This window comes from Cytobacillus sp. Hz8 (genome assembly GCF_042263505.1).
Taxonomy (GTDB): Bacteria; Bacillota; Bacilli; order Bacillales; family Cytobacillaceae; genus Bacillus_BE.
Genome location: NZ_JBHKFI010000007.1, coordinates 1 through 115,343 on the forward strand (window position 1 = coordinate 1; position 115,343 = coordinate 115,343).

The window sequence follows — 115,343 nt, forward strand, 5'->3', positions numbered from 1 at the left end:
TGCATACACATAAAAATTGAATGAATTGGATTAGTTGGAACGCCGTATGCTGGGAAACTCGCTTGTACGGTGTGAAGTGGGGGAAAAGCTGGCGATAACTTCAAATGCTTACCTATCACTATAATAAGCTATTGGAAATGGATATAAGAAATGGCTCAGTAAAATTTAACTGAGCCATTTTATTTTGAATAATTAAAACAGATATAAAATACTGTTCAAACTTTGTTGCATTTTTAAGGCCTTGCGATAGGAAACGGAACCCATTAATTTTAAACTGGCTCTTTTTTAATATTTAGGCATTGAGGGATTAGCGATCTTAGAAAAAAATGTGAAGTTATGAATCATTCGGCTATTAAAAATGGGCACATTGCCAGAGAAGTGGAGAAATGAGAGAAAGCGGTAAATAAGGAATGGTCACATTGCCCGAGAAACGGATAAAAAGGAAAAATGGGTAAATGAGGAGAGGGAAAATCAAAATGCGATAAATGAATCCCAAGGCGGCAGTTAATAGACTCAATTGGTGCCAAAAAATATTCTATTATTCCTAATTAGTTTGTTTGAAAGAATCTTCTATTAAACTATTTATGAACAATTGCCATAGTAGTCATCAAAACTGAGATTAAGCATAACGGCTCAACTGAAAACACTCCAAAAGTATCTATTGAAATAAAGTCGCAATTGTTAAACTATTAACAACATCACGGGTTGGCTTCAATTTAATCCTATAGGAGGGAAGAAAATGGAGCGAAAAGTACAAGTGATTCCGTTTGAAGTGGTAGAACAAGTAGAAAGAGTCAACGAAATTCCTAAAGGGATCGAAATGATCCAAGCCCCGAAAACTTGGAACCAAACAAAGGGAGAAGGAATAACAGTTGCCATTTTGGACACCGGCTGTGATTTAACCCATCAGGACTTAAAAGAACGAATTGCCGGCGGAAGAAACTTCACGAATGATGATAACGGAAACCCTGATGTCTATCGGGATTACAATGGACATGGCACCCATGTTGCCGGGACAATTGCCGCCATACAAAATAATAGCGGGGTTGTAGGTGCAGCTCCTGAAGCAAATCTACTTATTATCAAGGTACTGGACAAGAATGGTTCAGGACAATATGAATGGATTATGAATGGGATTTATTATGCCATCGAACAAAAAGCAGATATTATCTCCATGTCGCTTGGCGGACCGGAGAATGTCCCTGAACTGCATGAAGCGATACAAAAAGCGGTTGCCAATAACATTCTTGTGGTTTGTGCCGCAGGAAACGGGGGTGACGGCAATGCTTCAACAGATGAATTCGATTATCCGGGTTCATATAATGAAGTAATTAGCGTGGGGGCCGTTGATTTGGCGAGAAGCCCTTCAAGGTTCTCCAATTCCAATAATGAAGTAGACTTAGTGGCTCCCGGGGAGAAAATTCTATCAACCTATTTAAATGGAAAATATGCCGTTTTAAGCGGAACTTCAATGGCCACACCACATGTATCCGGAGCAATGGCGCTGGTAAAAAACCTTGCCAATAAAAGCTTTGAACGGAAGCTTACAGAGCCCGAACTTTATGCTCAATTAATTAAAAGAACGGTACCATTAGGGAATTCGCCAAAGCTTGAAGGCAATGGAATCGTCTATTTAACGGTAACCGACCAATTATCGGAAATCTTAAATAATCAAGTCGTTCCTGAAGAAGTGAAATTATGAGAATCAGTCTCGAACTGTTGATGACAGAACGGGAGGCAGCAAAGTCAGCCTATTTGGAATACAGCAATAACCACAGCTACTATGAGGAACAAAAAGATATAGAAATCCAGCAAAACTATTATAAAAATACTTCACATGAAAAAGACAGTATTCATCAATTAATAGAAACGACACACAGGAATGAGCTTAATTACGCTCCACATCGATATGTTTATCCATGGGTGGATCTTCATGAGAATGGCAAACTCAAAAGCATCTATTCAGGGAAGGAGATGGATCCTCTTACTGTTATTGTGGAGGATATTCATATTCTAGAAACCATATCAAGCGGCAGTATGACAAGTTTAGTTGATGAAATCACATTGAATTGTGAGCATGTCGTTCCGCAGTCATGGTTTCATAAGCATGAGCCAATGAAGGGGGATTTGCACCATTTATTTGCCTGTGATCCTGCATGTAACAGTCGCCGAGGAAACAATCCTTATGATGATTTTCCCGACTATGTCCCGAAAAGCCATGCTTTAGGATTGAAGGAAGGCTGCGGAATGGCCGATGAAGGGAAGTTTGAGCCTGAATATGGCAAGGGAATTGTTGCAAGAGCTACCTTCTATTTTTTAACCCGGTATCCAGGGATCATAAGTAATAATCTTGTTAATCTGCAGGTATTAATGGATTGGCATAAGCAGTTCCCCGTGTCTCTTTACGAAAAACACCGGAACTTGGCTATCTTTGAGCTGCAAGGGAACCGGAATCCGTTCATTGATTTTCCGGAAATGGCGGAACAATGGATTAGGAAATAAATAATGTCTTCAGGTGAATTTTTCTCTGCCAGCTGTATTTAAATAGTTCAAATAGGAAAAACAGCACTTTTATTAGTGCTGTTTTTCTTTTCAGGCATGATCTTTTGCCTCTTTCTTATGTTCTTTTGTGCTCTTATTACTCTTAGGATTGCCAAGTTTGGCAATCCTATTACCTCTGGTCCCTTTAACAATGGAACCATTTCGTTTAATGGTGCATGAACCAAAGGTTTTTTCTTGAACTGGTTCTTCCATAAATCCTTTTCTCCTAGTTTCCAATATTCTTTTTCCTTCTGATTTGCCGCAAAAATCGGCTATTCGTTCCTAATAAAATCATTTTCGATGTGTAGTAGGTAAATTTCTTCAAGTTTTCAGCAGTAAAGATATTATCTTTTAGGATAAATACGCCTAAACCTAATTTCAAATTCCCGTAATTTCGAACCGTAATAAACTGTTTAATGGGACTTTCCCACAATTCCATTCTGCTATTGACCGCAGGTTCTTTTACCCGAACGTAAGGCATGTCCAATTTTATTCCAAGGCTACACTGTGGGTTATAATTAATTTTGTCACAACTTATAATTATATTTGTCACATGATTATAAGTTGTTGTGACATCAATGACTACCTTGATACTGCAATAAACCTTGCTGTATCAAGGTTTTCTTGTTTTTATCTCCATTCAAATTTATTATAAACTGTGAGTTGTTTAGACAACTCATTTTTTATTGAAGAATTGAGCAGGGGTTTCCTTTTTCCTAAATGAATTTCTTCGTGATGAACCAGATCCTGACAATTTCGATTTTAAATTGTGCTGAATATAGCAGTTGAGGGATTTGGGTCAGCCCCCACATTGCAAAAGTGTGAAAGTAGTAGAGGGAGAATAATATTGAACGCTTCAAAATACGAACGAAACCTGGAAATTAAAGTTAAATGTTCGTGATTTAGTTGACGGAACCCTGAATTATTGTTATTATAACCGTGAATTAAATATAGAATAACGTCGTATAATATTGGGAATATGGCCCAAGAGTTTCTACCAAGCCGCCGTAAATGACTTGACTACGAGGTAAGTGTTAAATGGAAGAAGGGATTAATTCTTCCTTTTGTATTTACACATGCCCTAATCAACGCTCCGGTAGCTATCGGAGCCCTTTTTATATTTTAAGGTGTTTATAAGCTATCATGCTAGGTGGCACGTCAGGTAAATTTTGATGACTCTTAGTGTGGAACAAAGTGTGACGTTATTCGAGTGTTCCAACAAGAAAACAGTTGGGTGAATCCCAAAGCAATTTATAAAAATTCACCATGAAGGGATCGAGAAAATAATGAAGAGGAAAATTTACTTTAATCATGATGGCGGAGTTGATGATCTTGTTTCGCTATTTTTATTACTAAAAATGGACACTGTTGAACTCACAGGTGTTTCAGTCATTCCAGCAGATTGTTATTTAGAACCAGCAATGTTTGCGAGCCGAAAAATTATTGATCGCTTTGGTTATGGTGGTCTTGACGTAGCAGGGTCAAATTCTCGTGGGAAAAATCCTTTTCCAAAAGACTGGCGTATGCATGCGTTTTATGTTGATGCCCTACCGATTTTAAATGAATCTGGAAAAGTTGTAACACCAGTGGCGGACAAACCTGCACATCTTCATTTAATAGAAACGATTCGTGCAACTGAAGAAAAAACAATCTTATTATTTACAGGGCCACTTACCGATCTTGCCCGTGCATTAGATGAAGATCCTGAAATCGAAGAGAAAATTGAACGACTTGTTTGGATGGGTGGTACATTTCGTGAAGCAGGAAATGTGCACGAGCCTGAACATGATGGAACAGCGGAGTGGAATGTGTTTTGGGACCCTGAAGCAGCCGCCCGTGTATGGGACACCAGCATAGAAATTGATTTAGTGGCGCTTGAAAGTACAAACCAAGTACCGCTAACTTTAGATGTACGTGAGCGTTGGGCTAAAGAACGCAAATACCTGGGTGTTGATTTTCTTGGACAATGTTATGCGATGGTACCACCACTTGTTCACTTTTCAACGAACTCTACATACTATTTGTGGGATGTGTTAACAACCGCATTTGTTGGCAATAGTGATCTTGTGAAAATACAAACCATTAACAGCATTGTACACACAGACGGTCCAAGCCAAGGCCGTACAGAAGAAACAGCTGATGGGCGTCCTGTCAATGTGGTGTATGATGTAAATCGCGATGCTTTCTTCGATTACATTACAGAATTAGCGGAAAAAGCCTAATTATTTACTAAAGTTCAGCAGGAGGAAAAAATGACAATAAAATCACGGCTTAAAATTATGACTTTTCTCCAGTTTTCCATTTGAGGATTTGGATTATTACACTTGGCTCGTATATGATAAATACCTTACATTTTTCCGGCGCACAAGTTGGAGCCGTTTATGGCTCATCTGGGCTTGCTTCTCTTATTATGCCAAGTCTTGTAGGGATTATTGCGGACCGCTTTATAAAAGTAAATAGATTATATGGAATTTGTCATTTTCTAGTGGCGATTTGCGCATTTGCTGACCCATTCCTGCATGATTTTGCCTTAAATCTTAATTATAAAGATAGACTTGCTGTTAAATATCCAGCTATTTTATTATCCATTGGGCAATCTTCAAAAGTATTCTTTATTCTTTCATACCGTTTTTCTTACGTAAATTTGGGATTAAAACGGTCATGCTATTGAGTATGGCGGCATGGACTTTGCGGTTTGGTTTATTCGCTTATGGAGATCCATCCAGCGGAGGATTCATCTTATTGCTATTATCCATGATTGTGTATGGTGTAGCATTTGACTTCTTTAATATCTCCGGTTCGATTTTTGTAGAAAAGAAGTGGATCGTCGAATTCGTGGGAGTGCACAAGGCTTATTCATGACAATGGTGAACGGAATCGGTGCCTATTTAGGTGCTGTGATTAGTGGAAAAATAGTGGATTATTTAACGGTTGACGGCGTAAAAAACTGGCAGCATATCTGGTTAGTTTTTGCAGCCTATACCATCGTTCTCGGAATAGTTTTTGCGGTAAGTTTTAAATACAAAAATGACCATAATGCAATGAACCATGTAAATAAAACTGCTTGATCTTTATGATTTGGGGTCAAGTTAGTATATAAGCTATAAAAAAAGCAGACATTTTTCTCCTTTTTGGGGAAATGCTGCTTTTTTGGGTTTTAGTAGCGGGGAAAGAAGGTCTGTGTAAACTCTGATCAAGCTTATGAAAAGAGGCGGTGAGTGGGCTCCATTATTCGTCAATTTTTGAAGGAAAGTTATTGGTTTAGTATTTATACTTTATTTAACAAACGGGGGCTTTTCTTAAATAGGCAACAATAGTGTATTCATTTTCCTAAGTCCATTAAAATGCCAAAAATCCCTGCTTTTTGATCGATATCAGGGATTTTTTCTATGTTTAATCATTATGATTTATTTTGAAAACACTACACTACATTTAAAAAATACGAGTCAATCTATTCAACGATCGGGCCATATTGTTGCATAACATATTTGAAGAAAGATATAGACCCCCCTCTATATTAAAAAATGGGCCATTTAATGGATTAAGACTCTCCAGTAAAAATGAATATTTGTATTAACATCAGCATGGAGTTTGTGAATGATTTCGCTTAAACTAAAGGTCATTTGAGTTCAATTAGTATTAACAGACTCCTTAAACAATTACTTTGTTTAATATATATTTCCTGCTAACATTATAGTTCCCACCACAATTCAGGATTAATAATTTTCTTTTCTCACTTCAAAGAAACTTTGAGGATGTCCGCAAACAGGACAAACTTTAGGTGCTTTCTTGCCCATTACAAGATGTCCACAGTTTCGGCATTCCCACATTGTTTCTTCGCCCTTTTCAAATACTGCTTTCATCTCTACATTGTTAAGAAGTGAACGGTATCTTTCCTCGTGAGCTTTCTCAATTTTTCCAACCATTCTGAACTGAGCTGCAAGAACGGTAAATCCTTCTTCTTCAGCATCTTTTGCAAAGGTTTCATACATATCTGTCCATTCGTAGTTTTCACCTTCAGCTGCATGAAGTAAATTTGCTGCGGTATCACCAAGTTCCCCAAGAGCTTTAAACCAAAGCTTACCATGTTCCTTTTCATTTTCAGCTGTTTTGGTAAAGAGTTCAGCTATTTGCTCATAGCCTTCCTTTTTTGCAACTGATGCGAAATAAGTATACTTGCTTCTTGCTTGAGACTCACCAGCAAATGCTGCCTTCAAGTTAGCTTCTGTTTTAGATCCTTTTAAGTTCATAATATTTTCTCCTTCCCAGAATTTTGTACTTTTGCAAAATTATATCCACAAGTTTATATATTGGGTAAAGAAAATTTGGTGGAAATATTTCACCTTCATAAATAGAACCACAGCTTTTCTTAGATAGAATAACAGATAATTAGGAGACTGAACCATCGATTTACGTATTGTCATTAAAGATTCAAAAAATATAATAAAAGGGGGACTTTCTTTGAAAAGAAAGGAAATTTGCAAACTGTCATAGATGAAAAAATATACTAGAAGAACATCAGCACGTTTAATTATGTATTTATTACGTCTTTGAAAAGGTGGCGTTCAATTTGACTTTACAACAATTAAAGTATGTATTAGAAGTCGCAAGTAAGGGATCTATAAATGAGGCAGCAAAAAGTTTATTCATCTCCCAACCAAGTTTGTCGAATGCTATTAAGGAATTGGAGAAGGAAATAAAAATTACCATATTCATCAGAACGAATAGAGGAATTACTATTTCTAATGAAGGAGTGGAGTTTTTAGGTTATGCCAGACAAGTTTTACAGCAGTATAACATGCTTGAAGAAAAATATATGAGAGGAGAACCAGCTAAGCAACATTTTTGTATTTCAACCCAGCATTATACTTTTGCAGCTAATGCTTTTGTGGAACTTGTAAAGGAATTTGGGGCTTCTGAATATGAGTTTACACTTCGTGAATCGAAAACTTATGAAATAATTGAAGATGTAAAGAATTTACGAAGTGAATTGGGTATTATCTATTTAAGTAATTATAATGAATCAGTTTTATTAAAGCTGTTAAAAGAAAGAAACATTAGTTTTTCGGAATTATTTACTGCAAAACCTCATGTATTTATTAGTAAAAATCATCCATTGTCCAACAAAGAATTGATAGATTTGGATGAATTAGATAATTTCCCATGTCTTTCTTTTGAACAAGGAGAATACAATTCTTTTTATTTTTCAGAAGAAATTTTAAGTACAAGAAGTGTAAAGAAAAGTATCAAAGTAAGTGACAGAGCAGCGATTGTTAATTTCATGATCGGTCTGAACGGTTATACTATTTCGTCTGGAGTTTTTCCTAAATATCTTCATGGAGATGAAATTATTGCAGTTCGTCTTAATGTTGATGAAGTCATAAGGGTTGGCACAATAAAGCATAAAGATGTCACATTAACAAAACTTGGTGAAATATATTTAGAATCCTTAAAAAAGATTGCAAAGGAATTATAAAAGAAAATCGACTTAATTGTGGGCTTGATATAGTTTTTGTCTATGTCAGGCTATAATATTTTGGAATTATGCTATATCAAAACCACTCGTTATAATATAAATGCTTATGATTATTAATCGAAAAAAATAAACTATTTTACAGATAGAAAGCAGAGTGTGATTTTGATATGGGAGTTCAAGCGGTGTATTCATTTGTTATATACGTTCTAATAAATGCCTTTACACCAGGGCCTGGTAATATCCTAGCATTAAATACGATGAACAACTATGGATGGAAAAGAGGAAAGCATTTATTCTTTGGAATCTTTATAGGTTATTATTTTGTACAAGTAGTATGCGCAATATTTGTTTTTGGATTAGAGAACTTAATAAATCCGATCATGTCTATCCTGAAATATGTGGGAGCAATTTATATTTTATGGCTTGCATATCATATTACAATTAGTAAGCCTGACAATAAAAATGAGGAGAAACAGCCTTCTTTTTTAATTGGTTTTATTTTGCAAGTTGTGAATGTAAAAATACTTTTATTTGGTATAACTGCTCTGACAGGATATGTTATTCCATATTATACATCTTTAGGTATGCTTTTAGCTTTTGAAATATTCATTGCTACAGTAGGTACTGTTGCTACCTTGAATTGGATATATTTTGGTGGATTATTTAAAAAGACATATCTCAAACATTTCCGAGTAATAAATATAATATTGGCTTTATTACTATTGCAATGTGCTGTTGGACTTTTATTATCTTAAATAAGATTTAAGCAATGGTGATCTTCCACAATTGGAAGCTTTAACCTGAGCAAAGTTATCAAACTTTTTTATAAAAGGATGATTCAATTGGATTTAGAAAAAGCTTATTTTGATCAATCTTGATATGCTCCCAATAAGGTGGACAGATGAAATAATAAAAATCTGTTTACTTTATTGGGGGTTTTTTTATCAAGGTTTATCAAACTTTATTCCAAAGTTACACTTTATTGGTAAATGGGCGATTTTGAATGATAAAAATCCACGTTACAATGTAAAATTTGATATATAAATTCTGGACGTAACTCCTTTTGTATGGGGCGTCTATTTTGATAAACACTGTAAAGTGACAATAAAGTTCTTTAATTTTAAAGCCCCAAACACATATAATCCCGTTCTGATTTGAGAACGGGATTAAAATAAAGTTGTTTAATTTTTGATGTAAAAAACTTCGCCGTATCAAAGTATATAACAATAAAGTCGTTTAAATCTATGGGTTCCTCCACAATCGCGTCCTTATATAGAATAACTAAAATATGGCCGAATTAAGGGAAATTACCACAGTCTTCACTTTTTATTTATTGTTATCAACAAATTCTTTTATTTGAGCCTGTGCTTCTTCAACAGTAAGTTCTCCATTTGCTAATTGTTTATGAATACCTTCTAGTGCTTGTTGTGTTTTTTCGTCAAGATTACCGTGCAAATTATCTAAATTTTCAACTCCCACTACATCTTTTATTTTCTTTTGTGCTTCTTCGAAAGTAAGTTCTCCATTTGCTAATTGTTTATGAATACCTTCTAGTGCTTGTTGTGTTTTTTTGTCAAGATTTGCATTGGCTCCATGTAAACTTGCCATTTTTTTATGGATACTTTGAAATATACCACTTTCACTATTTGTTCCGTCACTTGCAAACGCTGAAATTGTCGTTGCACCTATACTTCCAAGTGACAATGCTCCTGCTGCTAAATAACCTATCATTTTCTTCTTCATCGTTCATTCCTCCTCTTTGTTTTCATAATCTTTTAGTGCAAAATCAGTATAGCAATGTTTTATTAACGGAAGGTGAACATGAAACTACTCTTTTTCATTTTTTTTTAATTTGTTCTGAGCTATAGGGAGCGTAAAAGTAAAGATAGTACCTCTTCCTACTTCACTTTCCACTTGAATGTCGCTTTGATGAAGATCTAAAATGTGCCTAACAATCGACAAGCCGAGTCCTGTACCCGTCTTTTTGGTTCGGGCTCTATCCGCTTTATAAAATCGATCCCAAATAAATTGAATGTCCTCTTGGCGGATTCCCGGCCCATAATCTCGAATAGAAACCACCACTTGTTCTTGTTTTTTCAAAATCACTTCTACAGAACTATCAGGTGAGGAAAATTGTACGGCATTTTGAATCAAATTAACGATCACTTGATCAATCCGATCCGGATCGGCAAGGACGTGGATGTCCTGTGTTTTTTCGGATATTACTTCTGCATTAACCTGTTTTTTCACAAATTCAGGTTCCATGCGAGCCACGACTTGGCGGACCAGTTCCGACAAATTAAAGATGGCAGGCCGAATTTCCAACTGCCCCGCTTCTATTCGGGCAATATCGAGAAGATCATTGACCAGTTTAATCATTCGCTCGGTTTGTTCTTTCATGATCGTATAATAATGGCGCTTTCGTTCGCCCGGAATCGTATCATCCAGAAAAGCTCTGACAAATCCATGAATCGAAGTAAGAGGAGAGCGCAAATCGTGGGAAACGTTGGCAACGAAATCCTTTCTCATCTGATCTAAGCCGGCCAACTCCTGCGCCATATAATTAAACGTCTCTCCCAATTTTCCCAGCTCATCACGCGTTTTGATTTTGACTCTTTGATCAAATTGTCCCCTAGCGATCTGGAGGGCAACCCGATTCATTTCCCGAAGCGGAGCAGTAATTCTTTTCGAAAGGTAGTAAGTAAATAAGCTTGTAATGGCAATAGAAATAATAGAAGCTAATAGAAACAAATACTTTATGTGGTTAAATTCCTTTTCCAATCCAGAGGAAACCATCACAATTGCTTTTTCTTCAATCGGTGCATTTGTTTTAATCGGGGAAGCCGCAATAAATATATGTTGGCCCTTAACCTTTTCCGATAGTTCGTGAGTGGGTTGTTTCTTTTGTAATGCCTTACGAACGATTTCTCTATTCACATGAAAAGAGGCATCACCAATTTGGTATAACAACGTACCGGATTCGTCGTATAAATAAAATGACTTGGCTTGATTGGCAATACTGAGTTCAAGAGAGGAAACAATAATCTCCCTACTCCAACCGTTGTTATAAGATTTTTGGATATATTGAACCGCTTCTTCTAATTGGCTGCGATCTGCATTTCGATGTTTATTGATTAGATCGTTTAGAAACAATAAATGGTAGGCGATGGCAAGTACGAACAACGATACGAATAATATCAGAATATACGTGATCAAAAGCTTCCAAAATATGCTTTTTATTCGTAACATTGGCTCTCCACCTCAAATTTATATCCTACTCCCCTTATCGTTTTCACATTCCAATAAGGATTGGAATCCCCTAATTTTTCACGAATCCTTTTAATATGTACATTTATGGTTCTTGGATCTCCCTCAAAATCAAAGCCCCATAATTGATCTAATAACTGTTGACGTGTGAACACTTGATTTGAATGTGAGGCGAGAAAATACAGCAACTCCATTTCCTTGGGCGGTAACACGATCTCCTGTCCAGCACAGGTCACCTTGTATTGTTGACGATCAATCTTCAGCAAAGGATGTTCAATGGTACCGTTTGCATCTAACATTGGATTGGCTCGCCGTAGCACCGCTTTTATCCGCGCCATCAGTTCGTTCGGATCAAAAGGTTTCACCAAGTAGTCATCCGCACCTAAGTCAAACCCTTTTAGTTTATCGTAACTTTCACCTCTCCCAGTCAACATGATAATAGGAGTTTTATCCCACTTCCGTATTTCCTTGCAAACTTCCCAACCGTCCATTTCAGGCATCATAATATCGAGAATGACAAGATCAGGTGGACTATCATAAAACATTTCTAATCCTTTCATTCCATCGTTTGCAATACTTACTATATACCCGCTTTTTTCTGTGTATAAAGTGATCAACTCACAAATATAAGAATCATCTTCAATGACTAGAACTTTAACTTGCTTGTTCATTCTTCAGCCTCCTGATTCATTTACATCTCATCTATATTAGCATCTTTTTATGAACAGAAAGTGAACAAAACAACGTACTGCCAGCCTTATCCACATTGTGTTTTTGTTTTTAGTATATATAGGTTATCAGAATTTTACCGATATGAAAGATAGATTGTAGCAAGTATATGAGGAAAAACTTGAAACGAACAATACAGGGGTACCTCCTTATGGCCCTTTAATGGGATAACATGACTTACGTTTTTAAACATCTTTATTGTAAATGTAATGACTTTATTTGTAATTAAACTACTTTATTGTTAGTGAACAAACACCAGGTTCAAGATTCAATTGAATCCTAAAAGTTAGCTTATGATAATATTAAAAATTCCTTAATTTGATCAATTTTTTTAAAGAAGATGATAGATTGAAAAAGAGAATCTCTTTCTATTTATAGAGCAAACTAAAATAGGATCGAGCGGTTTTGAACGGTTTTTCTTATTAAGCTTTAGGTTTAATTGCTAAAGTAAAAATAGGTAATGATCGCAGAATAAAGTAGAGGCAGAAAAATTAAAACAAAAGGTGTATGGATATGAATGAAATTGTTCACTTATTAAATCAATATGGGTACATTATTCTCTTTTTATCATTAATGCTGGAACTTATTATTATTCCTATTCCTAATGAAGCATTGATGAGCTATGTTGGTGTTTTATGCTATCAAGACAAATTGAATGTATTCCTTTCAATTGTCACTGCTGGTACCGGCGGTATTTTAGGGGCTACTATATCTTATTGGATTGGAAATAAACTCGGATACCCGTTTTTTCGTAAATTTGGGCATTTTATTCACCTAGGACCGGAAAAAATAGAAAAAATGTCAAAGTGGTATGAAAAATATGGGAAAGTATTATTGATTTTTTCCTTCTTTATTCCAGGAGTTAGGCATGTTGCCAGTATCATCTCCGGGTTAATAAAACTGCCATTTCGCAGCTTTGCTATTTTTGCGTATTTAGGTGTTTTTCTTTGGACAGGAACATTTATTTCTTTAGGTAATTTATTTGGGCCGCAGTGGGATCAATATAAAGGCGAAATAGAAAAATGGTTGGTATTATCCAGCGTTATTATAGGGTTTTTTACCATTATCTATATTGTGGTAAAAGCGAATAAAAATTTTATAAAAGAAGCCTTGCTTCTTTTTTACGAGCATGCTGTTATAAAATTTAAAAGTTTTTTAAAGATAAAATTGATCATCGTCTTTTTCCTGATTTTATTTATCCTCTTCTTTACATTAATGATTGGAATGATTCAGGATCTAGTTTCCAATGAATTTGTTCAATTTAACATCATTAGTAAAAAAGTTGTTTTTTCCTTGTTTAATGATCAGTGGCAGAAAATTATGGATTATATTCATATTCTTTCCTCTTGGAAAGCCCTGGGATTGGCTGCTATCATTACAATTTTGACTATATTATTGAATAAACGAAATCGCTCTCTTGAGCTCATCTTTTTTATTTCAACAATGATCGGCACTTTCTTATTTTCAAAAGGAATTAATTGGTTGTTTAATTTTGTATTAAACAATAATGTAAGTTCTGATTTTCCAGATGAACAATCTATGCTTTTAATGGCGGCTTATGGTTTTCTCTTGTTTATGTTAATTCGCCATAATCGAAATTATCTTTTATCAGTGGGAACGTTTTTGACCTTTTTGATCATTTTATCAGCCTATTTCGTTAGTGGAATTTATCTTCAAGACAGTCCGAATAATTTAATTGCAGGGTATATTTTTAGTGCTGCAGGGGTTACGGGGATGTCATGTGCACTTGAAATGTTCCGCTTCCTTTCACTCATTAAAGAGAAAATAAAAAATGAAAATAAATCGTAATAAAATCGATAGAAAAGTGCCAAATAAAGCAGAAAAGAATCTATGCTTTTTTTGGCACCTTAATTTCAATATCACCGCATTTTTCTGCAAGAATACGATTCCAGCCAAATCTTTTTGTAAATGTATAATTCATATACTGTTTATAACAGGATTTCTGCTCAAGAAAAACATGAAGTATCCAGGCATGCAAACACCTCGGAAACCAAAACAAAATAATAAAGGGTCCGAAAAGATTTTGGTATTGTGAAATATATACAACCGGACCTTTTATTTTTTCTGGAATTTGAACTGAATATTTCGGGTAAACTTTTTGGACTAAAGCGCGCAAAAATACGAATAACGGGCCGTAAAATTTCTTTTCCATTTCATTGCTCTCTCCTGCCTATTGTTTCAATTTAGGTAATATTTTACTTAAATCCTTTTAACTTTACAGGTTAAAAATAGTTTAGTAAACTAAATAAAATAATTTTATTTGAGGGGGAGTACTATGATTGAAGAAAGCAAGATCGATCAGTTTCTCACGCATTGGCAGTATATTAACCGGCATCTTCGAGAAGGTCGGTTAATAAATGGAGATAAGAAGATTACACGTTTACAATGGATATTGTTACGGCACGTGGGCAGATCAGAGCATTGCACAATGGGGAGTCTTGCCAATCATTTTAATGTAAGTATGAGCACTGTTTCACAAATGATTGACCGGCTTGAGAAGTGGGGATATGTCCAGCGCGAAACTTTAGCTCGTGATGCCCGTGTGAAAATTGTTTCTCTTACAGAAAAAGGCGAAAAAATTATCAAAGAAGTAAGAACATCCTATCTCCAACAATTGACTAATGGATTGAGTAGGTTTTCGGAAGATGAGCAAGAGATGTTTATTGGATTTCTTCAACAATTGGCTGAAAATCTAGGGGATTTGTCAGGTCAAGATAATCGATTGGATTAGAAAAAAGCGTGATTCTATCAAGAAAGATAAACAACTTTTCGATTCAGTGTTTACTTGAATAGAAGGCTTAGACTATGGGAATTTTTCCAGCGATATAAAGTGAAACTTCCATCAGTGGGGGTTTTCATTTATCCCCCACTGATGGTTAGTTGAACTTATCGGACCTTTACGGACAGTTGATCTCCCACTTATCTTCTTCGTATTCTCAGAATTTTGAAGTGGGAGTCTTACTGTCCGTTAAGAGTGGGATAAAAATAATGAAAAAAAGAACAATCTACCAAAGTCAAAAGGTGGAATTATTGATGCATTTTTTAAGGAAGTATGCAAAAAAGTATTGGAAGCTTTTTTTTACAGCTGTTTTCTTTTTAATGGTTGAAGCATTTTGCGATTTAATGCAACCGACGATTATGTCCAAAATAATTGATGTTGGCGTGGCTTCAAAAAACCTGCAGTACGTGTTAAAGTTGGGTGGTTTCATGTTGCTGATTACAGCATGCGGGGCGGTTGCAGCCTCATTAAGGAGCACCTTGGCGAGCATTGTGTCACAAAACTTTGGTGCAGACTTGCGTTCAGATTTGTTTCGGAAAATTCAGATGCTCTCTTTCAAAAGTATTGATAAATTCGATAGAGCATCTCTCATTACAAGGCTCACCAATGATGTCACTCAGGTGCAGAATTTTCTCAATGGCTTAATGCGAATGTTTGTAAAAGCGCCGCTTTTGGGACTTGGCGCTTTGATTATGGCAGTCCGGCTTGACCCTCAGCTCTCTGTTGTTTTGGCTGTAGTCGTACCGATTGTCGTTATTTTGATACTTGCGAACATGAGATTGGGTTTTCCGCTGTTTATGAAAGTTCAAAAAGCTCTTGACCGCGTGAACGGCATCATGAGGGAATACTTAGCTGGTGTCCGTGTGGTAAAGGCCTTTAACAGGTTCCACTTTGAAGTAGAAAAATTCAGTGCGGAAAATGACCACCTGCAGCAGCGATCTACTTCCTCCATTCGGATAATGTCGATCTTTAGTCCTGCGATCTTGCTTACGGTCAACTTTGGAATTGTCGCCATTTTATGGCTTGGCGGTCTAGGTGTAAACAATGGTACCATACATGTCGGCAATATTATTGCCTTTATAAACTATATGACGCAAATTTCCACCTCTCTTATGATGATATCCATGGTGTTTAACATGTTTGTTCGGGCAAGAGCTTCAACCTCCCGCATCGGTGAAGTATTTGCCGCCAGCGAGAAAGTCACCTGGAACGACCAGAACTTTGAAGAAACGAATGAAAAGGGACGGATTGATTTTGAAAATGTCACGTTTTCCTACACTGAAAAAGAACAAGATGCGGTTTTGAAAAACGTTAATTTTAGTATTTACCCGGGTGAAACAGTGGGCATTATCGGATCAACAGGATCTGGAAAAAGTACGCTCGTGAATCTAATTCCCCGTTTTTACGATGTAACGGACGGAAGAATTAAAGTGGATGGTGTGAATGTACAGCAATTTAATCCGCATGATCTGCGTGAAAAAATCGCGATTGTTCCGCAGAAAAATATCCTCTTTACTGGAAGTGTGCTTGAAAATATCAGATGGGGAAATGATCAGGCAGAGATGAGCGAGATAGAATTGGCAGCTAAGTTGGCCGAGGCCCACGACTTCATTCAGTCCACCCCGAATAAATATCAGACAAGGATTGGCCAAAGCGGCGTCAACTTTTCCGGCGGGCAGAAGCAGCGCATATCTATTGCGAGGGCTTTGGTCAGGAATCCGGAAATCCTCATTCTCGATGATAGTACAAGTGCAGTTGATGTTGCGACAGAAATGCGGATAAAAGGAGCTTTGAAGAAATATGCTAAGGGGCTTACTTGTCTCCTTATCGCTCAGCGCATTACCTCTGTGATGGATACAGATAAAATCATTGTGATGGATCAGGGTGAACTTGTCGGCTTGGGCACGCATGTTGACCTTCTTAAAAACTGCCGGGTCTATCAAGAAATTTACCAATCGCAAATGGGTAAGGAAGTGTTGTAATATGGCAGACCAATCTGGACAAACGAGTGAAAATAGAGGAAATCAGACTCAAACGCCGCAATTTTTACGGATGGGTCGTCCGGGTGGCGGTGGAGCGGCAAGATTCAGAGGGCCTGTCGAAAAACCAAAGAATTTTAAAGGAACGTTAAAAAGGCTTTGGACCTATTTTGGCAGAGAAAGGAACTTATTGACCATTATACTTATGTTTATTTTGATTGATTCGGTTGTTACGCTGTCAGTTCCCTATTTAATCGGCAGGGCTGTTGATGCTATGTCTCTAGGCAGTAAGGTCAACTTTAACCTTCTCGAAATCATGATACTCATACTTGCGGGGAGTTATATAACAGATGCTGTCTTAACATTTTTGCAGGGGTGGATGATAGCCGGTGTCTCGCAGCGAATTGTAAAGAGTCTGCGTATTCATTTGTTTCAAAAACTGCAAAAACTCCCTGTTGCCTTTTTTGACTCCAGAACCCACGGTGAACTCATGAGCCGCCTATCAAATGATATTGACAACGTCAGCAATACCATTTCTCAATCAACTACGCAATTAATGTCAGGTGTTATAGCTATTCTCGGCTCTCTCATCATGATGATTATTTTAAGCCCGATTTTAACGATTGCCAGTTTGGTCACAGTTCCGTTGGTGTTTTTGTTGACCCGGTCAATTGCACGCAGAACGTCGGTGTTGTTTAAAAGTAATCAGATAGAACTCGGACGGTTAAATGGGCATGTAGAAGAAACCATTTCGGGAATTCAGGTTGTAAAGGCCTTTAACCATGAAGAAAAAGCGATTCAAGAGTTTGAAGAAGTGAATAATTCCTTGCTCCGGGTCGGTCTTAAGGCACAAATATGGTCCGGGTTTCTTATGCCGATCATGAACGTGATTAACAACTTTGGCTTTGCAATGGTCGCGGTTGTCGGAGGGGTTCTGGCCGTGAAAAGTATGATTACAGTTGGCGTTATCGCAAGTTTCCTAACGTATTCACGACAGTTTGTGCAACCGCTCAATAATTTGGCGAATATTTTTAACATTCTTCAATCAGGGGTTGCCGGAGCCGAGCGGGTTTTTGAAATTATTGATGAAAAAGAAGAGCCGTCAGATGCGGAGAATTCCGTGGCGCTGGAGAATCCAAGAGGTCATGTTGTCTTTGAAAATGTCAGTTTTGGGTACCAGGCGGATGTACCGATTTTAAGAAATGTCAGCTTTGAATCAAAGCAAGGTACGAGCACTGCTCTGGTCGGGCCTACCGGAGCCGGAAAAACCACAATTGTAAACTTGCTGACAAGATTTTACGATGTAACGGAAGGAAGAATCTTAATTGATGGTACGGATATTCGGAAATTTAAGAGAGACGACCTAAGAAGGAGCTTCGGTTTTGTCCTTCAGGATACGTATTTATTTTCAGGAACTATCAAGGAAAATATAAAATATGGAAATCCTGATGCAACGGATGAGGAGGTCGAAGAAGCAGCGCAAATGGCACATGCGGATGTCTTTATCAACCGGATGCCGAACAGGTATGATACCATGCTGTCGGAGAACGGCGGCAACATTAGCCAGGGGCAGCGCCAGCTCTTAGCCATCGCAAGGGTATTCCTGGCAAAACCAGCCTTACTCATATTGGATGAGGCCACGAGCAGCATTGACACGCGGACAGAACTTCATATACAAGATGCCTTGCTTTCGATTATGAAGGGTCGCACGAGCTTTATTATTGCTCATCGTCTAAATACCATTCGTGACGCTGATACGATTATGGTGGTCGATCACGGGAAAATTATTGAAAAAGGCAGCCATGATGACTTAATGAAACGTCAAGGCAGATACTATCAAATGTTTTATAACCAATTTAAAAATGTCGAAGGGGGGTTGGATTAAAGTTTGTGTGAAAAAAGAGTGATCGTAAAGAGAAACAAAAACAGCTCAGCATGTTTGCCACAGCTGTTTTACACAAAATAAATAATGGAAGATTATAACATTATAAATGCTAATATACAATAGTAATCTTAATAATGGGGAAAATGTAAAAAAGTTGAATGATGAGAGTTTATTTAATAAAATGCTTATTAAGATTTTGAAATTTATACAAACGCGATGAACAAGATTAGCCAGGTATGTGCCTTGAAGCTAAACGAAAATGAAGAACCGACGAAGCGTCGTTTCTACATACTACACATGTAGAATGTAGGAACACTAACTTAGAATAAATATTATTTTCACAAAAAATGGAGTAAACATTAAATCTACTATTAAGAGCTAAATTAAGGTGGGTCACCTTTTCTCATCATTTTGGTATTACAACTTATTTTTTGAACTGAATTTATTTAACTGAGTTAATTTATAAAAAAGATTGATCGTTTAAAACAAAGATTGATTAAAAATCCTGTGTTGATATGCAGGATTTTTTCTTGTTCAACAATCGGGCTATTTTCTTGAGTAACACATTTATAGAAAATCGTTATGGAGCGAAGAAATGATGAAGATTATCACTTGAATTATAAGACAGAATAGTTGAACAGAGGATAATAAAATAGCTTAGCTTGAGGAATGTTAAGAAGAACATTATGAAGGAGGTTTGCTTAAATGAATAAAAAGAAGGCATTCTCGTTATATACGATAATAATTTCCTGGTTTTCTGTTCTGTTCATGGATAAAAAATCATTAATAAGGTATTTACCTGTAGCAAGTTTTATTAATTTATTTATAAGTGTTTTTAGTGTCATCGCAAATAAAAGAAAATGGTGGATAAATAAAAATCCATTTTCCCCTGGTAATGTTGATTTCTCATATATATTAGGACCATATTTTGTTGCAACGCTATGGATATTTAAACTAACTTATGGTAATTTTCCAAAATACTTAATTACCAATGCCCTTGTGAATATCATTAATGCTTTTCCACTTGCTTCTATATGGGGAAATTTTGGTATATTTAAATTTAAAAAAATAAATCATATTTCTTGGTATTTTATTTGTGTATTTTTAGCAATTTTTATCTATGGCTATCAGTACATTGTGGAAAAGATAATTATAAATAAAAATAAGATAGAATCTGTGTAACATTAGATTTTTATTAGTTATTTAAATGTGCTTGAAGATGGGGTCGCTGTTACGACTCTTTTGTGCATTTAAAATAAAGGTCACGATGTTTTGAATAAAGTCGCGATATTTGCAAAAAAGTTAAGATGCTTTACCCCTTTGAATATAGTTATTTAAAGGGGTGTTTTTATAGTGAAAGGAAGTTCAAGGTGCATCTCTTTTGGAAATCTAATCCGTAGTCAAAAAGGAAGATTGAATAGGGGGTGAAATATGCAAAAAACATTATTTTTATGACATACCATTATTAATCATTAAACGAAAGTTTTGGTTATTAAATATTTAGCACAACCACTAATATGAGAGGAATTGCAAAAACACCTGAGCCCCCTTATTACATAGTGATTTTTGCATCACAGCGAACTGAGGGTGATAGGGGTTAGTCTCGGTTAATTTGATTGGTTAAAAATATTTTAACTATCACGGGTATCATTTATTAAGCATGAACGGATTATTGTTCTTCCACAGGGGAGCACATTCCTCTAACAAATAAATGCGTCTATTCAGAAATTAAACAACTATATTAACCCCGCCTAAAATTTAGAACGGGGTTATGCATGTTTGAGGTTTTAAAATTAAAAAACTTTATTGTCACTTTACAACTGCTGTTAAAAAATAATAAAGATGTTTAAAAAGCCTGCTATGTTGAGGTGACCACCAAAAGTTAAAGTTCGCTCTAACTTTTGGGGTGCAGTACATGTAATTAATCGGCCTCATGGTCTTTTTATCGAAAGTATTTAGAAACAGATACAATTTAAATCTTAAAATGACCTACTGCTTTTCTTAAGTTCTCAGATAACTCCGCCAAAAGAGAAGATGATGAAGAAACTTCCTCCATTGAAGCAAGCTGTTCCTCTGCAGCAGCTGCAATCTCTGAAGAGCTCATAGAAGTTACATTCGCTATCTTGGCTATTTCTATTATGGATAAATTGACCTGTTGTGCATTTTCAGATAATTTCTCTGAAATAGTTGATAGTTCTTGTGTTTGTGAATTTACTTGATCTACAGAACTCAAAATATCATCAAATTTCTTACTTGTTTCTCTCGTCAAGTCTAATCCATTTGCTACATCTTTATTTCCCGTTTGCACCATTTCTACAGCTTTTTTTGTATCTAATTGAATAGATTGGATTAATTGTGAAATTTGATTGGCGGAGTTTCTTGAATCCTCTGCCAACTTACGAACTTCATCAGCAACAACCGCAAAACCTTTTCCATATTCACCTGCCCTTGCAGCTTCTATCGCAGCATTTAAGGACAAAAGATTTGTTTGATCTGATATAGCAGTAATAAGCTTTATTATTTCTTCTATCTCAGATGATCTTTTTTCTAAAGCTAATATCACCTTATTGGTTTCTAAATTAGATTGATTTATATGATTAATTTGTTGTGATACTTTATGTATGTACTCATTCCCTAGATTTGCTTGTGCTTTTGTATCAACCACAGACTTTGCTACATAAGAGGCATTTTCTGCAATATGTTCAATATCTTTAATCATTTTTTCTATAGCATCTACGCCTTCCTCTGTTTTCTTTCCTTGAATTTCAATTTTATTCACAACATCATTAATAGAATTTGAGACCTGGTTTGTTGCTGCATTTGTTTCTTGAGCACTCGCTGATAATTCTTCTGATGATGAAGCCACTTGTTCTGATGAAGAGCTAACCTGAAGAATCGTGTTTCGCAGATTTTCCCTCATTTGATTAAAAGAATCTGCTAATTGCCCTATTTCATCATGAACATTTACTTTAACTTCCTTCGTTAAGTCTCCTTTACTTACATAACTTGCGGAAACAAGTAATTCCTTAATAGGATTTGATATTCTTCTTGCTAAAATGATTGCAATAAATATTCCTATTACAATAAAAAAGAGCGAAAGAATAATGCATGTCCATATCATGCTAGCCTTTAGCTTCGAAATGAAATTTGCGTCTACGTCAACACCAACAACAGAATCCGTTCCACTTATCTTTTTGTAAGCAGACACATGAGATCCGATTTCATCCTTATAGACATCAGTCTTGAGTATTCCCGTTGTATTAAACGCTTTCAACTGATCTTTGTTAAAATGCCATTCTCGCATAAAATCATCTGAATCATTAGCTAACAGTATATATTGCTTCCCATTATCAATTGTTTCAATATAAACAAATTGTACTTTATATTTTTTCTGATATTCACGAGCCTGAGCTAATAGTTCCTTCTGAACAGTTGGATCTTTCTTTGCACGCTCTATTAAATCACCATTTAAATTAGGAAATATATCCTCTATTTTTAAAGCCGAATTTTCTTTAAATTGCTTCACAACATTATCTTCAATCAAGTAATTCGTTATGAAAAATATTATAAAGCTAAATATGATGCTAATGGCTATGATTGGAATTAATATTCCTCCGAGGATTTTAAACTTAACCGTTTTACCTTTTTTCAACTTTTCAACCTTCTTTTTGCGGTATTTTTTTCTGTAGATTTTCATAAATAGCTAGCTTCATAAATATATGCTTACACTTCTCTTTATAAACAATATAAAGAGATCGCTTACAACATACAGCCTCTATCTTAAATAGTGCAGTTTCGTCCTATACTTTGAGTAGTTATCATTCCTTTCATTTTTTTCCATCAGAATCTACTTAATTATATTTATATAACAATTGGTAATTTTATCCCTGTAATTATGCTATTTCAATATACTATAGGAAAATTTCACTAAAAATTCGCAAATGCGCCCTTTTATCCCTAATACTGGAATTTCAGGAGTTTAATTAGGGCGTTGTGGAAAAGCGTTAATGTTTAAGGAAGGTAATTTTTCAAATATTAGCTTAATATTCTTTTTTTTTTACAAAATATTAATTATACCCTTTTAGCTTTATTTGCTTAGTGAAATAATCACTTTATTTATTCTCTTAACATAGAGGATTTTTTTTATTATTATGGAATAAATAAAAGAAGAAAACAACGTAGGAAGAAAGGAAGGAAGGTGTTAAGAGTTGGCAATTACTATTACGATGGGAATTCAAAAAGGCGGTTGCGGTAAATCGATTACTACAGGTATTCTTGCTTATTTATTAAAGGAAGATGGATATCGTGTATTAGCAATTGATATGGACTCACAGGGTAACCTAACTGAGCTTTTATCAGAGCGACCATCTAATGAATTTGCGGGGAAGTCAGTATTAGAAGCAATGCAAAAGCCTTTAATGAAATGATTGAGGAAGATTATCCGAAAGATGTTTTTAAGACTATTATTACAAGAAAGGCCCCAATTGGAAGATTAGCATTATATGGATTTAATGAAAATCCAGAACTAAGACAAGCATTAAAGCAATATAAAAGCTTTTATAAGGAGTTGATTGATCGTGTCTAAAGTGAACGACATTAAAAATATGAAACGCCAGCAAAAATTTATCACTCCTACGCAAGTATTGGCTGAAACAGTAGGAGAAGAGAGCAAAGAAGAAATAAATCTTTCTTCGAACCAAGAAATAAAACAACCAAGAAAGGAAGTACGAAAAGTGGAGAGAAAACGAGTATCTTTTGATTTGCGAACAGATTTACATAAAGAGTTAAAAATGCAGGCACTTATTCAGGAGAAAAATATTTATATCTTGATTGAAGAAGCTTTGGAGAAATATTTAATTGAGAATAAACAATGAAGGAGAAGATAATTTCTCCTTTTCTTATTTAAACAAGCTGGTAAAAAAACATGTATTATGAGTGGTAAAAGTTGATTCAAATAAAGCACGCATCTTATTTGGTAACATAAAGTCTGATCTTTTTAAAATCCTTGAAATAAAAGAAGAAAAAGAAGATATTTGGGATAATAACGAATTTCTTGTAGAAAAAATAAAATTAGAAGAAAAGCTTAAAGTATAACATTTTTGGTGCATACTTAAATAAACTACTATAAAGAATAGAGTCTTAATTTTTTTATTAAAAGTTAGGATTCTATTCTTTATTTTTGATGATCAAATTAGTAGATTGTAATTTAAATATTAATAAAAAATGCATAAATAAAGATACGAAGAAACGTTTATTTCTTCGTATCTTTATTTATTCTTAAAAAAATATAGATGAATCCCATTAAAGAATTTGTGATATTAAAGTATAGATTTTTATAATTGAAATCCATACTTTCTATGTTACATTAAAGCAATTTGGCGTTAAAGCGACGCGGCTTTAAAGCTTCGAACTGAATTTGAACATTTAATCACAAATGATCAATTAGCTTGTTAAGAGGTTTTTAAATGTTATAATGATGGACGTACTTGGTTTTATATATTAAACCGAGTTTCCCATTTTGTACTAATCCATGCTATTTCAACTTTAGATAAGGTAGGTGACCATAAGTATTTTATAAATTCAACTTGAGTCTATTGAATATTAATAGACTCCTATGAATAATTTTTTAAGAGAACAACGATCAATTTTTATAAAAAATGCATGGATTATTTTAAGAAATGGTTTTAATAATCATCATAGAATGAAAACGTTTCAAGAAAGGAATGGAAATATGGCAAAGTCAAAAAGTTTATCCCTTTTCGGATTGATTGGTATTACAATGGCTTTCTTTGGTACTGTGCGTAGTGTTCCAACACTGGCTGCTACTGGATGGACCAGTATCTTTTATATGTTTCTCGCTTCATTTTTATTTGCCTTACCGATTACCTTACTTTCCGCAGAATTTTCAACTACCTTTCCAGTAGAAGGTGGACCGCAAGTATGGGTAGAAAAGGCTTTAGGAAAAAAATGGGGATTCGTTACCTCATGGTTATTATGGGTTCAGATGTTCTTCGGAATGGTAATGGTTGCCTCTACAATAGGTGTTCTTTTTGGATACGTTATTGGAAAACCAGAACTTGCTTCTAATAACATGTTTATTTTAGCAACTATTTTAATTTGTTATTGGGGTATTACACTTCTAAATATTAAATTCGATATGGTTAAAATTGCTGGTAACTGGGGGGCTGTTATTGGTGTTTATATTCCATTCTTGTTTTTAATCGGGCTTGGCATTGCTTACATGATTAAAAATGGTATAAACCCAGACGGTTATTTAGCTGATTTTCATTTTAAAGATTTATGGCCAGATTTTTCAGATTTAGGTAGTTTAACGTATCTATCTGGAATTATGTTCATTTTCACTGGAGTTGAAATTTCATCTGTCCATGTAAATAAGATGGAAAATCCAAGACGAAACTACCCAGTTGGGATCCTCTTTTCAGTTATCGCAATTATTGTTTTAAATCTTATTACTGGGTTGACTGTTGCAGATGGTGTTCCAAATGGAAAAATGGAATTAGCAAATATTACTCAACCATACTTGATCTTTTTGAAGGATTTTGGTCTTCCAACAGTCTTAGCAAATATTGTTTCTGCAATGATATTAATTGGGGTGTTAACTCAATTAAGTGCATGGGTATTAGGACCAAGTAAGTCAATGTTGAAGGTAGCTCAAGAAGGAATGCTACCACCATTTTTTCAAAAGAAAACAAATAGAGATATACCAATTACTTTAGTATTAATTCAAGCAGGTGTTATTACAGTTGTTTCTCTAGCATATTTATTAATTCCAAATGTTAGCAGTGCATTCTTAATGATTACCTGTACAACTACTATTTTATATTGTATTGTATACCTTTTAATTGGAATTTCGGCAATTCGTGTACGCTATACAATGCCTAATATTGATAGACCATTCCGTGTAGGTAACAAAGGTAATGGACTTATGTGGGTCGTAGCAATTTTAAGTCTTGCTAGTACATTAATTGCTATTGCAGTTAGCTTTATTCCACCAGATATCTTTAAGGCAAGTCAATATCCTTTCTATATTGGATTCCAAGTAGTGGCAACGTTATTGATGATTGGCTTAGCATTGGTGATCTACAAATTCAAAAAACCAGAGTGGAAGATTTCTGAGGTTGAAGAGGAAAGATCAAAAGCAAGTTAATGATGAGATCTGTTTAATAGAATTACATGAAATATATGATTATAAACTTCAATGTTCATTAGTTTATTACTGAAAATTGGAGCAATATAACTTAAAATGTGAAATGTTTAACATACTTTTAGTAAGGAGAGCCGAACATGGATGATTTAAATTTAAAAGCACTATTTTTGGGAAGTAACGGTGAGAATGTTGATTTATTTAAAAATTCATTATCAAAATTAGTAGATGAACACGTTGGTTGGCGTAAAAACTATCAACCTGAAGACTTACCAATTATTAAACCAAAAGATATGAGATCTGAAAGCTTCCAAGGAACTATTGATAGAGTAGATAATGTATTGAATGAATTATCAACAAAAATTCGAGCTAACTCAGTACCTTGGCATTCTTTACGTTATTGGGGCCATATGAATTCAGAAACCTTACTTCCAGCAATTATTGCTTATACTTATGGAATGTTATGGAATGGTAATAACGTAGCATATGAGTCATCTCCAGGAACATCCCAAATGGAAGAAGAAGTTGGATTAGATTTTGCGAAACTTATGAGCTATCCAGAAGGAAAAAGCTGGGGACATATCTGTGCTGATGGAACAATTGGAAATATTGAAGGACTTTGGTACGCACGTAATATGAAGTCTATTCCATTTGCAATTAAAGAAGTTGCACCAGATTTAGTTAAAGATAAGAGTGAATGGGAATTATTGAATATGTCCGTTCAAGAAACCTTAGACCTTATTGCGGCAATTCCAGAAAAAATTGAGGACATTAAAGCCCATTCTGCTCGTAGTGGTAAGAATATCCAAAAATTAGGTAAATGGATAATTCCACAAACAAAGCACTATTCCTGGATTAAGGCTGCTGATATCGTCGGTATCGGTCATGAAAATGTTGAACAAATTGATATTGATGAACATTATCGAATGGATATTGACAAATTAGAAGCTAAAATTCGCGAATTCACTGAAAAAAATATTCCAATTCTTGGCGTAGTTGGTGTAGTTGGTACCACAGAAGAAGGACAAGTTGATCGCATTGATAAAATTGTGGAACTTCGAAACAAATTAGCCAAAGAAGGTATTAATTTTTACCTTCATGTTGATGCAGCTTACGGAAGCTATGCACGCTCTATTTTCTTAGACGAAAATAGTAATTTCATTGATTATGATAAGCTTGATCAATATTATGAAAAATATCATGTTTTCACAGAAAAAAATGAATGGTTAACAGAAGATATTTATAATTCTTTTAAAGCTATGAGTGAAGCTGATTCAATTACTATTGATCCTCATAAGATGGGATATATTCCGTATTCAGCAGGCGGTATCGCTATTAAAGATATTAGAATGCGTGATATGATTTCTTACTTTGCAACATATGTATTTGAAAAAGGTGCAGATATTCCTGCATTATTAGGTGCTTTTATGCTTGAAGGTTCTAAAGCCGGTGCAACTGCAGCAGCTATTTGGACAGCTCACAGAGTATTACCTTTAAATGTTACTGGATATGGAAAATTAATTGGTGCAAGCATTGAAGGAGCATACAGATTCTATAATTTCTTAAGTAACAAAAAATTCATAGTTGGAGAAAAGACAGTTGTTTGTCATACATTAACCAAACCTGATTTTAATATGGTTGACTATGTGTTTAAAGAAGAAGATAACTCAAATTTAGTAGAAATGAATGAATTCAATAAAGCATTTTATGATTACGCTTCTTATGCTAAAGGTGGGCTATATAATAATAGCTTTATGACTTCTCATACAGATTTTGCTACTGATGACTATGGAAATAGTCCGTTACCATTTGTTCAAAGTCTTGGATTTAGTAAATATGAGTGGGATAAGACAGAAAAAGTAACTATTCTTAGAGCTTGTGCCTTATCACCATATGCATGTGAAAAAGAAGTATTTGATGAATATGCAGCAAAAATAGAAAAAGCAATTCAAGAAAAGTTAGAAGCAATCTATAGTGATAAACAAGAAGATGAAATGTATAAACGCTTGTTCAAAGAATTATCACAAGAAAAAGAAGAAGAATTGGTTTATGTCAAATAAAAATAGTTGTTTATCTTTGTAAAGAATTAAGTTTAAGAAAATATCATTGGTCACATCCAAAAATAATTAATTTCCTCTGAAAAGTTATTAAATAAAAAAAGGATGTGTCCTAAAAGAATGAACAAGAAGAATTGGTTTATGTCAAATAAAATTTATTGTTCATCTTTGTAAAGAATTAAGTTTAAGAAAATATCATTGGACACATCCGACAATAATTTATTTTACCTCTATTAAGCTATTAGATTACGGAAAGATGTGTCCAAAAAAGTAAAGAAAAAATAAATAATTATTAAAATAGCACCTTTCCTTGTAAAAATGAGTTCATAAAAACATCATTGGACACATCCTAGGAATAATTTATTTTTCCTCAAAAAATAATTAAATTCAAGGGATGTGTCTAATAAAAGAAAATAACTAAAAGAGTAGAGAAGGTAAAAATATGAAAAATATTACATTGAAAGAAAGTGTTTTTCTTTTAAGTGTCCTATTGGCTATATTCGGTATTTGTATTATTGGATTTGAGTTGCCTCCGCAAATTCCAATATTAATTATAATAGGTATTATATTTATATTTGCAAAAATTAAGGGTGTTTCTTGGGATATTATTCACAAAGGAATAGAAAATGGAATTAAACCAGGGTTAATTCCTATTTTTATTTTCATGTTAATAGGTGCCTTAGTGAGCGTTTGGATTGCAAGTGGGACAATACCCACAATTATGATATATGGATTTAAAATATTATCTCCAAAACTATTCTTGCCATCAGTATTTGTAATTAGTTTCATAGTTGGTATTGTCGTAAGTTCATTTACAACAATTTCAACTGTAGGAATTGCACTTTCCGGTATGGGACAATTAATGGGATTTGATCCAGCCTTAACAGCAGGAGCCATCGTTTCTGGTGCTTATTTAGGGCACAATGTATCACCGTTAGCAGATACAACAAGTCTAGCATCTGCACTTGCAGAAATTGATATGTTTGAACATATTGCTAATTTGATGAAAACTGCTATTCCTACTTTTATTATTTCCTTAGTATTTTTTATGTTTTTTGGACATTCTAATACAACTGCCACAGGAGATGGTATAAATCAATTAGTAAATACACTCTCTTCAACTTTTCATATTTCAATTGTTACATTACTACCTTTATTAGTTATGTTTATTTTTTCATGGAAAAAAGTACCAGCTATACCAACTTTACTGGTTAGCATCGCAGTCTCTGTAGGTATTATTTATTTAAATAATCCACATTTAAGTTTTCTTGATCTTGCAAATTTGATTCAAGACGGATATGTTTCTAAAACAGGTGTGAAAAGTGTCGATTCATTATTAACCCGAGGCGGCATCCAAAGTATGATGTGGTCTGTTTCGCTTATCTTTCTAGCTTTATCTCTAGGTGGCTTGTTAGTCGAATTAAAGGTAATAGACACACTTATAAAAAGTATTCGCAATATTGTTAATACAAAAGGTAAACTGATTCTGACTACAACATTAACCTGTATTGGTGTAAATGTCATGGTTGGGGAACAATATTTATCAATGATACTACCAGGTAGAGCATTTAAGAAGCAGTACGACGCTATTAATCTGCAATCAAAGGAACTTTCTAGTGTTTTAGCAAATGCTGGAGCAGCAATTAACCCTCTTATTCCTTGGGGTGTTAGTGGTGTCTTTATAAAAGGAGCTCTAGGTATATCCACCATGGATTACTTTCCATTTGCTATTTCTTGTATAGTTGCCTTCGTGTTAAATATTATACTCGGCTTTATTATTCCTAATAAGGAAGCCAATTATATGGCAACAAAAAAAGTATCATAATTATTGAAATATATTATTTTTTATTTTAAATAAAAACTTTTTTAGCTTTTACAAAAAGGTCCGCAGAAATATTAACATTATTTCTGTCGACCTTTTTGTATTTTCTAGTGTAAAGAAAAAATATTGACGAAAAATATTAATCGCAAATTCAAAAGAAAGAATTGATTAATCTGTTAATCTTACAAGATTGTTGTTTTTCTTACCTTTACGAACGATAATAAACCTTCCTCCTATGGAGCTTTCCATAGTGATATCTGCATTGATATCATTAACTCGATCACCGTTTATTGAAATGGCACCGTTACTAACATCTTCTCGTGATTGACGTTTAGATGGTTCAAGACCTATATCTACAAGCCAATCAACAATATTTTTTGATTCCTTTGATGCATGGAATGTAGGCATATTTTTAAAACCTATCTCAATTTCATCTGCGGTCAATGATTTAATGTCTCCATTAAATAATGCGTCTGAAATTTTTAATGCTTGGTCTAATGCGTCTTCTCCATGTACAAACTTTGTAACTTCAAACGCAAGTACCTTTTGTGCCCAACGTTTATGAGGCTCAGTTCTCACTTTTACTTCTAAATCATGAATTTCCTCTTTTGATAAGAAGGTAAATAGCTTTAGAAATTTAATAACATCTAGATCATCAGTATTTAACCAGAATTGGAAGAACTCATATGGAGTTGTTTTTTCTGGATCTAACCAAATAGCTCCGCCTGCGGTCTTACCAAACTTGGTTCCATCAGCCTTTAATAGTAATGGGATGGTTGTTCCAAATGCTTTTGCTTCTGGACCTTCTTTTTTACGAATAAAATCAATTCCAGCTGTAATATTGCCCCATTGATCACTTCCGCCTATTTGCATTTGTACATCCAATTCTTTAAATAGATGGTGGAAATCTAGGGATTGCAGGATTTGGTATGAAAACTCTGTAAAAGATATACCTTTATCCAAGCGACTAGCCACAACATCTTTGGCTAACATACTATTAACACCAAAGTGTTTTCCGTAATCGCGTAAAAAATCAATTATATTGATCTTATGAGTCCAATCATAGTTATTTACAAATATTAATGGATTAGGAGCGTTATCAGAGTTAAATATTTTGTTCATTTGTTTAGTAAGTTTTTCAACATTATGTTGAACGGTCTCTAATGTTTGTAATTGACGTTCTGTTGTGCGCCCACTTGGATCCCCAATTGTTCCTGTTGCCCCTCCAATCAAAATAACTGGATGGTGGCCATGCATTTGGAAACGTTTCATCATAACAAAAGGTAATAAGTGGCCAATATGCATGCTATCACCGGTTGGGTCGATACCACAGTATAAGTATATTGATTTCTCTTCTACTAGTTTGTGTATCCCTTCGGCGTCCGTTTGTTGGTTAATTGCGCCTCTCCATTCTAATTCGTCAATAATATTCATGTCTTTTCACTCCTTTTTATGATATAAAAAAACGCCCCTATGTCATATAGACATAGGGACGATTATTTTAACCGTGGTACCACCCTAATTTGCATTAACAGTAACCATAAACATATTAATGCAGCTCATTTACGATATATATCGGATTGTTAGTCCGCTTAGCATTACCTAAGAAACTCGAGAGTGTAATTTGCGAATTTGTTTGTGCTAAGTTCCATCAACCCTTAGCTTTCTAAGTAACAGTGACAAATTGCTACTTCGCTCCTTCATTGTTATATAATATTAAATTATCTATTATTCTAATAGAACAACCAAAGCTTGTCAAGTAATAATAAATTATTATATTAAAATAAATTAATTTAATTTTATATATCAATATTAGCAAAGTAGTAAATGATTAAATCAAATAATTATATAGTAAGTAGCTCTGTCTTATCGATATATCCGGCATGATTAGACAGCCTTTTAGCTAAATGAATAATTTCACTAATGGCCTCGTCTTTTTTTTCATACCAACTATCTTCTAATAGAGTACAGTTGACTCCACAAATTATTTCATTTTTATGATTATATACAGGGGCTGCAATAGAATAACAACCTTTTGCCCATTCTTGATCACTAATAATATATCCTAACTTTCTAGCAATTTCTAACTGCTCCCAAAGCTCATCTATCGTCTTTATTGTATTAGGAGTCTTCCTAACCAGATCTTTTTCTTTATATAGGACTTGCAACTCATTATAATTGTATTGAATCAATTGGATTTTCCCAGTAGCTGTTGCGTGGGCTGGATATTGCATGCCTACTTCAATTGCTACTCGGACAGTTGAATCATTTTCTTGTTTTGCTAAAAATAATACATTGGTTTCATTTAAAACTCCCAATAGAATATTTTCCTTTAAATTTTCCCTTGTTTTTAATGCTTCCATGTTAAACGATTGTAGTAAATTAAAATTTTGGAAATAAGCTGAACCGTACGCACCTAGAGCTGGACCTAAGATATAAGTATCCCCTTTTTCTTTAATAACCCATCCTAAAATTTCAAGAGTATTTAACAATGAAAACATTGAACTTTTGTTAATATCTAGAGCTTTTGAAATATCTATTAATCTGTATTTTCCAGGATGCTTTGCTATTAAATTAAGAACTAGATTTGCTCGTTCAATCGAACGCATCCAATATTTTTCTGACATGTGATCAGCTCCTATTGATAGAAACTATAATGTTAAAGTTTAAATAATACAACCTACTAACGGCCAACGAATTTATTATAAAATGGTTATTTTTATTATATCATTTATTTAATTATGAATTAAGCGAATATTAAAACTAAATAGCGCTTACAGATCTATATACTTTCAGGCAAATGATGTTTATACATTTTTAATGCATCTGTATGCTCTTTTAAAACAGTTAAAGTTTTTGGATTAGGCTTTACATAAATAACAGGATAGTCCTTTTCATCAAATTTCTCATTAACTAAAAGGCTAATTTTTCTTCACCTATTGAAAATTGGGAATCAACACCAGTTTTGTTTCCACGAGCATCTAAACGAATCCATTTATTAAGAGGTTTTAAATAAATAGCATTTAAAGCATGAAGGGAATATCCTTTTTCTGGGGTATCAAACAACATCAATCGCTGATAACAGAAACCTGTTGGTATTCCTTGCGAACGCAATAGTGATGCTAATAAATTTGATTTTGCGTAGCAAATTCCTTCTTTATACTTTATTACTTCTGATGCTTTACAAGTAACTCGTTTTCCTTGAATATCCCATGAATGAGATATTTCATCACGAACAAATTCATAAGCAATTTTTGCCTTTTCAATTTCTGATTGAGCTGAGTTAAAAAGTTCCTTAATTTTCTTTTTTATCATTGGATTAGAGAAATTAACTTCATCAAATTCAAGTAAATAATCTTCTAATTGTTCAGACTCACAAATCATTTTCATTAACTATATCCACCTCATTGTGCATAATTATGTATAAATTAGAATTATTATACAACAAAATAAGGTGGTTTTAAATATTTACTGTTAAATTATCCTGCCCTTTAGCTTAATAAGAAATATCAATATGAAACACTTTTAAATTTTTCCGGTTCTTTTTTATTATACGGTCCTCGTATATTCCAACTCGTTCTTTAGTCTGTGTAAAAAAAGGAGTTGAATGCTTGAAAGATTTTTTTATCTCAAACGGCATATTTTGTTTTAAGATAACTTTCAAGAAATTATGAATTCTATCCTGAGCATGTTGAAGATTTTGTAATTATGTGAAATGCTATTGTGGTGAAAAAAAAAGGAGAAATTAAAAGAATTGAGTGAGGTGCCAGTGGTACTTGATCTCGATTCTTTTTGTTGACTGAAGCGTTTTATAAAAATCTTTTACTTGAAAAGAAAGTTTTTACTAACATTCTCATTAAAGGTACTACTGATGCAGTGCTTTTTTATAGTAACTCTTTAATAGACTGGCTGCTAATTCATCATAATCATCACTTATATATAGGTAAAAATTCGAAATTTCCAAAAATCACTTACGATAAACAAATCTTTTTGCAAAATCCACTGCCTTAATAATAGAAACATTGAATTCGAGAGGGTGTCAGATGAAAGAATTAATTAAGTATGAGCTGAGCTATATAAACTGTTTAAACAGGCATCGTGATTTCGGAGGGCACTTACCTTCAATGCACTGATTTTTTGAGTATAGCATTGGGAATCGGTAAGAATTTACTTAAATAGGGAATGCCTTATGAAATTACGATATACACGATTCAGAGTTTCACATAAAAAGTCGGTTTCCAACTTTCTTTACATGGTGATTTCTGGCGGTTCCACACATTCTTTTTTTCACTTTTATCATGTATAGATTTTTAATTAATAAAATTAGTTTTCTGGTTTTTTTAACACTTGACAACTGCTGTAGATTTGAAAGAAAGTTGTGAAGCTTTTCCCCTTTAGATCTAATTGTCTAAAGGGGTGTTTTTATGTCTAAAAGAAAAAGAACGTCTAAAATTAAGAAGTGGATTAAAGAAGGTCATGGCACAGGTATTGGTTCAGAATATAAGCCATGGCTAAAAGTTTTAAGAAGATGATTTCTGTAGTTTGATCTCTTTCAAAATGAAAAATCTTTAACTTACCCATTTATAATTTTTAGATGAGTTTTTTCTAGCAAAAGCTCACCTCCAAACTGCTTCTGAACAAAACGAATAAACTCCTTCATAACATATGAGGTGTATCCGCCTTTTTTGGTAATTAGAACAATTTTCTCGTTGAAAATCATGTTATCAATAGGTATGCTTTTAATTAGTGGAAAATTATATCGCTCTATAATCGGTTCTGGAAGTATAGAAATCCCCATGTTAAGAGAAACCATTTCAACGATTAAATCCCACTGTGAACTAATAAAATCAATATGTGGATTAAACCCAGCTTCCTTACATGACTTTAATATATGGTCATTAAGCATAGACTTATCATCTAAAATATTAAATGATTCGTCTTTCAGATCTTTCATGTTAACCTTTGGTTTGCTCGCCAAGTGATGATCCTTATGAACGATCAAATTGCTTCGATTTTGGACTACTGGAAAAACATCAAAGGCGTCATGAACTATAGGTAAAGCCACAACTGCAATATCAAGCAATCCTTCTAATAGTTTTTCTTGAACACTATTTACTCCATCCTCAATTAATGTAAAGGTAATGTGGGGGTAGGTTCTGTGAAAATCAGCAATTATTTTTGAAAAGTAGCAAGTTTCGATTACAGGTGGGATACCAACTCTTATCTGCCCTTTATTCAGATTTTCGACATTATAAACAGATCTCGGTAAGTAATCAAATTCCACTAAAATTTTCAGTGCCTGTGACAAAAAAACATCTCCGGCATCTGTTAATTTAATCGTTTTCTCTGAACGATCAAACAATAATACCCCAAGTTCACTTTCTAAACTTTTAATCATCTTGCTTAATGCAGGTTGAGATACATGTAATTTGTGTGATGCTACTGTAAAGCTTTTTTCTTTTGCAACATTAACAAAATACCTTAGATGATGAATATTCAATAGGAACACCTCATTTTGAATATCTATTTCTTTGTATCAGAGTTCTGTAAGAAAAAATTGTGAAATTGGCTTCTTGAACTGGTATAGATGCTTGTCTACTTTGATCAAAGATATTTCAAAAATTGAATTTTTAAGGACGTAAATAATGTAATTTGGGGAAATTTTCATGGCTGGCAGTTTTATCTCTGTAAGCCTTTTGCACCTCCTGTTGTTTTCATAATTAGGAAACAGATCCATCATTTAAATTTTGCTCACTATTTCACATTACTCGATAAAAAAAGAGGTTTTTTAGCTTTTTTTCTTTTTTAATAAGCAACAGTGCATAAAAAGCCTTTTTTGCATAATGATCAGTGTTTCTTAAATCCTTACAATATCAGTATAATGCTTGGAAAATTTATTGTGTTTTAAAATTATCTTCACTTCAATTTTATTATTTTATGATAATTTTGACAGGATAGTGACAAAAAAAAGACCGCTTCTACTAAGAATCGGTCATTGAAAAAGTGCACATATGTCTGTATTCACTTGGTGATTGGCCTTCCTTTCGTTTAAAACTAGTAGCAAAGTAGGCGGCACTGGTAAACCCTGTCAGATTGGCAATCGTTTCAATTGGTATCGAGGTGATTTTTAGGAGTTGCTTCGATTTTTCCAAACGGTAATTAGTTAAGAATTCAACAAAGGTTATCTCTGTTACCTCTTTAAATAAGCGGCTAAAATGAGATGGGCTGAGGTAAACAAGATTGGCTACTTCTTTTAAATGAATCGGTTTCTGATAATTTATTCTTATGTAGTCCATTGCGGCTAGGATAGGGTTTCCCAAATCCGTTTCTAATTTGGCTGGTGTTGTTTCTTTATTAGTATCCAAAAAAGGGAGAGAGTTATGAAAAAGTCGTTCCGTATGTAAACGCTCTAAGATCTGCAAGAGTTCCCCACTTGCAATCGGTTTCAGTAAATAAGCTGAAAAACCAGCGTTCATACATGTTTGGACAGTTTTGAATATTTGAAGGTGAGAGACCACTACGACAGGAAGACTAGGATCGATCTCTTTTGCTTTTTTTCCAAATTTCAGCCCATCCATATCTGGGAGAGTCAATTCAGTGATTAAAAAGCTAGGGTGCATTTCCTTAATCCTTTCTAAGCCCTTATCTGCTGTTTCTTCCTCCCATATAGCCAAATCCATATAGGGACTATATTCAATGATGGATCGAATTGATTCCCTCGCTTCCTGATCATCGTCCACAAGTAAGACTCCTTTCAAAAAAAACACCTTCTTTCCTTTCAAAATTTTGTTGGATCTTTCAAAATTTCTCTTCCGCAAAGTGTCCGTCCTTTAGTTCTCTGAGTAAAATCTTTCCTGCAGAATTTTTAGGAATATCCTTAATAAAGATATATTTTCGCGGTCTCTTGTAATTTGGGAGCTGGTTATTGGATTTACAAAAGAAATCAAGTGCCTGAGGGGTTAATTCTTTGTTATCAGTGACGATAAAAGCTGTCACAATTTGCCCCAACCTTTCGTCATCCTCTCCTACTACTACTGCTTCTTTTACACTTGTATGTTGGCTTAGAACTTTTTCAATTTCTTGTGGGTAAATATTTTCACCGCTTGAGATGATCATTTCATCTATTCGTCCCACGACAAAGAGATCCCCTTCATCATCAATATACCCGACATCACCAGTAAAGTACCAGCCATCTTTGATTACTTTTTTGGTTACATCAGGCCTGTTCCAATATCCCCTAAATGCCTCTAGCGAACTCATATTAACTAGGATTTCGCCAATTTCCCCCTTTTTGTCCAGCCAATCAAACGAAATTTTTAAGTCACTGTTCAGTTTAACTAATTTGATGCGATTATGGATTCCCGCTTTTCCAGCACTCCCAGGTTTACTTCTTACATCCGGACAGGTACTAAAAGTATATACTTCGGTACTTCCATATAGATTTACAAAAAGACTAGGGGACATTAGTTCTGAACATTTTTCAATCAGATGCGCAGACATTGGACCTCCAGAGTATACAATCGAATGTATTGTTAAAAAGTCTGTTCTGTTTGCATAAGGGTGTGTGACAATATCATGGTACATAGTCGGGGTCAAGAAAAGACAACTAATCTTCTTATCCGAAATCATTTTAATGGCTTTGTAAGCATCAAATTCCGGGAAAGGAATATAAACTCCGTTAACAAGTGTCATAGTTAAAAGAGAACGTATCCCTATCGTATGTGATAAAGTTGGAATTCCAAGCGTCCTCTCAAACCTTTGATAACCGCACTGGAAAATATGAGCCATAGAAGAAGTATATTCATTTTTATGCGAACGAGGGACTCCTTTGGGCTTGCCGGAAGTCCCTGATGTATATAAAATAACCCCAATATCTTCATCCTGTGCGGGATAGGGCTCTACTTTTGTGATACCTTGTTTAACTAATTCATCGTAATTCAGATCGCCTAATGATTCTTCCAATCCGATTAATAACGGCCGCTCTTTAAATTTTTGTTTTTTAAGAAGGAGTTTACTCGCATTTTCAAATATTATGAATTTTGTTTCGAGATCATTTACACAATAGAGGATCTCCTCAGTTGAGGAATGTAGATTAATCGGAGCGAATATGGCTCCTAATTTTTGAATAGCCCAAAAAAGAATCACTGTCTCGATCCTGTTTTTTAAAAGGATCATTACCCGGTCCCCGTTCTTTAATCCAAGTCTATATAATGAAGATGCAACACGATCTACTTCTTTTGATAGTTGAGCATAAGTATACATTCTATCGTCTTGAATAATCACTGGGTTATCGGGGGTGCGGTCAACTGAAAACAAGAATAGTTGGTATAAATTCAAGTGAATCATCTCCTTCTACTACTTACACTTAAAATGATTTTTGCCCCTTTTTCAATAGGTTTATTTTTATTTCACAATTTTTTTAAAAAACATATCCCAATAAAGGGGAATATTTTGACTTTGGATTTTTTCAAAAATAATAATTATCGAGGGATAAGAGATGGGTGAGGTGGGTGAAAAAGAATATAAAAATGGAAAGGAGAATCTATGTTTGAAACTTGCGCTAACTGGACCATGCCCAAATACGCTAAAAAAGTTCGTGACAGATTCTCCAATCTGAGAGATTTGCATGTTTTTATGAACAAAAAGCAAGAGTGAGGCGGAATGAATTATTGTCGGCTATGTACCTCAAGAGGATGACCGATCTTCTTAATAGATTCCTTAAAAAATAATCAGAAAAAGCGAAAGCAGATGATCATTTTAAGATTCGTTCATCCTCTAAAATGGATTTCAAATCGTCTAATAAACTATTATAGAGCCTTAGAATATCAACGAAATGATCATTTTAAGTATATTTAGTCAACGCTAGAATCCACTACCTTAAGAAATCTTATGGTCTCTTACCCATAAATCATCAAATACTTTTTCTCTCTCATCGAGAGTATACCCTTGAACCACAGAATTAACATAAATAAGTGGTGTTCCGACACGATTAGGATCCACTTGGCCGGTTTCCACAATCTCATTCACTTCAGCGATAACATAATCCGCTGCCATAGCCATGATTGGATTCATTGTTATGCCTGTCATTCTGTATTCAATATTTCCCATTTTATCCGCACGGAAGCCATCAATCAAGGCTACATCTGCACGCAGAGGAGTCTCTAGTAAATATTCCTTGCCATTCACTTGAGTCTTTTCCTTGCCTTTCTCCACTAAAGTTCCTACGCCAACTGGGGTCAGGACTCCCCCTAAACCGCCGCCGCCACAGCGGATTTTTTCTGCCAAAGTTCCCATTGGAAACCATTCCAGTTCTAATTCTCCGGACAGATAAAGCTTTCTAATGGCAGGAGTGGTGCCGGTGTGTGATGATATGATTTTGCGCACTTGATGGTTCTCGACCAATTTACCAAGGTCAAATCCACCCCCAGGATAAGAACAAACGGTAGTAATAAGGGTTAGATCCTTCTTGCCACTTTCAACTAGCTTATCGATCAGCTTCAGCGGAGCACCGACGCCGAGGAAACCACCAATCATGATGGACATCCCATTTTCAATGTGGTCAATCGCTTCGTCCAGTGTAATCACTTTATCGAAAACATTCGCCATGTTAGTTCACCTCCACTAAGGGCTTGATATCTTCTGCCACAACAAATTCTGCTTCTGTCAGTTTACGCAATTCATCAACGGAAGTGGTCTCAGCAATTTCCTTAAGTACCAGACCTTGCTCCGTAACATCAAATACTGCTTTTTCCGTAATGATGCGGTCGACTACTCCTTTTGCAGAAAAAGGAAGGCTGCACAGTTTTCTGATTTTGGAAGAGCCATCTTTCGCATTATGCTCCATCGTTACGATCACACGATTGGCTCCGACCAAAAGGTCCATCGCACCACCCATGCCAGGGATAATTTTGCCTGGTACAAGCCAGTTAGCTATATTCCCTTCCTGATCCACTTCTAACGCACCTAAGATACTTACATCAACATGCCCCCCCCTGATCATACAGAAAGAGTCTGCAATATTGAAATAAGAACTTCCGGGAAGAGCTGTAATCGGTTCTGCTCCAGAATTGGCCAAGTCACAGTCATCTAAACCATGTTCAGGAGTGCCCCCGAAATTTAGCATTCCATTTTCTGACTGAAGGATCACTTTTACACCTTCTGGGACATAATTGGCGCACAACGTAGGCATCCCAAAACCTAGATTTACAACTTGTCCATTACCTAGTTCCTTGGCAGCACGTGCAGCAATTAATTCTCTGGTATGCATTTTAGATTAGTCCTCCTATTCTAATTACCGGATTTTTTACTTGAAATTCATTTTCTTATTTCTGTACCATCTTACATATTTGTTTACATCAAGCGCTTGATACAGAAATTATAGTTCTGATGAAAAAAAAAAGATAATACATAAAGGTTATGGAAAAACAATTAAAAGTTATATGAAAGGAACAAAAAAACGACAAAAAGAGATATAACCACAAGTTATTACATCATGATTTTTATGTATTATCCTTCCTTCTGTTCTGGCGTTAAAATGAAATCATCCTTTAGCTAGGGAAAAAATTAACCAAATGGGAAATGGTGATGAAAATGTAATCAGGTGGAGAATAATGGTTTAGTGAAAGAATACACGTAGTAAAATGTTATTCGTTGTCATGGCCATTAGTATAACAAACGAAAATAATAGAGAAGAACGGCAGTTTACAACCACATTTTTAAATCAATGTATTTCAAGGAGGTTAATAACATGTTTTTTGAGCTTACAGAAGAACAAAAAATGATCCAGTCTATGGCAAGAGAGTTTGCAGAAAAAGAAGTGGCACCAATCGCTGCTGAAATCGATCGAAATCATAGATTTCCAGAAGAACTTCTTCCAAAAATGAAAGATTTAAATTTAATGGGAATTCCATATCCAGAAGAATATGGTGGTGCCGGCTCTGATTATCTAAGTTATACATTAGTAATTGAAGAAATTTCCAAAGCATGTGCAAGTACTTCTGTTATATTGTCTGGACATACCTCACTTGGCACTTGGCCAATTTATCAATGGGGAACACCGGAACAAAAAGAAAAGTATCTTAAAAAACTTGCAAGTGGAGAATATCTTGCTGCCTTTGCAATGACTGAGCCAAGTGCAGGAACCGATGCAGGCTCAGGGAAAACCACAGCTGTTTTGGAAGGAAATAACTATGTATTAAATGGATCGAAAATTTTTATCACTAACGGTGGGTATGCAGATGTTTATATTGTTACAGCTTTGACTGATCCTTCAAAGGGCGCCAAGGGAATGTCAGTATTCATCGTTGAAAAAAATACACCCGGATTCTCTGTTGGCGAAAAAGAACGTAAGTGCGGAATTAAAGCTTCTAGTACCACACCATTATACTTTAATGATTGCCGTATTCCTAAAGAAAATCTCCTTGGTAAGGAAGGGGAAGGCTTCAAAATAGGAATGATGACACTTGATGGTGGCCGTATTGGTATTGCAGCACAAGCACTTGGTATTGCTGAAGGTGCATTGGATGCAGCAATAAAATTTGCAAAAGAACGTGTTCAATTTGGAAAGCCGATTGCAACAAAACAAGCTATCCAATGGATGATTGCGGATATGGCAACAGAAATCGATGCAGCACGCTTCCTTGTTTATCGTGCAGCATGGACTAAAGACCAAGGTCTCCCTTTCTCAAAGGAAGCTGCCATGGCGAAACTGTTCGCAGCAGAAATGTGTACTCGTGTCACAAGTAAAGCAGTTCAGATTCACGGAGGATACGGATATACAGAAAACTACCCGGTTGAAAGAGCATATCGTGATGCAAAAATAACAGAAATTTATGAAGGTACATCTGAAGTACAACGCATGGTTATTGCAGGTAAGTACCTTCGCTAAAAAGTATTTGCAGCAATTGCTAAGAAGACGGATAGTTTTCAAGCTGTTCACCTACTGCAGAAAGGAGTGTTGTAATTGAAAATTATTTCTTGTTACAAATGGGTACTTGACGAAGCAGATCTTCAAATTGATCCAACTTCCCATTCGTTGCTAAAGGAACGTGCAAAATATAAAATCAGTGAATATGACAAGAACGCAATCGAATGTGGAGTGCAATTAGTAGAAGACCAAGGTGGAGAAGTTATTGCTTTAACAGTTGGTGCAGATCAAGTCAAAAATTCCCTAAAAGAAGCTTTGTCAAGGGGGCCAGAACGTGCTGTTTATGTAAAAGATCCAGTAATGGAACAGGCTGATTCAAACGTTACAGCAAAAATTTTGGCCGCTGCTGTCCAACATGTTAAAGATATTGATCTTGTGATTTGTGGAGAAGGTTCAAGTGATGAATATGCACAACAGGTTGGTCCACGGATTGCTCAACTCCTTGGATTACCAGTTATTACATTTGTAAATAAAGTTACCATTTCCAATGGAGTCCTACATGCTGAACGTAAAGTTGATGAAGGAATTGAAGTGGTTGAAGCCAGTTTGCCAGCAGTGATTACTGTGCTTCCCGAAATCAACGAACCAAGAATACCTAGTTTAAAACAGATTTTAGCTTCTAAGAAAAAACCTGTTGAAGAATTGACTACAGAGAGTTTTGGAATTGTTGAAACGGACCGAATAAATAAATTATGTCGGAAACAAGTGGTTGGTACAGTTATGGAGCGTAAGAATATCAAATTCCAGGGAGAAGTACAGGACATCGTTTCTAAAACTGTCGATGTTTTAAAAAGAGAAGGCTTTTGTTAAGTTAGGAAAGGAGGAATACGATGTCAGAAATATGGGTTATTTCCGAAACCACGTCTTCAATTCTTGAGCTGATCGCTCATGCGAAAAATTTTTCACAAGGAGAAGAAATAATTGCATGGTCTTTTACAGTAGAAGGTGCTGAGCAGGCGGCTATACATGGAGCAGACAAGGTCTTTCAATTTCAGGTGATGAATCGTCCTGAAGCTTGTGTAAATGTACTCGTTGAGAAGGCTAAGATACATCAACCTACCGCTATTCTATTAGGTTCTACAAAGCGGTCCAAAGAAATCGCTGCACGTATTGCCGCAGCTCTTGATACTGCTCTGTCAACCGAGTGTATTCGGATTGTTAAAGAAGATGGAATTTCAGCAGAACGTTATATATTCGGCGGTCTCTGCATTGCGAAAGAAACATCACAGTCTTCCCCATTTATGGCAACGATGGCACCAAAAACAGTGGAAATTCTTCAAGAAAGTCCTGCAGTGGATACCGAATTGATATCTGGTGCTGAAGACTCGTGCAGAGTTATAGAACTTCGAAAAAATCAAGGAACGGTTAATTTATCCGCTGCAGATGTTGTGGTCTGTATAGGTAGAGGAATTGCTAAACAAGAAGATATTGAAATGGTCAATCGTTTAGCCAAAGCTCTTAGAGGGAAAGTAGGATGTACTCGGCCAATTGCCGAGGATTTACATTGGATGTCGGAGGAATCATATATCGGTATTTCTGGGCAGGCAGTAAAACCGAAACTTTATATAGGACTAGGTGTATCGGGCCAAATTCAACACGTTGCGGGTATACGCGATTCAAAAACAATTATTGCGATTGATAAAAATGAAAATGCTCCGATTGTAGAGGCTGCAGACTATGCGCTAATTGGAGATGTGTATGAAATTTTACCTGCTCTATTACAAAAGCTTAATGTTTAAGGAGGCTTACCAACAGTGGAAGAACGATTTGATGCTATCGTGGTTGGTGCTGGCCCGGCAGGAAGTGTTGCGGCTTACTGTATGGCAAAAGAGGGCCTGAATGTGTTGTTAATTGAACGAGGTAATACACCAGGATCTAAAAATATGACTGGGGGTCGTCTTTACGCCCATTCACTTCATAAGATCATACCGAATTTTTGGGAAGAAGCGCCAGTTGAACGAAAAGTTACACGAGAAATGGTTACTTTTTTAACAGATCAAAGCGCTATTTCACTGGATGTTAAAAGTGAAAGGTTAAACGAATCTCCATCTTTTACTGTACTTCGTTCAGAATTTGATTCCTGGTTGGCAGAAAAGGCGGAGGAAGCAGGAGCTATTTTAGCAACAGGCATTCGTGTAGATAAATTAATTTTAAAAGATGGTAAAGTGCAGGGGGTTGTTTGCGGGGAAGACGAAATGCTCTCCAATGTAGTAATTGCTGCTGATGGGGTGAATTCTTTACTTGCACAGAAAGCAGGCTTACGAGGTGAACTTTCTCCTGAACATGTAGCAACCGGAGCAAAAACGGTAATTGAACTTCCTCGTAATGTAATTGAAGAGCGATTTAATTTAAATGGAGAGGCTGGGGCTGCTCAGCTCTTTGTAGGCGAGTGCACCCATGGACTCCAAGGCGGAGGGTTTTTATATACAAATCTTAGTAGTATTTCACTAGGTCTCGTAGTAACGGCAGGAGAATTTGCTCATACAAAATATCGGATAGCGGATTTAATGGAGGATTTCAAAATGCATCCTGCTATTCAGCAATTGATTGAAGGCGGAAAAACCGTTGAATATTCCGCTCACCTTGTACCAGAGGGTGGACTTAGTATGATGCCTACGCTTGTCACGGATGGGTTATTAATCGTTGGCGATGCGGCCGGCCTTGTGCTAAACACTGGTTACATGGTTCGCGGAATGGATTTGGCCATCGCTTCGGGTGAAGCTGCTGCACATGCCGTTATTTCTGCGAATCAAATAGGCGATTATACAAAGAACGGGTTAAGTTTGTATCAGAAGGAATTGGAAAATGGTTTTGTACTCAAGGATTTAAACACGTATTCGAAAGCGCCAGGCTTTATGGAAAATCATCGTATCTTTAGGAAGTATCCTCAAATGGTAGAAGATCTAATGATTAGACTATTTAGCATAGATGGAACGCCTGCTCGTCCTTTACGTAAAGAGCTGATGGGAATGATTAAGGAACACAGTAGTATACTGGAAATCAGTAAGGACGTCTGGAAAGGAGTGAAGGCGTTTTGAAGAGACTTAGCATAGAAGAACGCTTAGGTACTGACAAGTTTCTTGTAGACGATGAACTTCCTCACATTACTTTGGATAAAAACATCTGCAATACATGTGCAGACAAGCCTTGTGTTAAGGCATGTCCTGCTGGTCTTTACGTATTACAGGGGAACGAAGTGTCTTTCGATTATGTCGGTTGTCTGGAGTGCGGTACTTGTCGGGTTGTATGTATTCCAAAAGGTTTGAAATGGGAATATCCACGTAGTACATTTGGTATCGAATACCGCTTTGGATAAATATTGTAACATTGACAGAACAGTAAGCATTTATTTAACGAATAGAAGGGGAGCAGATTCTTACTGCTCCTTTCTTATATAACATATCTATACAAGTTGGAATAAAAAATTTCCTGAATTCTATATGATTCCTTTTTTTATACATTATTTCTAATTATCGTTATGATCCTAATAGAGATATGAACGAGCTGCTATTACTTTTGGGAGAAAAATAAGGACAGATTTCTACATCATATATTTGCTCTCGAACTGATTCAAGAACAATTTAAGTTCTTTTTATATAAAGATTCAATGATAACAAGCTTTTTCATTCAAAATTTTATACAGCACAAAATAAAAATTGGGTGGTTATAATGACTGTGGCAATTTATCCTGGGAGCTTTGACCCTATTACATACGGACATATAGATATTATTAATAGAGCAAGTGAATTTGTGGATAAACTTTATATTGGAGTTATGAAAAATTGTAAAAAAAATTATTTATTCTCCCTTGAAGAAAGAAAAGAATTAATTGAATATGAATTATTTGATAATCCTAAGGTAGAAGTTATAGCGTATGAAGGGCTCCTTGTTAATTATATGAAGGAAAAAAACATTAGGGTAATTATAAAGGGTTTACGAAATTTAAGAGATTACGATTATGAAGTCCAAATGGCACGGACAAATAAAAATTTATATAATGATACGGAAACATTTTTTATTCTTTCAAGTGAGAAATATTCTTTTCTCAGTTCAAGCATCGTGAAAGAAATTTATGCAAATGATGGGAATATATATAATTATGTGCCGATGCATGTAATAGATGCAATGGATAAGAAAAAGTCAAAAAACTCTAAGGCAAATATTCATGGTAATAAATTAGTGCAATCGAAGCAGGTCAATGTAGCCCTACAGCAAAATTGGCACTAATCTTATGTATTGCACTGAGTAAAAAATTTGGGACTTGTTTTATCTTCTTATTACTTATGCCTAACGAGCAGATAAACAGGCAAACTAAAATATAAGTTTGGGAATCGGCATTTTTGGGCTGAAGGATATTATGCAAGCACCGTGGGATACCATTAAGAAATATATACAGAGCAAGAAAAGCATGATATCGCTAGATAAGCTAAGTGTGAAAGAATTTGAAAACTTTATTAAGGCGTATGGAAAATGAGGCAAAGGCAATTAAATCATTTATCGGAATTACCTAAAGATAGGGAGATAATCGTTTATTAAAGAAGCGATAATGATTAATATTATTTGACGGATTTTAGGTTTTTTAACAATAATCAGGAAACAATTCTTCGAATAGTCGGGGTGCGTTATTATGCAGAACAAATAGAAATTGATCAATTTGTATTCGAAATGGATTCAATTTTTGAAATGTAAAGAAGGTGTTGACATCGAACATATATTTTTTTAGACTAAGGTAAACTGATAGTTTACTTTTATGCACTAGAGTGAAATGGAGGCGCAGCTATTGGGGATCCATGAACGTAAAGAAAAAGAAAAGGAAATTCGCAGAAGAGATATTATTGAAGCAGCGGAAAGGGTCTTTTTTACAAAGGGATATGATCATGCCACAATGGATGATGTTGCGAGAGAGGCTGAGTTTAGTAAGAGGACCGTGTATGTTTATTTCAATAGTAAAGAGCAAATCTATTTTGAAATTATGATAAAAGGATACAGGCTGTTACTTGAGATGTTAAAGGCTGACTTACAGAAAGAAAAAATCTTGAACGCGGTTGAGAAAATTAGACGGATGGCGCTGATCATGTACCAATTCAACAGAGATTATCCGGACTATTTCAAAGCAATTATGGAGTATGAGAATGGGGAATTAGATTTCCAGAAAGGTGTCCCCGACCAATCAAGAGAAGAATGTTATGCACTTGGAGAAGAATTGTTGGGCTATCTGATTGAAATGCTGAAAAGAGGTATTGCAGAAAAATCAATCCGCAGTGACTTGGATGTAGTAAAAACGGCACTTATCTTATGGGCTTGCATGATAGGCGTATTTAATACCGCGAATCGGAAGGGGAACTATTTAAAACATTATCACAGTATGACGCCAGAGGAATTGATATCAGGCGCTTTAGAGCTTGTCATTCAGTCAATCCAGTCAGAAAAAGGAAGGGATTCTAAATGAACAAAAGGAGGATGAAGAGAACGATGTTTATATTACTTTCAAGCCTTGGAGCACTGGTACTTATCGTTTTTGCATCTTTGTTCATCATTAGTGGAGTTTTTGAAAAGCCAAAGTATTTGGAGCCCTGGGATAAGACTTATGAGCAAAAGTTTGATGATCCGAGAATACGTCTGGTGGCTTGCGGATTGCTGGCGGCAAATGGGCACAATATGCAGCCGTGGAAAGTCAAGCTCGATAAAAGGAATCCTATGGCATTTTATTTATACGCCGACAGCGATCGCATAACGGATAAGGTAGATCCTGATTCACGGCAAATGATGATTACACAAGGAACCTTTTTAGAATACGTTAAAATTGCCGGGGAAGAAACAGGGTACCAAACTGCAATAAAGCTGTTTCCCGAAGGACTTTATAATGAAAAAAGTTTAGTGGAAAGCATGAAGAATAAACCGGTAGCGAAAGTTACGCTTACAAAAGAGAAACCACAAAGCAACCCTCTTTATGCTTCCATATTTTTACCCGACACAAATAGATCGGCATATCAGCCAACGAAGTTAACTACTGGGCAAATCAATCAATTGGAGCACATCAATGGCGATGCAAAGCTGTCCGTAGAAATATATCAGGATAAGAAAAACATGGATAAGCTGAGCGACTATGCAATAAAGGCAGCAGTCATCGAAGCGGGTGTGAATCGAGTAATGAAGGAATCTGAAATCATTTTTCGCGCAAATGAATATCAGAAAAATAAATATCGCTATGGTTTTTCTGTTGATGGGCAGGGGACAACTGGAATTATGCTGGGCATCAAACAAGGGTTGGTTACGCTTTTTCCATCTTTGAACAAAGGAAAAGCTGCATCAGATCTATTTATTCAATCAACACGTGCATCGGTAGACAGCACACCGGCCTATGCCTTGATTATTTCAAAGGATAATAGCCGATCCAGTCAGGTCAAAAGCGGGATGCTTTACAGTAAATTGATACTAACAGCTCAAAAACTGGGTATTGTTATGCAACCGCTCAGTCAGTCCTTAGAAGAGTACCCAGAAATGAAAGACCCCTACAATCATATCCACCACGACTATGCACCAGGCGGGGGGACGATTCAGATGCTCGTTCGTCTAGGCAAACCGATAAAAAAAGCATCGCAAAGCATGCGGCGTGATGTGATGGATTTGATCATTTCAGAATAATGTACGCTATAGAGTAATGCGTAAATCATCCATTTTAATAATAATGGACCATAATTCGGCATTAAATTTGAAGTTAAGAATTGTAAAATAGGAGAAATTTATGAATACAGTGAATTGCATAAGATTTGGTCAAGAAAGACTCAATTCAATTTCAGAGTTGAGTCTTTTTTTGTGAAGGATATTTTTTAAACCTTGCTGCTTTTGGAATAAAGAATGCAGGGCTCATTCAGACATATCTGGATAGATTGAAGGGCATTTGTGAAGGAATCAAGAGCCTATGCGGAGAGCTTGTGGAAATGTTAAAACACTTTTTATTTATAGAAAAGATAAGTACGCACCTACGACTTTATTAAAATTTATGGATATGTTAAGTAATTAGGTGGCTTGTCAGGGTAAATGAAAGGCCAAAAATGATAAAATAGAACAGAACAAATTGAAGAGAAGAGTGAAAGTAATGAGAATTGGTTTTTTTGATTCCGGTATCGGTGGAATAACAGTACTGCATCAGGCTTTGAAGTATCTACCGAATGAAGATTATATCTTTTATGCTGATACCTTACATGTTCCATATGGAGAAAAATCAAAAGATGAGGTAAGGGAATATATATTTAATGCAGTTGACTTTATTGCCAAACAGGGTGTAAAGGCATTAGTTATTGCATGTAATACTGCAACCAGTATCGCAGTAGAAGACCTTCGAAAAAAGTATGATTTCCCTATTTTAGGTATTGAGCCCGCCGTCAAACCAGCAGTTCAAGGCTGTGAGGGAAAACAAAAAAAAGTATTAGTATTGGCGACTAATTTGACTCTCAAAGAGGAAAAGTTCCGCAATCTTGTTAAAAGTATAGACCATCATGATATTGTCGAAAGTCTGCCCCTTCCTGGTCTTGTCGAATTTGCTGAGAACTTTGAATTTAGGGATGAGATCGTTATACCATATCTAAGAAAAGAAATGGGTTCTTTGGATTTAAAACAGTACGGAACAATCGTTCTTGGGTGTACTCATTTTCCCTATTTTGAAAGAAGCATAAAGAAGCTATTTCCTGAAGAAGTCGACATTATTTCTGGAAGTATTGGTACTGCTAAAAATTTAAGTCGAATACTTAAAGCTCGGAATGAAATTGACGATGGAACAGGGGATATAAAATATTTTAAATCTGGTTATCAAGTTGAAGATCAATTTACATTGTCTCATTATCAAGAGCTATTGATAATGTTAGATGAACTGCAGCTTCTGTCACCAAAGCTTTGATGTAAAAAACATAATGACCTATCTAATTAATTTTTCGTTATAAATGCTGTTTTGAGGAAATCATTTATTAATCGCTATCATAGCTGAGTCTTAGAAAAGTTATCATCTAATTGGTACGCAAAGCAGGCGAATTATTCTATCCATTCATTTTGAATAGGAATATGAAATTCACTTTTAAAAAATAAACTAAATTGTATGATCTGCTTATAAAGTGGAATAAAAAATTTCCAGCTCAAACTTTGATTTTGAACTTGAATAAAATAATAAAGCTATTATTCATTCAAACTACAATATCTTTTGTCTTATTTCATTTATTTTTCCAAATGTTGCAACAATGAAATAAATATTTTTGTATAATAGTATTTAGATGTTTTGGGGGTTAAACAGCTGAAGAAGGAGAAGGTGCAGGATCATGAATCTAACCCAAAGTGACCTTTTTTCCTTAGGCAATAAGGAAGATTTTAAATCAATAGAGAAGCAGATGTATAAGCGAACATACAAAAAAAATCAACTTCTATTTACTGAAGGTGATCCACGCGATAAGATTTATTTCTTGCTAGAGGGATATGTTAAGTTGGAAAGATTCAATCAAGAGGCAACGATGCTGTATTTAGATTATTTAAAACCAAATGATTTTTTCCCTTATCGGGGAATGTTTACGGATGAATATTATCATTTTTCAGCATATGCCCTTACTGATATTGTTGTGTATTATATCCCAATGGCCGTTTTTGAAAGCTTTATTTTATCTGATCAAAGCCGATTGTATCATGTAGTTAAAATCTTGGCAGAAATTATGGAACAACATGAAAGGCGGTTAGAAATCATTACAGCTAATTACGTTAAAGATCGCATCGAATTAACGATTGGATATTTGATGGTTTATTATGGGACGAACGATCAAGATAGAGTAATCATTGATATTCCAGCAACACAAATTGAAATAGCAAAATTTTCAGGAACATCAAGGGAATCCGTTTCCCATGTTTTTAAAGAATTAAAGGAAGGAGAAATTATATCGCAAAATGATAATAAACAAATCATAATAAATCAGCCCGAATATTTTTTAAATCAACTGAAATAAGTGTTTTGCTGTTAAAAAATGAAGGGGCAGCCTTATACTGAACTAAAATATCCTTGTCCAATTGCTTATATAAATATTATGTACTAGGCATAATATTTTCCTTACCCTTTTGAAAATGTGGCAGCCCCATTTGAATCTTTTATTCTTTTAGATTGTTCTAAGGTCAATTGCTCCTGTTGCTATTTGAATAATACAGATGATAAATAATATGAGTACAATACTTGCGAAAATCCAATCAATTTTTGTTGAAAATAGTTTTCTTTTGTTTTCCCTTTGTACCCATGTAAACACGAAAAATCCTGCTGCAAAAATAAACATTGTTAGTAAGAAGTATTCAATGCCTGATGCAAATGTTACCCAAATCACGAATATACTGGAAATAAGCCCTAAAATAATATTGGTCATTCTATTTTTTGTACTTTTTTCTTCCATTAATGAGTATTTTAATTGATAAAAGGCGACCAATCCATATGGTAACAAAATAGCTGAAGCGGAAAGAGAGTACATGAAATTATAAGCGCTATCATTAATCAAAAATGTAAACAAAAAGATTTGGATTAACATATTTGTTACGAAAAGTGCAACCGTTGGCGCCCCATTCTCGTTTACTTTTGTAAACATACGCGGGAAGTTCTTAGTTTTTGCTGCCCGATACGGAACTTCTCCAGTATACATTGTTGTAGCGAGCCAGCAACCAAGAATAGAGATGATTACTCCAATATTAATAATAATTGCTCCTGGTTTTCCCATAATACTTTCTAGCACATGCGCCATTGAAGGTTTTGGTAAATTGGCTAATTCATCTTGAGACAGGATACCGAATGATAAAATGGTGACTAACGCATAGAGGACAAGAACAGATATAAAAGCAATTAAGGTTGCTTTTCCGACATCTTTTGCCCTTTTGGCGCGGCCGGAATAGATAATTCCGCCCTCCACACCAATGAAGACCCAAACGGTTGTTAACATCACATTTTTTACTTGTGATGCTATAGATGAAAATTCAAAATTCTTCGATGCCGTTCCCCAGAAATCTAAAGAAAATACATTATATTTAAAGGCAAAAATCACAACGACAATAAAGAGAATTATCGGGATAATTTTTGCAACAGTCACGATAAAATTAACGAGAGAAGCAGCGCCGGAACCTTTTATCGTAATATAATGGATTATCCATAACGTAATGGAGGCCCCAATGACGGAGTATATATTCTGTCCATTGCCAAATGCTTCAAAAAAATAACCCAGGGCACTAAATGTTAAAGTACCAAATGCGACATTTCCCATTAGGGCGGATAACCAATATCCCCAAGCCGCATTAAATCCCATGTAATCCCCAAATCCTTCTTTGGCATAGCTATAGATACCTGCGTCTAATTCAGGCCGTTTTTCACTTAGATTTTTAAAAGAGAATACGAGGGTTCCCATTCCAATACCTGTTACCAGCCATCCTATCATAATAGCACCTGGAGCAGCTTGAGAGGCCATATCTGATATTAAATTAAATATTCCTGCACCAATCATGGAGCTAATGATAACGGCGGTTAAAGAACTAAGGTTTAGCTTTTTTTCCTCTCCCATATGAATTCCTCCTAGAATGGAATAGCAACGAAAAGAGTATAAGAAAATCTTTCCCATACTCTTTTCGTTAGACTACACTCTCTTTAGAATCTAAGTGATAGACAGCTTAGTCCACCATCAATTTTTTTAAATTCTGATGTATCAACTACCATTACTTTATAGCCGAGATCTTCAATGGCTTTTTGAACAGTTGGATAACCCTCTGGCACTAATACATAGTCATTTACCCAAATGCAGTTGGCACCATATGCTTCTTCTTTTGGAACAGTGATTTTATTAAACTTTTCAAATTCTGGAGATTTGACAAACTCACCAGCGACTAATAGATTATTTTTTTCCAAATAGGCTAAACCAGTTTTCAAGTGCAATACTTCTTTTAACGGAACGATGGAGCCTGTTAATCCGTATTTTTCTAAAATGGCAATCATTTGTTCAGCACCTTCGCGATTTGTACGTGCGCTTTCACCAATATAGAAATGATCGCCAACCATCATAATATCGCCTGCTTCAATGGTTCCCGGTGCTTTTATATATTCAATATGTTCATAGAATTTACTTAATGCATCATGAAGGTCTTGTAAAGCCGATTCATTCCTTCTTGTTTCTGCACCTGGGCGAGTAATAATTACACATTTTTTCGTACATAAAGCAACGTCTTCAACAAAGCAAGAATCAGGAAATTCATCCTTTGGTTCAAGTACTGTCACATTCACACCAGCTTTTGTCAAAGCACTTACGTATAGTTCGTGTTGTTTCAGTGCGAGATTATAGTCTGGCTTGCCTAAATTTGCACTACTAATACCTTCCACTACTGATTTTGATGGAACTCTTACAATGACATTCTTAAACATACTAGAACCCTTCTCTCAAGTAATTGTATTTGCAATACTAATGATTGCTATATTCATATAGTAGAGTATAAAAACAGTAAATGATGTGGAGAATTCCGTGGTCCTATAATGTAATTTTCAACACTGCTTCTGTTAGGAAGTTCACAAAAATAATCATCTCTGTATATTCTTGAAACATTTTTTCCGCCTTAATATAGAAAATTAGATAATTAAAGCACAGCCATGATTTTTCTTCATCGCCAGCTAAAAACGCTAGCAATTTTGTTTTATACAAAGGGATTCTGAAACAGCAAAAGGATATGATTACAGTGAGTGATTCCCCATAATGGCTTTGATTAATCCGGAAGTAATGATGCCATTATAGACAGAATAAAAGCGATGAAAAGGAGATCATTGGACTCGTCCCTTTCATCGCTTTTATGATTGAATTGATTTCGTTGAAAGCTAATTATCATGCCGCCTTTTCGTTTAAAAAATAAAAATATACGAGCTTTGTACAGCGGATAAAATGTAACACAGCCTGCGAGAAATACTAGATTTGAACTTCTCACCGCTTAACAACCTTACGGTCCTTTTGAAGCGGGAGATTCCTACGAACACCAAAGTATCCTTTAGTTATCTTAGTAGGCGATCCCCGCAGTCCCTGCGGTTAGAAGTCTTATCGCTTCATTCTTTAGATTTTGCCCTGCGTTAATATCCCTTTGATGATGTATGCCACAAGTAGGGCATTTCCATTCACGCAATGCGAGATTTTTAACGTCTTTGTTTTGATAGCCACAACAGGAACAAAGCTGACTGGAAGGAAAGTTTTTCGCAACCGTTACGACTTGTTTTCCATACCATTTTGCTTTGTACTCCATTATGTTTTTGAATTGTGACCATGATACTTCACTAATGGCTTTGGCAAGCTTGTGATTCTTTAACATATTGCTTACTGACAAATCTTCCATACCGATGATATCGTGTTTTTTGATGATCTCGGTAGAAATTTTGTGTAAGTAATCATTTCTTGCTTGAGTCATTTTTTCATGAATACGAGCCATTTTCTTTTTGGATTTGGACCAATTGGCCCCGCCTAATGTTCGTCTACTCATGATTCTTTGTGCTTTAGCCAATTTTTCTTCTAGCGTACGAAAGAATTTTGGATTATCGTAAGTCGTACCGTCTGATAGTATGGCAAAGTCTTTAAGACCAACATCTATCCCAATCACTGAATTGGTTTTCGGTAGTTCTACTATTTCGACTTCTGTTCCTATTGAGATGAAGTATTTACCTGATGGGTTACGTCTAATCGTGGTATTTAGAATACGTCCTTCGACTTCTCGACTTTTGGCAAAACGGACAAGACCGAGTTTGGGCAGTTTAATGGAATGGTCTATAATCGCAATATTTCCATTTGTATATTTAGTGGTATAAGACTGAAGAGGATTCTTTTTTGATTTAAAGCGTGGATATTTATTCTGCTTTCGATAATATCTGTTGAAAGAATCAGCTAAGTTTTCAACGGACTTCTGCAAGGCAATACTATCCACTTCTTTCAAAAAGGGATAATTCTCTTTTAATTTTGGAATGGCTTTAACTGTTTCGTTTTTACTTAAGCATTTACCCTTCCAGTTATTTGCTGGGAGCTGGCCATTTTGAACCATTTCTTCAACCATGTACCAATAGGCATCTTTGTTTTTCTGTTCTCCCAAAAAGAAGTTAAACACAAATCTAGAGCAACCGATTGTTTTGTTGATCAGTTCTATTTGCTTTTTATTGGGATAGATACGAAACTTAAACGCTTTATTAACCAACACTGTATTTCACCTCCATTTAACGAACGCTTGTTCTTATTATACCGTAGGAGGAAGATTTTGGCTATCACCAACCGACATTCATCTCCCACCTACTTACTGGGCAGCAACCCTTCACGTTTCTTGGAGGCCACTGAAAAAGTGTTGATTTTTGAAAAATCACTTTTTTTAGGGGGCCAAATATGACTCCTCATATAGTAAACGGCGCTTAGAAGCGAATCTGAGAGCTCGTTTTTCGTTTCCAAATTTCCGTTTTTTAATAGTTGGACTTTTTCAGTGGCCTCGTTCCTTGAGGTGGGAGTCTTCTGGCGGAAAAGGATAAAAACTAAATAGAAACTAACATTTCCTTCCTATGCTCCAATTTTCGATACACATACGCTAGCAGCATGGATGGAATGGTGCAAACAATCATGCCGATGAAGGCGTATCTTGGCTCGATTTCGTATAAGTAGCCGCCGAAAATAGTAAATACGGCAGTGCTCCAGCTAAGTGCAAGAGCTGAATACATACCTTGTGCTTTTGGTATTTTCGAATGGGGAATATGATTGATTAAGTATTTCATAAAGGCAAAATGCCCCATTGCAAATGAACAGGAATGTAATGTTTGCGCAATACTGAAAACAATAACATTGGGAAAGGCAAATATTAATATCCAACGTACGGATGAACCAAGCGCTGCAAGTGTTAGCAAGGAGCCTACTGAAAATTTATGAAAGACACGATCGGCAATCGAGAAGAAAATGATTTCTGCAATCACGGCAATGTTAATAATGACACCAATTAAATATTGGGGTGCATGAATTTCCTGTAAAAAAATATAACCATAGTTATAGTATGAAGCGTGTGCTGCTTGCAGTAAGATTACAATGACAAGGATTAAACCAAAGTGTTTGATGCGAAATAGTTCCAACATTCCGCCTTTTTTGGTTTGCTCTATTTTGGGCTTTTCTGATAAAACCACGGGTGTACGCATAAAACCAAGAAACACTAATACCGATATACCTATTAACAGCGCCCATAAAATCACTTTATCTCCAAGCGCACCTGTAAAGAAGGATAAGATCATACCTCCTACGACAAACCCGATGGATCCCCACGAGCGGCTCTTCCCGTAATGCCTTAATAGCCTTTTTTGCACAAGGGCACTGGCTGCGCTATCTAAAGCAGGCATCAATGTCGGGTAAAAGAAATGCAAAAGTAATGTTACCACAAGTAAGCTGGTAAAAGAGGTTGCCGGAATATAACCTAGAATAGAAATAAATGTGGCAATTGCCATCCCATTTAATAAGGTTTTACTACTAAATTTCTCCGATAAATAAGGAAACACAAATAATGTAGCAAGTCCTCTAACCACCAAACCCAGGCTCATAATTAAACTAGCTTGTGAAACTGAAGTCCCTTTTGTATGAATCATCCATCCTGTCCAATAGGGAAGAAAGACGCCCCATGTCATATAAAAACTAAAAAATTGTCTGCTCATCCAGCGTTGTGTGTTCATTCTGTTTTCCTCCATTGCTTGCATCATATCATGGCGATAAGTACAATAATATGAGATATCTCATATTATTGTAGGTGGATTATGGAAATATATAAAAATGAGAAAAGGCGACGCTTTTTAGAGGAGCATTCTGTTGCTCATCTATTTTCCTTTCCAATTGAAGAATTTATACAAGTTCATGAATATAAACGAGATGAATGGATTATTCAAGAAGGCAAAAGACCGGATTTCTTATTTTATGTCATTGAAGGAAAAGCCAAAATTTATGTAACCCATCAAAATGGGAAAACTTCCTTAATCAATTTTATCAATGAAAATGAGTATATTGGGGAAATGGAGTTATTAAATGAGGTGTACTATACGAAGGGAATTCAGACCTCCACCAAGACCATTTGCTTGGCCCTTCCTTTTCATAGCTGCCGCAAACAGATTCTAGAAGATGCTTTATTCTTGCGTGAATTAACCAAATTTTTAAGCCTAAAAGCAACCCAAATGGCAGCAAAGTATTCACAGAGCCTCGCTTTCCCGCTTGAAAACCGGCTTGCGGATTTTATTTTACAAACTGCTGATGAAGAGGTCTATAAGGAGAAGCATGTAATCGTTTGTGATTATTTAGGAGTTTCCTATAGGCATCTATTGCATGTGCTTGCACAGTTTTGCCATAAAGGGTATTTGCAAAAAGAAGGAAGAAACTATCGTATAAAACAGCACAATTCTCTACATGAACTTGCCGAGATGCTGAGGAACAAGTAACCATTTTAAGGTTTTGATTGATCGAAACTCCCACACTTTTTTAAGGTAGTTATAGGGTTTAGGAATAACTTAAATATAGTTTATCCTATATTATCTAAGAAAGGAGTACGATCATGTCAATTTCTATCAATGTTGGTTAAGTAGAAATGGATGAATTGGTATTAGGCCTCCATACATTAGATGCTATTAGTCAAAATGAAGGGATGAAAGGGATAGATATTGTCTATGAGTTAAATGTTACCAAAGGTGCCATATCAAAAGTGACCAAAAAATTATTGGCTCAAGGGTTGATAGAAAAGGAATAACGCCCGACGAATCTGAAGGAAATTTATTTTTATGTCACCCCACTGGGGGAAGAATTATCGAAATTACATCAACAGCTCTATTTGGAATATGATAAAAAAACCCTGAAATTGTTTAAGAGCTATGACTCAGGTTCTCTTGAAATTGTGGCTGATTTTCTAGAAAAGCTCTCTCGTATTCAAGATCATCATTCATAAAGAGTGAATACGTTTATGTAGGGATACTAAAATTGAAATGCGATAACCACATGGTTGATTCGTCTGCTTAAACTCCAATGAGTTAGTTACGTTTTTTTCGAAAGGAAAGGATTGCAGTTTTCAGCGCCGCGTACGAACCAATGGCCGCATATCCATAAAACCATCCCATAAATAGTCCAGATAAAATGGAATGATGATGACTGATAAAAATTGAGATTAATAATCCAATGGCAAGAGCAATTAAGGGAACAAACTGCTTTTGCAGGTTCAGTAACATTTTAATAAATTGCGTCAATATTATAATGAACGGAACAGCCAAAAGAACATCCCAAATGTTTGTATAGATTGTTGGAAATTCCATGAGATACACCTCTTTAGCGGTGAGTTTATACTATGTTTGATAAGGTTTATCCTTTTATTTTTGCCACTAAGGGTTGGAAAATATGCTCTCATATTTTTGGATCCTACCATAAAATATGAACAAAGAGAAAAGACTACCTAAAGAGGGTAGTCTTTCCAAAAAGATGCAAAACGGCATCTAATCCATTCGTCCATTTAGGTCAACAAGGCTTATAAGGCACGCCACACATAAAATGCTGTTGGTAGCATTCATTTACGCAGGACTCAGTATGTGGGAAGTAGTGTTTGTGTTGAGTAAGATGTTTATTTACGGTTGTTGTATGGGAAGGATGGATGTGTGATACTTCTTTTGTGAATAAATTTGTTTTTACATATTGCTGCCCTGGTGAAACTAATGGTGGATCGTACTGAGTCGGAAATGCTTTTGGTGGGCAGTATTGAGGTGAACATCCTGGATGACCAGGCATTGCACCCATAGGGCCCATTGCATCCATGGGACCCATGGGACCCATAGGACCCATTGCACCCATAGGACCCATAGGACCCATAGGACCACCAGCATAAGGATTTCCCCAATTTCTGTTACTCATATGAAAACCTCCTTTTATTTTTGACAATAACAGTTTATGTAAGGATTGTGCAGTTGGACTAGTTGAATACCTACTTATTCAAAAAAATAGTAGGTTTTTTTCATTATATGGATATATGAACTAGAAAATTTATTTGAATTTCTGTATATGATTTAAGTTCATATTTATTGCTCTGGTTTGTTCTTAAATCTTTTTCGAAGTGGATGGTATGATGAAGATAGATTTTCTCTATTCCTAAAAAAGGAGAATCATTTTCGATGAAGAGAATTCTGAATTATACATCATCTGATTTTAAAAAAATGAATGTTTCTGAGTTAAAGTTAGCGATTCGCGGCCGCAGTCATACTTATACAAGAATGGCCGCTTCTATATTAAGGTGATCACCTATAATCGGTAAAACTTATAAATAACTCTCTATTTAAATACACAGGAAAAGATTGGAGTAAACCTTCAGTTTTCCCTGTGTTTTTTATTGGAGAAGAAGGGATAAATTTTTATAAAAATTTTCCAAAATAGTCATTGACCGAATCGGTTTATGTGGTTATACTGGTGTAAACCGAATCGGTTGATAAGGTGTGGGAGGTGGTATATTTGGAGAAATTTTTCGGTTTGCCAGTAGAAAAGCAAAACACTATCATTGATGCAGCTCTTACTTCTTTTGGGAAGAATGGCTATAAGAAAGCATCGATCAGTGAAATTGCCCAAGCAGCTGGAATTTCAAAGGCGATGGTCTTTCATTATTTTGGAACAAAAAAAACGTTATATTTATTTTTAATCCGCTTTTGTGGCAAAACCTTAATGGATGAAGTTAATAAAAATTTTGATCCGAACGTTACCGATTTCTTTGACCGCATTAAGATGGCGGGGGATATTGAATTTGAGGTGATGAAGAGGCATCCTGCTATCATTTCATTTTTAAAGAGCTTATACCAGGAAAGAGACGAGGAAGTAAAGTCTGAGATTCAGTCCATGATGGCGGATAAAGAAGCAAAGGATTTCCAAATGAAAATTGCATTCGATGGAATAGATACTTCCAAATTTAAGGATAATGTGGATCCAAAACAAGTGGTAAAGATGTTGATGTGGATGTCTGAAGGGTGCTTTATCCACTTAGAAAATATGGAAGGAGCACATTTCGATTTATTATATCAGGAATATATTGACTGCTTCAATCTATTGAAAAATGCCTTTTATAAATGAGAGTCAGGAGGAGAAACGTCATGAGTGTGATTGAATTGAAAAATCTCACAAAGCAATACGGGAAGGCAAGGGGAATTGAAAATGTGAATCTGAATATCGAACAGGGCGAGATTTTCGGATTTATTGGACCTAATGGTGCTGGAAAATCAACAACTATCCGAACCTTATTGGGATTGCTTCATCCTACAAGCGGTACAGCGACTATTTTTGGGAAAAGCTGTTTTGAACATCCTGAGGTAAGAAAAGAACTGGGGTATTTGCCATCAGAAGTATTTTACTACGATAATATGCGGGTGATTGACTTACTGAAATATTCCGCTAGTTTTTATAAAAAAGATTGTACAAAGCGAATCCATGAGCTTGCAGAAGCGATGAATCTTGATTTGAAAAAGAAAATTGATGATCTTTCATTTGGCAATAAGAAAAAGGTTGGGATTGTGCAAGGTCTGCTACATGAACCAAAATTGATTATTCTTGATGAGCCAACAGGCGGACTGGATCCTTTGATGCAGCAAAAATTCTTTGAGCTAATCAGAGAGGAGAACAAGAAGGGCGCTACGGTATTCTTTTCCTCTCACATTCTTACGGAAGTACAAAAGATGTGTGATCGGGTTGCCTTTATTAAAGAAGGGAAAATTATCCAGCTTGAAAAAATAAGCACACTTCAAGCAAACAACTATAAGAAAATTAGTCTTGAAACAAAATCCAGTTTGGATTTAGGTGTATTTAATCTTGATGGAGTAAGTAATTGTAAAATGAAGGGCAATACGGCCAACTTTATGTATAGAGGAGATATTAATACGATTATTAAACGAATTTCTGAATTAGAACTTCTCAATATTTCGATTGATGAGCCGGATTTAGAAGAAATCTTTTTACACTATTATGAAAAGGAGAGCTGAGCAGCATGAATATGTATTGGCATGAACTTAAGTCATTGCGAAAAACTACTATTCTTTGGGCGATTGCCATTATTGCCCTTGCTGCGCTTTTTCTCTCCATTTATTCAGGTGTAGCGAAAGACGCAGAAGATTTTAAGGAATTATTAGGTAATTACCCTGCTTCAATAAGGGCGATGCTTAATGTGCATCTTGAGTATTTTTCTTCTATTCTGGGGTTTTATTCTATGCTTTTTTCTTTTATTTCACTCTGTGGGGCTATTCAAGGGATGAATTTTGGTGTTTCCGCATTGTCAAAAGAAACTCGAGAGAGGACGGCTGATTTTCTCTTAGTCAAACCTGTTGCTCGATCTGCGATTGTCAGTGCTAAAGTTTTGGCTTCTTTAACGATGATTTTAGTAACAGACATCGTATTTTATGGAGCATTGATGGTGATGGTCAACCTGATCGATACGGGGAGTTATAATGAAAAGGCATTTTTCCTAATCAATTTATCTATGCTCTTTTTACAACTGATTTTCTTTGCTGTTGGGTTGGTTATTTCCGTGTTTTTTAACAAACTTAAGTCTGTACTTCCCATTTCGCTTGGAGTGGTTTTGGGATTTTATATGATTAGTGCTCTGCTTGCGACCGGAAAAAATGACGAAGTAGTACGTTTTGTTTCTCCTTTTAGTTATTTTGAAACGGCTTATATTATCCAAAATATAGGTTATGATGTTCCTTATCTTGTGGCCAGTGCTGTTATAATCCTTGTGGCGATTACGGCAACCTATTGGATCTATATCAAGAAGGATATCCACACGGTGAACTAATGAGCCGTGAAATAGATGAAAAGGAGGACTGATGATGAATATTTTTATAAGGGAAATGAAAGCGAACCGGAAATCCTTGATTATCTGGAGTATATGTATGGTTTTGTTTGTTCTTAGCGGGATGAGTAAGTATACCACCTATTCATCCGGTGGGGCAGCAAGCGAAGCTTTAGCGAAATTGCCGCATTCAATGAGGGCTTTGTTAGGAATGGGAACATTTAATGTCTCAAAGATGAGTGGCTTTTTTGCTTTTCTCTTTCCATATATTGAGGTGACAGTTGCCGTTCATGCAGTACTGCTAGGAAGTCATATTCTTGCAAAGGAAGAGCGCGATAAGACAACGGAATTCCTGATGGTTAAGCCAGTATCACGGTCGTCCATTATGACCTCTAAGTTTTTAGCGGCGCTGGCTAATATCATAGTCATTAACGTTGTAACGCTAATATCCTCTATTATTTTTGTGGGGGCTTTCAATAAGGGAAAAGATATAACAAGTGAAATTATTGTCTTTCTATTAAGCTTGTTCATCGTTCAGTTGATCTTTGTTTCGCTAGGATCCCTGTTCTCAGCTATTTTGAAAAAGCCAAAAACAGCCGGATCCTGGGCAACCTTTATCCTTTTTGGTGGATTTATTATTGCGAAAATAACAGATTTGGCTGAAAATCTTGAGTTCTTAAATGTTTTTTCCCCGTTTAAATACTTTAGTTATGAGGATATAGTCAATGGAGATGGCTTGAACTTCATTGTTGTGATTCTTTCACTTGTAATGGTTGCCGTTTTTTCTACTTTATCTTATTTCTTTTATCAGAAACGGGATTTAAATGTTTGAATGATATGTTCTATGAGCTGGATTTTATGTCCAGCTCTTTTTTTCGGTTAGAAATTTTCTGATTAGGAAAAAGGGCGGAATCAAAAATAATGGCTACTATAATATGAAAATGTAAACCTAAGTGAAAAGAAGTTTTGCTAGTTTTTTACTTGTAAAATATCCTTGAATCATATACTATTAAATATATTGAATACCATATATTGAATCGCTTATAAGATTTTACAACTACATATAGTATTAGCCTTGCGATAAGATGCGATTTTCGCTTAATAGGGAATTCGGTTGGAAGCCGAGACTGCCCCCGCAACTGTAATGCTGACGAACTAAATGAACCACTGCATAAGACTGCTTAATTTTAGGTGCTTATGCGGGAAGGATTTAAAGTAGGATGAAGCATAAGTCAGGAGACCTGTCTTATCTAGTTTGTTTCAACTTCTTCGGGGAGTGAGAGGAAGAAACGGTGGCTGAAAGAAGAGGACTGCTATTCCTATTAAGTCTTATTATTCTTTTTGATGTTATCGTTTCATCCGCTCATAATGGGCGGTTTTTTTTATGGGGAAAATAGCAGTAATCACTATCAATTATAGGGGGAAATCATAATGAGTACATCGGTACAAACGGGTTTATCAAATGCTTTTGATACGATTCAAGAATTTGCTGAGAAATATCAAGTAGATGTAACAGAACTTATGGAGGAGATAGCTCCACTACATGATAGAGAGATCGAAATAAATGAGCGTGTTATTCATTATGCATTAAATAAGATTTCAATGGATCAACCGAATTGGACCTTTCTAGCTGCTCGCTTTTATTTAAATGAGTTATATAAAGAGGCAGCGAAAAATAGGAAATATGATCATTTAAAAAAATATGGAGAGCTCTATTCGTTGATTCAAACATTAACTGACATAGGGATTTATTCTCAAGATCTATTAAATACATATTCCAAAGAGGAAATCGATGAGTTTGCTCTCAGCATTGATCCAGAGCGAGATTATCTTTTTAACTACATAGGATTATTCTTATTAGCTGATCGTTATCTGGCTAGGGATTATGAGCGAAATCTTTTTGAGCTTCCTCAGGAACGATTTATGATTATTGCCATGCATTTGATGAAGGATGAGGACGCACATAAACGTGTTGGGCTTGTAAAAGAAGCATATTGGGCTTTAAGTCTCTTATATATGACTGTTGCGACACCAACACTTGCAAATGCAGGGAAAAGTTTTGGCCAGCTTTCGTCTTGCTATATAGATATGGTAGATGACTCATTAGACGGCATCTATTTAAATTTGTGGGATACAGCTAGATTGAGTAAAGATGGCGGTGGTGTTGGCCTTTATTACGGAAAGGTTCGGGCCCTTGGCTCTGATATTAAAAAATTCAAAGGGAATTCTTCCGGTGTAGTTCCTTGGATTCGTTTGATCAATGATACAGCCGTTAGTGTGGATCAGCTTGGACAACGCCAAGGTGCGATTGCTGTTTATCTTGATGTATTCCATAAAGACATTATGAACGGTTTCCTTGATTTAAAGACAAATAATGGGGATGAGCGAAGAAAAGCTCATGATATTTTCACCGGGGTTGCCATCCCTGATTTATTTATGGAAAAGCTTGAGGAAGTAGATGAGTCTGGGAAAAGCATCGGGGAGTGGCACACTTTTTGTCCTCATCAAGTTAAACAAATCATGGGGTGGAAGGATGAAAACGGAACTCCGCTTGGACTAGAAGATTTTTACGATGAAACAGAGCGGAAATACTTTACGGAAAGATATGAAGAAGCTGTACATCATCCTCTCTTACCGCGTAAGACATATAGGGCGATGGATATTATGGCGAGGATCATGATTTCTCAGCTAGAAACAGGCACACCCTTTTTGTTCTATCGGGACGAAGTGAATAGGCAAAATCCCAATAAACATGTTATAGGGGAAGGGCGGACCTCGATTTATTCAAGTAATCTATGTACGGAAATTACACAAAATATGTCACTGACCTCAATTGTGAACGAAAAAGAAGATGACGAGGGCAACATTATCCTTGTTCGAAAACCGGGAGATTTTGTCGTTTGTAATTTATCGTCTATCAATTTGGCAAAGGCTGTTCAGGCAAATGTGCTGGAGCGTTTGATTCGCATACAGGTGAGAATGCTTGATAATGTGATTGATCTAAATACGATCCGGGTTGGACAAGCGGAGAAGACGAATAAGAAATATCGAGCGATCGGACTTGGAACCTTTGGATGGCATCACTTATTAGCGTTAAAAGGGATCCATTGGGAGTCGGATAAGGCCGTTGAACTTGCAGATCATTTATATGAGGATATTGCCTATTATTCGATTCGCTCTTCAATGGAATTAGCTGTGGAAAGAGGGACGTATAGTCAATTTTCAGGTTCTGAATGGGAGACAGGGTGTTATTTTGAGAAAAGGGGGTATACGTCTTATCGCTGGAAAAAATTACGCGAGGAGGTGGCTGGAAGGGGAATGAGAAACGGCTGGCTGATGGCCATTGCACCAACATCTTCGACTGCAAAAATTGGAGGTTCAACCGATGGGATTGACCCGATCTATTCGGTAGAATACGCGGAAGAAAAGAAAAATTTTAAATTTAAAGTAACGGCCCCAGACTTAAATCATATCACTTATGATTATTATCGCCGCGCAAGACATGAATTAGATCAGATTTGGAGTATAAAGCAAAATGCTGCAAGACAACGTCACATCGACCAAGCCATAAGCTTTAATTTATATGTTCGTCATGATATTAAAGCAAAAGAATTATTGAGACTTCATATGGAGGCATGGAAACATGGCTTGAAAACGACCTATTATGTGCGGAGTACGTCTCAAGCTGAGATTCAAGAGTGCGAGATGTGTCATAGCTAAAAGTAAAAATGTAATTTTATGGAGGAATATATGATGAATCAGAATCATCCTTTAACAAAAGTCAGACTTCTAAATCCGGATTTTCCAAACAAATCTACAGGAATTGTGAATGGAAAATGCTCAGGGATTCTTAATTGGAATGATATTGCTTATCCGTATATGTATGATCTTTATCAAACATTGTTATCGAATTTTTGGAAGCCGCAGGAGATTAATATGCAGGATGATATTAAACAATGGGATTCTCTTAGTGATAAGGAACAGGATGTGTTTTTGCGGGTGAATACCCAGCTAGCATCTCTAGATAGTTTGCAAACTCCTACAATGAGTCAAGTCATGAACTATGTAACGGATTCAAGTTTTAAAGCAATCTTTGCAGTAATTTCACAGCAGGAGGCCGTTCATAATGAATCCTATTCCTATATTTTAAGTTCACTTGTTCCATTGCATGAACAAAATGCACGCTTTAATCAAGCTAAAAATGATCCGATTGTTCAGAAGCGAAATGCACTTATTTTAAATGCATATGAAGGCTTCCTGGACGATTCAACCCCGAATAATTTGTTTAAGCTTGCAGTTAATTCGATTAATCTTGAAGGCATCTATTTTTATGCCGGGTTTGCCTTTTTTTATAATTTGGCTCGAAGACAAAAAATGCTAAAAACAAGCACAATGATTAGCTACATACAACGTGATGAGATGCAACACGCCTATTTTATTTCGCAATTTATTCGCATCCTCTTAACAGAAAATCCCGAGATGAATTCTAAGGAGAATGTTGATTATATTTATCATACGATAAACCAAGCAGTAGAGCTGGAAAAGGAATGGTCTCACGAGATTTTAGAGGATATGGAAGGAATTCATATTCAGGAGTTTGAAGGGTATCTTGAATATCTTGCAAATAAGAGGTTCCGTCAACTAGGGCTGAAGAATCTTTATTCGGATCGGGATAATCCAATGCCTTGGATCCATGTATTTAGTGATGAAATGGTGAATGAAACCAAATCTGATTTCTTTGAACAAAAGTCACGTACGTATACTAAGGTGGCACAATCGAATGGATTTGATGAACTGTGATAAAGGCCGCTGTTGTCTACTCGACTAGAACCGGAAATACAGCAGAACTTGCGCAATATGTCTATGAACGTTTAAAGCTTCAATTTGATAGTGTCGTACTAAAGCAAATGGGTCAATTTTCGCTTGATCAATTAACAGAATATGATGCGATTGTTATTGGCACTTATTCTTGGGGAGACGGGGAGATTCCTCCAGAAATGCTCCCGCTTTATGAGGCATTTGAAAAGCAAAGGGTAAAACATCTGATTACAGGAGTTGTGGGAACCGGGGATTCCTTTTATCCCAGGTTTTGTGGAGCAGTGGATGAATTTAGAGATATGCTTTATGTTAGGACTGATTTAGTTGCTACGCTAAAAGTAGAGCTCTCTCCACAAGGAAATGATTTCGAACGCTGTAATCAGTTTGTTGAGCTATTTAGGAAGCGTGTAACTGATTAAGGAATTTCATATAAAATTAATTTTTAATAGAATGGCAGTGAAGGATATGAACCAGTTAATGGATCAGTTTAAAGCAATAGTAGACTCAAGTAATCAAGATTTGATACAGGAAAATGCAAACGTGGATGGCTTATCACCTATGGGAATGATGAGTTTATTTGCATCCGCTTCAGCTAGGGCATATGCGCTTGAATTGTTATCAGAGGATGTAAAACATGCCTTTTTAGAGGGCTATATTCACATCCATGATTTTGATTTTTATGCCAGTGGAACGACAACCTGTTGTCAAATACCCCTTGGCAAGCTGTTAATGAATGGTTTTGATACCGGGCATGGTCATATGAGAGAGCCTAAATCCATAGTCAGCGCGATGGCTCTAACTAGTATTATTTTACAAGCAAATCAAAATATGCAGCATGGCGGTCAATCGATTCCTTGCTTTGATTATGATTTGGCCCCATATATTCGCAAAACATATGAAGGCAAACTGAAATTAATTCAAGAAATAGGATTAGGTGCTTCAGATGATTATATGGAGAGAAAGGCATGGGAAATAACAGAAAGAGAGACGTTTCAAGCTTGTGAAGCGTTTGTTCATAATTGCAACTCGATGCATTCAAGGGGTGGGGGACAGACTCCCTTTGTTTCTATTAATCTTGGAACAGACACTTCAAAAGAAGGAAGAATGGTTACGAGAAATCTGCTTCTTGCAACATTAAACGGTCTCGGTCACGGAGAGACCCCTATTTTCCCCATTATTGTATTTAAGATAAAAGAAGGAATCAATTTTAATGAAAAGGATCCCAATTATGATTTATATCGCCTTTCATTAGAAACGACATCGAAGAGGTTATTCCCAAACTATGTGTTTATTGATGCCCCTTTTAATCTCCAATATTATGATGGTACGCCTGAAAGCGAAATAGCAACGATGGGATGCCGAACGAGAGTGATGGGAAATATTCATGGCAAGGAGACTTCTGTAGGAAGGGGAAATCTTTCTTTTACAACGATTAACCTGCCTCTTCTTGCAATCGAGTCAAAGTCAATAGACCAATTTTGGAAAAAATTAGATTTTTATACTGATTTATCGATTAAACAATTACATGAACGGTTTATTTATCAATCTCAGAAAACGGCGGCTCATTTTAAATTTCTATATGGGCAGGGAGTATGGTGGAATGGGGAGGAGTTAGACCCGCATGCAAAATTATTGGATATTCTAAAGCAAGGGACTCTGTCTGTAGGATTTATTGGATTAGCTGAAGCACTCACACAGCTAACAGGGCACCATCATGGGGAAAGTAAAGAGTCGCTAAAACTCGGATATAAAATGATCACATATATGCGAGAAAAAATGAATAAAGCAGAATCTGATTATGGTTTAAATTATTCTTTGTTGGCCACGCCGGCAGAATCATTAGCAGGGAAGGCCCTTAGATTAACGAGGAAAAAACACGGTATCATAAAAGGTGTAACGGATCGCGAGTATTTTACGAATAGTTTCCATGTACCCGTATATTATCCGGTTACGGCTATCGAAAAAATCAAAATAGAAGCTCCATTCCATGATTTAACCAATGCGGGGCATATTACTTATATTGAAGTTGATGGAGACGCAAGCCGAAATATTGATGCTTTAGATACACTAGTGCGGGCTATGAAACAATATGGTGTGGGATATGGCAGCATCAATCATCCAGTGGACAGGTGTATGGAATGCGGCTATCAAGGGGTTATCAATAATGAGTGTCCAGAGTGTGGAAATGAGGATGACCAAAGTATTGAACGGATCCGCAGAATTACGGGATACTTAGTCGGCTCTTTAAATAGATGGAATTCAGGGAAACGAAGTGAAGAGCAAGATCGAATTAAGCATCAAGTATCCATTGGGGTAAATAAAAAATGAGAATTTTGACCATCCTTCATGATTCTATCGTAGATGGGAATGGGTTGAGGACCGTCCTATTTTTTGCGGGATGTCCTCACCGTTGCCCTAGTTGTCATAACCCTCAATCTTGGAATGCCGACGGGGGAGTGGAGTGGACGGAAGAAGAGGTCTTACAAGAGGTTATGGAAAATGAACTTTCCCATGTTACTTTCAGTGGGGGAGAGCCATTTCTTCAGTCAAAAGAAATTATCCCTTTAGCGCAAAAGATCAAGCAAAACGGAAAAAATATTTGGTGTTACACAGGTTATTTATTTGAAGAACTCCTGCAAAATTCTGACCATGCTCTTCTGCTGGAATATGTGGATGTCTTAGTAGATGGGAAATTTGAAATTGCCAATCGAGATTTATCGTTGAAATATAAGGGCAGTTCTAATCAGCGCATAATTAATGTGGGAAAAAGCCTTGCACAAGGAGAAATCATTTTAGCGGTAACATAATGGTTAAAGATAAGAAAGTTCCATTTTAATAAAGTTTCAAGGATGGAAGAGGAGAAAAATAGAATAATTTCGAGAATAGAAGCTGATTTTTCCAATGGCTTTTGTTAACCAAATAAAGGTGTCAAGTCCATAACAATCACGAATCCACCATGTTGTTAAGGGACTGACACCTTTTTAAATGAGGAAGCGGATTATCAATTATAAATCCTCGAGAAGGATTCGATGTTCAACCAATGCCATTTCCTTTATCTTTGCTTTTACAGTTTTTCTTTGACTAAAAATATTTTCTAAGTAAAGTCCATTTTCGGTAGGAACAATTTTGTCTACTTGTTCTAATAAAAGTGATTCCTGTCCTTCCTTATTAATAAAATAGACATTAGCTTCACACACTTTGATCACCTCTAAGAGTTTTTACTAATTCGATAGCATCATCAATATAATGTGGCAGTGGTTTGACTTCAATTCCCGTAACGGTAATGTTACATCTGTTTAGTGGAATGAGAATTTTTTTTGCAGGGCTCTCCGCTATTGCACTGGCCATAGTTGGTGTCAGTTCACCCAGAAACGAATGAGCGCATATTATTCCAATTGGTCCCAAAATGATGTTTACCTTAGGTGCTGTATAGGCGATAGCATTTTCTCCGGTTGCTCCTTCATTTGCCCCTGCTTTTAGCATAACTGAGGTGGCTAAAGAATTTGTTCCAAGTGCGATAATTTCTATTTGTTCCTCAAAAGAATGCCTGAATTTGGAGACAATGGCTTTTCCGATTCCTCCACCTTGTCCATCAATAACTGCGATTCGCATATATACCTCCACCTGCCGAGCTGTTAAATAAATTATAACAAAAAAGAAAGTCGAAAAGTGGGCATCCCTAAAACAACTTCCTAATTAATCATTCGAAGTCAAAAAATTTAATTGCTTTTTTAAGTCCATTTTTGATGAACCGCAGATAGGACAATTTTGCAGGGATAGAGGTATTTCTAAACCACAGCTATCAAGTAATTCTTCGTTCGATAAAATTTCAAAAGTAGGACCATCTGCTGCAATTTTTCCCTCTTTTATGACTAAAGTTCGCTCACAGGTTTCAAGCACCAGGTCCAGATCATGGCTAGTTATCAATTTAGTATGATTCATGTTATTTAATAAAACGATTAATCTTCTTCTTGATTTTGGATCAAGAGCTGAGGTTGGTTCATCCATTATTAGGACATCTGGGTTCATGGATAGGACCGAAGCAATCGCAGCAGATCGCTTTTCTCCTCCTGATAATTTAAAGGGGGATCTGTCTTTTAAATGTGAAATTCCCACAATTTCTAATGCTTGATTAACCCTTCGATCAACTTCTTGCTCCTCAAGTTTTTCATTCCGTGGTCCAAAGGCAACATCATCATAGACACTCGTCATAAATAGTTGATCATCTGGATTCTGAAAGACCATTCCTAATTTTTTTCGAATTGCCGGAATCGTTTTTTTTGTAAGCTGGATATCATCGACGAAAATTTGTCCACTTTTAGGAAGGTTAATCCCCATTAGCAGCGTCAGAAGGGTAGATTTTCCTGCCCCGTTTGCTCCGATAATTCCCACGGATTCACCATGCTGGATGGAAAAAGAGATATGCTGAATCGCAACATGTCCATCCGGATAAGAAAAATGTAAATCTTGTATCTCTATCTCACGGTGACTCATATTTTTATCCTCCTGTTAACACTGAACCTATCCACATTGGTAAATTAATCATTCTTGAAATGATAAAAAACAGCACCCAAACGGATAAATAAGTGATATCTTTTCTATTAATCTTAGGAATACTGCCAGTATGGTATTCACCGGCAAAACCTCTTAAGATCATTGCTTGGTAGACATGTTGGGCTCTATCAAAGGTTCTTAGTAATAATTGTCCGGCAAAGGATCCCCAGGCTGTATAGTGTATTCCTCTTGTTCCAGGAGATCTTAATGAATAGGCTCTAGTCATTCTTGAAACCTCTTCAATTAGAACGGTAACATAACGATAGGTTAGTAATAGCTGTAAAACAAAAATTTTAGGAACTTTGATCATTCTTAATGAAGCAGCCAGTTTATCCATTCCGGTTGTTGCGACAAGTAAAAGACTAACGACTATGGTTAAACCACATTTAATAAAAATCGCTAAGAAGGTAATCCAGCCTCTAGAAATCTCCAAGTCACCAAGGGTGATTGTATGATGATCAAATAAAGGATTTAGGATGCCTATTCCAATGATTAAGGGCTCAACAAGTAAAACTCTTTTCAGAATAGGAACGATTGGAATTTCTGCAAAAACAATGAGCAGGATAGGGTAAAAGAAGAATGGGATGAGCCTTCCTATTTCATACCTATCAAAGGATACAATCATAAATAAATACACGCCTGTAGTAAGCAGCTTTATGAGGGGATGAATCCTATGTATGCTGGTTTGCTTCTTTGCTAAATCGTCTAACAGTCCCATATGATATAGTGTGTTATTTATGTTTGCCATGAAAATTCAAATCCTCATTCAAAATTTTTGCGAGAATCCCTTTTGACTGAAAGGCTTATTTTACGAACTGATTTTTTTCTTTCTTTTTATGAAGCTAATGATGACCCCTGTAAGTACAGCGAGGGCAAGTGTTAAAGATCCTCCCACAATTCCCGAGATGCTTGTCCCGGCATTTTTAGAAGTCACTGTATCTTCCATTTTACTGCTAGATTTATCTTCTTTATTGTCTATTGCTTTGAAGCCATAGTCAGGCAGAAGGGCTGTTTTGCTTTGTATCTTGGAAAAAGATTTATGGATTCCATCAGAGGCTTCAAGTTCTGTTGTTCCTGCGGTTTTTTTCATGGACCATTCGAGACCGTCAGGATTTTGAGAAGCAAATAAGGAAAGTCCTCCGCCCACAATGATGATTGCAAGTATCAGACCTGAGAGTACTTTCTTCATTGAGATATTTCCTAATGATTGTCCGTTAGCTGCAGTCGTGATAATTTCAGGTCTAGCTTTCCATACAAAAGTCACGACGGCTGTTGTGACAAGACCTTCCACTGCTCCAATTGCAAGATGGATTGGTTGCATCAACAAGACAAAGGTTCCAAAAGGAAGCTCGGTTTTTCCCGAAAATAGGGTTTCAAGTACAACGCTAAATGCACCCAACTGTAAGCCCATAATAGCAGAAATCATGCTGCCCCATAAAATGTTTTTTGAAGTAATCCCTTTTCTCGTAAACCATTTATAAATGAAAGGATAGGCAATAAAGCATGAATAAAATCCCATGTTAAATAAATTCGCGCCATAGGCAAGCAATCCGCCATCTCCAAAAAATAACGCTTGAATGAGTAAAATAGCTGCCATGGTTAGGAATCCGGCATAGGGCCCAAGTAAAATGGAAAGCAGCAAACCTCCTCCAATATGACCACTTGAACCAGTGCCTGGAATTGAAAAATTAATCATCTGTGCAGCGAAAACAAACGCTCCCATCACTCCCATTAAGGGAATCTTTTTCTCATCTAAGTCATTTTGAATCTTTTTGACAGAATACGATGCTGCACCAATAGAGGCGGCGAGCATCGTACCACCTACTGCTGGTGAAAGTAGTGCATCCGCCATATGCATAAAACCATCTCCTAAAAAATAAAAACCCATAAAAGGTAAGTGTGTATACTTAGCCCTTCATGGGTTTGTTTGGTAGATTCATTATTTCTAATAGCTCGAGCAGGAATCTTCTTGACTCCCATTTCAAGACTATTTATATCATAGTAGAAAAAAGATTGTCAACGCTCTCATAATGTGTTTTCGATTGATATAAACTTATAAATCTAGATTTTTCTTACTATAGCTGCGTTTAATCGCTAAGTAGGAGAATTTGACAATTTGGTGAAGAAAGTGGTTTCAGGGTGGCAGTATAAGTGACGAAAGTAAAATGCTTGGAAATAACTGAGCTGTACCCCAATGGTTAGCTATATCTAACATTGAGGTGCAGCTCAAATGCTTTGGCATTTGACTGAGTCAAAGTTTGCTGTTATTGAGCCACTTTAGCATCAATATATTTTACAATTTTTTCGCAAATGTCATGTGTAATCAAGGAATCCTCAATCGATGGATTTGGCGTTTTATTATTTTGCACACAATCAATAAAATGATCGACGATTTGATAGAAGCCTCGTTTATACAATGTTGGTTCCCAGTCACCAAATTTAATTGTATTGGTATCTTTGTTATGAAAGTGGGTGGTTTCTACGAGGCTGTTGACGACGTATTTATGGGGACCTGCCATATATTCAATGATTTCTTCAGTCACACCATTGTTTCGATTCATTATACCAATAGCAATGCAGCCATCACCGATAAGCTGAATAACCAATTGGCTTAACATCTCCTCATTCTTTAAATACTCAATTTTTACATCCTTCACTTCTGTTTGCATTAAGAATCTTAGAGTATCAACGACATGAATAAAGTCCTCAACCACATATCGACGTGTATAATCCGGTAAGGCATAACGGTTTTTTTGCATAATGATGAGGTCGGCTTTGCCTTGCTCCGTTAGTTCCTTTACTCTCGGAATAAATCTTCTATTAAAGCCGACCATCGCGATTTTTCCGCTCCCTTTCGCTAATTCTACAATCCTTTTGGTTTCCTCAAAATTTAGAGAGATCGGCTTATCTATATAGGTATGTATCCCGTTTTTAAGAAGTTTTTCAGCCATCTCAAAATGGGCATTTGTCGCTGAGCTGACAAATGCTACATCAATTCCTGTGGCAATGAATTCATCGACGGTCTGCACTTTTTCTTGAATTCGATATTTATTGGCTAATTGATTCAAAGTATCTGCGTTTCTTGTGCATAGGACAAGCTCTATTCCTTCTTTTTCCGTTAGGACCGGTAAGTAAGCTTTTTTGGCAATATCCCCTAATCCAATGATGCCAACTTTCATTTGAATCACCTCAATAATATGATGAAAATCCTTTATTTAATTTATAAATTTGATGAATGGATTCTCGTTTATTATAGAATAACATCCTTTCATTGAATAGGAATGAAGTATATATTATTAATAACAAAAGTAAAAATTGGAGAGAGTTCATTGAGAAAATATCGCACCCTATTTTTTGACGTAGATGATACATTATTAGATTTTGGCGCAGCGGAAAACTTAGCTTTGAGTATGCTTTTTGAAGAGCTTCATATCCCTTTTAATAAGGAAATGGAAGCACGTTATAAACAAATTAATCAGGGCCTTTGGAAGTCTTTTGAAGAAGGAAAGATTTCTCGAGATGAGGTTGTGAATAGTCGGTTTTCTTTATTATTTAAAGAGTATGATAAAGAGGTTGATGGGAAGAGTTTGGAACAAACCTATCGCTGCTTTTTAGAAGAGGGAAAGCAACTTATTTCAGGGGCACTTGAACTCGTTTCAGATCTGAAAAATCAATATGATTTATATATAGTAACGAATGGAGTATCAAGGACACAGGATAAACGGTTGCGCGCATCCGGATTGCATCCGATATTTAAAAATATTTTTGTTTCTGAGGATGCCGGATACCAGAAACCAATGAAGGAATTTTTTGATTATGTTTTTGCACGTATTCCAAATTTTGCTGCTGAACAGGGCTTAATGATTGGAGACTCTTTAACTGCAGATATAAAAGGGGGAGAGTTAGCAGGCCTGGATACTTGCTGGTTCAATCCCGACAGGAAGCCAAATCACACAACGATTGTTCCAACCTATCAAATTCATAAACTAGAAGAGCTAAATCGAATTTTAAATGGATAAAGTAGATTCAGTTGGGGGAGATGTATCAAAAATACATCTCCCTTCTTTTTCTTGAAATATTCAAATGGATGTTTGAATGATGAAACGATACATATTATACTATATTCAAACAAACGTTTGATTGATAAGGGAGAGATTAGATGAGCAGGGAAGATACTTGTGAAATTTATTGCTTTGATGAAAAGAAAGTCAAACGAATACAGGGACTTTTACAGCAGGAAGACTTGCTGAGCACTTCACGAGTTTTTAAAGCTTTGGCCGATGAGAATAGAGCAAAAATTGCCTATTCCTTATGTCAGGATGAGGAGCTATGTGTTTGTGATTTGGCTAATATCATTGAGTCCTCTGTAGCAACAGCCTCTCATCATTTGAGAGCTCTTCATAAGCTAGGGATTGTCAAATTTAGGAAGGAGGGAAAGATGGCGTTTTATTCTTTAGATGATGAACATATTAGGCAGCTCATCTTTATAGCGTTAGCCCATGTGAAGGAGGGAAAAGTTCATGTCTAATCAAGCGGGATCCACTTTAGAAACACCGATAAAAACTTATCGAATTCAAGGGTTGACCTGTGCACATTGTGCTGCGACCTTTGAGAAAAATGTAAAAGAATTAAGCGGAGTTTTAGACGCTAAAGTAAATCTTGGAGCGGCCAAAATTACCGTTGAAGGGCAAACTACGATTGAAGAGCTTGAAAGGGCTGGAGCTTTTGAAAATATAAAAATTCGCGATGAAAAAATAAAAAAAATCGAAAAGGAACCCTTTTGGAAGCAGCAGGAAAACATCAAAGTATATATTTCTGTCATCTTGCTTGTGATTAGCTGGTTTCTTGGTCAGCAGCATGGAGAGGATTATATAGCTTCAACCATTGGGTATGCTGTTTCTATCATCATTGGTGGATATTCACTATTCATAACAGGTCTGAAAAATATAAGTAAATGGAAATTTGATATGAATACCCTTATGACAATTGCTATTATTGGAGCCGCTCTAATTGGCGAATGGGGCGAAGGGGCAACTGTTGTGATTCTTTTCGCTATCAGCGAGGTCTTAGAGCGATTCTCATTGGATAAGGCTCGTCATTCAATTGAGGTACTAATGGATATTTCTCCGAAGGAAGCATTGATTCGTCGTGGTGACGAGGAAATGTTGGTTTTGGTTGAGAACATTCAAGTGGGCGATATTATGATTGTGAAACCGGGACAGAAGGTGGCCATGGATGGAATCGTCATAAAAGGCGTCTCAACAATCAATCAGGCAGCGATTACCGGTGAAAGTGTACCAGTGGCAAAGACGATTGATGACGAGGTATTTGCTGGAACGCTCAATGAGGAAGGACTATTAGAAGTAAAAGTGACAAAAACAGTGGAGGATACCACATTAGCAAAAATTATTCATTTAGTGGAGGAGGCTCAAGCGGAGAAAGCACCTTCGCAAGTGTTTGTGGATCGATTTGCCAAATATTATACACCAGCAATTATCCTCTTGGCCTTGATTATTGCTATTATTCCACCTTTATTGGTTGGAGATTGGAGTAAATGGATTTATGAAGGGCTAGCGGTGCTGGTAGTGGGGTGTCCATGTGCTCTGGTGGTATCGACTCCTGTTGCGGTAGTGACAGCGATTGGCAATGCCGCCCGAAATGGAGTGTTAATAAAAGGCGGTGCTTTTTTAGAAGAAGCGGGAGCATTAAAGGTTATTGCATTTGATAAGACAGGAACTTTAACAAAAGGAATTCCAACTGTTACAGATGTGATCGCGTATCATGTGAATGATAATGAGGCATTAAAGCTTGCAGCAGCAATAGAAAAGAGCTCTCATCACCCATTGGCAGCGGCAATTGTAAAAAAGGCAGAAGAGGTCGGCACAGATTTTCAAAGCGTACGGCTTAAGGATTTTCAATCATTGACAGGTAAAGGATTAAAGGCGAAAGTGGAGGATCAGTGGTATTTCATTGGAAGCCCAAGTCTTTTTTCAGAAATGCATCAGTTCATGAAAAATGACATAGAAGAAGCCATCACGAAGCTCCAAAAAGAGGGAAAAACGGTCATGATATTTGGGACGAGTGCGGATGTCCTTGCCATATTTGCTGTAGCAGATGAGGTGAGAGCAACCTCTAGTGGAATTATAAAGGAGCTTCACCAAATGGGCATTGAGGAAACGGTCATGCTGACAGGAGATAATCAGCATTCAGCTGAAGTGATTGGTAACGTTGTGGGGGTGTCGGTCACGAAAGCAGAGCTGCTTCCTGAGGATAAGCTTGCTTATATCAAGAAGCTTCGTCAACATGAGCAAAAGGTAGCGATGGTTGGAGACGGCGTCAATGATGCCCCTGCATTAGCTGCCGCATCCGTAGGATTCGCAATGGGTGGTGCCGGAACGGATACGGCGCTTGAGACGGCTGATATTGCCTTAATGTCTGATGACTTAAGTAAATTGCCGTATACGATACAGTTAGGGCGGAGAACCTTATCCATCATTAAGCAGAATATTACCTTTGCGTTAGCGCTTAAACTCATCGCTTTATTATTAGTCATTCCTGGGTGGCTGACACTGTGGATTGCTATTTTTGCCGATATGGGGGCGACATTGATGGTGACTTTAAATAGTATGAGGCTGCTGAAAAATTCATGAAGATTCTTTATTGCAAGAAAGCCTTTATCGTCGTGAATAAGCTAATAAGAAAAACGCCCTAAATGAACGCAGAAAAAGGGTTTATTAAATAAAGAGGAGTACGAAAAGTTTAGCTCTGAGGTGACCCCCAAAAGTTAGAGTTTTATTTTAAGCAGCTAATTGGCTGGTATGGATGCGGTATTGAACCGGACTCATGCCTACCAATTTTTGCTTTATACGCTTGTTATTATAATAATCGATATATTCTTCAATTCGCTTTTTTAACTCCTCAAATGAGCACAGTGCTTCTCCGTAATACATTTCTTGTTTTAGTAATCCGAAAAAGTTCTCCATAGGCGAATTGTCTAAACAGTTTCCTTTTCGTGACATACTCTGAAACACCTTGTGTTTCTTTAGTGTTTTTACCCATTTATTATGTTGATAATGCCAGCCTTGATCAGAATGAACAGTGGTTCTGTACTTTGAGTCTTTTACAATTTCTAAAGCTTCCTCGAGAGGTTTGAGGGCCAATTCTAAGGTTGGGCGCATACTTATCCCATACGAAAGGACTTCACCGTTGAACATATCCATAATTGGATTTAGGTACAGCTTTACTCCGTTTGAACACTTGAATTCAGTGATATCTGTTGTTAATTTTTGATACACACGCTTGTGTGAAAACGACGGTTGATACGGTTCTTGGCAATAGCTCCAATAGTTCTTTTGTAAGAACTGTACTTTCGTGACTTTCTACTGAATTTCTCGCATTTGAGTCCAAGTTTATTCATGATGCGTTGGACCTTCTTATGATTCACTATCCAACCACTTTGTTTTAAGACTAAACGGATACGACGATACCCATAATTGCCATCATGTTCCTCAAACTTGGATTGAATACATTCTTCCAGTTCCTGATCCGGATTCTCCTTCTTCATCCCTTTTATATGATAATGGTAGGTGGACTCAGGAATACTAACTCTTTGTAGAACATCTTTTAGTTTGAACTTTTCTTTGAGTTCGAATGATAACGCTGCTTGTGCTTTTCGAGATAGCCTTCCGGATCCATCTGAAAAGCTCGTAACTTTTTTAAGTATTCTACCTCTAAACGAAGAAGCTCGTTTTCTCTTTCCAATTTTTGTTCGTAGGTCATTTCGCTTTCTACTACAGTTTTTTTACCTTTACTGTTCTTAGCTTTATCAGACATGGGTAGCCTTCCTTTCGGTCTATCCAGAGCTTCAGCACCATCCTCTAACAAAGTCTTTTTTCATGAAACAATCATAGAAGGAGTTGTAAGTCCAAATTGCAGAGCTGTATCCATTATTTCTTGAAATAAATGGCCACAGCGTTCATATTTCATATTGTACCAATAGACATAGCTTGAGCAAATCCTTTTCATCAATTTTGAAACGGAATCACCTGATTCTTTCAGTAATAAATGAATATGATTATCCATCAAGCAATAACAGTAAAGTTCATTTTTACATATGGTTGTATATTTATTTAGTGTTTCTAAAAATCTCGCCTTATCTTCATCGTCTTCAAAGATAATCTGCTTATTAATCCCCCTCATGATAACATGATAAATCCCACTTTTGCTTTTGATGCCTTGCAACTCTAGGCATTATGGACACCTCTATTGTTGTGAAATCCTAGCAATTTCTTGCTATGTGCTCCTTTTTACCCATAGACCGCCTTAGTTGTATGGCCTACCAGATAGATTCATCGGTGATTTTTTCCTCAGCTGCTAAATCAGAAATGGTACGTGCTAGCCGGATTATCTTAATCTGAACACGATTACTCCAATGCTGTTTGCTAGAAATTTGGGCGATCATTCTCAGTTGACTAGAGGATAATGGGGAGCGGGAGGTTAGGATTTCAAAGGGAATATTCGAATTGTAGACTTGTTTTTGATATCGTAAAAATTGTATTTCCTGGGCTTTTTCAACTCGCCTGCGAATATCAACTGAACGCTCTGATTCTACTTGTATTCGCGAAATATCAACAGGTTGAAGGGAAAGCAAAATATCTATTCGATCGTGGACAGGGCCAGATATTCGGTTGCGATAGGCTTGAATTTGTTTCGGTGTACAGGTGCAATAGTGTGAATTGGAGCCGAGATAGCCACATGGGCAAGGATTCATGGCTCCGATTAGGATAAAGGATGCGGGATAAGTGACAGTTGAATGGGCACGGCTGATGGTAACTTTTTCGGTTTAAAGTGGTTGTCTTAACATATCTAAGGTTTTTTTAGTAAATTCAGCAATTTCATCAAGAAATAATACCCCATAATGCGCCAATGAGATTTCCCCTGGCTTTGGGTGAGTACCACCACCAATTATCGCAACAGAGGAAGCCGAATGACGGGGATTTCGATAGGGAGCCATTTGCGCAGAGATGAGCTTTTCCTTAGCTAGTTGATACAATGATAACTTCTAATTGAGCAGATTTTGTAAGAGGGGGAAGAATGGGTGGAAAAGTTTCCGCAAGTAAGCTCTTTCCACAGCCTGGTGGTCCACTCATTAAAACATTATGCCGGCCAGCCGCTGCCACTTCTAATGCTTCTTTAGCAAACTGCTAGCCAATGATATAGGAGAAGTCGCGCTGATATCCTGCAATGAGGTCAGGCTTTTTCTCTGTTTGTGAGGAAAAAGGAATCGGAAGTGTCGATTGTCCTCTTAAATGGTTTAAAACGTCTTGAATATGCTGAACCACCATACATTCTAAACCTTCCAGCATATCCAAAGGAATAAATGGATCATACGGAATAAACGCCTTTTTTATCCCCAAATTTCTTGCGGCAACAACTGCAGGCATCAGCCCCTCAACAGTTTCGATTGACCCATCCCAATGGCTATAGCCAAATCAAATAACGGACCGTTTTTCTTCTGCTCCGATGGAGATAAATTGACAACAATTTTTTTATCTTCAATCATACCTCCTAGAGTCCTGATCTTGGACTGAATTCGCTCCTTTGATTCTTTCACCGAAGTATCAGGGAGCCCCACAATAACCATGGAATTCATTCCAAAGGAAGCCTGAACTTCTACTTGTACACGGTAGCCCTCTAACCCTTTTAGGCCAATGCTTAATACCTTAACAGTCAAATAATATACTTCCTTTTTATTAATTTCTTCTGTTTCGAATAGAGTATAAAATGATAGGGGAGTAATAAAAGTTTATTTGGAGAAAAGAGAGGTGGTAATTGAGGTTACTTACTTATTCTACAAGGTGGGGGAATTTCCCGCATATTTTACCTAATCATTTGTTACTTGACCTGGTACACAGGGACAGGTCCCTCGCCCCAACCTAACAATCTTATCGATCATTTTTAAATTTCCGGTAGCCCATTGGATTTGTGAAATGGATTTCGCTTCTAATTGGATAGAAGGGACACAGGATCCACTAACTATTCATCACCCCAATATTTGGTACTTATTGCTGCGCCAATATATAAGAACATAATAATGGTTTCAGTAAATATATTGCTTCTAATGTTAAAAATAAATAGAATCCCCTGAAATAAAAAAACAAGAAATAAGTAGATAACTGTTAAATATTGCTTTTTTATCATTGTAATCCCTAATTAGTATTAAGGAACACAGGGGCATACCCTCGTTCCATCCTATAAATAAAAAAAGTCCTGCTGAGATTCTCTCAACAGAACTATTTTCAAGCGTTGTTATTTAAGCGGGGACATGGAACCTGTGAACTGGTCCTTTGTCCCAAGAAACGTCAAATTCCCATCTTCCATGTGATAAACCTGGTCGCAATAAGCCAACATCCGTTCATCGTGCGTAACCATTATTGCTGCTTTATTTCGTTTTTTCACTTCATCAGCAATTAGTTTCACAACCTCATGAGCACGTTTTGAATCTAAACTTGCTGTTGGTTCATCAGCAAGAATAACGCTTGGCTGATTGAAAAAGGCTCGGGCAATTGCTACACGTTGTCGCTCACCGCCAGATAATTCACTAGGCATTTTATGCATCTTATCTTCTAACCCAAGTTCTTTCAGTAAACTTTCTGCAAATTGACGATCTTCCTTATTTACTTTACCCGCCATTCTTTTTATTAAAATCAACTGATCCATTACAGATAAGTAAGGAATTAAGTTAGATGTTTGTAAAATAAAACCTATTTCTTTTAAACGAAAGTCAGCTAGTTGCTTCTCATTTAACAGTCCCACATCTTTTCCGTTTACAATTACCTTCCCGGATGTTGATCTTATTAATGCACCGATAATAGATAGTAAAGTACTTTTTCCCGATCCAGATGGACCTACAATTGCCACTAACTCACCAGAATTTACTGTTAATGAGGTCTCTTTTAAAGCTGTTAAGGTAGATGTTCCCTCTTTATATTGTTTTGTAACTTGTTGTAACTGAATACCACTCATCTATTCCACTCTCCCTAAAGCAGTTAATGGATCAATCTTTGTAATTTGTCGGACGGAAACAAGAGAACTTAATAGACTGATCACTAATAAAGTAATTGCATACAGGGCTACTAGCTTACCATCTAAATTAAAAGGCATGTCTTTAGGGAAGGAAAGAGCTGTTAAATAGGTTAAACCTATACCTACTAAAATTCCAAAAGCCGACAAAACGAACACCTGAGCAACAATAGCTTTAGAAATAAATCGATTTGAGGCACCAATTGCCTTCATTACACCAAATTGCGATGTTTTTTGAATCGTAATAACATAGAAAAAAACGGAGATTATAAAGGCTGAAATGACAATTAAAAATGAAAGCATCATTACAATTGTTCCGTTCTCTTCTTTATATCCGGGCATTCCATTTACTGCTTTTGATTTTGTAACAGTTTCAATTCCTTTGAATTGTTTATCCAGCTGGGCTGTATCTAATTGAGGAGCTTTTAAAACAATTGCTTGGACTGGATTTTTAATGCCATTGTCAGCTCCTGGCGCTGCATACTGATACTCTCTCCAAGTATCCATATTCACAAATAATGCTGGTAAATGGTTGAAGGTTTCATTTTCGACAAAACCAATGATGCTTAATTTCAGTTTGGAATTGGAAACAAGAATTTCATCTCCAACTTTGTACCCGTCCTCTTTTAAATTACTATTAGCTAGAACACCATACTTCTTGTTCGTAGAAAGTTGTTTTCCTTCTATAACATTTGGTTCAATAAATGACCCTGAGTCCATTCCAATTATGGCCACATCTGTTTTCTTACTGTTATCCTCAGTTTTTTCTTTAGAAACAGCTGCCATTGATGATCCAAAAACAGCTGCATCCTTTACATCTTTATTTTTTTGGATATCTTCCATTAAATTACCAGACATAATTGATTTACTAAACGTAGCATCAGCATTTTTCTCATAAACTACATAATCTGCGGCCAAGTTTTTAATCGTAGCAGCACTTAGTGTTGATAGACCATTTCCTAGCCCCGATAAAATAAATACTAGCCATGCAATCAAAATGATAATAATACTCATCATGACATAACGAAATTTAGCATGCTTTAATTCTTTAGTAGCTAAAAACAAATCAAAATCCCCCTTTTAAATTAGTTACACATGTGTCACCTTTAAGCAAAAAGATAACTTATATATCTTATACAAAGACTATTATATACATAAGTTACACATGTGTCACTTATTTTGCAGAATTCCATTTAGAATCAGCTTCTTCGTAAAGATGAGTAATTGTTCAGCGTTCATTCCTGAATGATTGGGAATAGAAATACTTTGGAAAATAAACCCTAATAACAATTCATTCGGCATGTCCATTGCGATGTATCCCTCTAGCTTTCCTTGCTGCACTACATGGATAAGAGGCTTATATAGTTCGTGGTGCATATGAGAAAGCTTTTCTTTCTTAGCTTCTAATTGTGGATTCCCTTTAGTAGGGATGACATCTTGAATCCCAAGAATCATATGTAAATCTTTATAGGTAAAAATCTGTTGTAAAAGTAAGTTGATCTTTTCTAAAAATGGCAAGGACTTCGAAAGAGAAGAAAAACTTGCTAATGCATTTTTCATTTCCTCTACCATAAAATCTAATAGCAGTTCATCCTTATTTTGATAATACTTATAAATTGCTGCTCGTGTAACATTTAATTGCTTTGCCAGTTGGCCAATTGTAAACCCCTCATATCCAGTTTGAATAATCATTTTTTTGGTGCAAAGAAATAGGTCAACTGTATTAAATTTCCGATCTCTCCCCATGTTATAACCTCTTTTCAATTCAATTCCTTCATATTTATTAGTATTCAGCCATTTCTATTATTCAAATAAACCTTATAAGCGGTTAATAGTCAATCTCTGACGGTTTTTATATAACGAGTTTCTAGGTAAGTTTGTTATTTCACAAAGAAGACTTTCCTTCCAAATATCCCCTCAATTTCGAGACTGAAGAACCTGTTCTTTTCATAAATGTTAATAGATCTAGTTTGAATTGAACAGGATAAGTTTCTTTATTCTTCTTGCTTTGTAATCCTTTCGCACCAAATTTCTCATATTTTTTACCCATTCTTGAATAGGGGTACTGCTTTTAATTCCGTATTTCTTTGCCAAGAGGTCATATCCCAATCCCCCTTTCTGATACTCCTTAACTACCATTAACTTAAATTGTTCACTATATTTAGCCATTAAAAAGCACCCCAAAAGTTAGATTTTACTCTAACTTTTGGGGTGCAGTACACTCTTCGTACTCCTTTTTGTATTAGCGATTATTCATATCGTTTGGATGTGGTCCTTTACGTCTATTGAGATTTAATTGATTAATGGCATTTATTTCATCAGTGGAAAGCTCAAAATCAAATACTTGGAAATTTTCTTCGATTCGGGCAGGGGTGACTGATTTTGGAATGACAATGGTGTTGTTTTGTAAATGCCATCGCAATACGATTTGTGCAGGGGATTTGCTATGGGAAGCAGCAATCCTTTTTACCGCTTCATCCTGAAGCACTTCTCCGCCTTGCTCAAGTGGGCTCCATGCTTCAACGAAAATATTGTGTTTTGCACAAAATTCCTTTAATTCATTTTGTGCATTGTGTGGGTGGCATTCTACTTGATTGAGCACAGGAACAACATCGCATTCCTTGAGAATGCGCTCTAAATGCTCAATTTCAAAGTTACAAACCCCAATCGCCTTCACACGGCCATCATGATAGAGTTTTTCTAATGCTTTATATGTATCGACATATTGATCAAACTTTGGTGTTGGCCAGTGGATTAAATATAAATCAACATAATCAAGACCTAATCTTTCTAAGCTTTCCTCGTAAGCTCGGATGGTGTTTTCGAAGCCTTGATCGCTATTCCAGACCTTAGTGGTAATAAATAATTCTTCACGAGGAATCCCAGTTTCCTTAATTGCTTTTCCCACACCTTTTTCATTTTGGTATATCATGGCTGTATCAATGGAACGATAGCCTACTTCAAGTGCCTTTGCAACAGCGGGGGTCGCCTTATTATCTTCGACCTGCCAAACCCCAAAGCCTAATTGCGGCATTTTTAAACCGTTATTTAACGTAATATAATTCATTGCACGGATCTCCTTTTCTTTTTTAATGGAAGTTGTACTAAATCAATATTTTATTCTAAGCTTCAAGAGTTTATACTGATCCACAGTAACTCTACAATCAAGAACTCCAAAACGCGACATTTTATTCTATCGCTACATTGTTATTTTATTCGAACTTGCTACAAAATGGAAAGTAGTGATATTTTTTTAATATAGTTATATATTTTTAACTTACTATTGTTTTTATACTAGGAGTGATAACTTTGAAGGAAGTACCATGTTCAATTGAAAAAGTGTTAGATATAATCGGCAGTAAATGGTCCTTTTTAGTATTAAAGGAGCTATATGAAGAAAAGAAACGGTTTAATCAATTACGGAGGGCGATTAACGGCATCAGTCCTAATGCTCTTACCACGACTCTTAAGCATTTAGAAAAAAAGAAAATCGTAATTCGAACGGTTATTCCGACTGTTCCAGTGACCGTGGAATATTCTCTGACGGAAAAGGGAAAATCGTTTCATAGTGTATTATATGAGATGAAAAAATGGGCGGCAGAGTGGGAATAACAGGATTTATAAGAAAATGATTCTATTTTTTATTTAGGCTATTTTGTATAGATTGTTGTTCTTGAACATGTAGCCTGAATACTTTTATGTTTATGGGCGAGCGGAGATTTATCCTTATTCGCACAGGATTTATGTTTATTCAGGCTGTTAAGTATTCTTCTCCAATCTTTTAGTAAACAGGCATTAATTTAAATAAGGCTTCCTTCTTCTAGAATGGTCGCATCTACAGTTTGTTCACAAATTATTCATAAAGATATGACGATTTTATGAATTTTTATTTCGGGCGAAAGTCCGTTAATTTATTAGTAGTATGTTTAAAACAATAGGGGGGGTTTGTGATTATATGCGTAGATCCTTCATCATAGAAATCACATCGGTATTAATTAACAAAGCGGCCTTATATGCTACTAAACTAACGACAGAAGAAGGGGGGATGCTACGTGTTGAAAACGAAGGAGAATACGATTTATGAAGAGGCTCTTTCAAGAGGTTTCTCTCGCCGAGATTTTTTGAAAATGTGTACAGCACTTGCCGCGACTATGGGTCTTACCTATAAGGATACGGATAAGGTTGCTCATGCTATGGAGAATAATAAACGGGTTCCTGTTATTTGGCTTGAATTCCAAAGCTGCTCAGGTTGTTCAGAGTCTTTCATTCGCTCAACACATCCAAAAGCTGAAAGCGTTTTACTAGAAATGATTTCCTTAGAGTATAGTGAAGTGCTCTCAGCTGCTTCAGGGCATCAGATCGAAGAAGCAATGAGTCATGTTCTAAAAGAAAACGCAGGGGAATATGTGCTTGTTGTGGAAGGGTCAGTACCTGAAGATGAATATACAACAATCGGCGGAAAAGGCGCAAAAGAGGTTTTAAAAGAGGCTGCCAAAAATGCCAAAATGGTGATTACTTATGGAAGCTGTGCTTCTTGGGGAGGAATCCCTGCTGCTAATCCAAATCCAACGAAGAGTGTTCCGATAACAGATATCGTAAAGGATAAACCAGTTGTGCTTGTTCCAGGTTGTCCACCAATTGCGGAGGTCATGACAGGGGTTATCGCTCACATCATTACGTTTGGAGCTGTTCCTGAATTAGATCAAGAAGGTAGACCAAAAGCTTTCTACAGACATCGTATTCATGATAAATGTAATCGCCGTGCCTATTTTGATGCAGGGCTGTTTGCCGAGTCCTTTGATGATATAGGGGCAAAACAAGGTTATTGCTTATATAAGCTTGGCTGTAAAGGACCGACTACTTATAGCTCTTGTCCAGAAATGAGATGGAATGGTGGTACAAGCTATCCTATCCAATCAGGAAATCCATGCATTGGTTGTACTGAAAAGAATTTCTGGGATAACGGTCCATTCTTTTCTCGCCGTGCGAAAATTCCTGGTACACAAACAACCATCAATCCTGATAAAGTTGGTATCACTTTAGCAGGGGTAACCGTTGCGGGTGTTGCAGCTCATGCCGGGATAACAGCCGTTGTCAAGAAGAAAAAGGAAAACCATGCATCGAAAGAAGAGGGTGAATCATAATGGCAAAACGAATTGTAGTTGACCCCATTACAAGGATTGAAGGACACCTTAGGGTTGAGGCGGATATTCAAGATGGAAAAATAGCAAAGGCATACAGTTCAGGAACATCGGTGCGTGGCCTTGAATTAATAGTACGTGATCGAGACCCGCGTGATGTTTGGGCATTTGTGCAAAGAATTTGTGGCGTTTGTACTAGTTCCCACGCTCTTGCCTCTATTCGATCAGTGGAAGATGCTCTTGATATTAAAATACCTAAAAATGCCAGTTTAATTCGAAATATTATGAATCAAGCTTTATTTTTACATGACCACATCGTCCATTTTTATCATCTTCATGCATTTGATTGGGTGGATGTCGTGGATGCCCTTAACGCTGATCCAAATAAAACTAGTAAGATAGCTCAGTCTATTTCGGATTGGTCTAAGTCTTCTCCAGGTTATTTTGCTGAAATTAAAAATAAGGTGAAGAAAGTGGTAGATAGTGGGCAGCTTGGCATCTTTGCCAATGGATATTGGGGACATCCAGCCTACAAACTACCTTCAGAAGTAAATTTACTTGCGGTTGCTCACTATTTAGAGGCATTGGATTGGCAAAAAGAAGTGGTTAAGATTCAGACCATTTTTGGAGGAAAGAACCCACATCCACATTATGTTGTTGGGGGTATGGCGACACCGCTTGATATTAATAGTGATAATGGAATTCACGCTGAGAGATTAATGAATGTTTCACAATTAATCGATCAGGCGAGGGAATTCGTGACAAAGGTGTATATTCCAGACCTGCTTGCAATTGGTTCTTATTATAAAGATTGGACATATGGCGGCGGGTTGAATAATTATCTTGTGTACGGAGATTTCCCAACAGGCGATATTCGTGATATTGATACTTATCGTATTCCTCGAGGCATTATTTTGAACGGAGATTTAACAAAAGTTCATGACCTCGATCCAAAAGATCCTGAACAAATCAAAGAATTTATTGATCACTCTTGGTATACCTATGATGGTAAAGATTCCGGTGGAAGGCATCCATGGGAAGGGGAAACCACTTTCAATTATACAGGGCCTAAGCCACCATATGATCAATTAAATGTTGAAGACAAGTATAGTTGGCTTAAGTCTCCACGCTGGAATGAACAGGCAATGGAAACCGGACCGCTTGCAAGAATGATTGTTGGATATGCATCTGGCCGTAAGGATTATGTCAAATTGGTTGATGATACATTGAAAAAACTAAATATTCCACTTGAAGCTCTTCAGTCTGCTTTAGGAAGAACAGTAGCTCGTGGTCTTGAGTCTGTTCTTATTTCAGATTGGATGAGAAATGATATGGATCAATTGCTGGAAAACATTAAGAACGGGGATGAAACCACATTTAATCGTTCTAAATGGGAACCGGAAACATGGCCAAAAACAGCTAAAGGTGTTGGTTGGATGGAAGCACCTCGTGGCGCACTTGGACACTGGATTCAAATCGCAGATAAAAAGGTAAAGAATTATCAGGCTGTTGTGCCGACAACATGGAATGCTTCTCCAGTCGACCATAAAGGCAACATAGGAGCTTATGAAGCATCATTAAAAGATACACCGATTGCCGATCCAAAGAAACCACTCGAAATATTGCGGATTGTGCATTCGTTTGACCCTTGCTTAGCATGCGCAGTACATTTAACCGACCTAGAGAATCAAGAGTCAACGGAAATAAGATTAGGTTAGGAGGAGGGATCAAATGTCCAACCCCAACAATAAGAATCTAAAGCCGAATTCGACCTTTGATCGGGCAGGTGGTAGTACAGCCAATTCCAATAAGGAACTTGGAAAAGTGTATGTATGGGAGCTTCCTATTCGGATTTTCCATTGGGTCAATGCGATTTCCATTGTTATTTTAATAATTACAGGTATCTATATTGGCAATCCATTTGTCGGTTCACCGATCCCAGAAGAAGCCTATTATTCCAATCTCATGGGTTTGGTTCGCTACATTCACTTCTTTACAGCATTTGTGTTTACAGCAAACTTAATATATCGATTATATTGGGCCTTTAAAGGAAACCAATATGCAAAAACGAATCCGTTAAAAGCTTCGTTTTGGAATGGCGTATGGCAGACCCTTAAATATTATTTGTTCTTGCCAAACAAGAAGCAGCATACAGTTGGACATAATAAGCTAGCTGAATTAAGCTACTTAATTTTTATCGGCATTGGTTCCATCATTATGGTTTTTACAGGCTATTACTTATTTTTTGAGCCACAATTTGAATCAAAGCTTGGTGGATTCTTTAGCCATTTTGGTGTTATTTTTGGCGGTGATAGCTTTACCATCCGCTCTGTCCATCATCTCGTTGCCTGGGGCTTTGTGATCTTCGTCGTTGTGCATCTTTATATGGTATTCCGCGAGGATTGGTTAAGCAGGAATGGAACAACATCATCCATAATTACAGGATATAAAACCGAAAAAGTAAAGGACAGTGGCGATAAAGGCCATAAGTCAGAAGGTGGAAAGAGTGCATAATCAGTCATTGTCACTTACAAAGAATATTAAAATCATAGGAATCGGCAACACCCTCTATTCAGATGAGGGTGTTGGCGTTCACCTTATTCCGTATTTGGAAGAAGCCTTAGCAGATTTTACAAATGTTGAAATTATTGAAGGAGCAACGGATGGGATGAAGTTGCTTGAGCCTGTTGAGGAAGCAGACTATCTCATTGTCATTGATGCGATCAATGCGGGGAAACCGGCGGGAGAGCTCATGATGATTCGCAATGGGGAAATTCCCAAATATTATGGTGTGAAAATGTCTGTGCATCAAATTGGATTTCAGGAAGTCCTCCTTGCTGCAGATTTGCGGGAAAAATTACCAAAGGAAATGATTATGTTTGGTATCCAGCCGGCATCATTGGATATGGGACTTGAACTATCTGATATTGTAAAAACAAAGCTTCCGGAACTAGTTACGAACGTTGTAGACCAAGTCCAAAAATGGAGTGAGAATATGTGAAGCGCTCCGAGTTTTTTTCCGAAATGGGGAAAGGATTATTCAGGACGGTAAAAGAAGTGACTTCCCCTCTGATTGAAGATGATTTGGACAAATTCGATTCCATCGTTGATGAAATTATTGGTGTGAAATGGGTGGAGGCAGGAAATGTTGAGTCTTTTTCCCCAGAAGGAGTACATGACCTCTATATAGCTGGAAAGGCCATTGCTATCATTTCAGATCAACAAAAATTGAAAGCCTATCAAAAGCTTTGCCCAAATTGTCAAGCAATGCCACAATGGATTTCATATGAAAAAGTCTTTAAATGTTTCAACTGTGAAGATCTGTATCACGTTGAAACAGATGAAGGTTCATTACAATTGAAAAAATTTCCACTGAAAAAAGAAGCAGGTAAATTATTTGTAGGGTTAAATTAAAGTAATCTTCAGATAATTACCACTATAAGGAAGATAAATATGCATGAAATGGCACTCATGGGGGATATCCTCCAGCTTGTTGAAAAGGATGCACGTTCAAGAAATATGCATCAAATAGAGAAGATTGAATTGATTGTGGGAGATTTAAGCAATGCCCTGCCGGATGCCCTTGAAATGGCATTTGATGTATTTCGTGCAAGAGGGCTTGCCCTATTATCTGAGCAATCGCGATTAGTTATAAGAAAAGAAGCGGCCAGAGCCAAATGTACTGTGTGCGGGTTTGAATACAAACCGGATACACGACTAAGTATTTGTCCAGAATGCAAGTTGCCCAGTGGCATACTGACTGCCGGTGAAACATTCAAGGTTCAGTCATATGAAGGGAGTTAGGAAATATGAAAATTGATTTAGATGTCGAAGTACTTGCTGATAATAATACGGCAGCAACATATAATAGAGCCCTTTTTGAAAATAAAAAGACGCTGGTCATCAATTTAATGAGTTCTCCAGGTGCCGGCAAAACGACATTATTAGAGCGTACTGTCGCTGAACTAGGAAAGAAATTTCGTATCGGTGTGATCGAGGGGGATTTAGCAACGGAAAAGGATGCAGACCGCATCAGAGCTTTAGGTGCACAGGCAGTGCAAATCAATACTAATGGAGGCTGTCATCTAGATGCGAGAATGGTTGCTAAGGTGCTCCCTGAATTTGATTTTGATGATATCGATATTTTATTTATAGAAAATGTGGGAAATCTTGTTTGCCCATCAGGCTATGACCTTGGTCAAAATCATAAGGTTGCTATTTTAAGTGTACCTGAAGGAAACGATAAAATTCCTAAATATCCGGTCATGTTTCGTCGAACAGAGATGGTTGTGTTGAACAAAATCGATCTTTTGCCATATTTAGATTTTGATGTAGAGATGGCAATTGAGGATTTACAAGGAATCAATCCAGAATCTAGATTGATACAAGTATCATCACGCACAGGCGAAGGATTGGATGAGTGGCTAACATGGATCAAACAAGCATACAATCAAAACATAGAGCGGTAAAAATAACAGTAAAAGGGCGGGTTCAGGGTGTTGGATTCCGCCCCTTCATCTTTCAAATAGCAGATCAATTTTGCATTAATGGAACGGTCCAAAACAATATGGACGGGGTCAAGATTTTTGCAGAAGGGGCTTATGAAGATATCAGCCAATTTGTTTCGGCTATTCAATCAAAATCTCCAAGACTATCAAGAATTGACCAAGTGGAAGTGGGTGAGATTCCTGCTAATGGTTATGATGACTTTCGCATTATTCCAAGTGAACGAACCGGCAAATCTTCACTGGTCATTCCAATAGATTCAGCAGTATGTGAAGATTGTTTAGCGGAAATGCGCGATCCAAATAATTTCCGTTATCGCTATCCATTTATTAATTGTACACAATGTGGTCCTCGTTACACGATTATTGATGAACTGCCTTATGACAGGCCCTTTACAGTGATGAGGGAATTTGCAATGTGTCCAGACTGTAAAAAGGAGTATGAAGATCCGATGAATCGGCGTCATCATGCTCAGCCGATTGCCTGTGGTAAATGTGGACCGGAAGTTAGTTTAAAGACAATTAATGGCCAGACCATTGCGAAGCAAAAAGAAGCGATTGAATGGGTGTCCAATCTTCTTTGTGATGGAAAAATTGTGGCCATTAAAGGCATTGGTGGCTACCATTTGGCATGTGATGCATATAACGAAAAGGCTGTTCGAGCTCTTAGAGATAGAAAAAGAAGACCTAATCGACCTCTAGCAGTAATGGCAGCAAACATAGAAGTAGCAAGAGAAATCTGTCAAGTCAAGAAGCAGGAAGATGAGATATTGCAATCACCTGAAGCACCGATTGTTATTATGGAAAAGCAATCATGTAGCGGGCTAGCTGAAAGCTTGGCACCTGGGATGAAGACATTAGGAGTCATGTTACCGTATACTCCCCTGCACCATCTCTTGTTCGATGAGGGTGAGGTAAAGGCTTTAGTTATGACGAGTGCCAATCCGTCCGGTTTACCAATTTTATACCGTGATAAGGAGGCGTTTTCTTATCTTGAGGGGATTGCGGACTATGTGTTATCGAATAACCGAGAAATTTTACATCCATTAGATGATTCCGTTGTTCAATTGATAGATGGACATTTGACCTTCTTAAGAAGGTCCCGCGGCTATGTTCCAGACCCAATGACAACGGATCAACCGGTCCATAGCGTGGTTGCACTTGGGTCTCAGCAAAAAAACACCTTTGCCATTGGTCGGCATGAGCAAATTTTTATCGGGCCTCATATTGGTGAGATGGAGCATCTGGAGGTTGTCGAGCATTTCCAACATGAATTTAACCATCTTATGAAATGGATGGGAATAGAGCCTGATAAAATTGCCATTGATATGCATCCTGGTTACATGACAGGTGAGCTAGCTGAGACCATGAATGCCTCCATTATTTCTGTCCAACACCACCATGCCCATATGGTTTCGTGTATGGAGGATAATGGCTTAAACGATGCCACCTTTGGCATTATTTTAGATGGGACAGGCTATGGAGAGGATGGACATATTTGGGGATTTGAACTTTTATATGGAGATGCAAGCTCCTATGAACGACTTGCCCATCTTAATTATTCACATTTACCGGGGAATGAACGAGCCATCAAAGAACCCTGGCGAAATGCTACAGCCATGTTAATCGATTCTTTCGGAGCGGAGGGACGAGAGTGGGCTCTTCGATTGTTTCCAAACAAAATCTATGAAATTGAAGTCATTGCCCATATGCTTGAAAAAGGTGTGAACAGTCCGCTAGCGGGCACTTGTGGACGATTATTTGACGCAGTAAGTGCAATATTAGACATTTGTCAGGTGTCCACCTATGACGGAGAAGCAGCTATTAAACTATCAGAGCAAATGATAGAAGCTGAGTCCATTCAATCGTATCCCTACGGATTATTGGAAAGTAAGGATGGTTCGATTGCGTTGGATTTTGCTCCAGCATTAAAACAGATTGTCCAAGATCGTTTAAGTGGTGTTCCCAAAATGGAGATTGTCCAAAGATTTCATGAGACGGTCGTGACAATGTGTGTAGAATCCATGGTTTCACTAAGTCAAAGAAATCCAAGCTTTAAGAAACATGTCGTTTTATCCGGAGGCAGTTTTCATAATCCATTTTTATTAAAAGAAATAGCAGGACGTCTAAAGAAAAGGAATTTTAAGGTCTATACCCACAAACAGGTTCCTTGTAATGATGGAGGGCTTTCTCTTGGACAGTTGATTGTGGCTGCTAATAAAAAATAGAAAAATGTTATCAAAGAAATTGAGGTATCGGGGGGATAGAGAATGTGTGTTGGAGTTCCAGCAAAAGTTATTGAAAAACAAGAATTTACAGCTGTAGTAGACGTAATGGGATCAACGATGACAGTTGGCATAATCTTTGTGCCTGAGGTTGAAGTGGATGATTATGTTATCGTTCATGCAGGACAGGCGATGTCTACAATTGATGAAGAGAATGCGATTTTAAGTATTGAAGAATGGAGGAAGCTTGTCGATGCAAGAACTCCTGAATGAATTTTCAAATTCGAAATTAAGCCGCAAGCTTTTAGTAAAAGTAAAAGAATCTGCCGAGAGCTTTATTCAGGCACACGGTAGACGGCCTATTTTTATGGAAGTATGCGGTTCACATACAATGGCATTAGCCGAAACCGGTGTAAAAAAGGCTTTAAAGGAATATGTGCAGTTGATTTCAGGTCCAGGGTGCCCTGTCTGTGTAACGGATCAAAAATCAATTGATGCGATGATTAAGCTAGCGGACGGAGAGAACCGAATCATTTGCACCTTTGGTGATATGATTCGTGTTCCTGGGACAGAATTTAGTTTGTTAGAGGCGAAGACGGAGGGAAAGGATATCCGCATTGTCTATTCCCCACCTGATGCGGTAAAAATTGCGGAAGAAAACCCAGATAAAGAGGTTATTTTCCTCGGTATCGGCTTTGAAACAACGATTCCCGTTTTGGGGGTTGCTCTAAAGACGGCAATAGAGCGCAATGTGAAAAATTTCTCTATGTGGATGACGACAAAGCTCGTGGAGCCCATCTTGAGAACTCTTTTAGAATCCAAAGAGGTTAAAATCGACGGCTTTATTCTTCCGGGGCATGTTTCGATTATCCTTGGAAAAAAGAACTATCAATATTTAGTAGATGAATATCAAATTCCTGGTGTCATTACCGGGTTTGAACCCGTTGAATTACTAGGTGGAATCTATAAATTAATTGCCCAATTATTAGATGGACGAGCTGAAATAGAAAATGATTATTCTTTTGTTGTGAGTGATGAGGGGAATAAGGCAGCTCAGGCTTTAATCAATCAATATTTTGAGCCGGTGGATGAGGCTTGGAGAGGAATCGGTGTCATTCCAAAAAGCGGCATGAATATGAAAGAAGAATTTGCAGAATGGAATGCAAAGAATCGTTTTCATATCACAGTAGGAGAGCCGCGCAAAACAAAATGTCGCTGCGGAGAAATCATTAGAGGGCTTATTTCACCGGAGGAATGTCCTTTATTTGGGAAGGCTTGTACACCAGTCAAACCAATTGGGCCTTGCATGGTTTCTACAGAAGGCACATGTTCAGCTCATTACCAGTACTTGAGGGAGGATTAGTTAATGAAGGATGAGAGAATTAGCTTAGCTCATGGTGATGGAGGAGAGCTGGCACATAATTTAATACAAGATGTATTTGTTAAGGCGTTTGGGCATAATGAATTTGCTCGCTTTGATGCAGCTGTCTTTCCATCTCCCTCTGTAAAAATGGCTGTGACGACGGATAGCTTCGTGGTAAAACCAATCTTTTTCCCTGGTGGAAACATCGGAAAACTTGCTATTGCTGGGACGGTTAATGACCTGGCTGTAAGTGGAATGATTCCGCAATATTTAACAGCGGGTTTTATTATTGAAGAGGGCTTCAAGGTGAAAGAACTGAAGGAAATTGTTCATTCAATGGCAGAAGAGGCACAAAAAGCTCAGGTCCAAATTGTGGCAGGCGACACAAAGGTGGTAGAACGAGGAAGTATTGATGGGCTTTACATCAACACTACCGGAATCGGCTTTATTCATCCTACACATCCTGTCCAACCGGAATTAATGGATGAAGGAGACTCCATTATTGTTAATGGCACAATCGGTGACCATGGCATTGCGATTTTAGGTGCACGGGGAGAGCTTGGAATTAAGACGGAACTGCAGAGTGATTGTGCGGCGCTGAATGGGTTGATTGCTAGTGTGATAGATTCGGTTGATGGGATTCGAATCATGCGGGATCCTACACGAGGCGGTCTCGCAACGACGCTTGTAGAAATCGCAGAGGATTTTGGAATCTCCATGGAAATAGAAAATGAAGAAATCCCAATTCGAAGCGAAGTAAAAGGTGCCTGTGATATCCTTGGATTCGATCCACTTTATCTTGCAAATGAGGGAAAAGTTATTTTCATTGTGAAAAAAGAGCAAGAAGCACAGGTTCTTCAGCTACTAAAACAGCACGAGCTTGGACAAAATGCTAAAGTCATCGGTCATATAACAGGCAAAGAGAAAGGAACGCTTCATTTAAAAACGGGACTTGGCAGTACGAGAAAGCTGCATAGACTTTCTGGAATGATGCTGCCGCGAATTTGTTAAATTGAACTAGACCTGAAAATCATTAGGCAGTAGCACATAAGTTGTGTTGCTGCCTGATGATTTTCAGGTTTTTAAAAGTGAAGTTTTTTTTCCTCTAAATAATGGTTGACAAATCGGAATAGTAGGTTTATTTTATACATAAAGCTAAAATAAAATTTAAATATTCTTTGATATATCCAACTTATCAAGAGAGGTGGAGGGAATGGCCCTTTGATACCTCAGCAACAGGTTCTTTTAAGAACACTGTGCTAATTCCAACAAGCATTATGCTTGGAAGATGAGTTAGGGTGACATGTTACTGAGTCAATCCTATTCTTATCTTTAAGAATAGGATTTTTATTTTTTATCAAATAAAGGGAGTGAATGAAATGAGTAACTATCCTTGTAAAAATCTTGAAAAGCGGCGCAAAGAATTAATAAATATACTTACTACTTTTGAATTCTATAAAAATGGTGATAAGAGTCTGTATGAATTACCTCTTCCTGATTTAGAACATGAGTATGAATCATTTCAAGCAAATTTGCATCCGCATATCGGTGTGGGTTCTATACATTGGGTTTAGTGATAAACAGGGAATCTTTTACCCGAAAAAATGAAGTTAAAAAATTATAGACTGGATTGGTCTTGTATCAAAGTATTGAATTATGCTTGTTCGATATCTTTTAGAAATAAAAAAATCATATACTAGTTGTCTTGTTTTGTGAAGCCATAATTAATTTGTTTCATAGAGTATCATAAATCCGACTATTCCTATTGGCTTACTAAAACTGATTTTGAAGCTTTAACAGGTCAATAGATAGTACAATACATTTTCAACAAGAGCTCAAACGTTACAAAATTTAGAAATAGGAGGAACTTACATAATGAAATATGGCATCCAATACAGAAATTTGTGTTGCTGTCTTCAAAAGGATAGTTGATTGAAAAGAAAAAACTAATTGCTAGTAAGTGTGTTTCAGTGAAAGGAATTATTTACTAAATAATTTAATTTTAGAGAAAGATAGGAGTAAAAAAGATGCAAAAAATTAAAAGAAAATTAAGTATATTGATTGGATCATTATTTGTGATTACATCGTTAGTAGGTTGCTCTGCTAATACGAATGGAAGCAATAATTCCTCAGGCGAAAAGGCAAGTGGAAAGTCAGGTGAGCAATTAGCCGATAATCAAGTGTTAAATTGGGTTGCACCAACAGAAATACCAACAGCAGACTCCGTAAAGGAATATGATACTGCAAGTGCAGAGCAAATTAATATTTTTGCTGAAGGATTGTATAAAATTAACGGGAAAAATGAGGCTGTTCCAGCTATTGCTGACGGTGAACCTAAAGCAACGAACAAGGAGAAAACACAATATATTATTAATATTAAAAAAGATTTGAAATGGTCAAATGGTGATCCATTGACGGCAAAAGATTTTGTTTATGCATGGCAGCGCTTGTTTGATCCTAAAACCGCTGCACAAAATGCCAGCACTTATTTTAATATAAAAAATGCTCAAGCCATTAATGAAGGAAAAATAGATAAAAGTAAATTAGGGATTAAGGCACTATCCGATACGCAGTTGCAAATTGATTTGGAATATTCCGATGTATATTTTAAAGAGACACTTTCCTCTACGAACCTTTTTCCTCAAAATGAGAAGTTTGTAACGGAGAAAGGTGATAAATACGGTAAAAGCAGTGAAGATACTTTAAGCAATGGTCCGCTCGTATTGTCAGATTGGGATGGTACCGGATTAAGTTGGAAGTATAAGAAGAACAAATATTATTGGGATAAAGATAACATCTCTCTCAAGCAAATTAATGTGCAAGTTGTAAAAGAAACGGCTACTGGAATTAATCTGTATCAGGCTGGGACAATTGATGGTGTTACATTATCTGGTGACTTTATTAAACAATTCAAAGATGACCCGGGATATATAAATATTTTAGCACTTCGCGCAACAAACCTTGAATTAGGAACCAGTTCAAATAAAAACCTGCAAAATGAGAATCTGCGTAAGGCATTAAGTTTATCCATTGATCGAAATGAATTGGTCAAGAATGTATTAGCTGATGGTTCTCGTGCAGCAACTGGGGCTATTCCAAAGGGGATGGCAAAGGACCCGAAAAATGAAGAAGATTTTGCAGATGCAGCTGGAGAATTAGTGAAGCACGATACGGATCAAGCGAAAAAATTATGGGAAAAAGCAAAAGAAGAGCTTGGTGTAGATAAAGTTTCATTTACATTAATAACCTCTGATGATGGTGATTCTAAGACTATCGGTGAATATTTACAAAGTCAAATAGAAACGGCATTGCCAGGCGTTACCATTAACTTGAGTAATGTTCCTGCAAAGGTGCGTTTCGAGAAAATGATGACTTATAAATTTGATTTAGCACTAGGAGGCTGGACAGGAGATTTTGACCCAGTCAGCTACTTAAATCAGTTTTTCTCAACCTTTGAACATAATCATGCCAAGTTTAACGATTCTGAATATGATCAGCAGATTACTAAGATTAAGACTACAGACTTGACAAATCCAGAGCAACGTTGGAAAGATCTTGTGAAAGCACAAGAATATTTATTAGATAAGCAAGTCGTTATACCGTTAACTCAAGGAGCAGAAAACTATTTGGTTAATCCGAAAGTTAAAGGAATCGTGACACATAATCTTGGGGCTCCGATTGATATCACACATGCGTATATTATAAAACAATAGTTTTTGAAGTTTATCTTTAAAAAGGGAGGGGATCGAATTCTCCCCTCCTTTTTTCTTGATGTTGTTTGAAGGAAGGTTTTAAATTGATCAATCTCCTGCAGTTTATATTGAAAAGAATTGTATATATTCTTATTACATTATTATTGATTAGCACTATTACTTTTGTTTTAATGCAGAAGTTGCCAGGTTCACCGTATGGAAATGAAGAAAAAATAACGGCTGCTCAAAGAGAGGTTTTGAATCAACGATATGGTTTAGATAAACCGGTAGCGGAACAGTATTTATACTATATTAAGGGGTTGGTTAGGGGTGACTTAGGCATTTCATTTCAATTTGGAGACCAGCCAGTAAACAAAATCATATCAACAAGAGTCTGGCCTTCTGTTCAACTTGGCATACAGGCTTTAATTCTAGGAAGCTTGATTGGTATTATTTTAGGAATTATTTCAGCGAAGTTTCAGAATACATGGATCGATACTTCTTCTTCCATAATAGCTATACTAGGACGATCTGTTCCTAACTTCGTTTTTGCGGTTATTCTTCAACTGCTCTTTGCTATTTATTTGAAATGGCTGCCGATAGGATTATGGAACAATGGATTCTATTCAACAATCCTTCCAACAATTGCTCTTTCGTTTGCCCCTATGGCGGATGCGGCCAGGTTTGTCCGAACTGAGATGATTGAGGTCTTACATAGCGATTATATTGAATTAGCACGTTCAACGGGTATAGGAGAATGGGAGATTGCCGTCAGACATGGATTACGTAATGCCATTATTCCTTTTATCACTGTAATCGGTCCTATGGTCGCAACTTTGCTAGTCGGTTCTTTAGTTATAGAACAAATCTTTGCCGTTCCTGGTATTGGCGAGCAGTTTGTAAAGTCTATTCTTTCAAATGACTACTATACCATCATGGGTGTTACAATCCTTTATTCAACTTTACTGGTTGTCGTGATTTTGATTGTCGATATTCTTTATATATTGATTGATCCGAGAATGCGCTTGAGTAGGGGGGATAAAGGATGAGTGAACGGGTAAGTCATATTGAAGATATTCCAGATGAATATTTCAAACCTTTTCGGTCTAATGAAAAGTATAGTAGCGAAGAAATGCAAGTTGAGTCCGTAAATTTTTATCAAGATAGTTGGAGAAGATTAAAGAAAAACAAAGGAGCTGTTGCTTCTTTTGTGTTATTACTGATTATTCTGTTTGTTTCTATTGGATCAATCTGGCTCACACCACACGATCCAAATGCCCAAGAGGTGAGGCATTCATTTCTGCCACCCAAAATTCCGGGAATTCATATTAATGGATTAAATGGTTATGCAAAACAGGGTGCAGAGTGGGTAGATGTATATAAACAAAAGCAAGTGCCTTCTGAAGTTTATTATTTTCTAGGTACGGATAAGTTTGGGAGAGATTTGCTTTCAAGATTGCTTTTTGGTACTAGAGTCTCATTATTGATTGCCCTTTTTGCAGCATTTTTAGACTTAACAATTGGCGTAGCCTATGGCTTGATATCTGGATGGCTGGGAGGAAGAGTCGATACGATTATGCAGCGAATATTAGATATCATATCAGGTGTTCCAACGCTGGTTGTTGTCGTATTAATGCTACTTGTTTTTCCTCCAGGTATCGTATCTATCGCAGTTGCGATGGCTTTAGTAGGCTGGACTACGATGGCAAGAGTTGTAAGGGGGCAAACCTTGCAATTAAAGAATCAGGAATTTGTTTTAGCAATGAAAGTGTTGGGCCAGAGTCCCATCAAAATTGCACTTGGTCATATTCTCCCTAACTTAAGCAGTATCATTATTATTCAGACCATGTTTACTATCCCAAGCGCTATTTTCTTTGAGGCATTTTTAAGTTTTATTGGTGTGGGAATGCGTGTACCTGACGCTTCTTTAGGTACATTGATCAATGAAGGATATCAAACTTTTCGTTTTTATCCGCATTTAATGTGGTATCCGGCTCTCATCATCAGCTTAATCATGATCGCATTTAATATTTTCGCTGATGGTCTTAGAGATGCTTTTGATCCAAAGATGAAGGGGTAATCATATGCCAGAAAAAATATTATCAGTAAATAATTTACATGTTTCGTTTCAAACATTTGCAGGAAAGGTTCATGCAGTCAGAGGCGTTTCCTTCGATTTATATAAAGGAGAAACTTTGGCTGTTGTAGGAGAATCCGGTTCTGGGAAATCTGTTACTTGCAAAAGCATTATTCGTTTACTTTCAAAAAATGCTTCCATTGATGAAGGCAATATTCAATATGGGGGAGAAGAAATTTTATCAAAAGAACCTAAAGAATTGCGTCAAATTCGCGGAAAGGAAATTTCAATCATTTCTCAAGATCCGATGACTTCCCTAAATCCAACGATGCAAATAGGAAAGCAAATTGCTGGACCGATGATTCATCATTTACATCTTTCAAAAGGCGAAGCGAAGAATAGAGCAATTGAGTTATTAAATCTCGTAGGTATTCCAAATAGTGAAATAAGATATAAGCATTACCCACATCAATTTTCTGGTGGTCAAAGACAAAGAATTGTCATTGCTATAGCACTTGCATGTAACCCAAAAATCTTAATTGCTGATGAACCAACAACTGCCTTAGATGTTACTACTCAGGCACAAATAATTGAATTGATGAAAAGTATACAAAAGAAAATTGGAACATCCATTATCTTTATTACACATGATTTAGGTGTAGTGGCAAAGATGGCTGACAGGGTTGCAGTTATGTATGCAGGAAAAATTGTTGAAATTGGACAATCAGAGGAAATCTTCTATTTTCCACAGCATCCATATACGTGGGGATTGTTACAATCGATCCCTTCAAAAGATGGAACAGGGGAAGAATTGTATGTTATTCCTGGAACACCACCGGATTTGATAAATCCTCCTAAAGGTGATGCTTTCTATCTAAGGAATCCATATGCACTTGAAGTAGATCGTCATTTTGAGCCGCCTTTTTATCAATTATCGCCTACACATTATGCTGCAACGTGGTTATTAGATAGAAGAGCTCCTAAAATTGATGTTCCTCCTTTGATTAAAAGAAGATACGATATTTATTATCAAAATCACAAGGAGGAAAAAAATGGATAGAAAAAAGCTATTACAAGTAAAGGGATTACAAAAAGTTTTTTCACAAGAGAAAAAAGCGGAAGTAAAAGCAGTCAATCATATTAGTTTTGATATATTCGAAGGAGAAACATTTGGATTAGTGGGTGAGTCCGGTTGCGGAAAAACTACGACTGGAAGAATGATTGTCAATCTGTATGAGCCGACTGCAGGAAAAATCTATTTTGACGAGAAAGACATTTCGGCCATTAAATCAAAGCGTGAACGGCTTGAATTCAACCGTAATGTACAAATGATTTTTCAAGATCCCTATGCATCATTGAATCCTAAAAAGAAAATTTTGGATATTATTGGAGAGGCTATTGATATCCATCATTTAGCTAAATCAAAAGAAGATCGAAATCATCAAGTCAAAGAGTTATTGGCAACGGTGGGTTTAAATCCTGAACATGCCGGGCGTTACCCACATGAATTCTCAGGCGGGCAGCGTCAGCGGATTGGAATTGCAAGAGCTTTAGCAGTAAAGCCGAAATTAATCGTTTGCGATGAACCCATTTCTGCTTTAGATGTATCAATTCAAGCACAGATTGTGAACCTTTTAAAAAAATTGCAAATTGAAAAAAAATTAACGTATTTATTTATCGCACATGATCTTTCAATGGTCAGGCATATCAGTGACAGAATAGCGGTGATGTATCGAGGTGTAATCGTTGAATCCGGGGAAGCTGATGAAATATATCATTATCCCGTTCATAACTATACAAAAAGTTTGTTATCGGCCATACCTTATCCTGATCCTATTGAGGAAAAAGAGCGTTCACGAATTAAGTATCAATTTCAAGAAGACGATATTAATGGTGAACTTCACAATATCGGATTCAATCATTATATTTTGAGTACTACTAATCAAGTGAGCAAATATAAGGAACAATTAGAGAATGAGAAAAAACATAGAGACTATAAAGCTAATTAAATCTTTTTTTCTATCTCTTCCCATCTATTTTGTTTTTTTGATTTGGGAAGGTGCCCCATATAATGCCGTAGCTTTTTCAAATTCAAGTTTTATATTTGCGCTTGTATTGAGTATAGTAATTGGCATTCAATGGCTATTTCAACAAAGGCCTTTTAGATTCTTTATCCAAACTAGCAAGAAATTCTTCATGAAGCGTTCTGGGGAAAAAGATTATGATATAAATAAGAAGATAAATCAATACTTAGGTTACGAGATTATTATCGCTCTGATATATTTCTGTTATAGCATTCTATTGCTGATGTTTTAAGATATAGCAGCTACTGATCATTGTCGCAAAAATCTAAACAAAGGAATCCCATCCGATTCATGGATGGGATTCTTTTGTATTTATCCATATTTCTATGCTAGTCGATCATCAAACCAACCAATTAAATGCTGTAAACGCTGTAAACGATGCTTCGGTTTTCCGGACCGTGAAAGTTCATGGTTTTCATCAGGGAAACGAATTAGCTTTGTTTCCACACCTAAACGCTTAAGGGCAATATACCATTGCTCTGCTTGCTCCATAGGACATCGTAAATCTTGTTCACTGTGAAGAATTAATGTCGGTGTCTGGACATTACGTGCATGGTGAAGTGGTGAAAGCTGTAATAACTTTTCTGCGTCTTTCCAGAGGTCCACATGTCCATGCTGATACTCTGTGAAGAAGAAACCAATGTCACTTGTACCGTACAAGCTATGCCAATTACAAATACTACGTTGAGTTACGGCTGCCTTGAAACGATTCGTCCGAGTGACGATAACGTTTGTCATATACCCGCCGTAACTTCCTCCTGTAACAAATAATTGGCAAGGGTCGATAAAGTTAAAGGCTTCTAGTGCATAATCAACACCAGCCATTAAATCCTCATAATCCATTCCACCATAATCACCAATAACGGCATTTACGAAATCATGACCATAACCATGGCTGCCTCTTGGATTTGTGTAAACGACCACATAGCCTTTTGCAGCCATTGATTGCATCTCATGGTGAAAGCCATTTCCATATGCCGTTGCGGGTCCACCATGTATTTCGAGGATCATCGGATACTTTTTACCTATCTCGAATCCATAAGGTTTTAAAATCCAACCTTCAATCATCCAACCATCTGTGCTCTTGTAATGAAAGTTTTCAGGAGTACTTAAATGAACCTGGTTATATAGTTCTCGATTCCAATCAGTTAACATATAAACATTCGTGACATTATTTAAATCTTGAATAACTAAATCTCCTGTAGAATGAGGAGTAGCAAGGACAAGGACAGCCTGATCATCACTTAAGATATCAAAAGAAGTAACGGTTGCAACAGAAGGTGACAGGGCAGCTGAGACTTCACCATCCAGAGTTACTTTAAATAACTGACAATCTCCACCAACTGTGGCATTAAAGTAAATATTTGAGCTTGTGGAGTCCCATATTAATCGAAACTTCGCTGTATCATATTTGGCATCGACACCTATAAGGTTTCCTACTGTGTAATCAAAGCTCTCTGTTAAATTTGTTAATTTACCTGTTTCTAAGGATAACAGGAGAATATTTGTATTCCCTTGACTTCTTTCACCTCGAGTGTGACCTGCAACGGTTAGCCATTTTCCGTCCGGTGATACGGAAGGTGCACCTATATGCCCATTTCCTTGATAGAAAAGAGTCTCTTTCTTTAAATCAATATCATATTTCCAAATAGCAGGCAGGTAACCCCACTCTTTGTCCTCAGCCTTTGTTCCAATATAGAATAGGCTTTTTCCATCCAGAGAGAAACAAGGTTGGGAAAAGTCATGATCCCCATCAGTTATTTTCGTAAAAGTCTTTGTCTTTATGTCAAATAAATAGACTTGCTTCCGATCATCGTTAAAAATACCAACTCCGTTTTCTTTATAACGGAGTCTTGAGATGATCTTAAGATCACTTTTATCATTCTTCTTCTCATTTTCCTTATCAGTGGAAAGCGCGAATTCCCCGATCGTTGTAATCGCAAGCTGATTCCCATCTGGGGACCAAACAAATTCATTAATCCCTTGCTTAACGTCTGTTAATTGAACAGCTTCACCGCCATCAGTATGTAATAGCCAGATTTGATTATTTTCAGTGCGGTTTGAAAGGAAGGCAAGCGTATTTCCATCTGGTGACCACTTTGGAGAAGTATCCTTTATTAAGCCTTCCTTTGAATAATGGGAGGTAAACTGTCTCCCCTCATTTTTTAAATCGGTAATATAGATATAAGAATAATAGCCGTCTCTTTCTTGATCTACATTGGGAAAGACATAAGCCGCTTTGTCTTTATTAGGTGAAACCTGAGGATCCCCCACGAACTTGAAATTGTATAAATCCTCTGCTGTAATCGGACGTCTTATCATGTTTTTTACCTCCATATGATCAATTTTCCTATTTCGATCAGTAAGTTACCCTTAGGTTTGTTAAATGCTCTTTGATACTTCTCTTCGCAGGTGGTAAAAGGTATATTTATTAGGAATTGACCAACGTCTTCTGTGAAGGTTCCTATTTTTTAGATAAGGCATCTGCAAATTCAGCTTTTACACGATTTAAAAGGTCTTTATCCGTTATCAGGCGATAACCTGTTGATGCAAGTACCTTTGCGCCCTTTATTAGAGCCTCATCTCCTTGTGAGGACTTTGCTGCATCTCTGAATTCTTCTGTATGTCCTATAAGATCATCTGATCCAATCTTAATATGTGGATGAGCTGTAGGAACTGCATAACTTATATTTCCGGCATCGGTGGAACCTTTTCCACTTTGCTCTTCTTTCACTACCACTTCTCCAACAGACTCTAATTCCTCTTGTAAAACAGAGTCCAATACTGAATTAAGGACAAAATCTTTGACCTCATTTTGAAAACGCTCAATTTTTACCTTTGCCCCCGTGGCGAGAGCGGCTCCTTCAGCAATTGCACTTACCTTCTTGGATGTTTCCTCTGTTTTCTTCCATGTTTCAGCTCGAATATAGAATCGTGCTGAAGCATAATCAGGGATTATGTTTGGAGCATCACCTCCATGAGTAATAATCCCATGAATACGTACATCTGACGGTAGTTGTTGACGAAGAGCGTTAATGCCATTAAACAATTGAATGACGGCATCTAGTGCATTAATCCCCTTTTCGGGTGCACCAGCAGCATGCGCTGCTTTCCCATAAAAATGAAAATCAATCGGATCTACTGCAAGTGTCTCAGTTGTTAAGAAGGTTTTGCCAGAAGGATGAATCATAAGAGCGACATCAATATCCTTTAAGTATCCATGTTTAACGAAACTTCCTTTGGCACTACCATTTGGACCTCCTTCTTCGGCTGGAGTTCCTAAAATGGCAACACGCCCGCCGATTCGAGGGAGTGTTGCCGAAAGAGCTATCCCTGCTGCAACGCTTGTAGTGCCTATGATATTGTGACCACAGGCGTGGCCTAGCCCCGGCAGTGCATCATATTCCGCAAGAAAGGCAACAGTAGGTCCAGGTAGTCCGCTATCCTTTAAAGCAAAAAAGGATGTGTCATGACCCGCAACAGCCGTTTTGACCTTGAAACCCGCATTTTCAAGAAGCCCTACATGCTTTTTGCTCGCAAAGAATTCTTGGTTTCCAATCTCAGGGTTTGCATGAATTTGCTGACTTGTTTCAATATAAGTTGCTTTATTCCTTTCAATAGAATCTTTAATTAAATCAAACCCAGTTAAAGTAGAACTCATGCTCATTTCCTCCCAATCGTCTTATTATTTTTAATAGAAAAAGAAGAACTTCTAACTATTAAACTATCTTTTCTCATTTTAAAAATGGCCTTTAGCATTTAAAGAAATACATACCGTGTGTTCTTGATTCTGTTGCCGATATTTCATTCAGCCAGTGTCTCAGTGGATTTAAATCTAATATTATATAATTCTGATAGATATTGTCGGAATTTATTGTAAGTATATTTCGAATTTATTATAATTTCAAGTGTTTTTTGTTGTATATTTAATTGATTTTGTTGATCAAACCCTTTGATAAAATAAGGAACTATTCATTTTTGACCAATTTCTTTTTAGAATATCGAGGAGTATTAGTGCTCCGGATTTCAATCATGTGTGATCAAATTGAAAGGAAGAGACATATTAGGTTGGAAAATAGTAATGGTCATCCTAAATGATACAGGTCGCGTAATGAGGATCTTTTCCTATGTGAAATTACAATTGCCCCTTTGACTCGAATCCACTCTGATTAACATAAAAGCGGATTGAATTTTTTACCAAATTAAGATATACTACATTACAACACTAATGTACTAATCAGGAGGGGGCGAGAAAGATTTTAAATCCAGATAGTACAAAGCCCATATATGTCCAGATTGCCGAATTTATCGAAACAGATATTATGAATGGCCACTTTGCAAATGATCAGAGGGTCTATTCGCAATATCAGTTAGCGGAAATGTACACAATCAACCCGGCTACGGCAGCAAAAGGACTAAATATTCTTGTTGATGAAGGAATTTTGTATAAGAAGCGTGGCCTGGGAATGTTTGTTACCCCCCATGCAAAAGAGAAAATCATCCATAAAAGAAAAAGTCATACATTAAAACGATTAGTACAGGAATTAGTTTTAGAAGCCGATCGTTTACAAATCAGTGAAGATGATTTATTGGAAATGATTAAGAGAGAGTGGGGGAAGGGTGAATGATGAATGTGATTGAATGTCGGGATTTGACAAAAACTTATTATCGGAAAAAGGCCTTGAATGGACTTTCCTTTTCAATTGAAGAGAATAAGATAATAGGTTTAATTGGAAGGAACGGGGCTGGAAAAACGACTTTGTTAAAAATCATGGCGGGATTGATTAAAGAAACCTCTGGTGAAATCAAGGTCATCTCTGAAAAACCATTTAATAGCCTGCAAGTTTCGCAAAATTCAATTTTCATGGATGAGCATTTGGCTTTTCCTCCTGCGTTACAACTTCAGGAATTGTTGGAGGAAGCAGGAAGATTTTATCCCAATTGGAATCATCAATTAGCTCAGCGCTTATTTGCCTATTTCGGGTTTGATCCAAAGGATTATCATAATCGACTTTCAAAAGGGAAGACGAGTGTATTTAATGCAATTATTGGGATTTCAGCTCGGTGTCCAATTACAATTTTTGATGAGCCGACTTCGGGCATGGATGAAGTAGCAAGAAAAGATTTTTATCGCGCATTACTCAAGGACTATATCACTTATCCGCGTACCATTATTCTTTCTAGTCATCATTTGGATGAAGTGGAGGATTTACTTGAAGAAATTCTCCTCCTAAAGGATGGGAGAAAATTGCTTCATATGTCTATTTCCAAATTTAAGGAATGGGCGATTGGATTTAGAGGCAAGAAGGAAGTTGTGAAGGAATGGATTGGAAACCGCGACCTCATTTATAGCCAATATTTAGGTATCGATACGATGTATGGGGTTGTCAAAAATGAATATTCAGAGGAATTACTTGAAAAGGCAAGGATGTCAGGCTTAGAGGTATCTCCAGTTCGTTCTAGTGATCTATGTGTCTATTTAATGAGTGAAACGAAGGGAGGCATTGATGATGTCTTTAACGACCGCTAAATTTTCTGAAATTGTGAAAAGACAGTTTCTATTTAAGCTGAAAGCAAATATAGATTCTTATAGTTCCTTGACAGGAATTCAAGTTTTGGCGATTCTATTTTCGTTTGGAGGTGTGGCCTCGGGAGGTTTTGGCACAGACTGGATTGACATCAATGTTCATTATTTTTCAGCTGATATTGTCATTGCATTTACGATGCTTTGGTCTTTTACAACAGCGATAACCATTACAAAGAAAGCCTATTGGAGCATGGACTTTTCCTTTGTATCCAATCGACTAAGCAGCAACGTATCAAATGTTTTATTTCTATTAACAGCAAGTCTCCTTGGTGGAATAACATCGATGCTAGCGAGCTATTTAATCAGAACTGTCCTAGCCCTCTTTTTTGATTATAAATTTTATAGCTTATCAACCTCGTATGGGAATTTACTCTTAGGAATTGGAATCGCTACCTTATATATTTTTTGCACTGGTGCAATTGGCTACTTAATTGGTTCTCTTATCCAGTGGAATCGGATATTTGTTTTTTTTCTTGTCGTGCTATTTATTGGATTATTATTTACAAGTTCATTCATGGAGGAGTCCTTCTTTACTTTTGTTTTTCAATTTTATTTTAGAGAATCATCCATTGGGGCCTTTCTACTAAAAATAATTTTTACAACCGTATTATTTTTTATACCATCATTTAGCCTGCAAAATCGGATGGAGGTTAAGCGATGATGATATTATCTATGATTTTGCCTTTTATGATTATTCTTGTGTTCGGTCTCCTTATCATATGGATCAATTCAAAAGTCAAATTGATTTCAGGAAAAGTGACTTATTGGCTGTTAATTGTATATGTTGGCATCCTTCTTTTATCTTTTGTCTTAGTCTCCACGAGGATAATCCAACCAATCCAACATTCGGCTCGGGTAACGGAGGATATAAAGCAGTCTAAAGCAAATTTGATAAAAGCATTAAGTAAAGGGAAATACAAGGAAGTTGAGGAGAAATATTTGGACAATAAAAAGAGCTTTGATTATCAACAGAAAAATCTCTCACTAGATTCAAAATATCATTTTGAAACGGTATATGTTGAGAGAAAATCTGTTGATGATCATAAAATTGAGGCTTATGTTTATGGGTCGAGTTTAATTGTGCAAAATATGAATTTTTATCAGAGTTTAAAGAAATTACAGTTTGTATTACATGGTGATACTTTGAAATTAACCTATCCCCAAAAACAGGACCTTAAGTTTTCCATATTTAAAGTTGAATTCCCCATTAGTCAATTTAAAGAAAAAACCAAATTATTTGATGATGATAGCGTTCAGATTGAGCAGCCAATCGTTTATTTGCGAATTCCTAAAGGTCTAACCATTAAAACTGATTTAAATGTTTATTATCAAAATGTAATTCAATAAATTACGAATAGGATAAGTTCTTACCTATCTCCTAAAATTTGATATAAACTGTTTGGAAAAATCATCTTCTTCAAAAAAAACTATTGAATGATCCATGCACCGAATCATGTGATGACAGCGTAGGTTGAACAGCATTTAATCAAACGTTTGATTAATAATTATCAGTACATTCAAAAGTTAGAACAACGTATTGATAAATTGAAACAAGCACTTGTTGAAATCCATTCCTAGGTTTCGAAAAATAAGTCTATCATTTATGCTTGGCAGCTATTTACCAATAATAAAATTTTTCCAAAAAGTATTGGTTATTTCTTGAAAATTTAGTGGAAATCAGCTACAATAAACAAACAATTACTTGAAAGGGTGACCATGGGGCGATGATCTTCTAATCTTATTCTTAATGTATTTTCGTTTAATATCGAAGTTATTTTGAATAGGATTAGTCTATTATTTTAACGGAAACAGATTGTCGTAAGTATAATACTAAGATGTATTATGTCTTTTTCTGTGGTTTTTGATGACTCCTCCTATCCAAAAATAACGGATAGGAGGTTTTTTGCGTTCATTGTTTAAATATTTCGTTTGCTTAATAAAGAAAAAAGAGTCGCTATTTTGAAATGGAAAAGAGGGATAATATGACTCAATTATTAAAAAATCGATTTGTTCGAGCTATTTTTCTTTCGGCTTTGTTTTTACAGGCAGGAATTTGGATACGGAATTTTGCCGTACTTTTATTTGTAATGGAGAAAACAAATGGAGATGCTTTTGCGGTTTCAATGATCTCAGTTGCGGAATTCGCTCCAATCTTTATTTTTTCCTTTATTGGGGGAACCTTTGCGGACCGCTGGCGGCCAAAGAGAACCATGGTCTGGTGTGATTTATTAAGTGCGGTTTCTGTTTTTCTTGTATTGGCTGCTCTTATGCTGGGTTCTTGGAAGATCATCTTTTTTGTGACGCTTATTTCATCGATTCTTTCTCAATTTTCTCAGCCATCCGGTATGAAGCTTTTTAAGATGCATTTAGGTCCAGAATTAATTCAATCAGCAATGTCCATTTATCAAACGATCTTTGCTATTTTCATGGTATTAGGTCCGGCACTCGGAACTACTGTTTATCAGCAAGTAGGAATTGATGTATCGATTGCAATCACAGGAGTGGCTTTTCTACTTTCAGCTGCCGCATTAACCTTTATACCCGCTGATCATAAAATGGAGAAGGTGGCGCACACCACTTCTTTATTAGAGGAGATGAAGAGTGGGATCCGTTATGTTTGGGGTAAGAAGGAATTAAAACTATTGGGGTTATGCTTTATGGCTGCTGGTCTTGCTATGGGATTAATTCAGCCTTTAGCAATATTTCTTGTTACGGAACGTTTGGAACTAGTAAAGGAAAGCCTGCAATGGTTATTAATGGCGAACGGAATTGGCATGATTTTGGGTGGAATGGTTTCTGTGATGTTTGCAAAAACCGTTCCGCCACAAAGGTTGCTGATGCTGGGGATGTTGGTAAATGCTATCGGATTAAGTGTTGTGGGCTTTTCAACTGATCTTTCGATTACCTTGATTGCTCAGTTTGTCAGTGGTTTATTCTTCCCATGTGTTCAAATTGGAATTAACACATTAATTTTACAAAATACGGATGCTGACTACATTGGGAGAGTCAATGGTACGTTAAGTCCTTTATTTTCAGGGGCGATGGTTTTAACGATGAGTATTTCAGGTGTGATGAAGGAATTGCTTTCGATTATTTCGATGTATCAAATATCCGCCATCCTTTTCTTCATCGGCTTGCTTGTCATTATGCCGATTTATCATTTGAAGGCAAAGAATATCGAAGGGATGCTTTCTAAGGAGAAGGCATAATGGTAAAAGAAAAATCCATGCGAGCTGCATGGATTTTTCTTTTATACTTTCTTAAAGTATAAATTGGCAGCAATGATGAGAATTCGACGTAGTGGCCAATTCTAGGAATAAAGTATAAGTGCACAAAGGGAGGCTTCCGAGAGACGCTTCGCAGCCGAAAAAAGCGTTTTTCTTTTTTCGGTGAACTACGCCTCTGTCTTCGCCTGAAGGCTCGCCAATCGGCGAGTTTTCTTTATCCCTCTAAATGTAATTGTGAATCGGTCGCTTTTTCTTTGCTCATTAATAGGATAAAGATGATTCCAATGGCTAGAGGAACGAGGGTCCAAATGAAAGTTGTCGTAATTGAGTGAGACAAGACTTCTGTGATTTTCTTCAGAACCGTTGCGGGAATATGGGCACGCATTTCTGGTGATAAAATGGCGCGGCTATCATTACTCTCTCCATGCTGCATGAAATAATCTGGTAGCCCTGTGGAAAAACTGTTCTTTTGTATAACACCGAATATGGTAATCCCCAAAGTCATTCCTAAAGATTTTAAGAAATTACTTGCTGAACTGGCAATTCCTCTTTGTTGCGGAAGTGCTTTTTGAAGAGCACTCATTCCGAGGATAGAAAATGAGGGACCTACTCCAAGTCCGATAATCATCATATAGATAGTCACCATCCATCGTGGTGTGGATACTTCCAGTGTTCCAAGTAGGATAGTGCCAATAGCAGTGATCACCCCAGAGACAATCATGATGGATTTATAGCTAAATTTATTGGCTAAGGTACCTCCTAAGGCTGCTGCAATACTAGAGGTAACCATCATTGGTAACAGTAATAGTCCAGAGTTTGTAGCCGTTCCTCCTGTGACCCCTTGAATATAAAGGGGAATATAAACAGTCGACACCATAAAGACAGCACCATAAAACATTCCTGTAAATACACTTGTTGTATATAGACGTTCTTTAAATAAGCTGAAAGGCAGAATAGGATCCTTCGCTGTCTTTTCCACAAAAAGAAAAACAATAAAACAAACGATTGATAAGATAAATAATGAGATAATTTGCCATGAGTTCCATTCGTAGGTATCTCCACCTAACTCGAGCGCAAACATCAGGGAGACAGAAAAGCTGACAAGGAAAATGGCACCTGCCCAGTCAATGACTTGACGGGTATGAACCTTTGATTCGTTATAAAAGAAGATAATTAAGGCTAAAGCAATGAACCCGATTGGGAGATTGATATAGAAAATCCAGCGCCAATTGAAATGATCGGTAATAAATGAACCTAATAAAGGTCCGGCAATACTTGATAATCCAAATACAGCTCCAAACATTCCACTCATTTTTCCACGAGCTTCACTTGGAACGACATCCCAGATAATCGTAAAGGCAATGGGCATTAAGGCACTTCCGCCAATTCCTTGAATTGCACGGAAAATACATAGCTGAACCATCGATTGCGCCAATCCACACAGAACGGAGCCTGTTAAAAATAAAAAGATTCCAAAGACGTAAAATCTTTTGCGGCCATACATATCGGATAATTTTCCAAAAATCGGCATACCCGCCATTTCGGATACGAGATAGGCTGAGGTTACCCAAACATATTTATCTAATCCACTTAAATCGCCAATGATAGAGCCCATACTTGTCGCAACAATCGTGCTATCTAGTGAGGCGATAAAAATTCCTAATATAAGTGCAGCCATGACCGGCATTAATTTTGTTTCTTTTTTCATAAATTTCCTCTTTTCTTTAACATTGTTAAATGATATATGTTAATTTAACATCGTTAAATTAATTTGTAAAGCAATCAATTTAAAAACCATATACAATAAATATATTGAGGTGGCGGTCATGACTAAGAAGAGCGTCAATAAAGAAACGATAACAGAAGCTGCATTAGAAATTTTGGAGGAGAAGGGACTATCTCATTTAACGATGAGAAATGTGGCAAAGAAGCTTGATGTGAAAGCACCTGCTCTTTATTGGTATATAAAAAACAAACAGGAGTTACTCCAATTAATTGCAGAGCATATTTGTAACCAAATACAATTGCCGCAGCAAAAGGATAATTGGGTTGAGGAGATTATTTTATTATCAATCGAAATAAGACGAATTTTGTTAGCAATACCGGATGGGGCAGAAATTATGATGGATACTCTTCCAATTACAGAAAAGCGCCTCTATTTAATCAATGGAACCCTTGGGATCTTCCATCGCGCCCATTTTACCGATGAGCAAGCGTTTTTAGCAACAACACTTGTAGATAGCTATGTAACTTCTTTTGTTCTAGATGAGCAAAAGCAGCAGAAAATGCTTCGTGAGATTGGGTATGAAGAGGTAAAAAAGCAGTTTTTTGAAGCGATTACAGCTATTCCTAAGAAAGCCATTCCTTTTGTTTACCATCATATGTTATCTCCAAAGTCAAAAGTCAATGACGAAGAAAGTTTTTTAAAAGGACTGAACATGATCATTGCTGGTATGAAAGCCCAATTGAATATATAGTAATAATGGAAAATACGAAATATTTATAGTAAAAATGGAGTGATTCGATTAATTTTTTGGATGTAAAGTAATTTTTACTGTATAATATGATTAAATCAATAGTTCCTTCGGGGTCGGGTGTAATTCCCAACCGGCGGTGATGAAGCTTATGGCTTCTTAGTCCGTGACCCGGTTAACAAATGTTAAACGGTGGATCTGGTGAAACTCCAGGGCCGACAGTAAAAGTCTGGATGGGAGAAGGAAAAAATATCTTGGATGTCAAAGGGTGAAGTATGTCAATTTTACCCCTTTATTTATCTATGTATATGAATGAACTCTAAAACCCTGAAGTTGAGAATTTTCTCCTTCAGGGTTTTTTTGTAGAAAGGAGCTGAAAAAGTTATGAGTGATCAATCTTATATGAGACTTGCCATTGAGATGGCTAAAAGTGCTACAGGACAAACTTCTCCAAACCCCGTTGTTGGTGCTGTTGTGGTAAAAAACAATCAAATTGTTGGTCTAGGTGCTCATTTAAAAGCTGGGGAACCCCACGCAGAGGTTCATGCTATTCAAATGGCAGGTGAAAAAGCAAAAGATGCCACAATATATGTGACATTAGAGCCATGCAGTCATTTTGGAAAAACACCGCCCTGTGCTGATTTAGTCATTAAGTCAGGAATTAAACGGGTGGTGATTGCGGCAACGGATCCGAATCCTCAGGTGGCTGGCAGAGGTATCGAAAAAATGTGTGCACGTGGCTTGGAGGTCGAAGTTGGGCTTTTAAAGGACGAAGCGGAGGCACTTAATCAGGTGTTCTATCATTACATTCAAACCGGACTTCCCTTTGTAACATTGAAAACTGCCATGAGCTTAGATGGAAAGATCGCTACTTCAAGTGGTCATAGCCGCTGGATAACAGGTGAAGAAGCACGAGAGGATGTCCATTATTATCGACATCGTCATGATGCTATTCTTGTTGGCGTTAATACCGTTTTAAAAGATAATCCCAGTTTAACGACAAGATTGCCTGGTGGTGGGAAAAATCCGATTCGAATCATTTTAGATAC

Annotated in this window: 109 protein-coding genes, 8 pseudogenes, 4 riboswitches and 1 other annotated feature (1 of these 122 running past the window's edge); of the genes and pseudogenes, 72 read left to right on the forward strand and 45 right to left on the reverse strand. The window is 36.6% G+C overall.

Features of this window, described 5'->3' with window-relative positions; all coding sequences use genetic code 11:
- Positions 1 to 739: 739 nt before the first annotated feature.
- Positions 740 to 1,702: a S8 family peptidase gene (locus ACE38V_RS10315; protein ID WP_375841178.1), complete on the forward strand. Its 963-nt coding sequence runs from the start codon at positions 740 to 742 to the stop codon at positions 1,700 to 1,702.
- Positions 1,699 to 2,502 (forward strand): endonuclease I family protein, encoded by an 804-nt coding sequence (locus ACE38V_RS10320; RefSeq protein WP_375841179.1) that lies wholly within the window; start codon positions 1,699 to 1,701, stop codon positions 2,500 to 2,502. The genes ACE38V_RS10315 and ACE38V_RS10320 overlap by 4 nt, the downstream gene beginning before the upstream one ends.
- A gap of 90 nt (positions 2,503 to 2,592) precedes the next feature.
- Here the strand turns inward: ACE38V_RS10320 and ACE38V_RS10325 are convergent, their stop codons facing one another.
- Both ACE38V_RS10325 and ACE38V_RS10330 read right to left on the reverse strand, forming a co-directional pair.
- Positions 2,593 to 2,754: a hypothetical protein gene (locus tag ACE38V_RS10325; protein WP_375841180.1), complete on the reverse strand. Its 162-nt coding sequence runs from the start codon at positions 2,752 to 2,754 to the stop codon at positions 2,593 to 2,595.
- 13 nt (positions 2,755 to 2,767) lie between these two features.
- Positions 2,768 to 3,022, reverse strand: coding sequence for a hypothetical protein (locus tag ACE38V_RS10330; RefSeq protein WP_375841181.1), 255 nt, complete (start codon positions 3,020 to 3,022; stop codon positions 2,768 to 2,770).
- A gap of 460 nt (positions 3,023 to 3,482) precedes the next feature.
- A riboswitch (purine riboswitch) is annotated at positions 3,483 to 3,584 on the forward strand.
- A 243-nt stretch (positions 3,585 to 3,827) separates the two neighbouring features.
- Here ACE38V_RS10330 and ACE38V_RS10335 point away from each other — a divergent pair.
- From ACE38V_RS10335 to ACE38V_RS10345, 3 genes and pseudogenes are all read left to right on the forward strand, one after another.
- Complete coding sequence (locus tag ACE38V_RS10335) at positions 3,828 to 4,763, forward strand: nucleoside hydrolase (RefSeq protein ID WP_375841182.1); 936 nt, start codon at positions 3,828 to 3,830, stop codon at positions 4,761 to 4,763.
- A 113-nt stretch (positions 4,764 to 4,876) separates the two neighbouring features.
- Positions 4,877 to 5,212, forward strand: coding sequence for a hypothetical protein (locus ACE38V_RS10340; RefSeq protein WP_375841183.1), 336 nt, complete (start codon positions 4,877 to 4,879; stop codon positions 5,210 to 5,212).
- 2 nt (positions 5,213 to 5,214) lie between these two features.
- Positions 5,215 to 5,609: pseudogene (locus tag ACE38V_RS10345) on the forward strand (MFS transporter).
- 648 nt (positions 5,610 to 6,257) lie between these two features.
- On the opposite strand, the gene rbr reads toward ACE38V_RS10345, so the two are convergent.
- Positions 6,258 to 6,791, reverse strand: a complete 534-nt coding sequence (gene rbr / locus ACE38V_RS10350) for a rubrerythrin (RefSeq protein ID WP_375841184.1) — start codon at positions 6,789 to 6,791, stop codon at positions 6,258 to 6,260.
- Positions 6,792 to 7,111: 320 nt separating this feature from the next.
- Between rbr and ACE38V_RS10355 the strand changes: the two genes are divergently transcribed.
- Together ACE38V_RS10355 and ACE38V_RS10360 are read left to right on the forward strand one after the other, a co-directional pair.
- Entirely contained in the window at positions 7,112 to 8,017 is a 906-nt protein-coding gene (locus tag ACE38V_RS10355; RefSeq protein ID WP_375841185.1) for a LysR family transcriptional regulator, read from the forward strand.
- 167 nt (positions 8,018 to 8,184) lie between these two features.
- Positions 8,185 to 8,772 carry a LysE family transporter gene (locus ACE38V_RS10360; protein ID WP_375841186.1) on the forward strand — a complete coding sequence of 196 codons (588 nt, stop codon included), beginning with the start codon at positions 8,185 to 8,187 and terminating at the stop codon, positions 8,770 to 8,772.
- A 571-nt stretch (positions 8,773 to 9,343) separates the two neighbouring features.
- On the opposite strand, the gene ACE38V_RS10365 is transcribed toward ACE38V_RS10360, so the two are convergent.
- The 3 genes from ACE38V_RS10365 to ACE38V_RS10375 all read right to left on the reverse strand — a co-directional run bounded on the left by ACE38V_RS10365 (position 9,344) and on the right by ACE38V_RS10375 (position 11,955).
- Positions 9,344 to 9,760, reverse strand: a complete 417-nt coding sequence (locus tag ACE38V_RS10365) for a hypothetical protein (protein WP_375841187.1) — start codon at positions 9,758 to 9,760, stop codon at positions 9,344 to 9,346.
- Between the two features lie 84 nt (positions 9,761 to 9,844).
- Positions 9,845 to 11,266: a sensor histidine kinase gene (locus ACE38V_RS10370; RefSeq protein ID WP_375841188.1), complete on the reverse strand. Its 1,422-nt coding sequence runs from the start codon at positions 11,264 to 11,266 to the stop codon at positions 9,845 to 9,847.
- A complete protein-coding gene (locus ACE38V_RS10375) occupies positions 11,254 to 11,955 on the reverse strand; it encodes a response regulator transcription factor (RefSeq protein ID WP_375841189.1) in 702 nt (233 codons plus the stop codon). Before ACE38V_RS10375 ends, ACE38V_RS10370 begins: the two co-directional genes overlap by 13 nt.
- Before the next feature lie 571 nt (positions 11,956 to 12,526).
- Here ACE38V_RS10375 and ACE38V_RS10380 point away from each other — a divergent pair.
- Positions 12,527 to 13,822: a DedA family protein gene (locus ACE38V_RS10380; protein WP_375841190.1), complete on the forward strand. Its 1,296-nt coding sequence runs from the start codon at positions 12,527 to 12,529 to the stop codon at positions 13,820 to 13,822.
- Positions 13,823 to 13,862: 40 nt separating this feature from the next.
- Here ACE38V_RS10380 and ACE38V_RS10385 read toward each other — a convergent pair whose 3' ends face one another.
- On the reverse strand, positions 13,863 to 14,186 hold the full coding sequence (locus ACE38V_RS10385) for a hypothetical protein (protein WP_375841191.1): 324 nt from the start codon (positions 14,184 to 14,186) through the stop codon (positions 13,863 to 13,865).
- A 123-nt stretch (positions 14,187 to 14,309) separates the two neighbouring features.
- On the opposite strand from ACE38V_RS10385, the gene ACE38V_RS10390 reads away from it, so the two are divergent.
- From ACE38V_RS10390 to ACE38V_RS10415, 6 genes and pseudogenes are all read left to right on the forward strand, one after another.
- Positions 14,310 to 14,765, forward strand: a complete 456-nt coding sequence (locus ACE38V_RS10390; RefSeq protein WP_375841192.1) for a MarR family winged helix-turn-helix transcriptional regulator — start codon at positions 14,310 to 14,312, stop codon at positions 14,763 to 14,765.
- Positions 14,766 to 15,067: 302 nt separating this feature from the next.
- A pseudogene (locus ACE38V_RS10395) lies at positions 15,068 to 15,913 on the forward strand (ABC transporter permease); the annotation flags it as partial.
- A gap of 147 nt (positions 15,914 to 16,060) precedes the next feature.
- Positions 16,061 to 16,795, forward strand: coding sequence for an ABC transporter ATP-binding protein (locus ACE38V_RS10400; RefSeq protein WP_375841346.1), 735 nt, complete (start codon positions 16,061 to 16,063; stop codon positions 16,793 to 16,795).
- Position 16,796: 1 nt separating this feature from the next.
- Positions 16,797 to 18,677 carry an ABC transporter ATP-binding protein gene (locus ACE38V_RS10405; RefSeq protein WP_375841193.1) on the forward strand — a complete coding sequence of 627 codons (1,881 nt, stop codon included), beginning with the start codon at positions 16,797 to 16,799 and terminating at the stop codon, positions 18,675 to 18,677.
- Between the two features lie 705 nt (positions 18,678 to 19,382).
- Positions 19,383 to 19,859 carry a hypothetical protein gene (locus tag ACE38V_RS10410; RefSeq protein ID WP_375841194.1) on the forward strand — a complete coding sequence of 159 codons (477 nt, stop codon included), beginning with the start codon at positions 19,383 to 19,385 and terminating at the stop codon, positions 19,857 to 19,859.
- Positions 19,860 to 20,194: 335 nt separating this feature from the next.
- A pseudogene (locus ACE38V_RS10415) lies at positions 20,195 to 20,275 on the forward strand (antibiotic biosynthesis monooxygenase); the annotation flags it as partial.
- A 374-nt stretch (positions 20,276 to 20,649) separates the two neighbouring features.
- Here the strand turns inward: ACE38V_RS10415 and ACE38V_RS10420 are convergent.
- Positions 20,650 to 22,329 carry a methyl-accepting chemotaxis protein gene (locus ACE38V_RS10420; RefSeq protein ID WP_375841195.1) on the reverse strand — a complete coding sequence of 560 codons (1,680 nt, stop codon included), beginning with the start codon at positions 22,327 to 22,329 and terminating at the stop codon, positions 20,650 to 20,652.
- A gap of 556 nt (positions 22,330 to 22,885) precedes the next feature.
- Between ACE38V_RS10420 and ACE38V_RS10425 the strand changes: the two are divergent.
- From ACE38V_RS10425 to nhaC, 6 genes and pseudogenes are all read left to right on the forward strand, one after another.
- Positions 22,886 to 23,262 (forward strand): annotated as a pseudogene (locus tag ACE38V_RS10425) (ParA family protein).
- A complete protein-coding gene (locus tag ACE38V_RS10430) occupies positions 23,255 to 23,551 on the forward strand; it encodes a hypothetical protein (RefSeq protein WP_375841196.1) in 297 nt (98 codons plus the stop codon). Before ACE38V_RS10425 ends, ACE38V_RS10430 begins: the two are co-directional and overlap by 8 nt.
- 61 nt (positions 23,552 to 23,612) lie before the next feature.
- Positions 23,613 to 23,771 carry a hypothetical protein gene (locus ACE38V_RS10435; protein ID WP_375841197.1) on the forward strand — a complete coding sequence of 53 codons (159 nt, stop codon included), beginning with the start codon at positions 23,613 to 23,615 and terminating at the stop codon, positions 23,769 to 23,771.
- A gap of 637 nt (positions 23,772 to 24,408) precedes the next feature.
- Positions 24,409 to 25,845, forward strand: a complete 1,437-nt coding sequence (tyrP, locus tag ACE38V_RS10440) for a tyrosine-tyramine antiporter (protein ID WP_375841198.1) — start codon at positions 24,409 to 24,411, stop codon at positions 25,843 to 25,845.
- A gap of 137 nt (positions 25,846 to 25,982) precedes the next feature.
- The gene (tdc, locus tag ACE38V_RS10445) at positions 25,983 to 27,902 is read left to right on the forward strand and encodes a tyrosine decarboxylase (RefSeq protein WP_375841199.1); all 1,920 of its coding nucleotides are present in this window, start codon (positions 25,983 to 25,985) and stop codon (positions 27,900 to 27,902) included.
- 439 nt (positions 27,903 to 28,341) lie between these two features.
- Complete coding sequence (nhaC, locus tag ACE38V_RS10450; protein ID WP_375841200.1) at positions 28,342 to 29,724, forward strand: Na+/H+ antiporter NhaC; 1,383 nt, start codon at positions 28,342 to 28,344, stop codon at positions 29,722 to 29,724.
- A 165-nt stretch (positions 29,725 to 29,889) separates the two neighbouring features.
- On the opposite strand, the gene tyrS is transcribed toward nhaC, so the two are convergent.
- From tyrS to ACE38V_RS10490, 8 genes and pseudogenes are all read right to left on the reverse strand, one after another.
- Positions 29,890 to 31,155 carry a tyrosine--tRNA ligase gene (tyrS, locus tag ACE38V_RS10455; protein ID WP_375841201.1) on the reverse strand — a complete coding sequence of 422 codons (1,266 nt, stop codon included), beginning with the start codon at positions 31,153 to 31,155 and terminating at the stop codon, positions 29,890 to 29,892.
- Between the two features lie 51 nt (positions 31,156 to 31,206).
- Positions 31,207 to 31,434: a binding site (T-box leader), on the reverse strand.
- Between the two features lie 131 nt (positions 31,435 to 31,565).
- On the reverse strand, positions 31,566 to 32,348 hold the full coding sequence (locus ACE38V_RS10460; protein ID WP_375841202.1) for an IclR family transcriptional regulator: 783 nt from the start codon (positions 32,346 to 32,348) through the stop codon (positions 31,566 to 31,568).
- Between the two features lie 155 nt (positions 32,349 to 32,503).
- Positions 32,504 to 33,111: pseudogene (locus tag ACE38V_RS10465) on the reverse strand (transglutaminase-like domain-containing protein).
- A gap of 1,183 nt (positions 33,112 to 34,294) precedes the next feature.
- Positions 34,295 to 35,221: a LysR family transcriptional regulator gene (locus ACE38V_RS10470; RefSeq protein WP_375841203.1), complete on the reverse strand. Its 927-nt coding sequence runs from the start codon at positions 35,219 to 35,221 to the stop codon at positions 34,295 to 34,297.
- 481 nt (positions 35,222 to 35,702) lie between these two features.
- Positions 35,703 to 36,461: a helix-turn-helix domain-containing protein gene (locus tag ACE38V_RS10475; RefSeq protein ID WP_375841204.1), complete on the reverse strand. Its 759-nt coding sequence runs from the start codon at positions 36,459 to 36,461 to the stop codon at positions 35,703 to 35,705.
- Between the two features lie 58 nt (positions 36,462 to 36,519).
- A complete protein-coding gene (locus tag ACE38V_RS10480; protein ID WP_375841205.1) occupies positions 36,520 to 38,058 on the reverse strand; it encodes a class I adenylate-forming enzyme family protein in 1,539 nt (512 codons plus the stop codon).
- 540 nt (positions 38,059 to 38,598) lie between these two features.
- Positions 38,599 to 39,327, reverse strand: coding sequence for a CoA transferase subunit A (locus tag ACE38V_RS10485; RefSeq protein WP_375841206.1), 729 nt, complete (start codon positions 39,325 to 39,327; stop codon positions 38,599 to 38,601).
- Between the two features lies 1 nt (position 39,328).
- On the reverse strand, positions 39,329 to 39,988 hold the full coding sequence (locus ACE38V_RS10490) for a 3-oxoacid CoA-transferase subunit B (RefSeq protein WP_375841207.1): 660 nt from the start codon (positions 39,986 to 39,988) through the stop codon (positions 39,329 to 39,331).
- 480 nt (positions 39,989 to 40,468) lie between these two features.
- Between ACE38V_RS10490 and ACE38V_RS10495 the strand changes: the two genes are divergently transcribed.
- The 11 genes and pseudogenes from ACE38V_RS10495 to ACE38V_RS10545 all read left to right on the forward strand — a co-directional run bounded on the left by ACE38V_RS10495 (position 40,469) and on the right by ACE38V_RS10545 (position 50,628).
- Positions 40,469 to 41,608 carry an acyl-CoA dehydrogenase gene (locus ACE38V_RS10495; protein ID WP_375841208.1) on the forward strand — a complete coding sequence of 380 codons (1,140 nt, stop codon included), beginning with the start codon at positions 40,469 to 40,471 and terminating at the stop codon, positions 41,606 to 41,608.
- 75 nt (positions 41,609 to 41,683) lie between these two features.
- A complete protein-coding gene (locus ACE38V_RS10500; protein WP_375841209.1) occupies positions 41,684 to 42,457 on the forward strand; it encodes an electron transfer flavoprotein subunit beta/FixA family protein in 774 nt (257 codons plus the stop codon).
- Between the two features lie 20 nt (positions 42,458 to 42,477).
- Complete coding sequence (locus ACE38V_RS10505; protein ID WP_375841210.1) at positions 42,478 to 43,386, forward strand: electron transfer flavoprotein subunit alpha/FixB family protein; 909 nt, start codon at positions 42,478 to 42,480, stop codon at positions 43,384 to 43,386.
- A 15-nt stretch (positions 43,387 to 43,401) separates the two neighbouring features.
- Positions 43,402 to 44,685, forward strand: coding sequence for an FAD-dependent oxidoreductase (locus tag ACE38V_RS10510; RefSeq protein WP_375841211.1), 1,284 nt, complete (start codon positions 43,402 to 43,404; stop codon positions 44,683 to 44,685).
- On the forward strand, positions 44,682 to 44,963 hold the full coding sequence (locus ACE38V_RS10515; RefSeq protein ID WP_375841212.1) for a ferredoxin family protein: 282 nt from the start codon (positions 44,682 to 44,684) through the stop codon (positions 44,961 to 44,963). Before ACE38V_RS10510 ends, ACE38V_RS10515 begins: the two co-directional genes overlap by 4 nt.
- A 353-nt stretch (positions 44,964 to 45,316) precedes the next feature.
- Entirely contained in the window at positions 45,317 to 45,874 is a 558-nt protein-coding gene (gene coaD, locus ACE38V_RS10520; protein ID WP_375841213.1) for a pantetheine-phosphate adenylyltransferase, read from the forward strand.
- Positions 45,875 to 45,958: 84 nt separating this feature from the next.
- A pseudogene (locus ACE38V_RS10525) lies at positions 45,959 to 46,121 on the forward strand (IS200/IS605 family transposase); the annotation flags it as partial.
- 306 nt (positions 46,122 to 46,427) lie between these two features.
- Entirely contained in the window at positions 46,428 to 47,096 is a 669-nt protein-coding gene (locus ACE38V_RS10530) for a TetR/AcrR family transcriptional regulator (RefSeq protein WP_375841214.1), read from the forward strand.
- A gap of 23 nt (positions 47,097 to 47,119) precedes the next feature.
- Positions 47,120 to 48,292, forward strand: coding sequence for an Acg family FMN-binding oxidoreductase (locus ACE38V_RS10535; RefSeq protein ID WP_375841215.1), 1,173 nt, complete (start codon positions 47,120 to 47,122; stop codon positions 48,290 to 48,292).
- Between the two features lie 454 nt (positions 48,293 to 48,746).
- Positions 48,747 to 49,544: a glutamate racemase gene (murI, locus tag ACE38V_RS10540; RefSeq protein WP_375841216.1), complete on the forward strand. Its 798-nt coding sequence runs from the start codon at positions 48,747 to 48,749 to the stop codon at positions 49,542 to 49,544.
- A 412-nt stretch (positions 49,545 to 49,956) separates the two neighbouring features.
- A complete protein-coding gene (locus ACE38V_RS10545) occupies positions 49,957 to 50,628 on the forward strand; it encodes a Crp/Fnr family transcriptional regulator (protein WP_375841217.1) in 672 nt (223 codons plus the stop codon).
- A 147-nt stretch (positions 50,629 to 50,775) separates the two neighbouring features.
- Here the strand turns inward: ACE38V_RS10545 and arcD are convergent, their stop codons facing one another.
- From arcD to ACE38V_RS10565, 4 genes are all read right to left on the reverse strand, one after another.
- The gene (arcD, locus tag ACE38V_RS10550; RefSeq protein WP_375841218.1) at positions 50,776 to 52,209 is read right to left on the reverse strand and encodes an arginine-ornithine antiporter; all 1,434 of its coding nucleotides are present in this window, start codon (positions 52,207 to 52,209) and stop codon (positions 50,776 to 50,778) included.
- An 83-nt stretch (positions 52,210 to 52,292) separates the two neighbouring features.
- Positions 52,293 to 53,060 (reverse strand): dimethylarginine dimethylaminohydrolase family protein, encoded by a 768-nt coding sequence (locus tag ACE38V_RS10555; RefSeq protein WP_375841219.1) that lies wholly within the window; start codon positions 53,058 to 53,060, stop codon positions 52,293 to 52,295.
- A 620-nt stretch (positions 53,061 to 53,680) separates the two neighbouring features.
- Positions 53,681 to 54,859: an IS200/IS605 family element RNA-guided endonuclease TnpB gene (gene tnpB / locus ACE38V_RS10560; protein WP_375841220.1), complete on the reverse strand. Its 1,179-nt coding sequence runs from the start codon at positions 54,857 to 54,859 to the stop codon at positions 53,681 to 53,683.
- Between the two features lie 322 nt (positions 54,860 to 55,181).
- On the reverse strand, positions 55,182 to 56,354 hold the full coding sequence (locus ACE38V_RS10565; RefSeq protein ID WP_375841221.1) for an MFS transporter: 1,173 nt from the start codon (positions 56,352 to 56,354) through the stop codon (positions 55,182 to 55,184).
- A gap of 81 nt (positions 56,355 to 56,435) precedes the next feature.
- Between ACE38V_RS10565 and yeiL the strand changes: the two genes are divergently transcribed.
- On the forward strand, positions 56,436 to 57,107 hold the full coding sequence (gene yeiL / locus ACE38V_RS10570; protein ID WP_375841222.1) for a transcriptional regulator YeiL: 672 nt from the start codon (positions 56,436 to 56,438) through the stop codon (positions 57,105 to 57,107).
- 146 nt (positions 57,108 to 57,253) lie between these two features.
- Complete coding sequence (locus ACE38V_RS10575; RefSeq protein ID WP_375841223.1) at positions 57,254 to 57,412, forward strand: MarR family transcriptional regulator; 159 nt, start codon at positions 57,254 to 57,256, stop codon at positions 57,410 to 57,412.
- A 277-nt stretch (positions 57,413 to 57,689) separates the two neighbouring features.
- Here ACE38V_RS10575 and ACE38V_RS10580 read toward each other — a convergent pair whose 3' ends face one another.
- Positions 57,690 to 57,968, reverse strand: coding sequence for a hypothetical protein (locus ACE38V_RS10580; RefSeq protein ID WP_375841224.1), 279 nt, complete (start codon positions 57,966 to 57,968; stop codon positions 57,690 to 57,692).
- Positions 57,969 to 58,167: 199 nt separating this feature from the next.
- Positions 58,168 to 58,557, reverse strand: a complete 390-nt coding sequence (locus ACE38V_RS10585; RefSeq protein WP_375841225.1) for a CotD family spore coat protein — start codon at positions 58,555 to 58,557, stop codon at positions 58,168 to 58,170.
- A 257-nt stretch (positions 58,558 to 58,814) separates the two neighbouring features.
- On the opposite strand from ACE38V_RS10585, the gene ACE38V_RS10590 reads away from it, so the two are divergent.
- The 10 genes from ACE38V_RS10590 (at position 58,815) to nrdG (ending at position 69,090) form a co-directional block, all read left to right on the forward strand.
- Positions 58,815 to 58,937 carry a hypothetical protein gene (locus ACE38V_RS10590; protein ID WP_375841226.1) on the forward strand — a complete coding sequence of 41 codons (123 nt, stop codon included), beginning with the start codon at positions 58,815 to 58,817 and terminating at the stop codon, positions 58,935 to 58,937.
- A gap of 202 nt (positions 58,938 to 59,139) precedes the next feature.
- Positions 59,140 to 59,757, forward strand: a complete 618-nt coding sequence (locus ACE38V_RS10595; RefSeq protein WP_375841227.1) for a TetR/AcrR family transcriptional regulator — start codon at positions 59,140 to 59,142, stop codon at positions 59,755 to 59,757.
- Between the two features lie 20 nt (positions 59,758 to 59,777).
- Positions 59,778 to 60,659 carry an ABC transporter ATP-binding protein gene (locus ACE38V_RS10600; RefSeq protein ID WP_375841228.1) on the forward strand — a complete coding sequence of 294 codons (882 nt, stop codon included), beginning with the start codon at positions 59,778 to 59,780 and terminating at the stop codon, positions 60,657 to 60,659.
- Positions 60,660 to 60,664: 5 nt separating this feature from the next.
- Positions 60,665 to 61,468: an ABC transporter permease subunit gene (locus tag ACE38V_RS10605; protein ID WP_375841229.1), complete on the forward strand. Its 804-nt coding sequence runs from the start codon at positions 60,665 to 60,667 to the stop codon at positions 61,466 to 61,468.
- A gap of 34 nt (positions 61,469 to 61,502) precedes the next feature.
- Positions 61,503 to 62,297, forward strand: coding sequence for an ABC transporter permease subunit (locus ACE38V_RS10610; RefSeq protein WP_375841230.1), 795 nt, complete (start codon positions 61,503 to 61,505; stop codon positions 62,295 to 62,297).
- A gap of 234 nt (positions 62,298 to 62,531) precedes the next feature.
- Positions 62,532 to 62,728, forward strand: a riboswitch (cobalamin riboswitch).
- Between the two features lie 168 nt (positions 62,729 to 62,896).
- On the forward strand, positions 62,897 to 65,185 hold the full coding sequence (locus ACE38V_RS10615; protein ID WP_375841231.1) for a ribonucleoside-diphosphate reductase subunit alpha: 2,289 nt from the start codon (positions 62,897 to 62,899) through the stop codon (positions 65,183 to 65,185).
- Positions 65,186 to 65,218: 33 nt separating this feature from the next.
- Complete coding sequence (locus ACE38V_RS10620; protein ID WP_375841232.1) at positions 65,219 to 66,265, forward strand: ribonucleotide-diphosphate reductase subunit beta; 1,047 nt, start codon at positions 65,219 to 65,221, stop codon at positions 66,263 to 66,265.
- Positions 66,262 to 66,702 carry a flavodoxin domain-containing protein gene (locus tag ACE38V_RS10625; protein ID WP_375841233.1) on the forward strand — a complete coding sequence of 147 codons (441 nt, stop codon included), beginning with the start codon at positions 66,262 to 66,264 and terminating at the stop codon, positions 66,700 to 66,702. The genes ACE38V_RS10620 and ACE38V_RS10625 overlap by 4 nt, the downstream gene beginning before the upstream one ends.
- Positions 66,703 to 66,748: 46 nt before the next feature.
- Positions 66,749 to 68,611 (forward strand): anaerobic ribonucleoside triphosphate reductase, encoded by a 1,863-nt coding sequence (locus ACE38V_RS10630; RefSeq protein WP_375841234.1) that lies wholly within the window; start codon positions 66,749 to 66,751, stop codon positions 68,609 to 68,611.
- Positions 68,608 to 69,090, forward strand: a complete 483-nt coding sequence (gene nrdG, locus ACE38V_RS10635) for an anaerobic ribonucleoside-triphosphate reductase activating protein (protein WP_375841235.1) — start codon at positions 68,608 to 68,610, stop codon at positions 69,088 to 69,090. Before ACE38V_RS10630 ends, nrdG begins: the two co-directional genes overlap by 4 nt.
- Before the next feature lie 198 nt (positions 69,091 to 69,288).
- On the opposite strand, the gene ACE38V_RS10640 is transcribed toward nrdG, so the two are convergent.
- The 6 genes from ACE38V_RS10640 to ACE38V_RS10665 all read right to left on the reverse strand — a co-directional run bounded on the left by ACE38V_RS10640 (position 69,289) and on the right by ACE38V_RS10665 (position 74,016).
- The gene (locus ACE38V_RS10640) at positions 69,289 to 69,480 is read right to left on the reverse strand and encodes a CooT family nickel-binding protein (RefSeq protein ID WP_375841236.1); all 192 of its coding nucleotides are present in this window, start codon (positions 69,478 to 69,480) and stop codon (positions 69,289 to 69,291) included.
- Entirely contained in the window at positions 69,473 to 69,895 is a 423-nt protein-coding gene (locus ACE38V_RS10645) for a DUF3842 family protein (RefSeq protein WP_375841237.1), read from the reverse strand. The genes ACE38V_RS10640 and ACE38V_RS10645 overlap by 8 nt, the downstream gene beginning before the upstream one ends.
- An 84-nt stretch (positions 69,896 to 69,979) precedes the next feature.
- Positions 69,980 to 70,777, reverse strand: a complete 798-nt coding sequence (locus ACE38V_RS10650; protein WP_375841238.1) for an energy-coupling factor ABC transporter ATP-binding protein — start codon at positions 70,775 to 70,777, stop codon at positions 69,980 to 69,982.
- A gap of 4 nt (positions 70,778 to 70,781) precedes the next feature.
- Positions 70,782 to 71,585 carry a cobalt ECF transporter T component CbiQ gene (gene cbiQ / locus ACE38V_RS10655; RefSeq protein ID WP_375841239.1) on the reverse strand — a complete coding sequence of 268 codons (804 nt, stop codon included), beginning with the start codon at positions 71,583 to 71,585 and terminating at the stop codon, positions 70,782 to 70,784.
- A 60-nt stretch (positions 71,586 to 71,645) separates the two neighbouring features.
- Positions 71,646 to 72,695, reverse strand: a complete 1,050-nt coding sequence (locus tag ACE38V_RS10660; protein ID WP_375841240.1) for an energy-coupling factor ABC transporter permease — start codon at positions 72,693 to 72,695, stop codon at positions 71,646 to 71,648.
- A 406-nt stretch (positions 72,696 to 73,101) separates the two neighbouring features.
- The gene (locus ACE38V_RS10665; protein ID WP_375841241.1) at positions 73,102 to 74,016 is read right to left on the reverse strand and encodes a Gfo/Idh/MocA family protein; all 915 of its coding nucleotides are present in this window, start codon (positions 74,014 to 74,016) and stop codon (positions 73,102 to 73,104) included.
- 150 nt (positions 74,017 to 74,166) lie between these two features.
- On the opposite strand from ACE38V_RS10665, the gene ACE38V_RS10670 reads away from it, so the two are divergent.
- The 3 genes from ACE38V_RS10670 to ACE38V_RS10680 all read left to right on the forward strand — a co-directional run bounded on the left by ACE38V_RS10670 (position 74,167) and on the right by ACE38V_RS10680 (position 77,487).
- Positions 74,167 to 74,856 carry a YjjG family noncanonical pyrimidine nucleotidase gene (locus ACE38V_RS10670; RefSeq protein ID WP_375841242.1) on the forward strand — a complete coding sequence of 230 codons (690 nt, stop codon included), beginning with the start codon at positions 74,167 to 74,169 and terminating at the stop codon, positions 74,854 to 74,856.
- Positions 74,857 to 74,996: 140 nt separating this feature from the next.
- A complete protein-coding gene (locus ACE38V_RS10675) occupies positions 74,997 to 75,365 on the forward strand; it encodes an ArsR/SmtB family transcription factor (RefSeq protein ID WP_375841243.1) in 369 nt (122 codons plus the stop codon).
- On the forward strand, positions 75,358 to 77,487 hold the full coding sequence (locus ACE38V_RS10680; RefSeq protein ID WP_375841244.1) for a heavy metal translocating P-type ATPase: 2,130 nt from the start codon (positions 75,358 to 75,360) through the stop codon (positions 77,485 to 77,487). Before ACE38V_RS10675 ends, ACE38V_RS10680 begins: the two co-directional genes overlap by 8 nt.
- Positions 77,488 to 77,634: 147 nt before the next feature.
- Here the strand turns inward: ACE38V_RS10680 and ACE38V_RS10685 are convergent.
- From ACE38V_RS10685 to ACE38V_RS10730, 14 genes and pseudogenes are all read right to left on the reverse strand, one after another.
- Positions 77,635 to 78,141, reverse strand: a pseudogene (locus tag ACE38V_RS10685) (IS3 family transposase); the annotation flags it as partial.
- Complete coding sequence (locus tag ACE38V_RS10690; RefSeq protein ID WP_375841245.1) at positions 78,117 to 78,401, reverse strand: IS3 family transposase; 285 nt, start codon at positions 78,399 to 78,401, stop codon at positions 78,117 to 78,119. The gene ACE38V_RS10690 and the pseudogene ACE38V_RS10685, both read right to left, overlap by 25 nt.
- A 59-nt stretch (positions 78,402 to 78,460) precedes the next feature.
- On the reverse strand, positions 78,461 to 78,670 hold the full coding sequence (locus ACE38V_RS10695) for a hypothetical protein (RefSeq protein ID WP_375841246.1): 210 nt from the start codon (positions 78,668 to 78,670) through the stop codon (positions 78,461 to 78,463).
- 60 nt (positions 78,671 to 78,730) lie between these two features.
- Positions 78,731 to 79,036 carry a transposase gene (locus ACE38V_RS10700; protein WP_375841247.1) on the reverse strand — a complete coding sequence of 102 codons (306 nt, stop codon included), beginning with the start codon at positions 79,034 to 79,036 and terminating at the stop codon, positions 78,731 to 78,733.
- 136 nt (positions 79,037 to 79,172) lie between these two features.
- Positions 79,173 to 79,487 (reverse strand): magnesium chelatase subunit ChlI family protein, encoded by a 315-nt coding sequence (locus ACE38V_RS23225; RefSeq protein ID WP_483863914.1) that lies wholly within the window; start codon positions 79,485 to 79,487, stop codon positions 79,173 to 79,175.
- Positions 79,476 to 79,889, reverse strand: a pseudogene (locus ACE38V_RS23230) (ATP-binding protein); the annotation flags it as partial. The gene ACE38V_RS23225 and the pseudogene ACE38V_RS23230, both read right to left, overlap by 12 nt.
- Positions 79,873 to 79,986: an ATP-binding protein gene (locus tag ACE38V_RS23235; RefSeq protein ID WP_483863915.1), complete on the reverse strand. Its 114-nt coding sequence runs from the start codon at positions 79,984 to 79,986 to the stop codon at positions 79,873 to 79,875. The pseudogene ACE38V_RS23230 and the gene ACE38V_RS23235, both read right to left, overlap by 17 nt.
- A gap of 54 nt (positions 79,987 to 80,040) precedes the next feature.
- Positions 80,041 to 80,280 carry a hypothetical protein gene (locus ACE38V_RS23240; protein ID WP_483863912.1) on the reverse strand — a complete coding sequence of 80 codons (240 nt, stop codon included), beginning with the start codon at positions 80,278 to 80,280 and terminating at the stop codon, positions 80,041 to 80,043.
- Entirely contained in the window at positions 80,280 to 80,570 is a 291-nt protein-coding gene (locus tag ACE38V_RS23245; RefSeq protein ID WP_483863913.1) for a magnesium chelatase domain-containing protein, read from the reverse strand. The genes ACE38V_RS23240 and ACE38V_RS23245 overlap by 1 nt, the downstream gene beginning before the upstream one ends.
- A 575-nt stretch (positions 80,571 to 81,145) precedes the next feature.
- A complete protein-coding gene (locus ACE38V_RS10710; RefSeq protein ID WP_375841248.1) occupies positions 81,146 to 81,862 on the reverse strand; it encodes an ABC transporter ATP-binding protein in 717 nt (238 codons plus the stop codon).
- Complete coding sequence (locus ACE38V_RS10715) at positions 81,863 to 82,984, reverse strand: ABC transporter permease (RefSeq protein ID WP_375841249.1); 1,122 nt, start codon at positions 82,982 to 82,984, stop codon at positions 81,863 to 81,865. It abuts the gene before it with no gap.
- Positions 82,985 to 83,089: 105 nt separating this feature from the next.
- Positions 83,090 to 83,665 carry a TetR/AcrR family transcriptional regulator gene (locus tag ACE38V_RS10720; RefSeq protein ID WP_375841250.1) on the reverse strand — a complete coding sequence of 192 codons (576 nt, stop codon included), beginning with the start codon at positions 83,663 to 83,665 and terminating at the stop codon, positions 83,090 to 83,092.
- Positions 83,666 to 83,884: 219 nt separating this feature from the next.
- Entirely contained in the window at positions 83,885 to 84,088 is a 204-nt protein-coding gene (locus ACE38V_RS10725) for a transposase (protein ID WP_375841251.1), read from the reverse strand.
- Between the two features lie 73 nt (positions 84,089 to 84,161).
- Positions 84,162 to 84,986 carry an aldo/keto reductase gene (locus ACE38V_RS10730; protein ID WP_375841252.1) on the reverse strand — a complete coding sequence of 275 codons (825 nt, stop codon included), beginning with the start codon at positions 84,984 to 84,986 and terminating at the stop codon, positions 84,162 to 84,164.
- 233 nt (positions 84,987 to 85,219) lie between these two features.
- Between ACE38V_RS10730 and ACE38V_RS10735 the strand changes: the two genes are divergently transcribed.
- The 19 genes from ACE38V_RS10735 (at position 85,220) to ACE38V_RS10825 (ending at position 102,931) form a co-directional block, all read left to right on the forward strand.
- Positions 85,220 to 85,531, forward strand: coding sequence for a winged helix-turn-helix transcriptional regulator (locus ACE38V_RS10735; RefSeq protein WP_375841253.1), 312 nt, complete (start codon positions 85,220 to 85,222; stop codon positions 85,529 to 85,531).
- Positions 85,532 to 85,874: 343 nt separating this feature from the next.
- Positions 85,875 to 86,003 (forward strand): hypothetical protein, encoded by a 129-nt coding sequence (locus tag ACE38V_RS10740; RefSeq protein ID WP_375841254.1) that lies wholly within the window; start codon positions 85,875 to 85,877, stop codon positions 86,001 to 86,003.
- Positions 85,975 to 87,063: a hydrogenase small subunit gene (locus ACE38V_RS10745; protein WP_375841347.1), complete on the forward strand. Its 1,089-nt coding sequence runs from the start codon at positions 85,975 to 85,977 to the stop codon at positions 87,061 to 87,063. The genes ACE38V_RS10740 and ACE38V_RS10745 overlap by 29 nt, the downstream gene beginning before the upstream one ends.
- Positions 87,063 to 88,778 (forward strand): nickel-dependent hydrogenase large subunit, encoded by a 1,716-nt coding sequence (locus ACE38V_RS10750; RefSeq protein WP_375841255.1) that lies wholly within the window; start codon positions 87,063 to 87,065, stop codon positions 88,776 to 88,778. Before ACE38V_RS10745 ends, ACE38V_RS10750 begins: the two co-directional genes overlap by 1 nt.
- 13 nt (positions 88,779 to 88,791) lie before the next feature.
- Entirely contained in the window at positions 88,792 to 89,574 is a 783-nt protein-coding gene (gene cybH / locus ACE38V_RS10755) for a Ni/Fe-hydrogenase, b-type cytochrome subunit (protein WP_375841256.1), read from the forward strand.
- The gene (locus ACE38V_RS10760) at positions 89,567 to 90,061 is read left to right on the forward strand and encodes a HyaD/HybD family hydrogenase maturation endopeptidase (protein ID WP_375841257.1); all 495 of its coding nucleotides are present in this window, start codon (positions 89,567 to 89,569) and stop codon (positions 90,059 to 90,061) included. Before cybH ends, ACE38V_RS10760 begins: the two co-directional genes overlap by 8 nt.
- Positions 90,058 to 90,474, forward strand: coding sequence for a Rieske (2Fe-2S) protein (locus tag ACE38V_RS10765; RefSeq protein WP_375841258.1), 417 nt, complete (start codon positions 90,058 to 90,060; stop codon positions 90,472 to 90,474). The genes ACE38V_RS10760 and ACE38V_RS10765 overlap by 4 nt, the downstream gene beginning before the upstream one ends.
- 39 nt (positions 90,475 to 90,513) lie before the next feature.
- A complete protein-coding gene (locus ACE38V_RS10770) occupies positions 90,514 to 90,864 on the forward strand; it encodes a hydrogenase maturation nickel metallochaperone HypA/HybF (protein WP_375841259.1) in 351 nt (116 codons plus the stop codon).
- 5 nt (positions 90,865 to 90,869) lie between these two features.
- The gene (hypB, locus tag ACE38V_RS10775; protein ID WP_375841260.1) at positions 90,870 to 91,529 is read left to right on the forward strand and encodes a hydrogenase nickel incorporation protein HypB; all 660 of its coding nucleotides are present in this window, start codon (positions 90,870 to 90,872) and stop codon (positions 91,527 to 91,529) included.
- A complete protein-coding gene (gene hypF / locus ACE38V_RS10780) occupies positions 91,490 to 93,793 on the forward strand; it encodes a carbamoyltransferase HypF (protein ID WP_375841261.1) in 2,304 nt (767 codons plus the stop codon). Before hypB ends, hypF begins: the two co-directional genes overlap by 40 nt.
- A 42-nt stretch (positions 93,794 to 93,835) precedes the next feature.
- Positions 93,836 to 94,063, forward strand: coding sequence for a HypC/HybG/HupF family hydrogenase formation chaperone (locus tag ACE38V_RS10785; RefSeq protein ID WP_375841262.1), 228 nt, complete (start codon positions 93,836 to 93,838; stop codon positions 94,061 to 94,063).
- The gene (hypD, locus tag ACE38V_RS10790; RefSeq protein ID WP_375841263.1) at positions 94,044 to 95,153 is read left to right on the forward strand and encodes a hydrogenase formation protein HypD; all 1,110 of its coding nucleotides are present in this window, start codon (positions 94,044 to 94,046) and stop codon (positions 95,151 to 95,153) included. Before ACE38V_RS10785 ends, hypD begins: the two co-directional genes overlap by 20 nt.
- Before the next feature lie 3 nt (positions 95,154 to 95,156).
- Complete coding sequence (hypE, locus tag ACE38V_RS10795; RefSeq protein ID WP_375841264.1) at positions 95,157 to 96,164, forward strand: hydrogenase expression/formation protein HypE; 1,008 nt, start codon at positions 95,157 to 95,159, stop codon at positions 96,162 to 96,164.
- A gap of 178 nt (positions 96,165 to 96,342) precedes the next feature.
- Positions 96,343 to 96,448, forward strand: a riboswitch (SAM riboswitch).
- An 84-nt stretch (positions 96,449 to 96,532) separates the two neighbouring features.
- On the forward strand, positions 96,533 to 96,727 hold the full coding sequence (locus tag ACE38V_RS10800) for a Fur-regulated basic protein FbpA (RefSeq protein WP_375841265.1): 195 nt from the start codon (positions 96,533 to 96,535) through the stop codon (positions 96,725 to 96,727).
- Positions 96,728 to 97,180: 453 nt separating this feature from the next.
- Positions 97,181 to 98,866 carry a peptide ABC transporter substrate-binding protein gene (locus ACE38V_RS10805; protein ID WP_375841266.1) on the forward strand — a complete coding sequence of 562 codons (1,686 nt, stop codon included), beginning with the start codon at positions 97,181 to 97,183 and terminating at the stop codon, positions 98,864 to 98,866.
- Between the two features lie 83 nt (positions 98,867 to 98,949).
- On the forward strand, positions 98,950 to 99,894 hold the full coding sequence (locus ACE38V_RS10810) for an ABC transporter permease (RefSeq protein ID WP_375841267.1): 945 nt from the start codon (positions 98,950 to 98,952) through the stop codon (positions 99,892 to 99,894).
- Positions 99,891 to 100,925 (forward strand): ABC transporter permease, encoded by a 1,035-nt coding sequence (locus ACE38V_RS10815; RefSeq protein WP_375841268.1) that lies wholly within the window; start codon positions 99,891 to 99,893, stop codon positions 100,923 to 100,925. The genes ACE38V_RS10810 and ACE38V_RS10815 overlap by 4 nt, the downstream gene beginning before the upstream one ends.
- A gap of 4 nt (positions 100,926 to 100,929) precedes the next feature.
- Entirely contained in the window at positions 100,930 to 101,982 is a 1,053-nt protein-coding gene (locus tag ACE38V_RS10820; RefSeq protein ID WP_375841269.1) for an ABC transporter ATP-binding protein, read from the forward strand.
- Complete coding sequence (locus ACE38V_RS10825; RefSeq protein ID WP_375841270.1) at positions 101,975 to 102,931, forward strand: ABC transporter ATP-binding protein; 957 nt, start codon at positions 101,975 to 101,977, stop codon at positions 102,929 to 102,931. The genes ACE38V_RS10820 and ACE38V_RS10825 overlap by 8 nt, the downstream gene beginning before the upstream one ends.
- A gap of 399 nt (positions 102,932 to 103,330) precedes the next feature.
- Here the strand turns inward: ACE38V_RS10825 and ACE38V_RS10830 are convergent, their stop codons facing one another.
- Positions 103,331 to 105,328, reverse strand: coding sequence for a S9 family peptidase (locus ACE38V_RS10830; protein WP_375841271.1), 1,998 nt, complete (start codon positions 105,326 to 105,328; stop codon positions 103,331 to 103,333).
- A gap of 142 nt (positions 105,329 to 105,470) precedes the next feature.
- Positions 105,471 to 106,667 (reverse strand): M20 family metallopeptidase, encoded by a 1,197-nt coding sequence (locus tag ACE38V_RS10835; RefSeq protein WP_375841272.1) that lies wholly within the window; start codon positions 106,665 to 106,667, stop codon positions 105,471 to 105,473.
- Between the two features lie 595 nt (positions 106,668 to 107,262).
- Between ACE38V_RS10835 and ACE38V_RS10840 the strand changes: the two genes are divergently transcribed.
- The 5 genes from ACE38V_RS10840 to ACE38V_RS10860 all read left to right on the forward strand — a co-directional run bounded on the left by ACE38V_RS10840 (position 107,263) and on the right by ACE38V_RS10860 (position 111,802).
- Complete coding sequence (locus ACE38V_RS10840; protein WP_375841348.1) at positions 107,263 to 107,634, forward strand: GntR family transcriptional regulator; 372 nt, start codon at positions 107,263 to 107,265, stop codon at positions 107,632 to 107,634.
- Entirely contained in the window at positions 107,631 to 108,536 is a 906-nt protein-coding gene (locus ACE38V_RS10845) for an ATP-binding cassette domain-containing protein (protein ID WP_375841273.1), read from the forward strand. Before ACE38V_RS10840 ends, ACE38V_RS10845 begins: the two co-directional genes overlap by 4 nt.
- Entirely contained in the window at positions 108,517 to 109,254 is a 738-nt protein-coding gene (locus tag ACE38V_RS10850; RefSeq protein ID WP_375841274.1) for a hypothetical protein, read from the forward strand. The genes ACE38V_RS10845 and ACE38V_RS10850 overlap by 20 nt, the downstream gene beginning before the upstream one ends.
- Complete coding sequence (locus tag ACE38V_RS10855) at positions 109,251 to 109,940, forward strand: hypothetical protein (protein ID WP_375841275.1); 690 nt, start codon at positions 109,251 to 109,253, stop codon at positions 109,938 to 109,940. The genes ACE38V_RS10850 and ACE38V_RS10855 overlap by 4 nt, the downstream gene beginning before the upstream one ends.
- Before the next feature lie 617 nt (positions 109,941 to 110,557).
- Positions 110,558 to 111,802: an MFS transporter gene (locus ACE38V_RS10860; protein ID WP_375841276.1), complete on the forward strand. Its 1,245-nt coding sequence runs from the start codon at positions 110,558 to 110,560 to the stop codon at positions 111,800 to 111,802.
- 232 nt (positions 111,803 to 112,034) lie between these two features.
- Here ACE38V_RS10860 and ACE38V_RS10865 read toward each other — a convergent pair whose 3' ends face one another.
- Positions 112,035 to 113,528, reverse strand: a complete 1,494-nt coding sequence (locus ACE38V_RS10865; protein WP_375841277.1) for an MDR family MFS transporter — start codon at positions 113,526 to 113,528, stop codon at positions 112,035 to 112,037.
- 118 nt (positions 113,529 to 113,646) lie between these two features.
- Here ACE38V_RS10865 and ACE38V_RS10870 point away from each other — a divergent pair, with 118 nt between their 5' ends.
- Both ACE38V_RS10870 and ribD read left to right on the forward strand, forming a co-directional pair.
- Entirely contained in the window at positions 113,647 to 114,297 is a 651-nt protein-coding gene (locus tag ACE38V_RS10870; protein WP_375841278.1) for a TetR/AcrR family transcriptional regulator C-terminal domain-containing protein, read from the forward strand.
- A 99-nt stretch (positions 114,298 to 114,396) separates the two neighbouring features.
- A riboswitch (FMN riboswitch) is annotated at positions 114,397 to 114,543 on the forward strand.
- Between the two features lie 135 nt (positions 114,544 to 114,678).
- On the forward strand, positions 114,679 to 115,343 hold the 5' portion of the coding sequence (ribD, locus tag ACE38V_RS10875; RefSeq protein WP_375841279.1) for a bifunctional diaminohydroxyphosphoribosylaminopyrimidine deaminase/5-amino-6-(5-phosphoribosylamino)uracil reductase RibD. 418 nt of this gene lie beyond the right edge of the window; 665 of the gene's 1,083 nt are visible here — the first part of the coding sequence; the start codon lies at positions 114,679 to 114,681; the stop codon falls past the right edge of the window.

Coding starts and splice junctions, on each gene's coding strand:
- ACE38V_RS10315 (WP_375841178.1), top strand. CDS start 740: ATGGAGCGAAAAGTACAAGTGATTCCGTTTGAAGTGGTAGAACAAGTA.
- ACE38V_RS10320 (WP_375841179.1), top strand. CDS start 1,699: ATGAGAATCAGTCTCGAACTGTTGATGACAGAACGGGAGGCAGCAAAG.
- ACE38V_RS10325 (WP_375841180.1), bottom strand. CDS start 2,754: ATGGAAGAACCAGTTCAAGAAAAAACCTTTGGTTCATGCACCATTAAA.
- ACE38V_RS10330 (WP_375841181.1), bottom strand. CDS start 3,022: ATGCCTTACGTTCGGGTAAAAGAACCTGCGGTCAATAGCAGAATGGAA.
- ACE38V_RS10335 (WP_375841182.1), top strand. CDS start 3,828: ATGAAGAGGAAAATTTACTTTAATCATGATGGCGGAGTTGATGATCTT.
- ACE38V_RS10340 (WP_375841183.1), top strand. CDS start 4,877: ATGATAAATACCTTACATTTTTCCGGCGCACAAGTTGGAGCCGTTTAT.
- rbr (WP_375841184.1), bottom strand. CDS start 6,791: ATGAACTTAAAAGGATCTAAAACAGAAGCTAACTTGAAGGCAGCATTT.
- ACE38V_RS10360 (WP_375841186.1), top strand. CDS start 8,185: ATGGGAGTTCAAGCGGTGTATTCATTTGTTATATACGTTCTAATAAAT.
- ACE38V_RS10365 (WP_375841187.1), bottom strand. CDS start 9,760: ATGAAGAAGAAAATGATAGGTTATTTAGCAGCAGGAGCATTGTCACTT.
- ACE38V_RS10370 (WP_375841188.1), bottom strand. CDS start 11,266: ATGTTACGAATAAAAAGCATATTTTGGAAGCTTTTGATCACGTATATT.
- ACE38V_RS10375 (WP_375841189.1), bottom strand. CDS start 11,955: ATGAACAAGCAAGTTAAAGTTCTAGTCATTGAAGATGATTCTTATATT.
- ACE38V_RS10380 (WP_375841190.1), top strand. CDS start 12,527: ATGAATGAAATTGTTCACTTATTAAATCAATATGGGTACATTATTCTC.
- ACE38V_RS10385 (WP_375841191.1), bottom strand. CDS start 14,186: ATGGAAAAGAAATTTTACGGCCCGTTATTCGTATTTTTGCGCGCTTTA.
- ACE38V_RS10390 (WP_375841192.1), top strand. CDS start 14,310: ATGATTGAAGAAAGCAAGATCGATCAGTTTCTCACGCATTGGCAGTAT.
- ACE38V_RS10405 (WP_375841193.1), top strand. CDS start 16,797: ATGGCAGACCAATCTGGACAAACGAGTGAAAATAGAGGAAATCAGACT.
- ACE38V_RS10410 (WP_375841194.1), top strand. CDS start 19,383: ATGAATAAAAAGAAGGCATTCTCGTTATATACGATAATAATTTCCTGG.
- tyrP (WP_375841198.1), top strand. CDS start 24,409: ATGGCAAAGTCAAAAAGTTTATCCCTTTTCGGATTGATTGGTATTACA.
- tdc (WP_375841199.1), top strand. CDS start 25,983: ATGGATGATTTAAATTTAAAAGCACTATTTTTGGGAAGTAACGGTGAG.
- nhaC (WP_375841200.1), top strand. CDS start 28,342: ATGAAAAATATTACATTGAAAGAAAGTGTTTTTCTTTTAAGTGTCCTA.
- tyrS (WP_375841201.1), bottom strand. CDS start 31,155: ATGAATATTATTGACGAATTAGAATGGAGAGGCGCAATTAACCAACAA.
- ACE38V_RS10460 (WP_375841202.1), bottom strand. CDS start 32,348: ATGTCAGAAAAATATTGGATGCGTTCGATTGAACGAGCAAATCTAGTT.
- ACE38V_RS10485 (WP_375841206.1), bottom strand. CDS start 39,327: ATGGCGAATGTTTTCGATAAAGTGATTACACTGGACGAAGCGATTGAC.
- ACE38V_RS10490 (WP_375841207.1), bottom strand. CDS start 39,988: ATGCATACCAGAGAATTAATTGCTGCACGTGCTGCCAAGGAACTAGGT.
- ACE38V_RS10495 (WP_375841208.1), top strand. CDS start 40,469: ATGTTTTTTGAGCTTACAGAAGAACAAAAAATGATCCAGTCTATGGCA.
- ACE38V_RS10505 (WP_375841210.1), top strand. CDS start 42,478: ATGTCAGAAATATGGGTTATTTCCGAAACCACGTCTTCAATTCTTGAG.
- coaD (WP_375841213.1), top strand. CDS start 45,317: ATGACTGTGGCAATTTATCCTGGGAGCTTTGACCCTATTACATACGGA.
- ACE38V_RS10535 (WP_375841215.1), top strand. CDS start 47,120: ATGTTTATATTACTTTCAAGCCTTGGAGCACTGGTACTTATCGTTTTT.
- murI (WP_375841216.1), top strand. CDS start 48,747: ATGAGAATTGGTTTTTTTGATTCCGGTATCGGTGGAATAACAGTACTG.
- ACE38V_RS10545 (WP_375841217.1), top strand. CDS start 49,957: ATGAATCTAACCCAAAGTGACCTTTTTTCCTTAGGCAATAAGGAAGAT.
- arcD (WP_375841218.1), bottom strand. CDS start 52,209: ATGGGAGAGGAAAAAAAGCTAAACCTTAGTTCTTTAACCGCCGTTATC.
- ACE38V_RS10555 (WP_375841219.1), bottom strand. CDS start 53,060: ATGTTTAAGAATGTCATTGTAAGAGTTCCATCAAAATCAGTAGTGGAA.
- ACE38V_RS10565 (WP_375841221.1), bottom strand. CDS start 56,354: ATGAACACACAACGCTGGATGAGCAGACAATTTTTTAGTTTTTATATG.
- yeiL (WP_375841222.1), top strand. CDS start 56,436: ATGGAAATATATAAAAATGAGAAAAGGCGACGCTTTTTAGAGGAGCAT.
- ACE38V_RS10575 (WP_375841223.1), top strand. CDS start 57,254: ATGGATGAATTGGTATTAGGCCTCCATACATTAGATGCTATTAGTCAA.
- ACE38V_RS10580 (WP_375841224.1), bottom strand. CDS start 57,968: ATGGAATTTCCAACAATCTATACAAACATTTGGGATGTTCTTTTGGCT.
- ACE38V_RS10585 (WP_375841225.1), bottom strand. CDS start 58,557: ATGAGTAACAGAAATTGGGGAAATCCTTATGCTGGTGGTCCTATGGGT.
- ACE38V_RS10590 (WP_375841226.1), top strand. CDS start 58,815: ATGAAGAGAATTCTGAATTATACATCATCTGATTTTAAAAAAATGAAT.
- ACE38V_RS10600 (WP_375841228.1), top strand. CDS start 59,778: ATGAGTGTGATTGAATTGAAAAATCTCACAAAGCAATACGGGAAGGCA.
- ACE38V_RS10605 (WP_375841229.1), top strand. CDS start 60,665: ATGAATATGTATTGGCATGAACTTAAGTCATTGCGAAAAACTACTATT.
- ACE38V_RS10610 (WP_375841230.1), top strand. CDS start 61,503: ATGAATATTTTTATAAGGGAAATGAAAGCGAACCGGAAATCCTTGATT.
- ACE38V_RS10615 (WP_375841231.1), top strand. CDS start 62,897: ATGAGTACATCGGTACAAACGGGTTTATCAAATGCTTTTGATACGATT.
- ACE38V_RS10620 (WP_375841232.1), top strand. CDS start 65,219: ATGAATCAGAATCATCCTTTAACAAAAGTCAGACTTCTAAATCCGGAT.
- ACE38V_RS10630 (WP_375841234.1), top strand. CDS start 66,749: ATGAACCAGTTAATGGATCAGTTTAAAGCAATAGTAGACTCAAGTAAT.
- nrdG (WP_375841235.1), top strand. CDS start 68,608: ATGAGAATTTTGACCATCCTTCATGATTCTATCGTAGATGGGAATGGG.
- ACE38V_RS10645 (WP_375841237.1), bottom strand. CDS start 69,895: ATGCGAATCGCAGTTATTGATGGACAAGGTGGAGGAATCGGAAAAGCC.
- ACE38V_RS10650 (WP_375841238.1), bottom strand. CDS start 70,777: ATGAGTCACCGTGAGATAGAGATACAAGATTTACATTTTTCTTATCCG.
- cbiQ (WP_375841239.1), bottom strand. CDS start 71,585: ATGGCAAACATAAATAACACACTATATCATATGGGACTGTTAGACGAT.
- ACE38V_RS10660 (WP_375841240.1), bottom strand. CDS start 72,695: ATGCATATGGCGGATGCACTACTTTCACCAGCAGTAGGTGGTACGATG.
- ACE38V_RS10665 (WP_375841241.1), bottom strand. CDS start 74,016: ATGAAAGTTGGCATCATTGGATTAGGGGATATTGCCAAAAAAGCTTAC.
- ACE38V_RS10675 (WP_375841243.1), top strand. CDS start 74,997: ATGAGCAGGGAAGATACTTGTGAAATTTATTGCTTTGATGAAAAGAAA.
- ACE38V_RS10680 (WP_375841244.1), top strand. CDS start 75,358: ATGTCTAATCAAGCGGGATCCACTTTAGAAACACCGATAAAAACTTAT.
- ACE38V_RS10690 (WP_375841245.1), bottom strand. CDS start 78,401: ATGAAGAAGGAGAATCCGGATCAGGAACTGGAAGAATGTATTCAATCC.
- ACE38V_RS10695 (WP_375841246.1), bottom strand. CDS start 78,670: ATGTCTGATAAAGCTAAGAACAGTAAAGGTAAAAAAACTGTAGTAGAA.
- ACE38V_RS10700 (WP_375841247.1), bottom strand. CDS start 79,036: ATGAGGGGGATTAATAAGCAGATTATCTTTGAAGACGATGAAGATAAG.
- ACE38V_RS23235 (WP_483863915.1), bottom strand. CDS start 79,986: ATGAGTGGACCACCAGGCTGTGGAAAGAGCTTACTTGCGGAAACTTTT.
- ACE38V_RS23240 (WP_483863912.1), bottom strand. CDS start 80,280: ATGCCTGCAGTTGTTGCCGCAAGAAATTTGGGGATAAAAAAGGCGTTT.
- ACE38V_RS10710 (WP_375841248.1), bottom strand. CDS start 81,862: ATGAGTGGTATTCAGTTACAACAAGTTACAAAACAATATAAAGAGGGA.
- ACE38V_RS10720 (WP_375841250.1), bottom strand. CDS start 83,665: ATGGGGAGAGATCGGAAATTTAATACAGTTGACCTATTTCTTTGCACC.
- ACE38V_RS10725 (WP_375841251.1), bottom strand. CDS start 84,088: ATGGCTAAATATAGTGAACAATTTAAGTTAATGGTAGTTAAGGAGTAT.
- ACE38V_RS10730 (WP_375841252.1), bottom strand. CDS start 84,986: ATGAATTATATTACGTTAAATAACGGTTTAAAAATGCCGCAATTAGGC.
- ACE38V_RS10740 (WP_375841254.1), top strand. CDS start 85,875: ATGCGTAGATCCTTCATCATAGAAATCACATCGGTATTAATTAACAAA.
- ACE38V_RS10750 (WP_375841255.1), top strand. CDS start 87,063: ATGGCAAAACGAATTGTAGTTGACCCCATTACAAGGATTGAAGGACAC.
- cybH (WP_375841256.1), top strand. CDS start 88,792: ATGTCCAACCCCAACAATAAGAATCTAAAGCCGAATTCGACCTTTGAT.
- ACE38V_RS10770 (WP_375841259.1), top strand. CDS start 90,514: ATGCATGAAATGGCACTCATGGGGGATATCCTCCAGCTTGTTGAAAAG.
- hypB (WP_375841260.1), top strand. CDS start 90,870: ATGAAAATTGATTTAGATGTCGAAGTACTTGCTGATAATAATACGGCA.
- hypF (WP_375841261.1), top strand. CDS start 91,490: ATGGATCAAACAAGCATACAATCAAAACATAGAGCGGTAAAAATAACA.
- ACE38V_RS10785 (WP_375841262.1), top strand. CDS start 93,836: ATGTGTGTTGGAGTTCCAGCAAAAGTTATTGAAAAACAAGAATTTACA.
- hypD (WP_375841263.1), top strand. CDS start 94,044: ATGCAAGAACTCCTGAATGAATTTTCAAATTCGAAATTAAGCCGCAAG.
- hypE (WP_375841264.1), top strand. CDS start 95,157: ATGAAGGATGAGAGAATTAGCTTAGCTCATGGTGATGGAGGAGAGCTG.
- ACE38V_RS10800 (WP_375841265.1), top strand. CDS start 96,533: ATGAGTAACTATCCTTGTAAAAATCTTGAAAAGCGGCGCAAAGAATTA.
- ACE38V_RS10805 (WP_375841266.1), top strand. CDS start 97,181: ATGCAAAAAATTAAAAGAAAATTAAGTATATTGATTGGATCATTATTT.
- ACE38V_RS10815 (WP_375841268.1), top strand. CDS start 99,891: ATGAGTGAACGGGTAAGTCATATTGAAGATATTCCAGATGAATATTTC.
- ACE38V_RS10820 (WP_375841269.1), top strand. CDS start 100,930: ATGCCAGAAAAAATATTATCAGTAAATAATTTACATGTTTCGTTTCAA.
- ACE38V_RS10825 (WP_375841270.1), top strand. CDS start 101,975: ATGGATAGAAAAAAGCTATTACAAGTAAAGGGATTACAAAAAGTTTTT.
- ACE38V_RS10830 (WP_375841271.1), bottom strand. CDS start 105,328: ATGATAAGACGTCCGATTACAGCAGAGGATTTATACAATTTCAAGTTC.
- ACE38V_RS10835 (WP_375841272.1), bottom strand. CDS start 106,667: ATGAGTTCTACTTTAACTGGGTTTGATTTAATTAAAGATTCTATTGAA.
- ACE38V_RS10845 (WP_375841273.1), top strand. CDS start 107,631: ATGATGAATGTGATTGAATGTCGGGATTTGACAAAAACTTATTATCGG.
- ACE38V_RS10850 (WP_375841274.1), top strand. CDS start 108,517: ATGTCTTTAACGACCGCTAAATTTTCTGAAATTGTGAAAAGACAGTTT.
- ACE38V_RS10855 (WP_375841275.1), top strand. CDS start 109,251: ATGATGATATTATCTATGATTTTGCCTTTTATGATTATTCTTGTGTTC.
- ACE38V_RS10860 (WP_375841276.1), top strand. CDS start 110,558: ATGGAAAAGAGGGATAATATGACTCAATTATTAAAAAATCGATTTGTT.
- ACE38V_RS10865 (WP_375841277.1), bottom strand. CDS start 113,528: ATGAAAAAAGAAACAAAATTAATGCCGGTCATGGCTGCACTTATATTA.
- ACE38V_RS10870 (WP_375841278.1), top strand. CDS start 113,647: ATGACTAAGAAGAGCGTCAATAAAGAAACGATAACAGAAGCTGCATTA.